93 protein-coding genes, 1 tRNA gene and 2 pseudogenes (2 of these 96 cut by a window edge) are annotated in these 115,343 nt (G+C 68.8%); 62 read left to right on the top strand and 34 right to left on the bottom strand.

What is annotated here, in order from left to right; genetic code table 11:
• The 4 genes in view from EV640_RS00720 to EV640_RS00705 are tightly spaced (at most 40 nt apart) and all read left to right on the top strand, a layout consistent with a single transcriptional unit that may run on beyond the window.
• A protein-coding gene (locus EV640_RS00720) for a uracil-xanthine permease family protein (RefSeq protein ID WP_133725484.1) crosses the window boundary here: on the top strand, positions 1 to 394 show its 3' end. Its footprint begins 1,049 nt before the window's first position; 394 of the gene's 1,443 nt are visible here — the last part of the coding sequence; its start codon lies off the left edge, out of view; the stop codon is at positions 392 to 394.
• Entirely contained in the window at positions 391 to 1,824 is a 1,434-nt protein-coding gene (gene allB / locus EV640_RS00715; protein ID WP_133725483.1) for an allantoinase AllB, read from the top strand. The genes EV640_RS00720 and allB overlap by 4 nt, the downstream gene beginning before the upstream one ends.
• Before the next feature lie 7 nt (positions 1,825 to 1,831).
• Complete coding sequence (locus tag EV640_RS00710; RefSeq protein ID WP_051500933.1) at positions 1,832 to 2,137, top strand: helix-turn-helix domain-containing protein; 306 nt, start codon at positions 1,832 to 1,834, stop codon at positions 2,135 to 2,137.
• Positions 2,138 to 2,177: 40 nt separating this feature from the next.
• Complete coding sequence (locus EV640_RS00705; protein ID WP_166645828.1) at positions 2,178 to 2,795, top strand: nucleotidyltransferase family protein; 618 nt, start codon at positions 2,178 to 2,180, stop codon at positions 2,793 to 2,795.
• On the opposite strand, the gene EV640_RS00700 is transcribed toward EV640_RS00705, so the two are convergent.
• On the bottom strand, positions 2,753 to 6,871 hold the full coding sequence (locus EV640_RS00700) for a molybdopterin cofactor-binding domain-containing protein (RefSeq protein WP_133725481.1): 4,119 nt from the start codon (positions 6,869 to 6,871) through the stop codon (positions 2,753 to 2,755). The genes EV640_RS00705 and EV640_RS00700 overlap by 43 nt on opposite strands.
• A 3-nt stretch (positions 6,872 to 6,874) precedes the next feature.
• On the bottom strand, positions 6,875 to 7,918 hold the full coding sequence (locus EV640_RS00695) for an XdhC family protein (protein WP_166645827.1): 1,044 nt from the start codon (positions 7,916 to 7,918) through the stop codon (positions 6,875 to 6,877).
• A gap of 179 nt (positions 7,919 to 8,097) precedes the next feature.
• On the opposite strand from EV640_RS00695, the gene EV640_RS00690 reads away from it, so the two are divergent.
• From EV640_RS00690 to EV640_RS00670, 5 genes are all read left to right on the top strand, one after another.
• Entirely contained in the window at positions 8,098 to 9,507 is a 1,410-nt protein-coding gene (locus EV640_RS00690) for an amidohydrolase family protein (RefSeq protein ID WP_133725479.1), read from the top strand.
• A 90-nt stretch (positions 9,508 to 9,597) separates the two neighbouring features.
• Entirely contained in the window at positions 9,598 to 10,653 is a 1,056-nt protein-coding gene (locus tag EV640_RS00685; protein ID WP_133725478.1) for an ABC transporter substrate-binding protein, read from the top strand.
• 9 nt (positions 10,654 to 10,662) lie between these two features.
• Positions 10,663 to 11,541 carry an ABC transporter ATP-binding protein gene (locus tag EV640_RS00680; RefSeq protein ID WP_235180949.1) on the top strand — a complete coding sequence of 293 codons (879 nt, stop codon included), beginning with the start codon at positions 10,663 to 10,665 and terminating at the stop codon, positions 11,539 to 11,541.
• Positions 11,538 to 12,323, top strand: coding sequence for an ABC transporter permease (locus EV640_RS00675; protein ID WP_036474317.1), 786 nt, complete (start codon positions 11,538 to 11,540; stop codon positions 12,321 to 12,323). Before EV640_RS00680 ends, EV640_RS00675 begins: the two co-directional genes overlap by 4 nt.
• Positions 12,323 to 13,159 (top strand): ABC transporter permease, encoded by an 837-nt coding sequence (locus EV640_RS00670; RefSeq protein WP_243832173.1) that lies wholly within the window; start codon positions 12,323 to 12,325, stop codon positions 13,157 to 13,159. The genes EV640_RS00675 and EV640_RS00670 overlap by 1 nt, the downstream gene beginning before the upstream one ends.
• 43 nt (positions 13,160 to 13,202) lie before the next feature.
• On the opposite strand, the gene EV640_RS00665 is transcribed toward EV640_RS00670, so the two are convergent.
• On the bottom strand, positions 13,203 to 14,093 hold the full coding sequence (locus EV640_RS00665; protein ID WP_036474394.1) for an SGNH/GDSL hydrolase family protein: 891 nt from the start codon (positions 14,091 to 14,093) through the stop codon (positions 13,203 to 13,205).
• A gap of 95 nt (positions 14,094 to 14,188) precedes the next feature.
• Between EV640_RS00665 and EV640_RS00660 the strand changes: the two genes are divergently transcribed.
• Positions 14,189 to 14,848: an alpha/beta hydrolase gene (locus tag EV640_RS00660; protein ID WP_036474315.1), complete on the top strand. Its 660-nt coding sequence runs from the start codon at positions 14,189 to 14,191 to the stop codon at positions 14,846 to 14,848.
• On the opposite strand, the gene EV640_RS00655 is transcribed toward EV640_RS00660, so the two are convergent.
• The 5 genes from EV640_RS00655 to EV640_RS00635 all read right to left on the bottom strand — a co-directional run bounded on the left by EV640_RS00655 (position 14,835) and on the right by EV640_RS00635 (position 19,508).
• Positions 14,835 to 15,974, bottom strand: coding sequence for a glycosyltransferase family 4 protein (locus EV640_RS00655; protein ID WP_166645826.1), 1,140 nt, complete (start codon positions 15,972 to 15,974; stop codon positions 14,835 to 14,837). The two genes, EV640_RS00660 and EV640_RS00655, sit on opposite strands and share 14 nt — an antisense overlap.
• Entirely contained in the window at positions 15,971 to 16,966 is a 996-nt protein-coding gene (locus EV640_RS00650; RefSeq protein ID WP_084479399.1) for a glycosyltransferase family 2 protein, read from the bottom strand. Before EV640_RS00650 ends, EV640_RS00655 begins: the two co-directional genes overlap by 4 nt.
• A complete protein-coding gene (locus EV640_RS00645; RefSeq protein WP_133725475.1) occupies positions 16,963 to 18,024 on the bottom strand; it encodes a glycosyl transferase in 1,062 nt (353 codons plus the stop codon). The genes EV640_RS00650 and EV640_RS00645 overlap by 4 nt, the downstream gene beginning before the upstream one ends.
• Entirely contained in the window at positions 18,021 to 19,106 is a 1,086-nt protein-coding gene (locus EV640_RS00640; RefSeq protein WP_036474311.1) for a glycosyltransferase, read from the bottom strand. Before EV640_RS00640 ends, EV640_RS00645 begins: the two co-directional genes overlap by 4 nt.
• Positions 19,107 to 19,262: 156 nt before the next feature.
• Entirely contained in the window at positions 19,263 to 19,508 is a 246-nt protein-coding gene (locus tag EV640_RS00635; protein ID WP_036474309.1) for an RNA-binding S4 domain-containing protein, read from the bottom strand.
• A 63-nt stretch (positions 19,509 to 19,571) separates the two neighbouring features.
• Here EV640_RS00635 and EV640_RS00630 point away from each other — a divergent pair, with 63 nt between their 5' ends.
• The 5 genes from EV640_RS00630 to EV640_RS00610 all read left to right on the top strand — a co-directional run bounded on the left by EV640_RS00630 (position 19,572) and on the right by EV640_RS00610 (position 25,788).
• Positions 19,572 to 20,573: a DMT family transporter gene (locus tag EV640_RS00630; protein ID WP_036474307.1), complete on the top strand. Its 1,002-nt coding sequence runs from the start codon at positions 19,572 to 19,574 to the stop codon at positions 20,571 to 20,573.
• A gap of 202 nt (positions 20,574 to 20,775) precedes the next feature.
• On the top strand, positions 20,776 to 22,158 hold the full coding sequence (locus EV640_RS00625) for a glycine--tRNA ligase (RefSeq protein WP_133725474.1): 1,383 nt from the start codon (positions 20,776 to 20,778) through the stop codon (positions 22,156 to 22,158).
• 102 nt (positions 22,159 to 22,260) lie between these two features.
• Entirely contained in the window at positions 22,261 to 23,226 is a 966-nt protein-coding gene (locus EV640_RS00620; protein ID WP_133725473.1) for a GNAT family N-acetyltransferase, read from the top strand.
• 11 nt (positions 23,227 to 23,237) lie between these two features.
• Entirely contained in the window at positions 23,238 to 24,455 is a 1,218-nt protein-coding gene (gene dusB / locus EV640_RS00615) for a tRNA dihydrouridine synthase DusB (RefSeq protein ID WP_133725472.1), read from the top strand.
• A gap of 10 nt (positions 24,456 to 24,465) precedes the next feature.
• Entirely contained in the window at positions 24,466 to 25,788 is a 1,323-nt protein-coding gene (locus tag EV640_RS00610; protein ID WP_133725471.1) for a deoxyguanosinetriphosphate triphosphohydrolase, read from the top strand.
• Between the two features lie 119 nt (positions 25,789 to 25,907).
• Here the strand turns inward: EV640_RS00610 and EV640_RS00605 are convergent, their stop codons facing one another.
• Positions 25,908 to 26,405 (bottom strand): aminoacyl-tRNA deacylase, encoded by a 498-nt coding sequence (locus EV640_RS00605; RefSeq protein ID WP_036474301.1) that lies wholly within the window; start codon positions 26,403 to 26,405, stop codon positions 25,908 to 25,910.
• Positions 26,406 to 26,551: 146 nt separating this feature from the next.
• Between EV640_RS00605 and dnaG the strand changes: the two genes are divergently transcribed.
• From dnaG to EV640_RS00580, 5 genes are all read left to right on the top strand, one after another.
• Positions 26,552 to 28,501: a DNA primase gene (gene dnaG / locus EV640_RS00600; RefSeq protein WP_133725470.1), complete on the top strand. Its 1,950-nt coding sequence runs from the start codon at positions 26,552 to 26,554 to the stop codon at positions 28,499 to 28,501.
• A gap of 208 nt (positions 28,502 to 28,709) precedes the next feature.
• Positions 28,710 to 31,415: a phosphoenolpyruvate carboxylase gene (locus tag EV640_RS00595; protein WP_133725469.1), complete on the top strand. Its 2,706-nt coding sequence runs from the start codon at positions 28,710 to 28,712 to the stop codon at positions 31,413 to 31,415.
• 45 nt (positions 31,416 to 31,460) lie between these two features.
• Entirely contained in the window at positions 31,461 to 33,635 is a 2,175-nt protein-coding gene (locus EV640_RS00590) for a prolyl oligopeptidase family serine peptidase (protein WP_133725468.1), read from the top strand.
• A 122-nt stretch (positions 33,636 to 33,757) separates the two neighbouring features.
• Positions 33,758 to 34,747: an ATP-binding cassette domain-containing protein gene (locus tag EV640_RS00585; RefSeq protein WP_133725467.1), complete on the top strand. Its 990-nt coding sequence runs from the start codon at positions 33,758 to 33,760 to the stop codon at positions 34,745 to 34,747.
• Positions 34,744 to 35,574 carry an ABC transporter permease gene (locus EV640_RS00580; protein WP_133725466.1) on the top strand — a complete coding sequence of 277 codons (831 nt, stop codon included), beginning with the start codon at positions 34,744 to 34,746 and terminating at the stop codon, positions 35,572 to 35,574. The genes EV640_RS00585 and EV640_RS00580 overlap by 4 nt, the downstream gene beginning before the upstream one ends.
• 34 nt (positions 35,575 to 35,608) lie before the next feature.
• Here EV640_RS00580 and EV640_RS00575 read toward each other — a convergent pair whose 3' ends face one another.
• Complete coding sequence (locus EV640_RS00575; RefSeq protein WP_084479397.1) at positions 35,609 to 36,151, bottom strand: DUF4870 domain-containing protein; 543 nt, start codon at positions 36,149 to 36,151, stop codon at positions 35,609 to 35,611.
• A gap of 105 nt (positions 36,152 to 36,256) precedes the next feature.
• Here EV640_RS00575 and EV640_RS00570 point away from each other — a divergent pair, with 105 nt between their 5' ends.
• From EV640_RS00570 to EV640_RS00555, 4 genes are all read left to right on the top strand, one after another.
• Positions 36,257 to 37,099, top strand: a complete 843-nt coding sequence (locus EV640_RS00570; protein ID WP_133725465.1) for an SIR2 family NAD-dependent protein deacylase — start codon at positions 36,257 to 36,259, stop codon at positions 37,097 to 37,099.
• A complete protein-coding gene (locus EV640_RS00565) occupies positions 37,096 to 38,022 on the top strand; it encodes an undecaprenyl-diphosphate phosphatase (RefSeq protein WP_084479396.1) in 927 nt (308 codons plus the stop codon). The genes EV640_RS00570 and EV640_RS00565 overlap by 4 nt, the downstream gene beginning before the upstream one ends.
• 41 nt (positions 38,023 to 38,063) lie before the next feature.
• Positions 38,064 to 38,495: a DivIVA domain-containing protein gene (locus tag EV640_RS00560; protein ID WP_208292148.1), complete on the top strand. Its 432-nt coding sequence runs from the start codon at positions 38,064 to 38,066 to the stop codon at positions 38,493 to 38,495.
• 118 nt (positions 38,496 to 38,613) lie between these two features.
• Positions 38,614 to 38,784 carry a DUF3117 domain-containing protein gene (locus EV640_RS00555; RefSeq protein ID WP_084479395.1) on the top strand — a complete coding sequence of 57 codons (171 nt, stop codon included), beginning with the start codon at positions 38,614 to 38,616 and terminating at the stop codon, positions 38,782 to 38,784.
• 75 nt (positions 38,785 to 38,859) lie between these two features.
• Here the strand turns inward: EV640_RS00555 and EV640_RS00550 are convergent, their stop codons facing one another.
• Positions 38,860 to 39,510: an O-methyltransferase gene (locus tag EV640_RS00550; RefSeq protein WP_036474293.1), complete on the bottom strand. Its 651-nt coding sequence runs from the start codon at positions 39,508 to 39,510 to the stop codon at positions 38,860 to 38,862.
• Positions 39,511 to 39,667: 157 nt separating this feature from the next.
• Here EV640_RS00550 and EV640_RS00545 point away from each other — a divergent pair, with 157 nt between their 5' ends.
• A complete protein-coding gene (locus EV640_RS00545; protein ID WP_133725464.1) occupies positions 39,668 to 40,558 on the top strand; it encodes a hypothetical protein in 891 nt (296 codons plus the stop codon).
• A gap of 26 nt (positions 40,559 to 40,584) precedes the next feature.
• Positions 40,585 to 41,145, top strand: coding sequence for a twin-arginine translocase TatA/TatE family subunit (locus EV640_RS00540; RefSeq protein WP_133725463.1), 561 nt, complete (start codon positions 40,585 to 40,587; stop codon positions 41,143 to 41,145).
• Between the two features lie 47 nt (positions 41,146 to 41,192).
• Here the strand turns inward: EV640_RS00540 and EV640_RS00535 are convergent, their stop codons facing one another.
• The 4 genes from EV640_RS00535 to EV640_RS00520 all read right to left on the bottom strand — a co-directional run bounded on the left by EV640_RS00535 (position 41,193) and on the right by EV640_RS00520 (position 46,018).
• A complete protein-coding gene (locus EV640_RS00535; protein WP_133725462.1) occupies positions 41,193 to 43,175 on the bottom strand; it encodes a TRAP transporter permease in 1,983 nt (660 codons plus the stop codon).
• Positions 43,172 to 43,708, bottom strand: a complete 537-nt coding sequence (locus EV640_RS00530) for a DUF1850 domain-containing protein (protein WP_133725461.1) — start codon at positions 43,706 to 43,708, stop codon at positions 43,172 to 43,174. Before EV640_RS00530 ends, EV640_RS00535 begins: the two co-directional genes overlap by 4 nt.
• Positions 43,692 to 44,720, bottom strand: a complete 1,029-nt coding sequence (locus EV640_RS00525; protein WP_036474284.1) for a TAXI family TRAP transporter solute-binding subunit — start codon at positions 44,718 to 44,720, stop codon at positions 43,692 to 43,694. The genes EV640_RS00530 and EV640_RS00525 overlap by 17 nt, the downstream gene beginning before the upstream one ends.
• 167 nt (positions 44,721 to 44,887) lie before the next feature.
• Positions 44,888 to 46,018 (bottom strand): Mrp/NBP35 family ATP-binding protein, encoded by a 1,131-nt coding sequence (locus tag EV640_RS00520; RefSeq protein ID WP_133725460.1) that lies wholly within the window; start codon positions 46,016 to 46,018, stop codon positions 44,888 to 44,890.
• A gap of 92 nt (positions 46,019 to 46,110) precedes the next feature.
• Here EV640_RS00520 and EV640_RS00515 point away from each other — a divergent pair, with 92 nt between their 5' ends.
• On the top strand, positions 46,111 to 47,103 hold the full coding sequence (locus tag EV640_RS00515; RefSeq protein ID WP_133725459.1) for a general stress protein: 993 nt from the start codon (positions 46,111 to 46,113) through the stop codon (positions 47,101 to 47,103).
• 176 nt (positions 47,104 to 47,279) lie between these two features.
• Here the strand turns inward: EV640_RS00515 and EV640_RS00510 are convergent, their stop codons facing one another.
• Positions 47,280 to 47,555, bottom strand: coding sequence for a GlsB/YeaQ/YmgE family stress response membrane protein (locus EV640_RS00510; protein WP_036474282.1), 276 nt, complete (start codon positions 47,553 to 47,555; stop codon positions 47,280 to 47,282).
• Between the two features lie 161 nt (positions 47,556 to 47,716).
• Positions 47,717 to 49,309: an aminopeptidase P family protein gene (locus tag EV640_RS00505; protein WP_133725458.1), complete on the bottom strand. Its 1,593-nt coding sequence runs from the start codon at positions 49,307 to 49,309 to the stop codon at positions 47,717 to 47,719.
• 83 nt (positions 49,310 to 49,392) lie between these two features.
• Between EV640_RS00505 and EV640_RS00500 the strand changes: the two genes are divergently transcribed.
• Entirely contained in the window at positions 49,393 to 50,250 is an 858-nt protein-coding gene (locus EV640_RS00500; protein ID WP_036474280.1) for a PHP domain-containing protein, read from the top strand.
• Positions 50,251 to 50,254: 4 nt separating this feature from the next.
• On the opposite strand, the gene EV640_RS00495 is transcribed toward EV640_RS00500, so the two are convergent.
• On the bottom strand, positions 50,255 to 52,153 hold the full coding sequence (locus EV640_RS00495) for a glycogen debranching N-terminal domain-containing protein (RefSeq protein ID WP_166645824.1): 1,899 nt from the start codon (positions 52,151 to 52,153) through the stop codon (positions 50,255 to 50,257).
• Positions 52,154 to 52,290: 137 nt separating this feature from the next.
• Between EV640_RS00495 and EV640_RS00490 the strand changes: the two genes are divergently transcribed.
• The 12 genes from EV640_RS00490 (at position 52,291) to EV640_RS00435 (ending at position 63,687) form a co-directional block, all read left to right on the top strand.
• On the top strand, positions 52,291 to 53,331 hold the full coding sequence (locus tag EV640_RS00490) for a LacI family DNA-binding transcriptional regulator (RefSeq protein WP_036474278.1): 1,041 nt from the start codon (positions 52,291 to 52,293) through the stop codon (positions 53,329 to 53,331).
• Positions 53,328 to 54,587, top strand: a complete 1,260-nt coding sequence (locus EV640_RS00485) for a sugar ABC transporter substrate-binding protein (RefSeq protein WP_051500922.1) — start codon at positions 53,328 to 53,330, stop codon at positions 54,585 to 54,587. The genes EV640_RS00490 and EV640_RS00485 overlap by 4 nt, the downstream gene beginning before the upstream one ends.
• Positions 54,584 to 55,708: a carbohydrate ABC transporter permease gene (locus EV640_RS00480; RefSeq protein ID WP_243832172.1), complete on the top strand. Its 1,125-nt coding sequence runs from the start codon at positions 54,584 to 54,586 to the stop codon at positions 55,706 to 55,708. Before EV640_RS00485 ends, EV640_RS00480 begins: the two co-directional genes overlap by 4 nt.
• Positions 55,705 to 56,598, top strand: coding sequence for a carbohydrate ABC transporter permease (locus tag EV640_RS00475; protein ID WP_133725456.1), 894 nt, complete (start codon positions 55,705 to 55,707; stop codon positions 56,596 to 56,598). The genes EV640_RS00480 and EV640_RS00475 overlap by 4 nt, the downstream gene beginning before the upstream one ends.
• Positions 56,599 to 56,696: 98 nt before the next feature.
• Positions 56,697 to 57,347, top strand: a complete 651-nt coding sequence (locus tag EV640_RS00470) for a TetR/AcrR family transcriptional regulator (RefSeq protein WP_051500921.1) — start codon at positions 56,697 to 56,699, stop codon at positions 57,345 to 57,347.
• Positions 57,348 to 57,454: 107 nt separating this feature from the next.
• The gene (locus tag EV640_RS00465; RefSeq protein WP_036474272.1) at positions 57,455 to 57,688 is read left to right on the top strand and encodes a DUF3107 domain-containing protein; all 234 of its coding nucleotides are present in this window, start codon (positions 57,455 to 57,457) and stop codon (positions 57,686 to 57,688) included.
• Positions 57,689 to 57,699: 11 nt separating this feature from the next.
• Positions 57,700 to 59,460 carry a DEAD/DEAH box helicase gene (locus tag EV640_RS00460; RefSeq protein WP_133725455.1) on the top strand — a complete coding sequence of 587 codons (1,761 nt, stop codon included), beginning with the start codon at positions 57,700 to 57,702 and terminating at the stop codon, positions 59,458 to 59,460.
• Between the two features lie 11 nt (positions 59,461 to 59,471).
• Entirely contained in the window at positions 59,472 to 60,377 is a 906-nt protein-coding gene (locus EV640_RS00455; protein WP_051500919.1) for a DNA-methyltransferase, read from the top strand.
• A complete protein-coding gene (locus tag EV640_RS00450; RefSeq protein WP_133725454.1) occupies positions 60,374 to 61,288 on the top strand; it encodes an ABC transporter ATP-binding protein in 915 nt (304 codons plus the stop codon). Before EV640_RS00455 ends, EV640_RS00450 begins: the two co-directional genes overlap by 4 nt.
• Positions 61,285 to 61,962 (top strand): ABC transporter permease, encoded by a 678-nt coding sequence (locus tag EV640_RS00445; RefSeq protein ID WP_133725453.1) that lies wholly within the window; start codon positions 61,285 to 61,287, stop codon positions 61,960 to 61,962. The genes EV640_RS00450 and EV640_RS00445 overlap by 4 nt, the downstream gene beginning before the upstream one ends.
• Positions 61,959 to 62,687, top strand: a complete 729-nt coding sequence (locus EV640_RS00440; protein WP_084479390.1) for an ABC transporter permease — start codon at positions 61,959 to 61,961, stop codon at positions 62,685 to 62,687. Before EV640_RS00445 ends, EV640_RS00440 begins: the two co-directional genes overlap by 4 nt.
• A 94-nt stretch (positions 62,688 to 62,781) precedes the next feature.
• Positions 62,782 to 63,687, top strand: a complete 906-nt coding sequence (locus tag EV640_RS00435; RefSeq protein WP_133725452.1) for a glycine betaine ABC transporter substrate-binding protein — start codon at positions 62,782 to 62,784, stop codon at positions 63,685 to 63,687.
• A 118-nt stretch (positions 63,688 to 63,805) separates the two neighbouring features.
• On the opposite strand, the gene EV640_RS13760 is transcribed toward EV640_RS00435, so the two are convergent.
• The 3 genes from EV640_RS13760 to EV640_RS00425 form a co-directional block, all read right to left on the bottom strand.
• Positions 63,806 to 64,024, bottom strand: coding sequence for a zinc-binding dehydrogenase (locus EV640_RS13760; protein ID WP_243832171.1), 219 nt, complete (start codon positions 64,022 to 64,024; stop codon positions 63,806 to 63,808).
• On the bottom strand, positions 64,021 to 64,437 hold the full coding sequence (locus EV640_RS13755) for an alcohol dehydrogenase catalytic domain-containing protein (RefSeq protein ID WP_243832170.1): 417 nt from the start codon (positions 64,435 to 64,437) through the stop codon (positions 64,021 to 64,023). Before EV640_RS13755 ends, EV640_RS13760 begins: the two co-directional genes overlap by 4 nt.
• A 90-nt stretch (positions 64,438 to 64,527) precedes the next feature.
• Positions 64,528 to 65,991: a glutamyl-tRNA reductase gene (locus tag EV640_RS00425; protein ID WP_243832169.1), complete on the bottom strand. Its 1,464-nt coding sequence runs from the start codon at positions 65,989 to 65,991 to the stop codon at positions 64,528 to 64,530.
• Between the two features lie 59 nt (positions 65,992 to 66,050).
• On the opposite strand from EV640_RS00425, the gene hemE reads away from it, so the two are divergent.
• From hemE to hemC, 5 genes are all read left to right on the top strand, one after another.
• Positions 66,051 to 67,271, top strand: coding sequence for a uroporphyrinogen decarboxylase (hemE, locus tag EV640_RS00420; protein ID WP_133725451.1), 1,221 nt, complete (start codon positions 66,051 to 66,053; stop codon positions 67,269 to 67,271).
• Between the two features lie 11 nt (positions 67,272 to 67,282).
• A complete protein-coding gene (locus EV640_RS00415) occupies positions 67,283 to 68,986 on the top strand; it encodes a protoporphyrinogen/coproporphyrinogen oxidase (protein WP_133725450.1) in 1,704 nt (567 codons plus the stop codon).
• Positions 68,987 to 69,120: 134 nt separating this feature from the next.
• On the top strand, positions 69,121 to 69,843 hold the full coding sequence (gene hemQ / locus EV640_RS00410) for a hydrogen peroxide-dependent heme synthase (RefSeq protein ID WP_051500833.1): 723 nt from the start codon (positions 69,121 to 69,123) through the stop codon (positions 69,841 to 69,843).
• On the top strand, positions 69,840 to 71,156 hold the full coding sequence (locus tag EV640_RS00405) for a ferrochelatase (protein ID WP_369797170.1): 1,317 nt from the start codon (positions 69,840 to 69,842) through the stop codon (positions 71,154 to 71,156). Before hemQ ends, EV640_RS00405 begins: the two co-directional genes overlap by 4 nt.
• Positions 71,157 to 72,176 carry a hydroxymethylbilane synthase gene (hemC, locus tag EV640_RS00400; protein WP_133725449.1) on the top strand — a complete coding sequence of 340 codons (1,020 nt, stop codon included), beginning with the start codon at positions 71,157 to 71,159 and terminating at the stop codon, positions 72,174 to 72,176.
• Here hemC and EV640_RS00395 read toward each other — a convergent pair.
• Positions 72,173 to 73,048: an NmrA family NAD(P)-binding protein gene (locus EV640_RS00395; RefSeq protein WP_166645823.1), complete on the bottom strand. Its 876-nt coding sequence runs from the start codon at positions 73,046 to 73,048 to the stop codon at positions 72,173 to 72,175. The genes hemC and EV640_RS00395 overlap by 4 nt on opposite strands.
• Before the next feature lie 121 nt (positions 73,049 to 73,169).
• Between EV640_RS00395 and EV640_RS00390 the strand changes: the two genes are divergently transcribed.
• From EV640_RS00390 to hemL, 3 genes and pseudogenes are all read left to right on the top strand, one after another.
• Complete coding sequence (locus EV640_RS00390) at positions 73,170 to 73,982, top strand: uroporphyrinogen-III synthase (RefSeq protein ID WP_133725447.1); 813 nt, start codon at positions 73,170 to 73,172, stop codon at positions 73,980 to 73,982.
• Positions 73,983 to 74,081: 99 nt separating this feature from the next.
• Positions 74,082 to 75,056: pseudogene (gene hemB, locus EV640_RS00385) on the top strand (porphobilinogen synthase); the annotation flags it as partial.
• A gap of 250 nt (positions 75,057 to 75,306) precedes the next feature.
• On the top strand, positions 75,307 to 76,614 hold the full coding sequence (hemL, locus tag EV640_RS00380) for a glutamate-1-semialdehyde 2,1-aminomutase (RefSeq protein WP_133725446.1): 1,308 nt from the start codon (positions 75,307 to 75,309) through the stop codon (positions 76,612 to 76,614).
• A 42-nt stretch (positions 76,615 to 76,656) separates the two neighbouring features.
• Here hemL and EV640_RS00375 read toward each other — a convergent pair whose 3' ends face one another.
• Positions 76,657 to 77,697, bottom strand: a complete 1,041-nt coding sequence (locus EV640_RS00375; RefSeq protein ID WP_133725445.1) for a zinc-binding dehydrogenase — start codon at positions 77,695 to 77,697, stop codon at positions 76,657 to 76,659.
• A 189-nt stretch (positions 77,698 to 77,886) separates the two neighbouring features.
• Positions 77,887 to 79,512 carry a choline-sulfatase gene (gene betC / locus EV640_RS00370; RefSeq protein ID WP_133725444.1) on the bottom strand — a complete coding sequence of 542 codons (1,626 nt, stop codon included), beginning with the start codon at positions 79,510 to 79,512 and terminating at the stop codon, positions 77,887 to 77,889.
• Between the two features lie 153 nt (positions 79,513 to 79,665).
• Between betC and EV640_RS00360 the strand changes: the two genes are divergently transcribed.
• A complete protein-coding gene (locus EV640_RS00360; RefSeq protein WP_208292147.1) occupies positions 79,666 to 80,694 on the top strand; it encodes an SUMF1/EgtB/PvdO family nonheme iron enzyme in 1,029 nt (342 codons plus the stop codon).
• Here the strand turns inward: EV640_RS00360 and EV640_RS00355 are convergent.
• Positions 80,672 to 81,439 carry a 3'-5' exonuclease gene (locus EV640_RS00355; RefSeq protein WP_133725442.1) on the bottom strand — a complete coding sequence of 256 codons (768 nt, stop codon included), beginning with the start codon at positions 81,437 to 81,439 and terminating at the stop codon, positions 80,672 to 80,674. The two genes, EV640_RS00360 and EV640_RS00355, sit on opposite strands and share 23 nt — an antisense overlap.
• A gap of 127 nt (positions 81,440 to 81,566) precedes the next feature.
• On the opposite strand from EV640_RS00355, the gene EV640_RS00350 reads away from it, so the two are divergent.
• From EV640_RS00350 to EV640_RS00335, 4 genes are read left to right on the top strand one after another with little or no spacing between them, the layout of a single operon-like run.
• Positions 81,567 to 85,097, top strand: a complete 3,531-nt coding sequence (locus EV640_RS00350; RefSeq protein WP_166645822.1) for an ATP-dependent DNA helicase — start codon at positions 81,567 to 81,569, stop codon at positions 85,095 to 85,097.
• Positions 85,094 to 88,765 (top strand): ATP-dependent helicase, encoded by a 3,672-nt coding sequence (locus tag EV640_RS00345; protein WP_133725440.1) that lies wholly within the window; start codon positions 85,094 to 85,096, stop codon positions 88,763 to 88,765. Before EV640_RS00350 ends, EV640_RS00345 begins: the two co-directional genes overlap by 4 nt.
• 56 nt (positions 88,766 to 88,821) lie before the next feature.
• The gene (locus EV640_RS00340) at positions 88,822 to 89,220 is read left to right on the top strand and encodes a (deoxy)nucleoside triphosphate pyrophosphohydrolase (protein WP_133725439.1); all 399 of its coding nucleotides are present in this window, start codon (positions 88,822 to 88,824) and stop codon (positions 89,218 to 89,220) included.
• A complete protein-coding gene (locus tag EV640_RS00335; protein WP_133725438.1) occupies positions 89,217 to 92,168 on the top strand; it encodes a DUF3427 domain-containing protein in 2,952 nt (983 codons plus the stop codon). Before EV640_RS00340 ends, EV640_RS00335 begins: the two co-directional genes overlap by 4 nt.
• On the opposite strand, the gene EV640_RS00330 is transcribed toward EV640_RS00335, so the two are convergent.
• From EV640_RS00330 to EV640_RS13635, 3 genes are all read right to left on the bottom strand, one after another.
• On the bottom strand, positions 92,165 to 92,854 hold the full coding sequence (locus EV640_RS00330) for a TenA family protein (protein ID WP_133725437.1): 690 nt from the start codon (positions 92,852 to 92,854) through the stop codon (positions 92,165 to 92,167). The two genes, EV640_RS00335 and EV640_RS00330, sit on opposite strands and share 4 nt — an antisense overlap.
• Positions 92,855 to 92,903: 49 nt before the next feature.
• Entirely contained in the window at positions 92,904 to 94,151 is a 1,248-nt protein-coding gene (locus EV640_RS00325; protein WP_133725436.1) for an MFS transporter, read from the bottom strand.
• Between the two features lie 220 nt (positions 94,152 to 94,371).
• Entirely contained in the window at positions 94,372 to 95,988 is a 1,617-nt protein-coding gene (locus EV640_RS13635) for a phosphotransferase (RefSeq protein WP_208292145.1), read from the bottom strand.
• Positions 95,989 to 96,105: 117 nt separating this feature from the next.
• On the opposite strand from EV640_RS13635, the gene nudC reads away from it, so the two are divergent.
• Positions 96,106 to 97,245, top strand: a complete 1,140-nt coding sequence (nudC, locus tag EV640_RS00315) for an NAD(+) diphosphatase (protein WP_166645821.1) — start codon at positions 96,106 to 96,108, stop codon at positions 97,243 to 97,245.
• Positions 97,242 to 99,431 carry an ATP-dependent DNA helicase UvrD2 gene (locus tag EV640_RS00310; protein WP_133725434.1) on the top strand — a complete coding sequence of 730 codons (2,190 nt, stop codon included), beginning with the start codon at positions 97,242 to 97,244 and terminating at the stop codon, positions 99,429 to 99,431. The genes nudC and EV640_RS00310 overlap by 4 nt, the downstream gene beginning before the upstream one ends.
• A 57-nt stretch (positions 99,432 to 99,488) precedes the next feature.
• Here EV640_RS00310 and EV640_RS00305 read toward each other — a convergent pair whose 3' ends face one another.
• The 3 genes from EV640_RS00305 to EV640_RS00295 form a co-directional block, all read right to left on the bottom strand.
• The gene (locus EV640_RS00305) at positions 99,489 to 100,724 is read right to left on the bottom strand and encodes a M20 family metallopeptidase (RefSeq protein WP_133725433.1); all 1,236 of its coding nucleotides are present in this window, start codon (positions 100,722 to 100,724) and stop codon (positions 99,489 to 99,491) included.
• Between the two features lie 63 nt (positions 100,725 to 100,787).
• On the bottom strand, positions 100,788 to 101,441 hold the full coding sequence (locus EV640_RS00300) for an AbgT family transporter (protein ID WP_243832168.1): 654 nt from the start codon (positions 101,439 to 101,441) through the stop codon (positions 100,788 to 100,790).
• 435 nt (positions 101,442 to 101,876) lie between these two features.
• Entirely contained in the window at positions 101,877 to 102,422 is a 546-nt protein-coding gene (locus tag EV640_RS00295; RefSeq protein WP_133725432.1) for a M48 metallopeptidase family protein, read from the bottom strand.
• A gap of 73 nt (positions 102,423 to 102,495) precedes the next feature.
• On the opposite strand from EV640_RS00295, the gene EV640_RS00290 reads away from it, so the two are divergent.
• The 5 genes from EV640_RS00290 (at position 102,496) to EV640_RS00270 (ending at position 109,825) form a co-directional block, all read left to right on the top strand.
• The gene (locus tag EV640_RS00290) at positions 102,496 to 103,488 is read left to right on the top strand and encodes a hypothetical protein (protein ID WP_133725431.1); all 993 of its coding nucleotides are present in this window, start codon (positions 102,496 to 102,498) and stop codon (positions 103,486 to 103,488) included.
• A 149-nt stretch (positions 103,489 to 103,637) separates the two neighbouring features.
• Complete coding sequence (locus EV640_RS00285) at positions 103,638 to 105,182, top strand: zinc-dependent metalloprotease (protein WP_036473660.1); 1,545 nt, start codon at positions 103,638 to 103,640, stop codon at positions 105,180 to 105,182.
• Positions 105,183 to 105,234: 52 nt separating this feature from the next.
• Positions 105,235 to 106,326, top strand: a complete 1,092-nt coding sequence (locus tag EV640_RS00280; protein ID WP_243832167.1) for a YlbL family protein — start codon at positions 105,235 to 105,237, stop codon at positions 106,324 to 106,326.
• 157 nt (positions 106,327 to 106,483) lie between these two features.
• Entirely contained in the window at positions 106,484 to 109,603 is a 3,120-nt protein-coding gene (locus EV640_RS00275; protein WP_133725429.1) for a UPF0182 family membrane protein, read from the top strand.
• A gap of 148 nt (positions 109,604 to 109,751) precedes the next feature.
• Positions 109,752 to 109,825 (top strand) — tRNA-Met (locus EV640_RS00270).
• A 98-nt stretch (positions 109,826 to 109,923) separates the two neighbouring features.
• Here the strand turns inward: EV640_RS00270 and EV640_RS00265 are convergent.
• Positions 109,924 to 110,058, bottom strand: a pseudogene (locus EV640_RS00265) (IS3-like element ISAar24 family transposase); the annotation flags it as partial.
• Between the two features lie 193 nt (positions 110,059 to 110,251).
• Between EV640_RS00265 and EV640_RS00260 the strand changes: the two are divergent.
• Positions 110,252 to 111,484, top strand: a complete 1,233-nt coding sequence (locus tag EV640_RS00260) for a cation:proton antiporter (protein WP_166645820.1) — start codon at positions 110,252 to 110,254, stop codon at positions 111,482 to 111,484.
• Positions 111,485 to 111,499: 15 nt separating this feature from the next.
• Here EV640_RS00260 and EV640_RS00255 read toward each other — a convergent pair whose 3' ends face one another.
• Positions 111,500 to 112,879, bottom strand: coding sequence for a hypothetical protein (locus tag EV640_RS00255; RefSeq protein WP_133725427.1), 1,380 nt, complete (start codon positions 112,877 to 112,879; stop codon positions 111,500 to 111,502).
• A gap of 226 nt (positions 112,880 to 113,105) precedes the next feature.
• Between EV640_RS00255 and EV640_RS00250 the strand changes: the two genes are divergently transcribed.
• Positions 113,106 to 114,098, top strand: coding sequence for an arsenic resistance protein (locus tag EV640_RS00250; RefSeq protein ID WP_133725426.1), 993 nt, complete (start codon positions 113,106 to 113,108; stop codon positions 114,096 to 114,098).
• Positions 114,099 to 114,186: 88 nt separating this feature from the next.
• Here the strand turns inward: EV640_RS00250 and EV640_RS00245 are convergent, their stop codons facing one another.
• Positions 114,187 to 115,343, bottom strand: partial view of a variant leucine-rich repeat-containing protein gene (locus EV640_RS00245; RefSeq protein WP_133725425.1) — the 3' portion only. It continues 178 nt past the right edge of the window; 1,157 of the gene's 1,335 nt are visible here — the last part of the coding sequence; the start codon falls outside the window, past its right edge; its stop codon occupies positions 114,187 to 114,189.

The raw sequence follows: 115,343 nt of genomic DNA, 5'->3' as shown, positions 1-115,343 counted from the left end.
CGGCGGCATCCTGCTGCTGGCCGGCTTCGTGCCGAAGTTCGCCGCCTTCTTCAGCACCATCCCCTACGCCGTGCTCGGCGGTGCGGTGCTGGTGATGTTCTCGATGGTCGCCTCCGCAGGCATCCAGGTGATCGGCAGCGAGGTGCTCAACCGCCGCGCCATGCTGATCGTCGCGGTCTCCCTCGGGCTCGGCATCGGCTTCTCCTTCGCCCCGGAGGAGGTGACCGCCGCCTTCTCCGCCGACATCGCGCTGCTGCTGTCCTCCGGGATCGTGCCGGCGATGCTCAGCGCGGTGGTGCTGAACGCTGTGCTGCCGAAACAGGCCCCGGCGGGTCGAGACCCCGCCGCAGGCACCTCGGCAGACCCCGCCGCAGAAGCGGAGCCGAGCCGATGATCCTGCGCCACCTCATCGCCGAGCAGGTCCTGCTCGAGGGCGAATTCGCCCCGGCCCACCTGGAGATCCTCGGGGGAGAGATCGTCCGAATCCACCGACTCAGCGCGGGGGAGGGGCGACGTCGCGCGGAGATCGTCAAGGCCAGCGACGTCGGCGCCGGTGCGGGGATGACCGTGGTCGACCCCCGACATCAGGTGCTGCCCGGCAACGTCGACACCCACGTGCACATCAACGAACCCGGCCGGACCAGCTGGGAGGGCTTCGCCACCGGAACCATGGCCGCGGCGCTGGGCGGGGTCACCGCAGTGGTCGACATGCCGCTGAACTCCATCCCACCCACCGTGGACGTGGAGTCGCTGCGGATCAAGCAGCGGGCCGCCGCCGGTCAGACCTTCGTCGACGTCGGCTTCTGGGGCGGCATCGTCCCGGGCAACACCGCGCAGCTGCGCTCGCTCTGGGAGGCCGGGGTCTTCGGCTTCAAATGCTTCCTGCTCCCCTCGGGGGTGGACGAGTTTCCTCCGGTCAACGCCTCCCAGCTGCGCGAAGCGATGACCGAGGTCGCCAGCTTCGACGGGCTGGTGATCGTCCACGCCGAGGATGCCGAGACCATCGAGCGGGCCACCGAGCTCACCGGAGGACGACGCCGGCTCAGCCACTACGCGGACTGGGCCCAGACCCGGCCCCACGACGCCGAGGTCGCGGCGGTCAGCGACCTGATCGAAGCGGTGCGCGAGACCGGCTGCCGCACCCACATCCTGCACCTGGCCTCGGCCCGTGCCCTGGACATCATCGCGCAGGCCCGCGATGAGGGCCTCCCGCTGACCGTGGAGACCTGCCCGCACTACCTCTGCTTCGACGCCGAGGTGATTCCGGACGGTGCGGCGGAGTTCAAATGCTGCCCGCCGATCCGTGACCGCGGCAACCGCGAGGCGCTCTGGGAGGGACTGCGCGAGGGCATCATCGACGCCGTGGTCAGCGATCACTCGCCCTCCACCGCGGAGGAGAAGCGCCGCGGGGCACCTGATCTGCAACAGGCCTGGGGTGGAATCTCCGGACTGCAGGTGGGATTCTCCGCCGTGGCCCACGAGGCCCGGCTGCGCGGCATCGGGATCGAGACGGTCAGCGCCTGGATGGCCACCAACACCGCGCTGCTGGCCGGGCTGCCCCGGAAGGGAAGCATCACACTGGGCAGGGACGCGGACCTGGTCATCTATGACCCGAGGCCGACGAACCTGACCTCCGCCGCAGGTCTGGCCCATAAGAACCCGATCTCGGCCTATGACCACTATGAGATCACCGGCGCCGTGGTCGGCGCGGTGCTGCGCGGCACCCCGCTCTACACCGCCCAGGACACCACCAGCGCACTGGCCCCGGTGGGCGGGTTCCTGCAGGGACTGGGCAGCCCCGAACTCAGCACCCTCAGGCGCTGAGCCAAGCATGGATGAGCAGAAGGAGCAGACCGTGGTCGCAGCGACCGGCACAGCCGCGCCGAGCTCAGCCCCGCGTGCCCCAGGGGTGCAGTCAGTGGATCGGGCGCTGGACATCCTCGAGGTCATCAACGCTCATGGCGGGCAGCTGAGTCTCAGCGAGCTCGCCGAGGAGACCGGACTGCCCGCGCCGACCGCACATCGGCTGCTGCGCACGATGATTGCCAAGGGATACGTCCGGCAGCTCGCAAACCGCAGCTATGGCCTGGGCGAGAAGCTGATCCTGCTCGGCAGGGCCGCTTCGGCGCGCGCCTGAGCCAGGAAGGCGCCGAGATGCAGGAACTGCCATGCCCTACGTGACCGAGAAACCTGACGCGACCGTGATCCTCGCCGCCGGCGCCGGCACCCGTCTCCACGGGCAGGGCAAGGCGTTGATCCGCGTGGCCGGGGAGACGCTGGCCGCACGGGCCCTGCGCTGCGCCCGAGAGGCCGGGACCTCGCCGCTGCTGGTGCTCGGCCACCGGGCCGGCGAGGTCCGTGCCGCGCTGAGCCAGCATCCTTCCTGGACGGACTCGGAGGTCGTGGACTGCCCCGACTGGGAGCAGGGACTCTCGGTCTCTTTCCGGGCGGGCGTCCGAGCCGCGGCCGAGCGCGGAGCCGGGCGGGTCGCCGTCGTCCTGGTCGACCAGCCCGGCATCAGCTCCACCGCTCTGCGCCGGGTGCTCGAAGCACAGGCTCCGGGGCGCATCGCCCGCGGCGTGCTCGGCGGGACTCCGACCCATCCGGTGGTGTTCGATCTGGACCGGGCGGGGCAGGCCGCCGCGCTCGCCGTCGGAGATGAAGGTGCGCGCGCCTACCTGCGTGCGCACCCGGGGCTGGTGGATGCCATCGACATCAGCGAGGTCGCAGATGCGGCGGATATCGACACCCCTCAGGACCTTCTTGCCTGGTCCACCATCGGCTCACAGGACTGAGCACTCCGCAGCGCCTGCGCGATCCGGTCCTTGCGGAACGGGGTGCGGGTCATTCGCAGCCCGATCGCATCCCGGATCGCATTGCCCAGCGCCGGGGCCACCGGGTTGAACGGGGCCTCGGACATCGACTTCGCGCCCAGCGGGCCGATCGGATCGTGGGTCTTCGCGAAGTACACCTCGGTGCGCGGCACATCGGCCATCTGCGGCACGTGGTAGTTGCGCAGGATGTCGGTGGTGACCTGTCCGGCCGCGTCGATCTCGAGCTCCTCGAACATCGCCGCGCCCAGCGCCTGAGCCACCCCGCCCTCGATCTGTCCGCGGCACTGGGCCTCGTTGAGCACCACCCCGGCGTCGGCGGCGTGGACCGACTGCAGGATGGCCAGGGTGCCGCTGTGCCGGTCCACCGCGATCCGGAACCCCTGCACGTTGAAGGACACCGAGCGCGGCGTCCCGGCCCAGGTGCCCTCGCCGGTCATTCCGACCGGGTCCGCCTCTGGATCGGCCGCGAGCTTGCCCAGCAGGTCCTGCGCGGCGGCGTGGGCCGCCTTCACGCCCACCGTGATCCCGGTGGAGCCGAAGGCGCCGGTGTCGAAGCGCACCGCGTCGGTGTCGGCCTGGATCAGCTGGATCTTCTCCGCGGTGGTGCCCAGCACCTCAGCGACCACCTGCCGGTGCACCGTGGAGGTGCCGTTGCCGAACTCTGCGGTGCCGACCTTGAGCAGGTAGCGCCCCTCGCCCTGGGCGGTGACGGTGACGTGGGAGTGGTGCCCGTTGGGCGGGACGGTGTCGATCATGGCCACGGCCGTGCCTGTGCCCACCGCCCAGTCACCCAGGGCCGCACCCGCCGGTGAGGCGGCAGGCCTGGAGTCCGCGCCGTCGCCGAACCCGCCGTGGCGCTCCTCGCTGAGCAGCCGCTCGCACTGGGCCTGCTCGGCGGCGGTGAGCTCCCCGGTGCGCAGCCGGTCCCCGATGATCTGCAGGCACTGCTGCAGCCCGTCGACGTCGGCGGCCACATCATCATGCTCGGCGCCGAAGAGCAGCTCCCCGGGGGCCACGATGTTCGCGGCCTTGAAGCGCAACGGATCCTCTCCGAGCCGGCGGGCCAGCTCGTCCATGGCGGAGTCCACCGCGAAGGTGGTCTGGCTCAGCCCATAGCCGCGGAACGCCCCGGCCGGAGGGTTGTTGGTGTAGACGACCTCGGCGTGGACCTGCTTATGCGGAGCCGAATAGAGCTGCATCGACTCGGTGATGCTGTGGAACATCACCCCGGGCCCGTGGTTGCCGTAGGCCCCGGTGTCGGAGAGCACCTGCAGCGCCAGCGCCTCGAGCCGACCCGTCGCGGAGGCACTCACCGAGACCTGCATCTGGAACGGGTGCCGGGTGGTGGTCGCGGCCAGCGCCTCGGAGCGAGTCAGCTCCAGCTGCACCGGGCGGGTGATTCCGCGGGCCGCCAAGGTGCGCAGGGCCAGCAGCACCAGGTCCTCGGTGAGCACCTCCTGCTTGGAGCCGAAGCCACCCCCGACCCGGGGCGCGAACACCCGCACCGCCTCCGGGGCGAGCCCGAAGACCCGGCAGAGCGTGCGCCGGACCAGGAACGGGACCTGGGTGGAGGACCGGAGCGTGTAGCGGCCGAGCTCATCGATCCAGCCCAACGCACCGTGGGTCTCCAGGGCCACATGGGAGGTCCGATGGGTCTCGAAGCTCGCCGAATACTCGGCGCCTCCCGGGGAGTCGGAGCCCGGGGCGGCGGACCCAGCCGGCACAGCTGACCCGGTCGGGCCGGCTGATCCGGCTGCCCCGGAATCCTCAGCCGGCTGGGAGAGCTCCTGGGCGGCCTGGCCCTGTGAGCTGGAGGCCACCGCGATCAGGTTCTTCTGCGGGAACAGGATCCGGTGGGTGGCGGAGTCCTTGTCCCCGTGGATCGCCGGAGCGGAGTCCGCCTGGGCCTGGCGGGGGTCGAGCACCGTCGGGAGCAGCTCGTAGTCGACCTCGACCAGGGCGACGGCGCGCTCGGCCTGCCGACGCGTCTCCGCGACTACGACGGCGACCCGCTGCCCCACGTGCCGGACCACGTCGTCGAGGACTCGGGTGTCCGCGGGGTCGTCCTCCACCAGCTCATGCTGTGCCGAGGAGTAGAGCTCGGCGGGGGCGTCTGCGTGGGTGAGCACCGCGAGCACCCCGGGGGAGGCAAGCGCTGCGGCGGAGTTGATGCCGCGGATGTATGCGTGGGCGTGGGGGGAGCGGATCACCACCAGGTGCAGCGGCGGCTCCTGGGGGCGCTCGCCGGCCTCGTCGAAGGTGTAGGCCGCGGTGCCGGTGACCACGGCGGGTCCCGCCGGAGGCACCGGGCTGCTGCCGGGAGCGGAGTCGGTGCTGACCCGTGGGGTCTTGGTCAGCGCGTCCTTGATCGAGCAGTAGCCGCTGCACCGGCAGAGATTGCCCTTGAATCGGCGCAGCGTGTCCGGGTCCTCGGGATCGGTCTGCGCCCCGGTGGCCGGGGAGTAGGGGCTCTGCGCCGTGGCGGTCATCAGGAATCCGGGGGTGCAGTAGCCGCACTGGAACCCGTGGGCCTCGAGGAAGTCGCGCTGGGTGGGGTGCAGTGCGGCGTGCAGGGCCTCGGGGTCCTCGGCATCTCCGCCGGCCTGGACTCGCGCGACAGCCTCAGGACTCAGGCCCTGTACGGTCGTGACTTCTGATCCGGCGACACGTTCTGCCGAGATGATGCAGCTGTGCACGGCGGTGGGTGTCTCGCCGGGCCGGCCCAGGTGCACCGTGCAGGCGCCGCAGTCTCCGGCGTCGCAGCCGCGCTTGACTCCTGCCGAGCCGGCGTCGCGCAGGAAGGTGCGCAGGCACTGGCCCGGGGCAGGGTCCAGGGTGAGCTGCCTGCCGTCCACGGAGACCTGTGGCGGGCTGGTGTCAGCAGTGTCAGCAGTTTCAGTAGTGTCGGAGAAGTTGATGGGGTCGGTGGCGCGAGTGGCGTCGGTGGGGTCAGCGAGGTCGGCGGAGGAGGTCGCGGTGGAGCCAGCCGGCAGGGTCGAGGTGGGCTCGGGCAGTCGCGCTGTGGCGGACCCGCCGAACTCGGGGGAGCTGCCCACGCAGGGGAGGGCGCGCAGCTCCTGGCACAGCTCGGCGGCCAGTCGGATGGTGGACTCGATCCGCCAGTCGCGATCACCGTGCACGTCGTCGTTCCACAGCGATGCGGGGATCTGGGTGCGGATCACCTCGGCCACGTCGTCCTCGGCGTGCAGCTGCAGGATCATCGGACGCACGGTGCTCGCGGTGACGGTCAGCCGGACAGCGCCTGAGGCGCGGCCGGGGACCGGGGAGGCCAGCAGCAGGGTGGCGGAGCGTCCGTAGCGGGTGAGTGATTCGCGCACCATCAGCGTGGGCCGCGCCAGGGTGCTGGCGGGGACGAAGAAGGCCCGGATCAGCTCGCCCGGGGCCAACCAGGTGTGACCGGTCCTGCGCAGCAGCTCGGAGACCGGGGCGGTGCGCCGGGTGCCGCCGGGGCACAGGATCAGCGCGGTGGCCTCCATCGCGCTCAGCCAGGAGGTCATCGGTCCCGCGGGCAGTGCGGTGACCACGTTGCCGCCCACCGTCGAGGTGTTCCACACCTTCCAGGAGGCCACGAAGCACTCGGCCGCAGGCTCCATCAGGCGCACCCCGGGCAGCTCGGCGAGGCTGACGGTGGGGGCGGCGGAGTCGGCGGGGGCGGTGGATTCGGTGGAGGACGAGCGGGCGGCCAGCTCGGTGGCTGCGGCATGGAACTGCGCGATGGTGCAGGTGGCTGCGATCTCCAGCCCGGTCCAGCCTGCCACGCCGGCATCCACGGCATCCACGGCATCCACGGCATCCACGGCCGCCCCGGTCGCGTCGGGCGATTCATCGCCGCCGTCGTGCCAGGTCAGCGGGGCCCATCCGGCCGCGGTGATGTCCAGCAGCCGGCGCGGCGCCGGATTGGTGAAGTCATAGCCGTAGGAGTAGAGCACGGTGCCCCCGGCCAGCCAGGAGTCGCCCGGAGCGAAGACGTCCGGGTCGGTGGTGCGCAGGGTCTGATCAACGCTGGTGATGTCCACGTGTCACACTGCCATCTCTTCGAGGAGGCTCACGCTGTGTGGCCGCAAGGTGTTGATCGCTCCGCTGCCCCGGGTCAGGGGTGCGGCGCTGGCGGGTGCGTTCTTGGCCGCGATGAGCTGGGCCATCATCGACACCGCCGTCTCAGGGGCGGTCTGCGCGCCGAGGTCCAGGCCCAGCGGAGCGACCACTCGGTCTCGGGCGGCCTGGCTGTGGCCCAGCTCGGCCAGGGCGGCATCCCGGCGCCGGGCCGAGCTGCGTGATCCCATGGCCCCGATGAAGCAGCGGGCTGCGTCGTCGGCCCGCTGGGCCTGCCAGCGCAGGGCCGTGTCCAGCACCGGCACGTCGAGGTCGGGGTGGTGGGTCATCACGCAGATCCCGGTCCAGGAGTCTTGATCCCAGTCCTGGTCCAGGTCCTGGTCGAGCAGCTCGGTGATCACGCTGGCCGGGTGGCCCAGGTGCAGCGTGGCACCGGCGGGGACGCGCTCGTTCGTGGCGAAGGCGGGGCGCAGGTCGACCAGCTCCACGCGCCAGCCGGCCTGCAGGCCCAGCTGGGCCAGGTGGAAGGAGAAGTCATGGACCCCGCTCAGGATCAGCCGCGGGGCGCCCGCGCGGTGCTCCGTCACGGTGAACCGCGCACCATCGCGGTCCTGGAGCTCTCGGGTCAGGGTCGCGGGGGTGCGTGGATCCTGGCCCGCGAGCGCTCGGAGGGCCCCCAGGTCCGCGGTGGCCAGCGGCTGGATCAGCACCTCGATCTCACCGCCGCAGGTCAGGGCGACGCCGAGGCCTGCAACGCCGAAGGGGGTGCCGTCGGGCCCGAAGAATTCCCGGCGGACCCCGCCTGCGGCGAGCGCATCCTGGGCGGAGACCGCCACTGCCGATTCCACGCAGCCTCCGGAGAGCGACCCGATGATCCGCAGGTCGGCGGAGACCGCCATGGAGGTGCCGACCGGGCTCGGCGAGGAACCGCGGACCGAAACGATCGTTGCCACCGCCCAGTTCTCGGGGTCCTGGAGACAGTCCAGATAGGAGCTGAGGCGATCAAGCATGGGGTCTGCTCCTCCGGTGGCCAGCGATGCGGAAAGGGACGTGGGATCGGCCTCCAGCATAGGCACGTGCGGGTTACGGGGCCGTTACAGGATCGGCATTTACATGCCCGTAACCGGGCAGGATGAAGGAAGAAACATCCGTTTCATAGGTTGGGGCCAATCTACTTTCAGGAGGACGGATGCCCCCGGCCCAGACGCGCGTCGACACGCTGATCACCAACGCCTATATCGTGCTCGAGGCCTCAGGCGCCGGCACCGATGCCCAGCAGCAGGCGCTGGCGGCAGGCCGAGAGATCGACGACGGCTGGATCGCGCTGGACGCTGGCCGGGTGCACAGCGCGGGGCCCTCCACGCTCCCGGCACCCGCGGCGGCTCGGGTGATCGACGCCGGAGGCCGGCTGGTGACCCCGGGCCTGGTGAACACCCATCACCACATGTACCAGAACCTGACCCGGGCCTTCGCCCCGGCGATCAACGGGACGCTCTTCGCGTGGCTGAGCACGCTCTACCCGCGCTGGGCGGCGCTGGATGAGGAGTCCACCTACCTCTCCACCTATGTGGCCTGCGCGGAGCTGCTGCTCAGCGGCTGCACCACCTCCTCGGACCACATGTACGTCCACCCCAGGCCGAATCTGATCGACGCCCAGATCAAGGCCACCACCGAGATCGGGTTCCGGTTCATGGCGAACCGCGGCTCGATGACCCGCTCGGTCAAGGACGGCGGGCTGCCACCGGAGTCGGTGGTCCAGGACGAGGAGACCATCCTGAGCGACTCCGAACGGCTGATCTCCAGCTTCCACGACCCGGCCCCCGGTGCGATGACACGGGTAGCGCTGGCACCGTGTTCGATGTTCTCGGTGAGCGAGTCGATCATGCGGGCCACCGCCGAGCTGGCCGAGAAGCACGATGTGCGGCTGCACACCCATCTGGCCGAGGATAAGGACGAGGACACCTACGCGCTGGAGGTCTATGGTCGGCGTCCGGTGGAGTACTTCGAGGACGTCGGCTGGGCCACGCCGCGCTCCTGGGTGGCGCACTACGTCTACGGCAGCGCCGAGGAGAACCAGCGGCTCGCCGCCGCGGGGGTCAGCGCGACCCAGTGCCCCAGCTCCAACATGATCCTCGCCGGAGACACCGCCGATGCCCAGGCGCTGCGCTCACTGGGCATGCCGGTGGGCATCGGCTGTGACGGATCGGCCTCCTCGGACTCGGCCAATCTCTGGATGGAGACCCGCGGCGCGATGCTGCTCGCCCGCTACCGCAACGGCCCCGCGGCGATGTCCGCCCGCGAGGCCCTCTCCATGGCCACCGCCGGGTCTGCCGCGAACCTCGGCTGGTCCGAGGAGATCGGCCACCTGCACCCCGGCGCCTGCGCCGACCTGGTCATCTGGGAATCCGCACCGCTGTCCCAGGCAGGGGCGCTCACCGACCCGGTGGAGGGCTGGCTGCGCTCCGGGCCCGCCCGCGGCTGGTACGTGCTGGTCGCCGGCACCCCGCTCATCGAGTCCGGAGAGCTGACGCTGCGCGAGCTCGCCGACGTGCTTCCCCGCCACGCGGCCGCCGCCGCTGCGATGCAGGGCCTGAACTGACCACCCGCCCCCGATGCCGCTGCTTGACCCCACGGCTGCTTGAACCGACTGCTGCCCGACCCCACCGCACCCTTGATGAAGGAGAATCCCATGAAGAACCGCACCCACCACCGCCGACTCCGGCTCAGCGCCTTCTCCGCCGTGGGCCTGCTGGCCCTGACCTCCTGCGGAGGCGAGGACTCCGCCGCCGCAGAAGACGGTGAGGATGCCAGCTATGGAGACATCAGCATCGCGCTGTCCTGGATCGAGAATGCCGAGTTCGCCGGAGAGTTCTTCGCCCAGGAGAACGGATACTACGAGGAGGCAGGGTTCGAGACGGTCGAATTCATCCCCGGCCCCGGCCCGATCGAGAACATGGTCGCCTCGGGGGAGGCCACCTTCGGGACCTCGAACGCCGTGGCCACCGGAGAGATCATCGCGCAGGAGGATGCGCCGCTGAAGATCGTGGGCGCGAAGTATCAGCGCAACCCGTTCACCATCCTCTCGCTCTCCGACGAGGGGGACATCGCCTCCCCCTCAGACCTGGTGGGCAAGACCATCGGCGTGCAGGCCGGCGGCAACGAGGCGCTCTTCGAAGCGCTGTTGGAGGTCAACGACATCGACCCCGAGTCGGTGGAGATGGTCCCGGTGGAGTACGACCCCGCCCCGTTGATCGACGGGGAGGTGGACGGCTTCTTCGCCTATGTGATCAACGAGTCCATCACCGTGGAGCTGATGGGGCACGAGGTCACCGACCTGATGCTCAGCGAGAACGGTCTGCCTTTCGTCGCCGAGGCCTTCATCACCTCCGAGCAGATGATCGAGGAGGAGCCCGAGCTGATCAAGTCCTTCCTGGAGGCCGAGGCCCAGGGCTGGCAGGACGCGGTGAGCGACCCGGAGGAGGGCGCGCGGCTTGCGGTGGAGGTCTACGGCGAGCACCTGGACCTGGAGATGGACAAGGAGCTGCGCCAGGCAGAGATCCAGGTGGATCTGGTGGTGACCGACGAGGTCCGCGAGAACGGACTGTTCACCATCTCTGAGGATCTGCAGGGCGAAAGCGTGGACAGCTTGGAGCGTGCCGGCGTCGAGGTCACCGCCGAGGAGCTCTTCGACCTCTCGCTGCTCGAGGAGAAGCCCGAGCTCGGCGAGATCCCCGACGGAGCGTGAGCTGAGGCCATGATGACCGCATCGCAGCGGCAGGAATCCTTGGCCGGTGGCGCCAGGAGCGCCGAACAGCCCGGTGCCGGACCGGGGAGCTCCCCGTCCGGCACCGGGCTCCGGATCGAGGGACTGACCAAATCATTCAAGCTCGGCGGCGGCGAGACGCTCACCGCGCTTCAGGACGTGTCCCTGCACACCGACCGGGGCAGCTTCCTCTCACTGCTGGGACCCTCGGGCTGCGGGAAGTCCACCGTGCTCCGGGTCCTGGCCGGGCTGGAGGACCCGACCTCGGGGACCGCGCTGGTCGACGGCAAGACCCCGGCCCAGCTGCGCAGCGACAGCGAACTGGGCATCGCCTTCCAGGATGCGGCGCTGCTGCCCTGGCGCAGCGTGGCGTCGAACATCCGGCTGCCCTTCGAGGTCTCCGGGCAGAAGCCCGACGACGCGCTGGTCTCCGAGCTGATCAACCTGGTCGGGCTCAACGGCTTTGAGAAGGCCAAGCCGGGCCAGCTCTCCGGGGGCATGAGGCAGCGTGTCTCCATCGCCCGGGCCCTGGTGGTCCAGCCCTCGGTGCTGCTGCTCGACGAGCCCTTCGGCGCGCTGGATGACATGACCCGGCAGCGGCTGAACGACGAGCTGCTGCGGATCTGGACCGAGAAGCCGGCCACCACCCTGATGGTCACCCACGGCATCGCCGAGGCGATCTATCTCTCCGACAAGGTGGCCGTGATGAGCGCCCGCCCCGGTCGGATCGCCGAGGTGATCGACGTGGACCTGCCGCGACCGCGCACCCCCTCGATGATGCGCACGCCTGAGTTCCACGCCCTGCATGACCAGGCCTCTGAGCTGCTCTTCGGATCTGCGGAGAACTCGGGCGGAGGCCGGTCAGGATGAACACCGAGATCGACCGACGCCGGGCCGCGCTCTACAGCCTCGCCGGACTGGGCGCGGTGATCCTGCTGTGGTGGGCCGCGGCGCTGACCGTGCTCTCCGAGGCCCGGGTCCCGTCCCCGGCGGGGGTGATCCAGGCGCTGATCCGCGACGGATTCGGGTTCTACTGGGGACACTTCTCGGTGACCATCCAGGAGGCCGCCATCGGCTTCTTCTGGGGCAACCTGATCGCGATCCTGCTCGCCTCGGTGGTGCTGGTGCTGCCCTGGACCGAACGGCTGATCACCCAGATCGCGGTGATCAGCTACTGCATCCCGATCGTCGCGGTCGCCCCGGTGCTCTACATCGTGATCGGCGCCCCGGCCACCGGGGAGCCCTCCGGCACCGCGGTGGCGCTGGCGGTGCTCGCGGTCTTCTTCACCACCGTGGTGGGCACGCTGCTGGGGCTGAAGTCTGCAGACCCGGCCAGCCTCGACGTGGTCACCGTCTACGGCGGGTCCCGGCTCACCCAACTGCGCAAGGTACGGCTCATCGCGGCGCTTCCGGCGATCCTGAACGCGCTGCAGATCGCAGCCCCGGCCGCGCTGCTCGGCGCGATCCTGGGCGAATACGTCGGCGGCGTCCGGCAGGGCGTCGGTCTGGCGCTGATCATCGCCCAGCAGAACCTGGACGTGGAACGCGCCTGGGCCATCGGCCTGCTCTGCGCGGCGGTGGCGGGCGGCGCCTACGCGCTCTTCGGTCTGATCGGAAAGGTGGCAGCACCATGGTCGAAGGGAACAGTGTGATGAGCGCAGCCCCAGTGGTGGAGGCCTCCCGCGGGGTCCGCGCAGGATCCCTCACCCGCACCGCGCTGAGCACGCTCGGCAACACCGCGATCATGCTCACCGTGATCCTGGTGCTCTGGGTCGGTCTGCTCCGGGTCTTCGAGGTCTCCGACTTCGTCGGCAAGGGTCCGCTGGACGTCTACGAGCACCTGTTCCTCGAGGACGACGCCGCCGCGATCCGCGCCGAGATGTGGGGCCTCGCCGCGGTCACCGTGCGCGACGCCGCCATCGGCTTCACCGCCGGGATGATCGCCGCCGTGGTGATCGCGGTGGGGATCGTGATGAGCCGGGTGGTGGAATCGGCGGTGATGCCGTTGGCGATGATCGTGCGCTCGGTGCCGCTGGTCGCACTGGCGCCGCTGATCATCCTGGCGCTGGGCCGCGGCACCGCCGTGGTCGCCGCCATGGGCGGGATCGTGGTGCTCTTCCCGGCGCTGGTCACCATCGTGTTCGGGCTGCGCTCGGTCACACCCCAGATCCGCGACGTGGTCACCGTCTACGGCGGGTCCACCTGGGACATCCTGCTCAGGGTCGCGGCACCCTCGGCGCTGCCGGCGTTCTTCTCCGCGGTGCGGATCTCGGTGCCCGGGGCCTTCACCGGGGCGCTGTTGGCCCAATGGCTGGCCACCGGAGAGGGGATCGGGTATGCCGTGGTCTCCGCGGTCAGCCGCTCGCAGAACACCCGGGTGTGGGCGCTGGTCGTGGTGATCACGCTGGTTTCCCTGGTGCTCTACATGGTGGCGCAGCTGGTGGAGAACCTGGTGCTGCAGCACTACGACATGGCTAAGGACGGCTGAGCTGTACTGCGCGCCCGCCAAGGGCGCAGCCCGCGGCCCCGGCTCAGGCGTCTGCGGCGCCGCCGCCCGGGGGCATGGAGCCTCCGAAGAGCGGCTCGAATGTCGGTCGCTTCGCGTGGATCCCATCTCCGGAGGACCGTCCGCGCAGCCGCCGGACCGCCCAGGGGAAGAGGTGGTGTCGCGCCCAGACGGCGTCGCCCACCCGCGCGGCACGCCAGCTCTGCACCGGGACAGGTCGCGGCTCAGAGGGCTCGAGATCGTGCTCGACGTTCATCGTGTCCAGCACCATGCGGGCGATGGTGTGGTGGCCCAGCGCGGAGAAGTGCAGCCGGTCCTCGTCCCACATCTCGGGGCGGGTCAGCTCGCGCAGGGACCACATGTCGGCGACCAGGGCATCGTGGCGGGCCGCGATGGTGCGCACGTTCTCATTGAAGATCGCCACCTTCCCGCGGATCGAGCCGACCACCGGGGTCTCGCGCACATCGGGGCCGTTGAACAGCACGATGGTCGCCCCGGTGGTGCTCAGGATCTGCACCATGGTGTCCAGGATCCGGGCGGTCTCGTCCGGGTCACCTCCCGGGCGGATCACGTCATTGCCGCCGGCGCACAGGGTGATCAGATCTGGTCGCAGCTCCAGCGCGGGGGCGAGCTGCTCATCGCGGATCTGGCCGATCAGCTTTCCGCGCACCGCCAGATTGGCGTAGGAGAATTTAGGCGATCCCTCCACAGCGGCGGCGCCGAGGGCGAGCTCCTCGGCCACTCGGTCTGCCCAGCCGCGGTGGTAGCCCGGTCGGGTCTGATCCGGATCCCCGATCCCCTCGGTGAAGGAGTCACCCAGGGCCACATAGCGGGTCCAGGGGTGCCGCGGAGTCGCTGGAATCCCGGCGTCGGCGGGCAGGTCAGGTGTTTCGAGGGTCTCATCGGTTTCGCTCACAGGTGCATTCTCTCCGATGACCCCCGCCCGACGCATCCACCCGTGGGCTGATTAGAGTAGGTCTGTCATTCTTCTCGTCCCGCAAAGGTCTCTTCATGTCTGAATCCCCGCACGTCGCCTGGTCCCGCGAACCCGAAGACCGTGCCGACACCCCGCTGGTGGTGCTGCTGCACGGCTACGGCTCCCATGAACAGGACCTGATGGGCCTGGTTCCCGGCCTGCCCGCCGGCTTCACCTACGCCTCGGTGCGCGCGCCGGTGAAGATGGAGGTCGGCGGTTACACCTGGTTCGAGCTGGACGTGGAGCGGCTGGTCTACTCGTCCTCGGCGGCCCGGGAGGCGGTGGAGGACCTCTGGGAGTGGATCGCCTCGGTCAAGGACCAGCACAGCTCGGTGACCCTGCTCGGATTCTCCATGGGGATGGCGGTGGCCACCTCGTTGCTGCGAAGCCGCCCGGAGGAGTTCGCCGCCGTCGTCGGGCTCTCCGGCTTCGCCGTGGACCCCACCCGGGGAGAGGGGATCGAGGACTATTTCGACGACGAGGCGCTGGCCGCCGCGAAGGTCCCGTTCTTCTGGGGTCGCGACCAGGAGGACCCGATCATTCCGGCGGAGCATGTGGAGTACACGCACGGCTGGGCCACCAAGACGGTGAAGCTGACCAAGGTGCTCTACGCCGGGGCCGGGCATGGCGTGGTGCCCCAGGAGATCAGCCACGTGGGGGAGTTCCTGACCCACACGGTGCTCACCTCCCGCTGAGCGCCCTGGCGTAGACCTCGGCGTGGGCGGCGGCGATGGCTCGCCGCTGCTCGCGCCGCCAGTGCAGCCGCGCCGCCGGAGCCAGCCAGGGCTTGGCAGTGTCGGAGTCTGCGGTGCTGGACTCCGCTGCGGCGTGCACCGCCCGGTGCAGACTCGGCGCGTCGAGGGCGCCCCTCTGCCAGCGGTAGAGGAAGTCGGCTCCCTGGCTGTGGTAGCAGCCGACGTCCGGGGCGATCACCGTGGTGCCCAGATCGTGGGCGGCTTCCATCCATCCGGAATGCGTGCCGAACCTGTAGGGCAGCAGCGAGGCGTGCAGCCCGGAGAGGTAGTCGAAGAGCTCGGCGTCGGTGTAGAAGTCATGGACCTTCATCTCCACCAGCTCCGGGTCCTGACGCTGCAGCCAGCCGACCAGCTCGGCGTCGTGCCGCGCTCCCGACGCCTCGAAGACATCCCGGTGCAGATCCACCTGGAGCACCGCGCGCGGAATCTCGCGCAGCGCCTGGATCGCCGCCGCGAGCACCTCCACGCCGACCATGTTGGCCCGCAGGCTCTTCAGGTGGATGCCGAGTCGGAACTCATCGGTCCGCCGCCGTGGCTTCTCTGTATAACCGCTGATCAGGTCCAGGTCGACCACATGTGGGTGCGGTATCACCTGCGCCTTCACGCCCCAGCGTCGCCAGATCTCCGCGGCGGCCTGCTCACTGAGCGTGATCACCTCCCGGGCGCGGGCGAAGAGCACCTCGAGCTGGGAATCATGCAGCGTCGGATCCTCCTGGTGCGGGTTCCACAGATCATGCGCCGTATAGACCAGCGGCCTGCCCCGGGCGTCGAGCGCATCGAAGACCTCATGCAGCTGTTCCGGGGTCTGCGCGTCGAAGCCGAAGTGGATGTGCATCAGATCGAACTCGTGCGCCTTGATCCAGGCTGCGTCCAGCATCGCCGGGGGCCACCATGGAGCACCCGTGGGCGGGTCGTCCCTCGGCGAAGGCGGGTCCGGCAGCCGGTGCACCGGGGCTGGCGGCGCGTGTGCAGCCCCGAGGGCGGCCTCGAGCTCTGGTTCCGGCGGGTGTCCCAGGTGACGGATGTAGACGTGGGATGCCGGCACCGAGGCCACCCGGATGCTCACGTCGGGCTTCCAGCCGCGTTCTGCGCTGATCGCCGGGCATCTCCGGTCGCGACCCAGTCCGCACCCTCACGCCGGACCAGGCCCAGGCGTTCGAACTCCTGCAGCCAGCCCTCCATCGGCCAGTGCCCCCAACGGTCCGCGAAGAGCGCACCGTTGCGCAGAATGTCGTTGAGGTGCTCCACCGGCGGTCGTGAGACCGGGTGGTGCTGATGGAAGGCGCGGGCGCCGCCCACCCAGGTCAGCTCGATCCCGTGGGACCTGGCGCGCCAAGAGAAGTCGGTGTCCTCGGCCCCGTAGCCGGTATAGGCCTCATCGAAGCCGCCGATCTTCTCCCACACCTCCCGACGCACCGCGAAGGACAGCGACCAGAACAGCGCGTGCTCGCCGTGGGTGCGGATCTCCCCGGGCTCCGGCGCCGGCCGGGCCGGGTGCGGGGCAGCCCATTCGGCGAGCTCCTGCGCCGAGGCCGCGTCGAGCGTCTCCCCAGGAAGCTCGGGCAGATACGCCACCGGCCCGCAGAGCAGATCCTCCGGCCTCAGACGCGAGGCGTCGAGATAGGCGCTGATCAACCCGGGGTCCGGGATGCAGTCCACGTCCAGGAAGATCAGCAGGTCCTCGGGGCCGGCGAGACTCTCCAGGGCGCGGGAGGCACCGGCGTTGCGGGCTGCGGCCAGTGGCAGCCGCCCGGCGCTTCGTGGGATCTCCAGCACCTCGATGGGCAGCGCAGCATCGGTGCTCATGGGCTGGTCCGGCGCCAGCCGCCGGAGAATCTCGGGGTCTGCCATGGCCACCACCACATGCGTGATCGGGGCCTGATCGCTGAGTGCGAGCGCGGCGCGCTGACGACGCAGATGGACGCCACGCTCGTGCACAGCTGTGATCACGACGGCGCGCGGACCGGTCTGGCCTGGCGGGCTGGTCTGCTCGGACGGGCTGGTCTGGCTTGTCTGGCGGGAGGGGTGGGAAGAGGTGGACGTGCTTGATCGGATCATCGGGTCGCCCCGGTGAGGCGGGTCGGGTCCGGCGTCTGCAGGGTCGGCATGGAGGCCAGCAGCTCGGCGAACCGCTCCGCCGCCGCGCCGTCGCACCAGCTGGCCCAGTCCGCGCCGTCGAGGCTCAAGGCCCGCGCCACGGCCTGGTCCCAGCCGGCGTCGTCGGCTGGATCGGGGGTGCGCAGCGCCGGCCACGGGCCCCGTTCAAGAGCGGCGAGCATATGGGTCTGTTCCTGGTGCGGGCGGTCCAGCGCGGTGACCAGCGCGGGGGTCCGGCTGGCGGCGACCTCGGCGATGGAGTTCTGGCCGGCGGCGGCGAGCACCAGGTCGGCGCGGGTCAACAGCGGCCAGGGGTCCTCCCTCCAGGAGGACTCGCCGCCCAGGATGCTCAGCCGCGCCTGCGGCAGGGTCCGGCGCAGCTGCCCGATGGCAGCCTCGCTGACGGCACCGCCTCCGCCTCCGCTGAGCACCAGGATCTCGAGCTGCCGATCCGCAGGCTCGCTCTCGGCTGTGCCGGGCTGGTTCGATCTCGGGGGTTCCGGGGAGAAGCGGGAGAGCCCGCCCAGCGCACGGACCTCCGGTGCCCCGGCGAAGATCTCGGCGGCCTGCGCGGGCCACATCCCCACCACTGCGGCGGAGATCTCGTAGCCGAGCCGGTGCGTGGGGTCCGTGCGGTCTCCGGGCAGCGCCACGGTGATCACCGGGATCCCATGGAGCCGGGCCAGCAGCGCGATCTCCACCGAGACATCCGCCACGAGCAGCTTGGGGACAGCCCGATCGATCCAGCTTGAGAGTTCTGCGCTGCGCCGGCGCAGCCCGGGGTGGTGCACCGGCGCCCAGTGCAGCGCGTCGGACGCGGTGGGGTCGCGGAACCCGCCGCGCTCGGCGGTGTCATCGCGTTCCAGCTGGACCCAGCCGGCTCCGGCCGGCCAGTCCGCGGGTTGGGGCAGCGAGGAGAGCCCGGTGATCTGCACCCCCCGCAGTGCGGCGGCCTGGGCCACCGCAGTGGCCCGGTGCAGGTGTCCGCGGCCCTGGTGGTGGATGTACCAGCCGATCATCGGGCGGGGCCGGTGGACTGGGTGGCGGGTTCCATGGCCATCTGGGCGTAGAGCCGCTCGTAGTCGTCGACCATGCGTTCCAGCGAGAGATCGCCCTCGGCGCGCTGGCGCACCGGGGTGCGATCACAGCGAGCGGCCCGAGCGATCGCCTCGGCGAGGGCGGCTACGGAGCCGTCTGCGGCGAGAGCGCCGGAGGATTCGGTGACGATCTCGACCAGTCCGCCGCGCGGGAATGCCGCCACAGGTGTCCCGCAGGACATCGCCTCGGCGGCGACAAGGCCATAGGGCTCGTCCCACTGGGAGCTCACCACGGCCACCGCGGAGGAGCCGACGAGCTCGACCAGTTCGGTGTGGCGCAGATGCCCCACGTATACCGCGTCATCGCCGAGCCGGGGCTGTACCTGCTCCTCGAAGTAGCTGCGGTCCAGGATGGGTCCCGCGAGGGCGATGCTGCGACCTGCGGCGCGCGCGGCGTCGATGGCCAGGTGCGGGGCCTTCTCGGGCACCATGCGTCCGGTCCAGACACAGTCGTTGCCGCCGGGCCCCGGATGCCATACGTCGGTATCGACCCCGTTGGGGATCACGCTGGCCGTGACGGAGCCCGCCCAGGCCTTGGCAGTGGCCGAGCTCACCGCGGTGAACACCGAGGAGGGTGCGGCGTAGCTCATCGCCGATTCCAGCCAGGGGGTCGGGGGAGTATGCAGGGTGGTGAGCACCGGCGTCGGCACCAGCGCCGAGAGGGCCACCGGGAGGTGGTGCAGCGAATTGTTGTGGATCACGTCGAAGTCCCTGGACTCGGCCAGGCGCAGCATCAGACCCAGGTAGGCGTGATGCTGCTGCATCCAGGCCACCGGCATCGCGCCGACGTCAGAGCGGGCGGCGGCGGTGAGCTCCAGACGCTCGGGCAGGAGCATCTGAGCGCCCAGTTCCGGGTCGCTGCCGCCTGCGGCGAACAGGGTCACCGAATGACCCCTGCTGATGAGCTTCTTGGCCACCGTGTGGGTAAAAGCCTCGAGCCCCCCGGCGAAGGGTTCCCGGATGGGAAACTGGCTCGAAGCGATGATGCAAATGCGCAACCGCACCCCTAGTTCACAGGGCGAGACGCAGCCCCCCGGCGCCGGTCATCGAGACCGGCAGGCACCTCGCAGAAGAAAGTCTTGAGAGGCCCGGCGCACCCGCGTGGGCCAGGCTCCTAGAGGCACTGTACACGCGGTGTCAGGGAGACGGATTCAGGTCCGTCAGTCCCCCACGGGCATGAGGCGTGCACCCGGCAGGCCGAAGGGCTCGCCGTTGAACTCCACGAGCTGTCCACGCTTGATCTGGGCACCGCGGCGGGTCTCCACCTCGCCGTCGACCCGGACGCCGGAGGAGTCGATCACCTCGCGGGCGATCGCTCCGTTCTCGACCACGCCGGCGAGCTTCAACAGCTGACCCAGACGGATGGACTCATCGCGGATCGGGACCTCAGACACTTCATGGCTCATGGGCTGATTCTGTCATGCCGCTCCGGTCAAACGTGGGGCAAGGCTCTGGCTAAAGTGAGGCCCATGAGTTCTGCCTACACCGCAGCGGCCCCCCGCTCCCCGCTGGTCTGGGTCTTTCTGCTGCTGCTGATGCTCGCCTCGGGTGCGGCGATCCCCGCCCAGGGCCGGGTCAATGCTGCGCTGACCACAGAGATCGGCGACCCGGTCCTCGCCGCGACCATCAGCTTCAGTGTGGGCAGCGTCATCTTGCTGCTGGTGACCTTCGGCACCGGCCGCGGAAGGCGGGCACTCGGTCGGGTCGCCCCGGCGGTGCGCGAGGGGCGGATCCGCTGGTGGTACTTCCTGGCCGGCTGCGTGGGCGCCTATTTCGTGCTCACCCAGACGCTGAGCATCGGGCTCATCGGGGTCGCGGTGTTCACCGTGGCGGTGGTCACCGGGCAGACCCTGGGCGGGCTGCTCTGGGACCGGATCGGGCTGGGACCCGCCGGACGGATGCGGCTGAACCCGTTCCGGGTCGGCGGTGCTGCGCTGACCGTGCTGGCGGTGCTCTGGGCGGTCTCCCCACAGCTGGTGGCCTCCGGGCAGGGACCCGCCTGGCTCGCCCTGGTGCTGCTGCCGCTCTCCGGTGGCTTCCTGCAGGCGGCACAGCAGGCGATCAACGGCCGGCATTCGGCGGCCTACCAGTCCCCGGCCCCGGGGACGCTGTTCAACTTCCTCGCGGGCACGCTGTTCCTGCTGCTGGTCTGGGCGGGCAAGGCGGTGGTCAGCGGGGTGGATCCGGCGCTGTCGCTGACCTGGTGGCACTACCTGGGCGGACCGCTGGGGATCATCTTCATCGCCCTGGGTGCGCTGCTGGTCACCCGGGTCGGGGTGCTGATCGCGGCGATGGGCATGATCGCCGGGCAGCTGCTGGGCTCGCTGCTGCTCGACGTGCTGCTGCCCACCCCCGGCTCGCTGGTCACCACCGCGACCGTGCTGGGGACCGGGCTGACCCTGCTCGCGGTGGTCCTGGCCTCGCTGCCGGACATCCTGCGCGGCCGCCCCGGGCCGAAGTCCCGAGCCTGAGGTCCTGAGGCTGAGCCTGAGGTCGAGGCTGAGGCTGAGCCTGGGGCTGGGGCCGAGGCTGAGGCTGAGCCTGGGGCTGGGGCCGAGGCTGAGGCCGGGGTCTGCGGTCCGGCGACCGAGCCGTATTCGAGCCCGGTGCGTGCGCGCGATAAGCTGACGCAATCTGTGTTCATCCCCGTTCTACCTGAGGTGTATCTGCCACATGGCCAAAGAGACCGCACTCGACAAAGTCATCTCCCTGGCGAAGCGCCGCGGCTTCGTGTTCCAGTCGGGAGAGATCTACGGCGGCACCCGCTCTGCCTGGGACTACGGACCCCTCGGGACGGAGCTCAAGGACAACATCAAGGCCGAATGGTGGCAGACCTTCATCCGCGGCCGCGGCGACATGGTCGGTCTGGACTCCGCGATCATCCTGCCGCAGGCCGTGTGGCACGCCTCGGGCCACGTCAAGACGTTCTCCGACCCGCTGGTCGAGTCGCTGCACACCCACCGCCGCTACCGCGCCGATCACCTGATCGAGGCCTATGAGGCCAAGCACGGGCACCCGCCGGAGAACGGCCTCGCCGATATCCGCGACCCCGAGACCGGCCAGCCCGGCAAGTGGACCGAGCCGCAGCAGTTCTCCGGCCTGATGAAGACCTTCCTGGGCCCGGTGGATGACCAGGAGGGGCTGCACTACATGCGCCCCGAGACCGCCCAGGGCATCTTCGTGAACTTCAACAACGTGGTGACCTCGGCCCGAAAGAAGCCGCCCTTCGGCATCGGGCAGATCGGCAAGGCCTTCCGCAACGAGATCACCCCCGGCAACTTCATCTTCCGCACCCGCGAGTTCGAGCAGATGGAGATCGAGTACTTCACCCACCCGGATGAGGCCGACGAGTGGTTCAAGCACTGGGTCGACGCCTGCTACAACTGGTTCACCGATCTGGGTCTGAACCCGGAGAACCTGCGCAAGTTCGACGTGCCCGAGGACGACCGCGCGCACTACTCCGCCGGCACCATCGACCTGGAATACCGCTTCGACTTCGCCGGCTCCGCATGGGGCGAGCTGATGGGCGTGGCCAACCGCACCGACTATGACCTGAACTCCCACACCGAGGCCTCCGGCGCGAAGCTGCAGTACTTCGACCAGGCCAGCGGCACCCGCTACACCCCCTACGTGATCGAGCCCTCCTTCGGCCTGACCCGCGCCATGATGGCGTTCCTGGTCGACGCCTACACCGAGGACGAGGCGCCGAACACCAAGGGCGGGGTGGACACCCGCACCGTGCTCAAGCTGCACCCGAAGCTGGCCCCGGTGAAGGCCGCGGTGCTGCCGCTGTCGAAGAAGCCCGAGCTGGCCGGGGTCTCTCAGGACCTGGCCCAGCAGCTGCGCCAGCACTGGAACATCGACTTCGACGATTCCGGAGCCATCGGGCGCCGCTACCGTCGCCAGGACGAGATCGGCACCCCGTTCTGCATCACCGTGGACTTCGACACCCTCGAGGACCAGGCGGTCACCATCCGGGACCGCGATGAGATGACCCAGGAACGGGTCTCGCTGGACAAGGTCCAGTCCTACCTCGCGGTGAAGCTGCTGGGCTGAGCCGGCGGCAGGGCGGCGCGCGCTTTGTCCGGGCGCGGGTGCGGGACTACCATTGCTTGTTTGGTCTGAACGACATCTACTGCTCTCGTCTAAGGAAATGTGATGAGTACTGAGCGCGACGTCGCGGCTCACCCCGTGAACCCGGCCCGGCTGACCCTGGACTCCGGCCTCACCGTGCGGCCCTGGGCCGACGGCGACGACCTGAAGCTGCTCCAGGTCTGGGGAGACCCGGAGAGCTCGATGCACCACCAGGACCGCAGCCTGCTGCGGCCCTCTTCTAACGAGCCCTGGTCCCGCTGCATCGTGGCCGAGGACGCGGGCCTGCCCGTGGCCGCGGCGACGATCTTCCGCTCCTCGCTGCACCCGGACCGGCTCTCCTTCTACGCCGAGGTCGCGCCGGACCATCGCCGTCGCGGCGTCGGCGCGCAGATGTTGCAGATCCTGGAGGCGGAGGTCCCCAACTGTGCGGTCCAGTCGCTGAAGGCCCGGGTGGCCAAGCGCTCCGCCGCCCAGTGCTTCCTGAAGGACAACGGCTTCACCAAGATCCAGGCCTCCCGCCAGGTGGTCGTCCAGCCGGGCGCGATCTCGCTGCCGGATCTGGACAGCGCGGGACTCGATCTCGAAGACCTCGCCACCGGATCGGTGGAGCTCACCCAGCTGGTCGCGGACTTCTACAACACCGTGCACTCCTGGGACCGCGCCGAGATGACCATCGGCAAGGCGCAGCAGATGCTGCTGGGCCCGGAGACCGGCGCCTCGGGGGCCGTGGTGCTGCGCGACACCTCCGAGGGCGGAGACAACGGGATCCTGGCCTTCGCGATCAGCTACACCTCCGAGCGCACCGACGAGCCCGCCGACGTGCTGCTGGGCTGGAACACCGCCCTTCAGGACCCCGACGCCGAGACCGCCTGCCGGGCGATGCTCGCGCTGCTCTCGGCGCACTTCCCGGTCAAGGTCGAGGTCGACGACGCCATGGTGCCGCTGAAGGCCGTCACCGATGAGCTCATCGCAGCCGGTGAGGCCGAGTACGACTTCGAGGCGCTCATCTACGCCAAAGACGCAGCCTGAGCGGGGAGCCGATGACCGTCGAGGCCACCGAGACCGCCGTGCCCGGTGCCGCCGCCGCGCCGGGCTCCCCGTCGAGCACCGCGCTGCTGCCCCCGCTGAACCTGGGACCGATCACGGTGCAGACCCCGGTGGTGCTGGCCCCGATGGCCGGGATCACCAACACCGCCTTCCGGCGGCTCTGCCGCGACTACGGCGGCGGACTCTTCGTCAATGAGATGGTCACCGCGCGCGCCCTGGTGGAGCGTCGGCCCGAATCGCTGCGGATCATCAAGCATGAACCCGACGAGGTCCCACGCTCGGTGCAGCTGTACTCGGTGGACCCGGTCACCACCGGCCACGCGGTGCGGATGCTGGTCGAGGAGGGCCGGGCCGATCACATCGACATGAACTTCGGCTGCCCGGTCCCCAAGGTCACCCGCAAGGGCGGCGGCTCCGCGCTGCCCTGGAAGATCCGGCTCTTCGAGTCCATCGTCGCCACCGCGGTGCGCGAAGCCGCCAAGGCGAACATCCCGGTGACCGTGAAGATGCGCAAGGGCATCGACGAGGACCACCTGACCTTCATCGAGGCCGGCAAGGTCGCCCGAGACTCCGGCGTGGCCGCGGTGGCACTGCATGGGCGCACTGCCCGGCAGCACTACTCCGGGCAGGCCGACTGGTCCGCGATCGCCGCGCTGCGCGAGTCTCTGCCTGACATCCCGGTGCTGGGCAACGGGGACATCTGGTCCGCTGAGGATGCCCTCGCGATGGTGGAGCAGACCGGGGTGGACGGCGTCGTCGTCGGCCGCGGCTGCCAGGGCCGACCCTGGCTCTTCGGTGATCTCCAGGCCGCCTTCGAGGGCCGCGCGGAGCGGCACCGTCCGGATCTGCCGATGGTCTCGGCCACCCTGCTGCGCCACGCGCAGATGCTGGTCCCGTACTTCGACGGCGACGAGCGCAAGGCCATGCAGGACATCCGCAAGCATGTGGCCTGGTACTTCAAGGGCTACGCGGTGGGCTCGCAGCTGCGCACCCAGCTGGTGGCCGTGGAGTCCATGGCCCAGCTTGAAGACCTGCTCGGCCAGCTGGACCAGTCCCTGAGCTACCCCGGGGCCGACGCCGAGGGCCCGCGGGGCCGCGCCGGATCACCCAAGAAGGTGCACCTGCCGCAGGACTGGCTGGAGTCCCAGGAGCTCAACGAGGTGCAGCGCGAGATGATCCAGGCCGCAGAGGTCGACATCTCCGGCGGATAGGGTTGGGTCCATGACTGCGCAGAACGTGGAGCGAGTAGAGGGCGGCTACGCGGCCCTGCGTCCGGGATACACCGAGGCCGACGAGGCCCGCTGGGTGCCCGAACACGGCAAGTCGGTGTACCGCTCCAGCTTCGAGCGGGACCGGGCCCGGCTGCTGCACTCCTCTGCGCTGCGCCGGCTCGGCGCGAAGACCCAGGTGGTCTCGCCCGACGTCGATGACTTCTCCCGCACCCGGTTGACCCACTCGCTGGAGGTCGCCCAGGTGGGCCGGGACCTTGGCCGGCTGCTGGGCTGTGACCCCGACGTCGTCGACGCCGCCTGCCTCTCCCACGACCTGGGCCATCCGCCCTTCGGGCACAACGGGGAGACGGTGCTCAACGCGCTGGCCGCGCCGTACGGCGGGTTCGAGGGAAACGCCCAGACGCTGCGGCTGCTGACCCGGCTGGAGACCAAGCGCTTCCACCCCGACGGCCGCTCCGCCGGGCTGAACCTGACCCGCGCCTCGTTGGACGCCGCGGTGAAGTACCCCTGGCGCGCCGATGAGGCCCCGACCCTGCCCGATGGCAGCCGCAGTGCGAAGTTCGGCGCCTACGAGGACGACGTCGAGGTCTTCACCTGGATCCGGGAGGGGGTCGAGGGTCGGCGCAAGTCCATGGAGGCCCAGGTGATGGACGCCGCGGACGATATCGCGTATTCGGTGCACGACATCGAGGACGGCGTGGTCAACGGCCGGTTCCAGCTGAAGTTCCTCGCCGACCCGCTGCAGCGCCGTCGCGTGGTCCAGACCACCCGCGACTGGTATCTGCCCGAGACCGACCCGGCCCGGATCGAGGCGGCGCTGGATCGGCTCTCCACGGCGGATTCCTGGGTGGGGGAGTCTGACGGCTCGCGCCGGGCGCTGGCCGCGCTGAAGAACATGACCAGCGAGCTGATCGGGCGGTTCTCCCACGCCATCTTCTCCGCCACCCGCGAGGTCTACGGTGACCGCCCGCTGGTCCGTCACGAGGCTGACCTGGTGGTCCCGGAGGAGACGATGGAGGAGGTCTCGCTGATGAAGGGCATCGCGGCGACCTACATCATGGCCTCCCGCGAGCAGAAGCCGGTCTACGCCCGGCAGCGCGAGGTCATCGAGGGTCTGCACGGGCTGCTCAGCGAGACCGGCGACCAGTTCCTGGAGCCGCCTTTCCAGGCCGACTTCCACGCGGCCTCCGATGAGGCGGCACGGCAGCGCGCGATCATCGACCAGATCGCCTCGCTCACCGACGGCGCGGCGCTGGAATGGTACGCCACCCTGGTCCACGGCCGCCCGGTCTTCAACCGCCTCTTCGCCTGACCCTCGCGGTGGAGGTGCGGCCTTCTTCTCGTTGAGGGGCGGATTTTCCGGGCATCTCATGCGGCTGGACCCCTGAACTACTCGGAGAATCAGCCCCTCAACGAAATCGGGGAGCGGCGCTACTTGCCGATGTCGCCGAGGACGACGTCGAAGGCTGCGAACAGCTCCTCGGCCTCCACGAAGAGGTTCAGATCCGGTTCACCGGCTCCCATCGCGATCCGCCCGGAGATCGATTCATCGGCGTAGACCGGCCACATCTTCCCCTCGGGGGTGTGGGCGCCGAACGGCGTGATCGTGCCCGGGTGGTACCCGGTGGCCGCCACAGCCTCCTCCGGCGCGGTCATCGACATCTTCTTCATCCCCGCCAGTCGGCGCAGCTTCGCCCAGTCCACCTGCTTGTCCCCGGGGATCAGCGCCACCACGTAGCTGTGCTCGGTGGAGGACTGGGTCAGTTTGGCCTTCGCGACCAGGGTCTTCACGATCTCCCGCGGCGAGACCCCGAGGTTCTCGGCGGCCTCCTCCAGGGAGGAGGCGGGTCCGCGCTGGACGAATTCAAGGGTCACCGCGCGGGAATCGGCGTCGGCCTGCACCCGCTCACGTCCGGAAAGCTCAGTCATGCTGCCCAGCCTAACGAGGTGCCGCCCGATCCTCCGCGTCGAGCCGATCATCCGGGTCGCTGCACAGCGCCGCACCCCTGGCCGGCCGCATTCCACAGGGCCGAAGACCGCCGCCGCCATTTGGCCCCGCCGAGTAGATTAGAGCCATGGCCGGACTGATCAAACGTGAAGACATCGATGCCGTCCGTGAGCGCGCAGACCTTCGCGAGGTCGTCGAGCAGTATGTGACGCTCAAGGGTGCCGGCATCGGATCCTGGAAGGGCCTGTGCCCCTTCCACGACGAACGCTCCCCGAGCTTCCACATCCGCCCAGGGGTCGGGACCTTCCACTGCTTCGGCTGCGGGGAATCCGGAGATGTGATCGCGTTCCTGATGGGCATGGACCACACCAGCTTTCAGGAGACCGTGGAGAAGCTCGCCGGCCGGCTGGGCATCGAGCTGCGCTACGAGGACGGCGGCAAGGGCCCCGACAAGGCAGAGATCGGGCGCCGCCAGCGGCTGCTGGACGCGCACAAGATCGCCGATGAGTTCTTCCAGGCCGCGCTGCAGAGTCCCGAGGCGCAGACCGCCCGCGAGATGCTCACCGGCCGCGGCTTCACCCGCGAACACGCCGCCCAGTTCTCCGTGGGCTACGCCCCCAAGGGCTGGGACAACCTGCTCAAACACCTGCGCGCCAAGGGCTTCACCGACGAGGAGCTCACCGAGACCGGGATGTTCTCCTCCGGCGGGCGCGGCATCTACGACCGTTTCCGCGGCCGGCTGATGTGGCCGATCCGGAACATGACCGGCAACACCGTGGGCTTCGGTGGCCGCCACCTCTACGAGGACGACAAGGGTCCGAAATACCTGAACTCGCCCGAGACCGCGATCTATAAGAAGTCGCAGGTGCTCTACGGGATCGAGCACGCCAAGCGCCACGTCGCCAAGCAGCGCCAGCTCGTCGTGGTGGAGGGATACACCGACGTCATGGCCTGCCACGTGGCCGGAGTCGAGACCGCGGTCGCGACCTGCGGCACCGCGTTCGGCGAAGGCCACATCCGGATCGCGCGCCGGCTGATCTCCGATGAGGGCGGCGCCGGTGAGGTGATCTTCACCTTCGACGGCGATGCGGCCGGCCAGCAGGCGGCGCTGAAGGCGTTCAAGGAGGACCACATGTTCCTCGCCAAGACCTTCATCGCGGTGGGCCCCGAGGGCATGGACCCCTGCGACATCCGTCAGCACCGCGGCGATGACGCGGTGCGTGAGCTGATCAACTCCAAGACCCCGCTCTTCGAGTTCGCCATCCGGGCCAAACTGCGCGAATTCGACCTCAACACCATCGAGGGCCGGGTCGGCGCGCTGCGAGCCACCGCCCCGATCGTCGGTGCGATCAAGGACCCGGCCATGCGCCCGGCGTACACCCGTGAGCTGGCCGGCTGGCTCGGCGCCGAGATGGACGACGTCGCCCGCGCGGTCGCCTACGCGCAGAAGCACCAGCCCTCGCCCCACCTGGAGGCGGAGAAGGCCGCCGCGAACAACCAGGGCCAGCCGAATCAGCGTCAGGGAGACCAGCGCAGCGGCAGCCCGAGCCACGGCGAGCAGGCCGGGGAGCAGCTGCGCCGCAGCGCCCCGGGCTACCCGCGCCCGGACACCCGCGACCCTGCCGTGCTCATGGAACGCCAGGCGCTGGAGGTGATCCTGCAGCACCCCACCCACCTCACGGCAGAGCAGTGGGAGGAGATCTTCACGGTCCGCTTCACCGCACCGGTGCACCAGGCCATCCACGACGGCGTGCGGATCGCCGCCGCCTCCGCCTCGGACCCGCGGAACTGGGTCCAGGCGGTGCGTGACGAGGTGCCGGAGCCGATCAAGTCCTTCGTCTCCGAGCTCGCCGTGACCTCGCTGCCCACCAACAGCGACGAACATCTGGAGAAGTACTGCCAGTCCATCCTCAACCGGCTGGTCGAGCTCAAGATCACCCACCAGAAGGCCAACCTGCTGGGCCGGCTCCAGCGCATGGACGCCTCGCACAATCCCGAGGAGCACCAGGCGCTGAACCGCGAGCTGATGGAGCTGGAGCACCGCCGTCGCGCGCTGCGAGAAGCGGAATGGGGCTGACCCGCGGCACCTTTCCGTCCAGCCGGATGACGGCCGACTTCGAGGCAGCCACCAGGCTTGATAACGTGTTGCCTCGGACACAGTGAGCGCAGCCAGGTCGGGGCGCCGCCGCTGTCCCGGACGTCCAGACGTCATTGCAGCTCAGAAGCAGGACAAGTTCATCAGCGTGACGATGGGGTCACGTGAAGCATCCGAGAAGGAGATTCACATGCCCCAGGAAACACCCGCCCCTTCGCAGGCGAGCTCGCCGGCCACCGGCAGCATCACCCGTGTCCAGGCCACCCACGAGGTGCCCGAGGCGATGCGCCGCGACGTCAGCCTGCTCGGCGGTCTGCTCGGCCAGGTGCTCCAGGAGTACGGCTCCGAGGGTCTGCTCGCCGACGTCGAGGCGCTGCGGGAGCTGACCATCGCCGCGCTCGAGGACACCAGCGGCGAGACGCTGGAACGCGCCGAGGAGCTCGTCTCCTCCTTCTCCGCAGAACGGGCCAAAGAGGTCGCCCGCGCCTTCACCTCTTACTTCCTGCTCGCGAACCTCGCCGAGGAGCAGCACCGCGTGCGCACCCTGCGCACTCGCGACGGGGAGCTCCCGCTCGCGCAGCAGCAGCCCAGCGACTCGGTGGCCGCGGCCTTCACCCACCTTGCTGCCGAGGTCGGGGAGCGCGAGGCCGAGCGCCGGCTCAAGGAGCTGCGCTTCCACCCGGTGCTCACCGCCCACCCCACCGAGGCCCGACGCAACGCGATCACCGCCTCGGTCCGTCGCATCGGCGCGCTCCTGGACGTGCGCGATGATCCACGGGTCGGACCCACCGAGCTCGCCAAGAACCGCCGCGAGCTTCTCGAAGAGATCGACAACATGTGGCGCACCGCGCAGCTGCGCGTCTCCAGCCCCTCGCCGCTGGATGAGGTCCGCACCGCGCTGGGAATCTTCGACTCATCCTTTTCCTCGGTGTTCACCCAGGCCTACCGCCGGATGGACGACTGGCTCCAGGGCGAGGCCTCCGGCGCGCAGGCGCCCAAGGCCCCGGCCTTCATCCGACTCGGGTCTTGGATCGCCGGAGACCGGGACGGCAACCCCAACGTCACCGCCACGATCACCCGCAAGGCCGTGGCCCAGGCCGCCGACCGGGTTCTGGCAGACCACGAGGAACGTGCGCGCCGCACCGGCATGTCGCTGACCCTCGATGACCGCTACACCCGGCCGAGCCGCAAGCTCGAGGCGCTGTGGAACCGACAGCGCCAGCTCTCCGAGGAGCTCGCCGAGCAGGCATCCCAGCACTCCCCGGGGGAGCCGCACCGCCAGGTGCTGCTCGCGATCACCGGCCGGATCCAGGCCACCCGGGACCGCAACGCCGATCTGGCCTACGCGGTGCCCGAGGAGCTGATCAATGACCTGCGCGTGGTCCAGGACTCGCTGGTGGAAGCCGGCGCGAACCGGGCCGCCTATGGCGACCTGCAGGAGCTGATCTGGCAGGTCCAGACCTTCGGCTTCCACCTCGCCGAGCTCGAGGTCCGTCAGCATTCCAAGGTGCACGCCCAGACCCTGACCTGGCTGCAGGATCCCAAGTCGGTGGAGAAGATGGCGGTGCCGGGGGAAGAGGTGCTCGAGACCTTCCGCGCGATCGCCTCGGTGCAGCAGCGCTACGGCGTGGACGCGGCCCGACGCTACATCGTGTCCTTCACCCAGTCCGCGCAGAACCTCGCCGATGTCTACACGCTCGCCGAGAAGGCCCTCGGCGGCCCCGAGAACGCCCCGGTGCTCGACGTCATCCCGCTGTTCGAGACCTACGAGGACCTGCGCAACGCCCCGCAGATCCTCGAGGAGATGCTGACCAACCCGGCCGTGCAGGCCCGGCTGGAGCAGACCGGCCGGCGCATGGAGGTCATGCTGGGCTACTCGGACTCCGCCAAGGACGTCGGCCCGGTCTCCGCGACCCTCGCCCTGTATGAGGCGCAGGAGAAGATCTCCGCCTGGGGGATCAAGCACGACATCACGCTCACCCAGTTCCACGGTCGCGGCGGCGCGCTGGGCCGCGGCGGCGGACCCGCGAACCGGGCGATCCTCGCGCAGCCCCCGCACTCGGTGGACCTGCGCTTCAAGGTCACCGAGCAGGGAGAGGTGATCTCCGCGCGCTACGGCAACCCGGAGATCGCGCTGCGCCACATCGAGCAGGTCGCCGCCGCCACGCTGATGGCCTCTGCGCCCTCGACCGAGCGGCGCAACGCCGAGGCGGCCCAGCGCTACGCCGGGCTCGCCGAGAAGATGGACGCCGTCTCCCGGGAACGCTTCCATGGACTGGTCAACGCGGAGGGCTTCGCACCCTGGTTCGCCGAGGTCACCCCGCAGGACGAGGTCGGGCTGCTCGCCATCGGCTCCCGTCCGGCCAAGCGCGGACTCTCGGTGGAGTCCCTCGAGGACCTGCGCGCGATCCCGTGGAACTTCGCCTGGGGCCAGGCGCGGATCAACCTCACCGGCTGGTACGGCCTGGGCAGCGCCCTGGAATCGGTGCAGGACCTTGCGCAGCTGCGTCAGGCCTACGCCGAATGGCCGCTGTTCCGGGCCCTGATCGACAACATCGAGATGTCCCTGGCCAAGACCGACCGGCGCATCGCCGAGCGGTACCTGGCGCTGGGGGACCGCGAGGACCTCACCGCCGTGGTGCTCGAGGAGTTCGACCTGACCTCCAAATGGGTGCTGGCGATCACCGATCAGTCCCGGCTGCTGGAGAAGCATCAGGTCCTGGGCCGCGCGGTGCAGCTGCGCAACCCCTACGTGGACGCGCTCTCGCTGATCCAGCTGCGCGCCCTGCGGGTGCTGCGCTCGGGCAAGCTCGCCGACGAGGAGATCGATGATCCGCGCAACCTGCTGCTGATCACGCTCAAGGGCGTGGCCGCCGGTCTGCAGAACACCGGCTGAGCCGGCCCCGGGTTGCGGCAGGACCCAGGTGGCTAGGATTGGGGGATGACAGTCTCCTCGGCGAACCCCCTGATCAATCCGGACCTCGACCCCGCGCAGGCCGATCCGCATCTCTGGCTCGAAGAGGTCACCGGGGACCGCGCGCTGGACTGGGTGCGCGAGCGCAACGCCCGGGCCGAGGAGCGGATCCAGGACGAGTCGTTCGACCCGCTGCGCACGCAGCTGCGCGAGATCCTCGACGCCTCCGACCGGATCCCGGGGGTGACCAAGCGCGGCGAGCACCTGTACAACTTCTGGACCGACGCGGAGCACCCGCAGGGACTCTGGCGGCGCACCACCGAGGACTCCTACCGCAGCGAGACCCCCGAGTGGGAGATCCTGCTGGACCTGGACGCGCTCAGCGCGGAGGAGGGCGTGACCTGGGTCTGGCACGGCGCGGAGGTGCTGCGCCCGCACAGCGGCAGCGAGTCCGAGACCGCTGTGTGGCGCCACACGCTGATCTCGCTGTCCCCGGGCGGCTCCGATGCCGACGTCACCCGTGAGTTCGATCTGGTGACCCTGCGCTTCGTCGAGGAGTCGGAGGGTGGGTTCCACCGTCCGCAGGGCAAGGGCGGACTGAGCTGGATCGACGCAGACACCGTCTATCTGACCCACGACGACGGCGCTGACGCTGTCACCAGCTCCGGCTACCCGAGGGTGGCCCGGCGCTGGCACCGCGGCACCCCGCTCACCGAGGCCAAGGCGGTGCTCAGCGTCGAGGCGGACCATATGACCGCCGTGGTCGGATACGACAGCACCCCCGGGTTCGAGCGGCACTTCGGGCTGCGGCTGCTGGGCTTCTACGACCGGGAGACCTATCTGATCGACGCCGACGCGCAGGACGCGATGACCCGGATCGAGGTGCCCACCGACGTCTCCGTGGGCTTCCACCGGGACCTGATCCTGCTGCGCCCGCGCACCGACTTCACCCACCACGGGGTGGACTACCGCGGAGGCAGCCTGATCGTCGGCGACGCCGCGCGGTTCCTCGCCGGTGAGCCCGAGCTGCGTGTGCTCTTCGAACCCACCGAGGCGGCCGCGCTGCTGGGCGTGACGCTCACCCGCGACTCCGTCCTGGTGACCATCCTGGAAGACGTGATCCACCGGGTCGAGGCCCACTGGCGCGACGCTGGCCAGTGGCGGGTCGGCGCCGCCTTCGGCGAGCTTCACGGCTCGCTGAGCGTGGCCGCGGTGGACGAAGAAGAGTCCGAGGAGGTCTGGGTCACCAGCAACGACTGGATCACCCCCACCAGCCTCTACCGCGGCAGCCTCGAGGGTCTGCGCCGGGGGCAGCCGGTGTCCCTGGAGCTGATCAAGCAGGCGCCGGAACGCTTTGAGGCCGATGGTCTCGCCTCGGTGCAGAGCTTCGCCACCAGCGAGGACGGCACCCGCGTCCCATACTTCCTGATCGGCCGGGCCGACGCGGTCCAGGCCGTGGAGACCCCCGACCCCGCCACGGTGTCCGGGGCCGCCCAGATCGCAGGGCCCGAGCCGCACCCCACCATCCTCTACGGCTATGGCGGATTCCAGATCTCGCAGACCCCGAGCTATCTCGGGCTCGCGGGCAAGGCCTGGCTGGAGGCCGGGGGAGTCTTCGCCGTGGCGAACATCCGCGGCGGCGGAGAATACGGACCCGGCTGGCACCACGCGGCGCTGAAGGAGAACCGGCACCGCGCCTATGAGGACTTCGCCGCCGTCGCGCGGGACCTGGTGAGCACCGGGGTGACCACCGTGGAGAAGCTCGCCTGCCGCGGCGGCTCCAACGGCGGACTGCTCACCGGCAACATGCTCGCCCAATACCCCGAGCTCTTCGGCGCCGTGGTGATCCAGGTGCCGCTGCTGGATATGCGCCGCTTCGCCCAGCTCCTCGCCGGGGCCTCCTGGCGCGCGGAGTACGGCGACCCGGAGACCGCCGACTGGGAGTTCATGCAGAGCTTCTCGCCGTATCACCTGGTGGCCCAGGGCGTGGACTACCCGCCGGTGCTGCTGACCACCTCCACCCGGGACGATCGGGTGCACCCCGGGCACGCCCGGAAGATGACCGCCGCGCTGGAGCAGCTCGGCGCCGATGTCACCTACTGGGAGAACACCGAGGGCGGCCATGGCGGCGCGGCGAACCCGGAGCAGCAGGCGAGGATGAACGCGCTGATCTACCGCTGGCTCTGGCAGCAGCTGGGCTGAGAGGGGGTTCCCTTCCGCCGTTGGAAGACTAAACTGGAGCCGTCCAAACCGGCGTCGCCGTCTCGTGCGGCGGGCGCCGCAGCAGAACGGATCAGCACCAATTCCAGGGAGGATCGCCGCGCATGAGTGTGCCAGCCATTGAGACGCGCGGGCTGGTCAAACGGTTCGGCAGCACCGCCGCGGTGGACGGGATCGACCTGGACATCGCGCAGGGCGGCATCTACGGCGTGCTGGGCCCCAACGGGGCCGGCAAGACGACGGCGATCCGCATGCTGGCCACGCTGCTTCGCCCCGACGCGGGGGAGGCCCGGGTGCTGGGCCACGATGTCTTCACCGAGCCCAAGACCATCCGCGAGAAGATCGCCCTCACCGGGCAGTTCGCCTCACTGGACGAGGATCTCACCGGGATCGAGAACCTGATGCTGCTGGGTCGGCTGCTCGGCTATACCTCCCGCCAGGCCAAGGTGCGCGGGATGACCCTGCTGGAGGCCTTCGGCCTCACCGAGGCCGCCGGCCGCCAGGTCAAGAAGTACTCCGGGGGCATGCGCCGACGCCTCGACATCGCGGGCTCGCTGATCGTGACCCCGCAGCTGATGTTCCTGGATGAACCCACCACCGGGATCGACCCGCGCAGCCGCAATCAGGTGTGGGACATCATCCGCACTCTCGTGGCGGGCGGCACCACGATCCTGCTGACCACCCAGCATCTGGAGGAAGCCGACCAGCTCGCTGACCGGATCGCGGTCATCGACACCGGCAAGGTGATCGCCGAGGGGACCCCCGGGCAGCTCAAGGCTCAGGTCGGCACCGGTGCGCTGAAGGTGCGGGTGGCGGACCCGACCCGCCGTGAAGAGGCCGCCGAGATCCTCGGACGCACCCTGATGACCGAGGTCATCCGCGAATCAGACCCCTCGGCGCTGACCGTCCGGCTCGAGGATGAATCCCGCGCGGCCTCGGCGCTGCTCGCGCTGCAGGACTCCGACCTGGGGGTGGAGACCTTCGCGCTGGGCCAGCCCAGCCTGGACGAGGTGTTCCTCGCCCTGACCGGCCACAAGACAGCTCACGAGGCGACTGACGGGGAGACCGCAGACGCACAGGAGGAGGCGGCGTGACCACCACGGCGCGGGACCAGAGCCAGCGGATCAGGAGCGTACTGGTCCCGGCAGATCAACGCCCGGCCCCGGCGGGCGCGATCAGCGCCTCGCTGACCTATGGCTGGCGTGCGCTGCTGAAGATCAAGCACATCCCCGAGCAGCTCTTCGACGTCACCGTCTTCCCGATCATGATGACCGTGATGTTCACCTACATCTTCGGCGGAGCCATCGCGGGCTCGGTGGACGGCTACGTCCAGTTCCTGATCCCCGGGATCTTCGTGCAGACGATGATCATGATCACCATGTACACCGGCCTGACGCTGAACCGCGACATCTCCAAGGGCGTCTTCGACCGGTTCCGCTCGCTGCCCACCTGGCGCCCGGCGCAGCTGGTGGGCGCGCTGCTCGGGGATCAGATCCGCTACATCCTCGCCGGCACCATCATCCTCGGCGTGGGCTTCGTGATGGGCTTCCGGCCCGAGGGCGGCATGACCGGGGTGATCACTGCGTTCGTGCTGCTGCTGGTGTTCAGCTTCAGCCTCTCCTGGGTCTGGACGGTGATCTCGCTGCTGGTGCGCACCGAACAGGCCGCCATGGGCATCTCGATGTTCATCATGATGCCGCTGACCTTCGCCTCGAACATCTTCGTGGACCCCGAGACCATGCCGAGCTGGCTGCAGGGCGCCGTGGAGGTCAACCCGGTCTCGGTGGTGGTGACCGCCATCCGCGAGCTCATGGCCGGCGTCGGACAGTTCTCCAGCGTCACCCTGGTGCTGGTCTACTGCGTGGTGCTCATCGGGGTCTTCGGCCCGCTCTCGATGTACTTCTACAACCGCAAAAGCTGAGCCTTCGCACCCGGTCGGACTGACCGGAGGCGACTCACTTGATGAAGCGGATGGTCAGCGGGTAGCGATACGGGCGCCGGTTGTAGGCTGCGACCGCAGCCAGGATGCTGAACACCACGGAGAGCACCCAGGCGAGGAACAGGATCAGGAAGCCGATCAGGATGATCGTCGTCGCCGCCCCCACCAGGTAGGCGATGAACAAGGTGATCTGGAAGTTCAGCGCCTCCTTGCCATGATCGTCGAGCATGCGGCTGCGCTGGCGGAACACCAGCCAGAGCACCAGCGGCACCAGCCAGGACAGGAAGACCCCGCCCAGGTGCATCGCCACGCCCCAACCCTGCTCCTCGCCTGCGCTCACCGGCACGCCCGGCGCACCGCTGGGCCGACCGGAGGACTGGCCAGGCCGCTGATCCGGCTGAGCCGCCCGCTGATCCGGCTGACCAGGTGCTGGCCCGGCAGGAGGCGCCTCCGGGCTGCCTGGCGCCGCGACCGGCTTCCTGGCCACCTTGTGCCACTGACCATCGGGACCCTGCTGCCATTCACCATCGGCACCTGAGGGGTGGGTGGGCTGACTCATGATTCCTCCAGGGTCTGGGGCAGGTCTCGGGTCCTGGGGCCGCCGTGGGCGGGCCTGTGGAGTTCAGCGTAGTCTCCGCGCGCCATGATCGATACGGTGGAGGACATGTCTGCTCAGTCCGAGGCCCCGCCGATTCCCGAAGAAGTCCTCGCCCTCGCCCGGGCCGCCCGTCGAGTCGCGGTCTTCAGCGGCGCTGGGATCTCCGCGGAGTCGGGCGTGCCGACCTTCCGCGAGGTCCAGACCGGCCTGTGGGAGCGGTTCTCCGCCCAGGATCTGGCCACCCCGGAGGCCTTCGAGAGCGATCCCGCCCTGGTGCACACCTGGTACCGCTGGCGCGCCGGGCTGATCCAGCAGGTCGCCCCGAACCCCGGCCATCGGGCCCTCGCGCAGTGGCAGCAGACGCTGCGCGAAGCCGGAGGCAGTCTCAGCATCGCCACCCAGAACGTCGATGATCTGCACGAACGTGCCGGGGCCGAGGTCCTCGCCCACCTGCATGGAAGCATCACGGCCTACCGCTGCGCCGACTGCGAGGCCCCGGTGGAGCTGCCGGGCTCACGCTATGACGGCGCCACCGCCCCCAGGGAGCCCGAGGACCCCCCGCTGTGCCAGATCTGCGAGGAGGGGCTGATCCGGCCCGGTGTGGTCTGGTTCGGCGAAGCCCTGCCGATGGCGGCCTTCGACGCCGCGGCAGATGCGATGCGCGCCGCGGACCTGATCCTGGTGGTGGGCACCTCCGGACTGGTCCAGCCGGCCGCCTCGCTGCCGCTGCTCGGGATGGAACGTGGAACTGTGCTGATCGAGGTCAACCCCGAGCCCACCGAGCTCAGCGATGCCATGCACCATCGGCTGCGCGGCCCGGCGGGGGAGCTGCTGCCGGTCCTGGTCGAGGCGATCATCGGCGAGGAGTCGGGGCCGACCGAGGTGACGACGGGGGACGCCGCTCGATGAGCCTGTGGGAATCGGTGCTCCTGGGAGTGATCCAGGGGCTGTTCATGTTCATCCCGGTGAGCTCCTCCAGCCATCTGGTGCTGGTCCAGCAATGGCTGGCGGCCGAAGGCTCACCCCTGCCGTCTCCGGACACCCCCGAGATGATCCTCTACAACCTGGTGGTGCACCTGGGCACGATGGTCTCGGTCACGGTGGTGATGTGGCGACCGCTCAAGCGACTGGTCCAGGGCATCTGGCGCGAACTCGGGCTGTGGCGCCGACGTCGGACGCTGCGGCACCTGATCCACCTGCGGCTCGCGCTGCTGGGCCTGATCACCACCGCGATCACCGGCGTGCTGGGTCTGTTCATCCGGGCCTACGGCACCGATGTCTTCACCACCCCCTGGGCGGTGGCGCTGATGCTCCTGGTCACCGGTGCGGTGCTGTGGTGGTCAGACTCGGTGAAGACCACCTGGCGCGGCGCCGCGCAGATGACGGTGATGGTCGCCGTCGTGATCGGACTGGCCCAGGCGGCGGCGCTCTTCCCCGGGCTCAGCCGCTCCGGGCTGACCATCGCGGCAGCGCTCGCGCTGGGCATGCACCGGCGTCTGGCCGCGCAGTTCAGCTTCTTCGTGGCGATCCCCACGATCGTCGCCGCGACCGGACTGCAGTCGTTGAGCCTGCTCGACCCTGCCAGCTTCGAGGGCGGATTGTTCCTGGGCTGGGAGGACTACGCGTTGGGCTTCCTGGTGTCCGCCGTCGTCGGGGCAGGGGCGCTGTGGATGGTGCTGCGCCTGCTCTACCGTGGGCATTTCAAGGTCTTCGCGGTCTACGTGGTGGGACTGGCGCTGTTCGTGCTGATCACCCAGCCAGACCTCAGCGACGCCCCGCCGGTGGACGAGCTGCCCCTGGATGAGGAGCAGCTGAACCTGCAGCAGCAGTGAGCACCAGAGCCCGCACACCGGGGGCGGGATAGGCTGATCCCATGCTGTGGCTCTATCTGCTCGCCGTGGTCCTGTTCGCGATGGTGGTGGCCGCGCTCCTGGGCCGCTGGGAAGGTGCCGCAGTGCCCGAGGAGGCCACTGATCTCGGCGAGTCCGATGTGGATGCGCTGCTGCGGCGCGGGCCGGCACAGCCGATCACTGCGGATGACCTCCAGGAGGTCCGTCTCGACTCAGCCGTGCGCGGCTACCGGATGGATCAGGTGGATCGTCTGCTCGACGCGCTGGGGGAGCAGCTGCGGGAGCTGCAAGAGCCCCGGTCGGAACCGGCCTCGGGTGCCCCAGGGGTCATGCCCGAGCCCCCACTCGACAGGCCCGAGGGCACCGCAGAACCTGAGCAGGGTCTCGCGGATCCCGCTCATGCCAGGCCTGACAAGGATCTAAGCTCACCCTCGTCGCCCGATCCGAGGGTCTGATTTGTCCGGGTGAAGTGACATTCCTCGCAGATGCGAGATAATGGATTCAGTTCAAGCGCTGGATCTTTGCATCGGGCATGGACATGCACGCTCAAGAACTTCGGAAGGGATGCACTCGATGGCTGCAATGAAACCGCGCACTGGCGACGGGCCGATGGAGGTCACTCAGGAGGGCCGCAGCCTCATCATGCGGGTGCCTATCGACGGAGGGGGCCGTCTGGTGCTGGAGATCAACAACGAAGAGGCTCAGGCACTCAAGCAGTGCCTGATCAAGGCCGTCGGAGAATGACCTTCTGTTCAGGCCGGTCGCGCACAGCGCGGCCGGCCTGAACCGTATCCTGGCTCGTCCCGCTGCCGGCGCCGTTCAGCGCCGTGCAGCCACCAGGAGTCCCGTTCCGGCTCCCAGCATCGCCGTCCGCAGTCGATCCTCCTCGAGCACCAGCCGCTCCAGCTCCCGCATCCGCTGTGTAGTCTCCTCGCGCACGGCAGGGCGGGGGAGCCGGTCATGGTCCAGCGCGTCGTTGACGATCAACAGTCCCGAGGGGCGCAGAAGCCGGATTCCTTGTACGGCGTACTCCACGGCATGGGTTGCCTCGGCGTCGACGAACACCAGGTCATAGCCCCCGGTGGTCAGCCGCGCCAACACCTGTTCCGCCCGGCCGGTGATCAGCCGGGTCCTCGCCGAGGGCAGCCGAGCGTCCCTGAAGGTCTCCCTGGCCGCCTGGATATGATCGGCCTCATAGTCGATGCTGGTCAGTACGGCATCTGGGGTCGCGCCCCGGAGCAGCGCCAGCGAAGAGACGCCGACGCCAGTGCCGACCTCGACCAGGGCCTGGGCCCTGGCGCTCGCGGCAAGCACGGTCAGCAGCGAGGCCACCCCCTGGCTCACCGGCTGCACACCGAGATTCTCCGCGCGACGTCGGGCCTGGAGGAGCGCGGGCTCCTCTTCGGTGTGCTGTTCGGCGTAGGCCCAGCTTGAATGTTTGGCCGAGTGCGGGGGGTGCTGAGCTTTCATGGGACCTTATCTGCGTGCGGGTGGGTGAACCGGGCGGCACGAGGCTTGAGCATCCGGAGGATCGTCGCCCCTCGGAGTCGTTCTTCGGCATCCGAGCCCGATCGATCTCCAGAAGAATTTCAGCTTCTGCACAGTTCTAGCCTTCATGATAGTCAGGATGACCAGGCACGATCGAAGCACTCCGGCCGTCCCCGGGGCCAGCAGCTCAGAGTCACACCGCAGCTGGCATCGCGGAACGGTCGCCAACGAAGCCACTCGGCCGCGCGCCGGGTGGCTTGTTGTGCTGACCCTGCTGGTGCTTGCGCTGCTGGGAGTCCTGATCTTCGTCGCCGCTTGGGTGGTCGGCGGTCGTGCGCTCCCGCAGATCAATTCGGTGCAGTCGCTGCTGCCCCAGGGGGTGCAGTCCAGCCAGCAGGAGGTTGAGGAATCCACCGACGGCGCTGCAGGCGTCCCGCTGACCAGCACCGATCTGAACCTGATCCCGGTGGACGCCTCGGATGCCACGCTTCCAGGAGCCCCGGAGAGCACCGAGATCCAGCAGATCCCACTGGAGAGCCTGAACGCGCTCAAGAGCCTGGGCTGGTCGGTGCCGCACCTCTCGGGGTTCGGTCTGACCGCCGAATACGCAGAGACCGGAGTGGTCGAGGACATCCGCACGGTGCAGCTGCGGCTCACCGACGGTGAGCATCGGCTGGACATCTCAGAGACCCGGCCCGAGGAGTCCGACGTCGAGCTCGCAGCCTTGGAATCGAAGCTCGAGGGTTTGGTGGACACCTCGGCATCCGTCCGAGAGACCCTGACCCTGCGCACCGGTGATGAGTGTGAGCTCTTCATCTCCGAGGGGGCTCAGGAGTGGACCGCCGCCATGGGGAGCGGGCGGGTCCAGTACGTGGTCACCTCCGATCTGCCGGCCGAGACCGCAGAGCAGATATCCAACTGGGTGATGGCCACCGACCGCTCCCGGGTGCAGGTGCTGCCGATCGTCCCCACCGGCTCCGAGCGGCTTGAACGCGGCTTCGAAGAGCTGCTCGCCTGGCTCACCGACTGAACCGGCGCTGACGGTAGGGTTGGGCTGTGCCTGGAATCAACGCCTACGAGTTCGTGATCCTGATCGTTCTCGCGCTCGTCATCCTCGGACCCGAACGGCTCCCGCAGTATGCCCGGAACCTGGCCCGTTGGGCGCGCCAGGCCCGGGATATGGCCGAGGATGCCAAGGGTCGGTTCAAGGACGAGACCGGCACCGACTTCGACGACGTCGACTGGAAGCGCTACGACCCCCGGCAATACGATCCGCGCCGGATCATCCGCGACGCGTTGAGCAACGAGTATGGCGAGGACCTCCGTGAAGCCCGATCGGCAGTGACCGGGACCCTGGACTCGGCTCGCGCAGCGGCTGATCCCCGCGAGGTCTTCCGCGCCAAGAAGGACGCCGGCACCACGTCCTCGGTGCCCGGCGGAGGCGTTCCTCCGGCTGCGGCGAACCGGTCCTCAGGTGCCATCGCCGCCGGCATGGCCGGGGCTGGCGCGGCGACCAGCTCAGCCGCGCCGACCGCCGCCCCCACTTCCGCGGTGCAGGAGGAGAACTCGGCAGGCCCCTCAAGTGCTGCGGCGCCCTTCGACACCGAAGCCACCTGAGGCGTCCGCCTCCCGCCCTTCCGGCCGAGCGGGTCCTGCCGTAGAGCTCAGATGGCGCGCAGGCCGAGGCTGCCCACGGCCCGGGCTCGGACCATCTGCACCGCCAGCACGATCCCGACCAGTCCCAGACCCAGCAGTGAGTACGTGGTGTGCTGGGTCAGGATCATGATGGCTCCCGCCGCCATGGTGATGCGCAGGTACCAGGACATGTCCACCATGAAGTGCCCCTCAAGGGCGGTGGCCAGCAGCAGGATTCCTGCGATCGCGGTGCCGACCACGACGATCCCGGTGAGCAGGTCGACTCCCCGGAGCAGCAGGTCGGGGTTGTAGACGAAGAGGAACGGGATCACGTAGCCCGCGGCGGCCAACCGCATCGACGCCACCCCGGTGCGCATCGGATTGCCTCCGCTGATGCCCGAGGCGGCGAAAGCCGCAAGTGCCACGGGAGGGGTGATGTTCGCGAAGAGGCCGAAGTAGAACACGAACAGGTGAGCCACCAGCGGCTCCACCCCCAGCTCGGTCAGTGCCGGAGCGGCCATCGTCGCGGTGACGATGTAGGCGGGGATGGACGGGAGTCCCATGCCGAGCACCAGGCAGGCCACTGCGGTCATGACCAGGGTCCAGAACAGCACCCCGCCGCTGAGCGAGACGATCGCGCTGGCGAGGACGACGCCGAAGCCGGACATGGTGACCACACCCACGATGACGCCCACCGAGGCGCAGGCCACGGCCACACCCAGTGCGGACTTGGTGCCGTCCTCGAGAGCCTCCAGGATCTGCCGGAAGCTCATCCGTGTGGTCGAGCGCAGCATGGCCACCGCGATGGTGACCAAGATGGTGAGAAACGCCGAGTACAAGATCGTGCGACCGGAGAAGAACAGCATGTACATCAGGAAGATCAGCGGCAGCAGCAGGTGTCCGCGCTCTCGGAGCACATCCAGGACGGCTGGCAGGTTCTCCTTCGCGATCCCCTGCAGGCCCATCCGTGTGGCGCGCAGATGGATCTGCGCGATCAGGCTGACGTAGTAGAGCAGAGCCGGCACGATCGCGGCGAGCGCCACCGTGGTGTACGGGACGCCCAGCGTCTCGGCCATGATGAAGGCCGCAGCACCCATGATGGGCGGGAGTATCTGTCCACCCACTGACGCGGTGGACTCCACGGCGCCGGCGAAGGTGCGGGTGTAGCCGACCTTGCGCATCAGTGGAATCGTGAAGGCACCGGTGGAGACCACATTGGCGATGGCCGCACCGTTGATGGATCCCATGAACCCGGAGGCGATGGTGGCGACCTTCGCCGGTCCGCCGCGGCCCTGACCCGCGATCGCCATAGCAAGGTCATTGAACATCTGGCTCATCCCGGACTTGGCCAGGAACGCCCCGAAGAGGATGAACAGGAAGATGTAGGTCGAGGAGACCCCGATGGCGGTGGAGAAGATGCCCTCGGTGGTGGCGTAGAAGTTGTACGCCAGGGTGTCCCAGTCATAGCCGCGGTGACGGAACAGCCCCGGGAGTTCGCGTCCATAGAGTCCGAAGGCGATGAACAGCATCGCCAGGATCGGCAGCGCCCATCCGGTCACGCGACGGGCGGCTTCGAGGACCAGCACAGTCAGCAGCGTGCCCACCAGAACATCAGTGGTGGTGAATCGTCCGGCCTGCAGGACCACCTGGTCGTAGTTCAGCCACAGGTAGACCGTGGGCACCAGAGCGGCGAGCGCGAGGATCGCGTCCGGGATGCGCCACCACGCCGCAGTGGCCTTCTTGGTGGGGGGATAGAGCATGAAGACCAGGAACAGGATGAGGCTCACGTGCAGCGAGCGATGCAGCAGCGTAGCGGGCGTCCCGAAGTACGCCGTGTAGAGGTGGTAGAGCGCAGTGAAGATCGCGACCGAGCTCAGCAACACCGCCAGCGGTTTCCAGTGCGTCTCGCGCACGCGGGACTCGACGTCGTACTTCTTCGCCGCCTCTGCCGCCGCCTGCTGAGCCTGGGGCTCCACTCGGGTGGTGACATCCGTGGTTCTTGCGGTGTTCATCGGGGCCTCAGTTCAATCGGCTGACGGTGGGGGAGCTCGGTGGGGTCCACGAGGTCCTCCTGACCATCGATGCCGATGCGGTAGTCAACACGGTGGGAATGGATCCAGCGGATGGCGTCGAATTCTCGATCGATGTTCTCGATGATGATCTGACCGTCCTCGATCCGGAGGTCGCCTTCATCCATCGGCATCCCCGCGCCGTACTCCGAGAAGCGTGTGGCGACCAGGACCAAGGAGTTCCCGGAAAGCCGGTAGACGTCGGTCCAGCGGGAGAGTTCGATGGAGTGGATCCAGCTATGGGTGATCTCGGAATCCTCAGAGATGTCCAGCTCGGCGTAGACCTCACCGGAGCGCTGATGCTGGAGCACCAGCTTGCGGGTTGCTGCGCAGGAGGTCAGCATCGCGGTGGCGAGGGAGAGTGACGCCGCGGCGGCGACCGTGCCCGTGCGGGTCAGCAGTCGTCGCCGCGACATCCTGTCCAGCGGAGTCGACCCGGAGAGTCGCTCCTGATCCCGGTCAGTCCAGCTCGACACCCTGCTCCTCGAAGTACCGCTGCGCACCGGGGTGCAGCGGCACGACGAGTCCTTCGGTCACGCTCTCCAGGGTGATCTGTTCCGCGGCGCTGTGTGACCCCTGCAGTCGCTCGAGGTTGTCGAAGAGCGCCGCGGTGATGTCATAGCCGGCGTCCTCGGAGAGATCTGCGCTGATCATAAGGTGGTTGGTCACACCCACCGTGGTGACGTCCTCGTCGGCGAGGTAGGTCCCGCCGGGGATGACGTCCTCGGCGAAGTAGTCGTAGTCGCCCAGGAGATTCTCGGCGCCTTCACCTTCGATGGGCAGCACGATGAAGTCCGTGTTGGTGCCCAGTTCGGTCAGGGTCGGGTTCGGCAGCCCAGAGGTCACGAAGGCGGCATCGATGTGGCCGTTGGCCATCTGGTCGGTAGCCTCCGCGTAGGAGAGGAAATCCTCGTTGAGATCCTCATAGCTGAGCCCATGGGCGTCGAGCACGGTGCGGGCGTTGAGCTCCACGCCGGAGCCGACGTCTCCAACCGCGACGCTGCGGCCGGCGAGGTCCTCGATGGATTCGATGCCGGAGGCCTCGGTGGCCACCACCTGCACAGTGTTCGGGTACAGGGCTGCGAGGGCCATGAGGTTATCGCGGGGCTCGTCTTCGAAGGGCCCGCTGCCTTCGCCGGCCTGGACCACAGCGTCGCCCATGGCGAAGATCATCTCGGCGTCGCCGTCGGTCATCATGTTGATGTTCTCGGCCGAGGCGCCCGTGGCCTGTACCGAGGTGTCGGCGTCGAGTTCACCGGCAAGCATGTCGGACATGGTCGCGCCGATCTGGTAGTAGACGCCTGAGGATCCGCCGGTGCCGATCGTGATGAATTCGGCGTCCATCGAGCCGACGTCGCCCTCTGCGGACGCGTCCCCGCCGCCTTCGGCGTCATCGCCGCAAGCGGTGAGAAGCAGGGCCGCGGCGGCGGCGGAGGCGCCGAGTGTGAGGCTCCATCGCCTCGGAGCTGCAGTGATTTCAGTAGACATAGGTGTGCTCCCTCATATGCTGTAGGACTCATCAAGTGCTGGACTCATGTGCGGCGACAGCCGACGCTCCAAAGGGATGTGTCGGGAATCACGTGCCCCACAGCATAGGGGGAGGGGGTTCCTGGGCGCGATTCGTCCTGGTCAGAGGGCCGCCGTCGTGCGAGGCGCTAGGCGGGGCTGAACGGGAGCTTGCGCCCGCTCATTCCGCGCGGCTGCACCGCCAGCCGGGCGGCGATCCCGCGCAGCGCGGCTCCGGCCGGGGATTCGGGAGCCGAGAGCACCACCGGCTCTCCGTCGTCGCCGGCCTCGCGCAGGTTCATGTCCAGCGGCACGGAGCCCAGCAGCGGGACCTCGCTCTGAAGCGCTGCGCTGAGCCTCTCGGCGACCAGCTGACCTCCGCCGGAGCCGAAGAGCTCGAAGCTGGACCCGTCGGGCAGGGTCATCGGACCCATGTTCTCGATCACCCCGGCCACCCGCTGCTTGGTCTGGGAACTCAGCGCGCCAGCGCGTTCTGCCACACTCGAGGCTGCGGCCTGCGGAGTGGTGACCACCAGCAGCTCCGAGCCAGGCAGCAGCTGCGCCACCGAGATCGCGATATCGCCGGTGCCCGGGGGCAGATCCAGCAGCAGCACGTCGAGATCGCCGAAGTGGACATCGGTGAGGAACTGCTCCACCGCGCGGTGCAGCATCGGACCACGCCAGGCCACCGCCTGGTTGCCCTCCACGAACATCCCGATCGAGATGGTCTTCACGCCGTAGGCCACCGGCGGCAGGATCATCTCATCCAACCGAGTGGGCCTATCGGTGATGCCCATCAGGTCCGGGACGCTGAATCCATGGATGTCTGCATCGACGATGCCGACCTTCAGGCCCTGCGCCGCCATGGCGCAGGCCAGGTTCACGGTGACCGAGGACTTGCCCACCCCGCCCTTGCCTGAGGCCACGGCGTAGATCCGCGTCAGGTTCTCCGGCTGGGCGAAACGATTGACCTTCCCGGTCTCACCGCCGCGCAGGTGCTCCTTCAGTGCGGCGCGCTCTGCGGGGGTCATCACGCCCAGCTGGACCGAAGCCGTGGAGACCCCCTCGGCGCGCACGGCAGCGGCGGTGACGTCTTCGACGATCCGGCTGCGCATCGGGCAGGCCTCGATGGTCAGCTTGACCCCCACCTGCGCGGCACCGGCGTCATCGACGCTGATCTCGCCCACCATGCCCAGCTGGGTGATGGGCAGGCGCAGCTCCGGATCGATGACCTCGTTCAGGCGCTGGCGGATGCGTTCGGTGATGGCGGGATCAGACACCGCACCAGTCTACGAGCCGGGAGCGTATCGGGGGCGTCGGTGCCCGGAGGGCTCCGCCACAGGGGCCGACCTGAGATGATGGAGAGATGTCGATGAATGCTGGAACCACTGCAGGCGCAATGAACACCGGGGGACTGCCTCGCGGCGAGCTGCTGGGCCGCTACCGCTCCTATGAGGATGCGCAGAAGTTGGTGGACCATCTCACCGCCGCCGAAGACTTCGATGTGAAGGCGCTGACGATCGTGGGCAATGACCTGCGTTCGGTGGAGCACATCCGCACCCGGCTGACCTATCCGCGCGTCGCGCTGGGTGGGGCCGCGCAGGGCGCGATGTTCGGTGCCTTCATCGGACTGTTGATCTACCTGTTCAGCCCGGAGGCCAGCATCTACAACCTGGCGCTCTCGGTGGTGCTGGGCATGGCGATCTGGATGATCATCGGAGTGATCGGCTTCGCCATGCGCAAGGGCAAGCGCGAGTATGCCTCCTCGTCCCAACTCGTGGCGACCACCTTTGACGTGGTCTGCGAGTTCTCCGCCGCTCAGCGCGCCCGCCAGCTGGTCCCTGGAGCCGCAGTGATGAGCCTCAACGCCTCCAACGATCCGACCTCTCAGCCCTCCGTCCGGCTCACCTCCTCCCCGCCAGCCTCGGCACCCGCCCAGCCGGGTTCGGCGCAGCCCGCACCCGCCCAGCAGGCAGCGGGCCACGAGGCCCGGCACCAGCAGGCCTCGAGCCGGCCGGGGTTCGATCAGCAGGGGGCCGGAGAGCAGGGTGCCGATCAGCAGGGTGCTGGGGAGCAGCGAGTAGGGGAGCCGGAGTCCGATCAGGCGACGGCGCCCGCACCAGCGCCCCAGGCGCCGGTCGCCGGGTACAACGACCTTCCCGATGGCCGCCCGCGCTATGGCGTGCGCATGCCCGCCGCCGAAGCACCGGCAGTGCACAGGCCTGAGCCTGACCAGCCGGGGGAGCGCCCCCGGCCAGACCAGCCCACCCAGCCAGGGCAGCCCAGCCAGCCGGGGGAGCCCACCCGGCCAGACCAGCCCACCCGGCCAGAGCAGACCGGACCGGAGGACTCCCCGCGCAGCTGATGCCTTCACCTGGCGAGTCGCAGGAACCCTCCGGCACACGCAGAAGCGCCCCGCACATCCGATGCTCCTGTGGAGCTCGGACGTGCGGGGCGCTTCTGAAGCTGCTGCCAGCTCGGTGCGGTGGCGGCTCCGTCAGGAACCGGACTTCGCGCCGAAGCGGCTCAGGCTGAAGCGGTTCAGACGGTCTTGCGACCGCGGCGACCGGTGACGGCCTGCCAGATGAAGGCCACGATCACGCCGCCACCGATGGCGAAGAGCCATGTGGGCAGATCGAAGAACGAGTCGTTGACGTTCACGCCGAAGACGGCGGAGGCGATGAAGCCGCCCACCAGTGCGCCGAGCACACCGGTGATCAGTGAAGCGATCCAGCCGCCGGGCTGGCTGCCGGGCAGGATGGCCCGAGCGATGGCGCCGGCGATGAGGCCCAGTACGAGCCAAGCAATAATTCCCATGGTTTTCCTCCTATGAATTCTGAACCTGACAGGTTCGTCTTAATCCAGCGTAACGCCTGTTGAGAAGTAGTCAGGAACGCCACGCGCCTGACAAAGATTGCCTTCATCACAGTCATGTGGCCGCTGTAGCATACTTCTCAGGCGTTGGGGGAACACCGTCGTCAGGAACTCCAGATTCCCTGCATCCACTGCTCGATCTCCTCCGCGGTGCGCGGCAGGGCGGCGGAGAGGTTCTCCGCGCCGTCCTCGGTGACCAACACGTCGTCTTCAATGCGGATACCGATGCCGCGGAACTCCGCCGGCACCGCGAGATCCTCGTTCTTGAAGTAGAGGCCGGGTTCGATGGTGAAGACCATTCCGGGTTCCAGCACCCCGTCGAGGTAGAGCTCACGTTTTGCCTGGGCGCAGTCGTGGACATCCAGGCCAAGGTGGTGGCTGGTGCCATGTGGCATCCACCTGCGGTGATGCTGGCCGGTCTCCTCCAGTGCCTCCTCGAGGCTGACCGGGAGCAGGCCCCAGTCATCGAGATGCTCCGCCAGCACCCGCACCGCGGCGGTGTGGATGTCGCGGAACCTGATCCCGGGCCGGACCGCGGCGAACGCGGCATCCGCCGCGGCCAGGACCGCGTCATAGATCTTGCGCTGGGTGGGGGAGAACTCCCCGGTCACCGGAAGCGTGCGGGTGATGTCTGCGGTGTAGAGCGAGTCAGCCTCGACTCCTGCGTCGAGCAGCAGCAGGTCCCCGCGGCGCACGGCACCGTGGTTGCGGATCCAGTGCAGCACGGTCGCGTTGTTCCCGGAGGCGGCGATCGTGTCGTAGCCGAGGTCGTTGCCCTCCAGGCGCGCGCGGGCGAAGAAGGCTCCTTCTACGATCCGTTCGCCCCGCGCGTGCTCTGCCGCGCGTGGCAGGACGGCGACGACGTCGTGGAAGCCGGCGATGGTGGCCGCCACCGAGACCCGCATCTGGGCGATCTCCCAGGCGTCCTTGACCAGGCGCAGCTCGGAGAGAGCCTCAGCCAGCTCGCCGTCGTACGCGTCGGAGGTCTCCAGATCCACGGTGGTGTTGATCCGAGAGGTGTCCACCAGGGCGTCCACGTCCAGGTCGACCTCGCGCAGCAGCCTGATCCGGGTGCCGCCGAACTCCACCGGCCCGGCGTTCTTGGTCACCGCCACCTCCAGGGCGCCGGAGTCCTCGGTGCGCAGCCCGAGCCGCTGGGAGAACTCCTGGAGCCCGGGCCGGGGTCCGATCCAGAACTCTCCGTTGCGTGCGTCGGCGTAGAACTCCTGGGTGTCCCGACCTGCCATCGGTTTGAAGTAGAGCGTGGCCTCATGGCCGGAGCCGTGATCTCCGCTGCCGTCCTCCACCGGTTCAAAGACCAGCACCGCGCCGGGTTCGTGGTCCACGCCGAGTCCGGAGAGGTGGGCGAAGGCGGAGTGTGGCCGGAACCGGTAGTCGGTGTCATTGGAGCGGACCTTGTGCGGCCCCGCCGGGATCACCAGCCGCTCGTTGGGGAACTGCGCAGAGACCGCGCTGCGGCGTGCGGCTGCATGCTCGGCGACCTCATCGCGCTCATGCTGGACCGGCTCCGCCGGGGCCCAGCTGGAGGCCATGAACTCCTTGAACGCCTCGGAGGTGGGTCGCTGCGAGCGATTGTTCACCCGGTCCCCGAGCTCCTGCGCCTCAGCGGGGGTGAAGCCGGGTGCGGAGGCGCCGGCGACGACGTCGAACTCTTCGTGCTTGTCTGAACTGGTCATGGAATCCAGTCTAGGTGGGCCCGTCCGCCGAGGCGGGTGCGCGGCGCCGGTCCTGCCGGGGGCTGGCCGGTAGGCTTGAGCCCATGAGCGTGGACCTGCACACCCATTCACACGTCTCCGACGGCACCGAGTCTCCCGCCGCGGTGATCGCCGCCGCGGCGGCCGCCGGACTGCAGGGGCTCGCGCTGACTGATCACGACACCACCTCGGGCTGGGACGCGGCGATCGCGGCCGCCCGGGAGCACCGGATCACTCTGCTGCCCGGTATGGAGATCACCACGCTGACCGAGAACGGGATCAGCGTCCACCTGCTGAGCTACCTCCATGACCCGCAGCACCCGGGACTCGCCTCAGCGGTCGCGCAGGCCCGTGACGGTCGGCTGCACCGCGCTCGACGGATCGCGGATCGACTCTCGGTGGACTTCCCGCTGACCTGGGAGACCGTGGAACAGCATGTCAGCGCGGGAGCCACGGTCGGGCGCCCCCACCTGGCAGACGCCCTGGTCGGGATCGGCGCGGTGGCGGACCGGCAGGAGGCCTTCGATCACCTGCTGCATGCGGCCTCGCCCTATTACGTCGGTCAGGACAACATGCATCCGGTGACGGCGATCCGGCTGGTGCGCGCGGCCGGGGGAGTGCCGGTGCTGGCCCACGGCATGGCCTCGGCGCGCGGTCGCACGGTCAGCGCGGAGCAGCTCGAGGAGATGGTCGCCGCCGGTCTGGCCGGCGTGGAGGTCTACCACCGGGACAACCCCGAGTCCGGCCGCGAGGTGCTTCGCGAGCTCGCGGCCCGCCACGACCTGCTCATCACCGGCTCCTCGGACTACCACGGGACCGGCAAGGACAATCTCATCGGGGAGAACACCACCCCCTGGGAGACGGTGGAGGCGCTGTGTGCGCTGGCCACCGGGAGCGAGCCGATCCGCCCCACGCGCCGCTAGCCCGCTAGCCTCCGAGGTCCTGGCGGGTGTGGCGCCGATGGGTGTGCTGCAGCAGCACCGCGGCGCTGGCGGCAGACCACGCCTGCGGTCGGCAGGCCGCCGGATAGGGCACCGGGTCCTGCCCCACGGGATCCCCGGCGATCAGCTCAGGGAAGCGGTGCTGGCTGCGCGCGCTCAGCCGGACCAGCGCGTCGAACACCTGGTCAGCCTCGCGGGAGTAGCCGCCCTGCGCCATGCCGCGCAGGATGATGGCGGTGTCGTGGACCCATACGGAGCCGGTGTGATACCCGGTGGGGTTATAGGCGGGGTTCTCCGCCGAGAGCGTCCCGATGCCGAAGCGCCGCAGCATGTCCGGGCGGGTGAGCCGCTCGACCACCAGCTTCTCCTCCTGATCGCTCAGCAATCCGGTGCCCAGCGCGTGGCCCATGTTGCTTCCCACTCCGTCGATGGGATCTCCGACGGCGTCGAGACCCATCGCGAGGTAGCGCTCGCCGTCGCGCTCGACCCAGAAGCGCTCGCGCACCCGCTGGGCCAGCGACCGCCCCCAGGCCCTCCAGTCCTGCGTCCCAGCCTCGCCCAGGGCGTCGAGCAGCTCGGCTGCGCCATGGGCGGCCTGGACCGCATAGGCCTGGGCCTCCAGCAGGGCGATGGGCGCCGGGGCGATGGAGCCGTCGGCCCGGCGCATCGAGTCGCCGGAGTCCTTCCAGCCCTGGTTGCTCAGTCCCTTGCCGCTGTGATCCACATAGCGCAGGAACCCGTCGCTGGAGGCGTCCACCGCCTCGGCCTGCCAGTCCAGGGCCGCGTGCAGGGTCGGCAGCAGCTCGCGGACCTCGCCGAGGTCGAGCCCGGATTCCCAGGCCTCGTGCAGCAGCACGATCCACAGCGGCGTCGCGTCGACCGTGCCGTAATAGACCGTGGGGAGCTCCATCTCTCCGTGGGCGTAGATCTCCCGCCGCACCTCATGGAGCATCTTGCCGGGCTCGGCGGCCGTGGCCGGGTCGGCCGAGCGTGCTTGGCGTCGCGCCAGCGTCCGCAGCGTGCCGCGGGCGAGTCCCGGGCTGTAGGGCAGCATCATGCGGGCCGCCCAGATCGAGTCGCGCCCGAAGAGGGTCAGGTACCAGGGGGTGCCGGCGGCGGCGTAGACGTCCTCCGGGGCCTCTGGATCCTTCTGCAGCAGGTGCTTCAGGTCGGTGAGGTTGGTCTGGACCAGATCCCGCCAGGCGTCGTCGCCGGTCACCTCGAGACCGTCCCAGTCACAGGCCGCGGCTCCGGAGTCCGCGTCGTGGGCGCTGGCGCGGGTCCGGATCGCCTCGAAGCGCAGGCTCACGGTGGTGCTCTGCCCAGGGTTCAGCCGCAGCGGCCAGGTCTGCCGGAGGCGGCTCGGATCCAGCTGCTCCACCGCCTGCGGTGCGGGGCTCGGGTGCACGGTGGTGCGGTGGCGTGCATCCTGCCAGAAGACCTGCTCCTCCAGCCGGATCGAGGGTGCGGTGCCGGTGATCTGACCGCCCTTGACCTCGGAGAGGTCGATGCCGTCGGCGCCCACGGTCACCAGCAGGTCGGTGACGACCGGCTCCGAGGCGCGGGAGCTGACCGTGATCTCCACGAGCAGCTCATGCAGCCCGACGTGGGTCTTCTGGTGCACATCCACGGTCGGGTCGGCTCCGGGATCTCCCAGGTGCCGAGCCGCGCCCCAGAAGTGTGAGGTGGGCCCGGAGCTCGAGGCCGCGACCGGCACCGTGTCCTGGTCCGAGAGGCTGGCATGCAGGCTGCGCAGGATCCGCCGGTCATCGACGATCCATCCGGTGGCTCCGTCGCCCATCTGGCCTGATCTGGTGCTCAGTGCCGTCGCCGGGCCGTTCACGGCGATCTCCAGATCGTGCAGCCAGGGTTGCTGTTCGGACATGAGAGCTCCAGATCTTTGCTTCGTCTTGACAGGCGATCGCCGCCGGTCCATTATGACTTGGGACACATTATGAACGTTCAAATGAACGATCTAATGCTACCCACATCGACCTGAAGATCAAGAATCAAGGTGAGCTGATGTTGAACATGCCCCACCCGGCACGCGCCACGATCGTCGATGTCGCGCGAGCCGCGGGAGTCTCGCGCCAGACCGTGAGCAATGCGATCAACAGCCCCGAACGGGTCAGTCCCGATACTCTCTCGAGGGTGCTCCAGGTCGTCGAGGAGCTGAACTACCGTCCCTCCAGCGCCGCCCGCACACTGCGGCACCAGCGGGCGGGCGCGGTGGGCACCGAGCTCAACGCGGTCACGGGCACCCCGAGCGAAGTGGCCCTGCCCTTCCTCACCGCGCTGACCCTCGCCGCCCCGGGCCACGCCTGCCATATGGTGCCCTTCGCCTCGCGAGAGGCGTTCCCGATGCTCAGCGGCTACCAGGACATGGTCCGGCGACGCCTGGTCGACGCCTTCGTGCTCACCGACACCCATCCGGCCGATCCGCGCCCCGACTGGTTGGAACAGGCCGGGATCCCCTATGCCTCCTTCGGGCGCATCTATGACGACTCCTCTCGAGTGTGGTGGGCCGACGTCGACGGTTCCGCCGGCACCAGCGCCGCCGTCGCGCACCTGGCCGAGACCGGGTTCCGCACCGTGGGCTTCCTGGGCTGGCCCGCCGGCTCCGCGGTCGGTGACGACCGCCGGCTCGGCTGGCTCGCAGGGGTCGAGCAGCACGGCCTGGCCCTGGGTCCGGAGGCGGCTGCCCCGCAGTCGCTGAGCCAGGCGATCAGCGCCGCAGAGCGGCTGCTGGATGGCCTTGCGGTCGGGGACGCCGTGGTCTGCGCCTCTGACGTGCTTGCCCTTGGGGTCCAGCAGGCAGCCCTGGCGCGAGGCTGGCGGCCTGGACGCGATATCGGCATCACCGGGTTCGACGGCTCGGCCACGGCCCAGCTGCACGACATCTCGACCCTGGTCCAGCCGCTGGATGAGATCGCCGAACACCTGCTGACAGTCGTGCACGACCAGCTTGCCGGCGCCCCCGCTCCGACCCAGGGCGCACTGTTCCTCCCGACCCTCACTGTTGGTGCCAGTACCGTCACCACATCAATGAAAGGCACGCCATGAAGAACCAGAAGAACCGCCTCGCCGCCCCCTTCGCGGTGGGACTCGCCAGCATCCTCGCGCTCACCGCATGCGGCGGTGACGGCTTCGAGGATCAGGACGCCGGCGGCGACGCCGAGGAGGCCACCTCCGCCGAGGGCGAAGCCAGCCTGGTGATGCTGATCGCCTCCTCCGGTGAGGCGGAGACCGCCGCGGTGGAAGAGGCGGCGGCAGAGTGGGCCGAGGCCTCGGGCAACGAGGTGGAGGTCCGAGTGGCCGCCGACATGAACCAGGAGCTGGCCCAGGGCTTCGCCGGCGGCAACCCGCCGGACATCTTCTACCTCGACGCGGCCCAGGTCGCGCAGCAGGCCTCGGACGGCAACCTCCACGCCTACGAGGCGCAGGACAACGAGGACTACTTCCCCGCCCTGCAGGAGGCGTTCACCTATGAGGACACCCAGTGGTGTGCGCCCAAGGACTTCTCCACCCTCGGGCTGCAGATCAACACCGAGAAGTGGGAGGCCGCGGGTCTGACCGACGAGGACATCCCCACCACCTACGAGGAGCTCGCCGAGGTCGCCGAGACCCTCACCGAGGGCGACACCACCGGTCTGGTCTTCTCTCCCGGCGTGGATCGGGTCGGCGCCTTCGTGGTCGGCAACGGCGGCTGGTGGCTCAACGAAGACGCCACCGAGCCCACCGGCACCAGCGAGGAGGTCCTGGCAGGTCTGGAATACGCCAAGGAGAACATCGCCGAGGGCAGCTTCGCCTATGCCGGGGACGTCGACGCCGGCTGGGGCGGGGAGGCTTTCGGCACCGAGCGCGCCGCCATGACCATCGAGGGCAACTGGATCCGCGGCGCCATGAGCAATGACTACCCGGACGTCGACTACACCGTCGCCGAGCTCCCCGAGGGCTCGGCAGGACCGGGCACCCTGCTGTTCAGCCAGTGCTGGGGCATCGCCGCCGACTCCGAGGCGCAGACCCAGGCCGTCGACCTGGTGAACCACCTCTCCACTCCTGAGCAGCAGCTTGAGTTCGCGGAGGCCTTCGGCGTGATGCCCTCGCGCCAGGCCGCGACCGAGGACTATTCCTCGGCCTTCCCCGAGGACGCACCGTTCATCGCCGGCGGCGACTACGGCCGCGGCCCCGTCAACGCCCCGGACATGACCCAGGTGGTGGCGGATCTGAACTCGCAGCTCGAGGGCATCGCCACCGCAGACCTGCAGCAGATGATGGAGAGCTTCGACTCCAACGCCTCGGCGGTGCTGGAGCAGTGAAGTCTCGAGACCCACAGCGCCAACAGGGCGCGGGGTGGCTCTTCGTCAGCCCGGCGATCCTGGTGCTGGGCGTGTTCCTCGTCGCGCCGATCGGCATGGCGCTGTGGGTCTCGCTCAGCGACTGGAGCGGCAGCGGCAGCCCCATCTCGCGTGATGTGAACTTCATCGGCACGGAGAACTACAACGCGCTGCTGGCGGATCCCGGGCTCGCCCGCCAGGACCTGATGATCTCCTTCCGCAACACCTTCTACTACGTCCTGGGCGTCGTGCCGCTGCAGACCATCCTGGCGCTGAGCCTCGCGGTGCTGCTGAACAACCGGTTCCTGAAGGGCCGCACGTTCTTCCGCACCGCCTTCTACTTCCCCTCGGTGGTCTCCTCGGTCGCCATCTCGCTGCTGTTCCTGTTCCTCTTCGCCGGCAGCGGGGCGATCAACAACGTGCTGGGCTGGTTCGGGGTCAACGGCCCCAACTGGTTCCAGGACTCTCGCGGCCTGATCCACATCTTCGGCGACGCCGTCGGGTTGTGGAGCCTGGCCAGCCCGCCCTCCTGGATGACCGAGCCCTCCGTCATGGGGCTCTCCTTCTGGGAGTGGTTCTCCGGGCCATCGGTGGCGCTGAGCGCGATCATGATGCAGGTCATCTGGACCACCGCCGGGACCTTCATGCTGCTCTTCCTCGCGGGTCTGCAGGACCTGCCGGTGGAGGTCGAGGAGGCGGCGATGGTCGACGGCGCCAATAAGTGGCAGCGCTTCATGAACGTCACGGTCCCGCACCTGCGCCCGACCATCCTGCTGGTGGTGACCCTGGGCTTCATCGGGACCTGGCAGGTCTTCGATCAGATGTATGTCATGACTCAGGGCGGGCCCGCCAAGACCACCCTGACCCCGGCGTATCTGTCCTACCAGGCGGCCTTCACCAATGGTGACTGGGGCCAGGGCGCGGCCATCGCGTTCATCCTCTTCGCGATCATCTTCATCCTGACCACGACCCAGCGCTGGCTGATGCGCGATAAGGACGCCTCAGCCCAGAAGCGCGCCGATCGCGGCGTGAGACGGCGGCAGCGCAGGCGCCCGACCCCAGTGATCGTCGAAGAGACCCAGCGAAAGGCGCAGAGCTCATGAGTGCACCCAGCAAAGACGACCGCGCCCCGATCAGGCCAGTGGTGGCCGCGGTGGGGGAGGGCAGGCCCTCGCGGGTGAAGAAGTTCTGGTTCTACGGGATGCTGATCTTCTTCGCGCTGCTCTACATCTATCCCTTCATCATCCAGCTGGTCACGTCGTTCAAGACCGACCCGGATGCGACCGGCAACGCGCTCTCGCTGACCCCCGACCCCTTCACCACCGGGGCGTGGGAGACGCTGTTCAGCTCCAACTATCCGACCTGGTTCACCAACAGTGTGATCGTCACGCTCTGCGTCACCGTCGGGCGGGTGTTCTTCTGCTCCCTCGCCGGCTACGCGCTGGCCCGGCTGAAGTTCACCGGACGGATCGCGCTGTTCACCGGTCTGCTCGCGGTCATGGCAGTCCCCGGGATCGTGCTGCTGATCCCGAAGTTCCTGATCCTGAACTACATCGGGATCTACAACACCTACCCGGCGCTGATCGTGCCGCTGATGATCGACGCCGCGGGCATCTTCATCATGAAGCAGTTCTTCGAGACCATCCCGGAATCGGTGGAGGAGGCGGCCCGGATCGACGGGGCCAGCACCTTCAGGACCTTCTGGTCGGTGGTGCTGCCGATGGCCAAGCCGGCGCTGATCACCCTGACCATCCTGTCCTTCCAGGGGTCCTGGAACGAGCTGGGACACTTCATCGTGGCCACCAACGACCCGGCCCTCTACACGCTGACCCGCGGCGTCGCCGGGTTCACCACCGGAGGGCTGGGCTCGGGGAATCAATATCCGGTGGCCATGGCGGCGGCGCTGCTGATGACCATCCCGACGGCGCTGGTGTTCATCGTGTTCCAGCGCTATTTCACCCAGGGGGCGAACGCCGGAGCGGAGAAGGGCTGAGCGCCGGCCCGGTGGCATCGGCCACGGCGCTGTCCCGGTGGCCTCTGCCGCGGTGCTCTCCCGGTGGCCTCGGCGCCGGCGCTGAATAGACTGTCCCCATGAGTCAGAGCACCAGAGACCCCGCCGGCATCGTGCGCGCCAAGCGGCTGCCCCGGGAACAGCGCCGGACCCAGCTGCTGGAGTGCGCGCTGCAGGTCTTCGTGGCCCGGGGATATCACGGCGCATCGATGGATGACATCGCCGAGATGGCCCAGGTCTCCAAACCGGTGCTCTACCAGCACTTCCCCGGCAAGCACGAGCTGTTCCTGGGGCTGCTGGACACCCATCTGGGTGCCTTGGAGCATGAGCTCACCCAGGCGCTCTCGACCTGTGAGAACAACAAGGACCGGGTGCAGGCCACCATGGGGGCCTTCTATGAGTTCATCTCCCGCAAGGACGAGGCCTACCGGCTGGTCTTCACCTCGGGCATGGACAACGACGAAGAGGTCGAAGACCGGCTCGAGCGATTCCACGACGACATGGCAGGTGCGATCGCGGAGGTCATCGCCGATGACACCGGACAGCCGATGGCCGAGGCCACGATGCTGGGCCACGGCCTCATCGGCATGGCGCTCTCCGCAGCCCGGCACTGGAGCCGGCTCTCCGAGCGCCCGGACCGTGAGGTCTCCGCCCAGCTGACCGCGCGTTTGGCTTGGCGCGGAATCTCGGGCTTCCCGAAAGAGTCTGAAAGCACAGACAGCGCAAGGTAGGTAGACTCGAACGCAGGTAAACCCGCCCACTTCTCTGCACGCGCCCGCATCCGGGCGGCTGCGGAACTCTTCGAAGTGGGCGCAGCCCATAGATTCAAGGAGTTGGCATGGAAGTACGTATCGGCATTCAGCACGTCTCTCGCGAGATCGTCATCGAGACCGACGCCAAGCCCGAAGAGATCGAGCAGGCCGTGGCCACCGCCATCGAAGGCGCGCAGCCGCTGCTCAGCCTGGAAGACCGCCGCGGCAAGAAGATCGTCGTGCCCGTCGCGTCCATCGGCTATGTGGAGATCGGCTCCGACACCAAACAGACCGTGGGCTTCGCAGCCGCGGTCGCCTAATGAAAGTACCTATGACTGAACAGACCACCGAGTCCTCAGCCGCCGAGATTGACGACAGCATCTCCGCCGTTGACCCCGAGCTCGTGGAGGCCGTCGAAGCCTCCAGCCTCACCTTCGCAGACTTCAACGTGCGCCCCGAGATCGTCGAGGCCCTGGCCGCCAAGGGAATCACCACGCCCTTCCCGATCCAGGCGGAGACCCTTCCGATCGCGCTGGGCGGCTACGACATCATCGGCCAGGCCAAGACCGGCACCGGCAAGACCCTGGGCTTCGGCATCCCCGCCATCCAGCGCGTGACCAGCCCTGATGACCCCGGTTATGACGACCTCCCGGCACCCGGAGCGCCCCAGGCGCTGATCGTGGCCCCCACGCGCGAGCTCGCCGTGCAGGTGGCCTCCGACATCAAGGTCGCCGCGGCACGCCGCGGCATCCGGGTGGCCACCATCTACGGCGGCCGCGCCTACGAGCCGCAGATCGAAGAGCTGGACCGCGGCGTCGAGATCGTCGTGGGCACCCCCGGCCGGCTGATCGACCTGCACCGGCAGCGCCACCTGAAGCTGAAGAACGTCAACATCGTGGTCCTGGACGAGGCCGATGAGATGCTCGACCTCGGCTTCCTGCCCGACGTGGAGACCCTGCTCTCCGCCGTCCCGGAGGTCGGTCGCCAGACCATGCTGTTCTCCGCGACCATGCCCGGCCCGGTGGTCGCCATGGCGCGCCGCTACATGTCCAAGCCGACGCACATCTCTGCTGCGGATCCGCTGGATGAGGGCATCACCAAGAAGGACATCCGGCAGCTGGTCTACCGCGCGCACCACCTGGACAAGGACGAGGTCATCGCCCGTCTGCTCCAGGCCGAGGGCCGAGGCCGCACGATCGTGTTCACCCGGACCAAGCGCCAGGCCGACAGGCTCTCCGCAGAGCTGCAGTCCCGCGGCTTCGCCGCCGGCGCCATCCACGGCGACCTGGGCCAGGGCGCCCGCGAACAGGCGCTGCGCGCCTTCCGCAACGAGAAGATCGACGTGCTGGTCGCCACCGACGTCGCCGCCCGCGGCATCGACGTCACCGACATCACCCACGTCATCAACCTCACCGCCCCCGATGATGAGAAGGCCTATCTGCACCGGGTGGGCCGCACCGGCCGCGCGGGCAAGACCGGCATCGCGGTGACCTTCGTGGACTGGGAGGACATGCCCAAGTGGAAGCTCATCGACAAGGCGCTCGGCCTGGGCATCCCGGAGCCCATCGAGACCTACTCCTCCTCGCCGCACCTCTACGAGGACCTCGACATCCCCAAGGGCACCAAGGGGCGCCTGCCACGGCATAAGCGCTCCAAGGCCGGTCTGGACGCCGAGGAGCTCGAGGACCTGGGCGGACCTGAGAAGCGCAGGTCCAGCGGCGGACGCGGCGATCGGGAACCCGGTCGCGGCGGACGCGGCGGTGACCGCGATGGTGGACGCGGCGGACGCTCCGGCGATCGCGACTCCTCCCGCGGCGCACGCTCCGGCGGCCGGGACTCCGGCCGCGGTCGTGACCGCAGCGAAAGCACTGCTCAGGACTCCGCACCTGCAGCCGAGGGCGCATCCGCTCCGCGCAGCCGCAACCGCCGCCGCACCCGCGGCGGCGAGGACGCCGGCTCCGCCGCGCAGCAGGGTCAGCCTGCCGCCTCCGCTGCGCCGTCCGAAGGCTCAGAGTCCGCCACCCAGCCCAGGCGGCGTCGTCGTCGCGGCGGCTCCGGTTCCGGCGGCGAGAACGCCTCCAGCGAGAGCTGAACGGCAACGATGTGAGTGCCGGGGAGAGTGCTGCGGCGCGCAGCCGCAGCTTCGACCCCACCGGTGGTTCGCAGGTGCTCGAGGGGGAGAACCTCGAGCTCCTGCCGGACCTGCCCGACGGCGCCTTCACCGTGATCTACCTGGACCCGCCCTTCAACACCGGGCGGGCCCAGCGGGCCACCAAGACCACCAACACCCGGCGCCCCGACGGTGAGGGCAACCGGGTGGGCTTCGCCGGACGCAGCTATGACACGGTCCGCCGTGCGCTGGCCGAATACGACGACTCCTTCACCGACTACTGGGAGTTCCTCGAGCCCCGGCTGCTCCAGGCCTGGCGGCTGCTCGCCGATGAGGGCACCCTCTACCTGCACCTGGACTACCGCGAGGTGCACTACGCCAAGGTCCTGTGTGACGCGATCTTCGGGCGGGAGTGCTTCCTCAACGAGATCATCTGGGCGTATGACTACGGCGGGCGCACCAAGAAGCGCTGGCCCACCAAGCACGACACCATCCTGGTCTATGTGAAGAACCCCGCGGGCTACATCTTCAACGCCGAGGCCGTGGATCGCGAGCCGTATATGGCGCCAGGCCTGGTCACCGCCGAGAAGGTCGCGCTGGGCAAGCTGCCCACCGATGTCTGGTGGCACACCATCGTCTCGCCCACCGGCCGGGAGAAGACCGGCTACCCCACGCAGAAGCCGGTGGGGCTGGTGCGCCGGATGGTCCAGGCCTCCTCGAACCCGGGGGACTGGGTGCTCGACTTCTTTGCCGGCTCCGGGACCCTGGGCGCCGTGGCCGTGGAGACCGGACGCCGCTTCATCTGCATCGACTCCTCCCCGCAGGCCATGGATGTGATGGAGAATCGTCTGGGCGAGCATGCGCAGGTCCACCGACAGGCATTGATGGAGGCGTCATGATTGAATTTCGGCAGGTCACCAAGACCTACCCGGACGGGACCACCGCGGTCCAAGACTTCAGCCTGACCGTGCCTTCGCACACGACCACGGTGCTCCTGGGCTCCTCAGGCTGTGGGAAGACCACGCTGCTGCGCATGGTCAACCGGATGGTTCAGCCCAGCACCGGCGCGGTGCTCATCGATGAGGAGGACGTGGCCGCGGCCGAACCGGTCGCGCTGCGCCGCCGCATCGGCTATGTGATGCAGCACTCCGGGCTGCTGCCGCACCGCCGGGTCATCGACAACATCGCCACCGTGCCCCGGCTCAACGGGGCCTCCCGGGCCGACGCCCGGGCCCGCGGCTACGAGCTCATGGAGATCGTCGGCCTCGACGCCGCGCTGGGCACCCGCTACCCCGGCCAGCTCTCCGGAGGCCAGCAGCAGCGCGTCGGCGTGGCCCGCGGACTCGCCGCAGATCCGAACATCCTGCTCATGGACGAACCCTTCGGCGCGGTGGACCCGCTGGTGCGCGTGGAGCTGCAGCGCGAGCTCTCCCGGGTCCAGGCGGAGCTGAAGAAGACCATCATCTTCGTCACCCACGACATCGACGAGGCACTGACCCTGGGGGACCAGATCGTGGTGCTCAAGGCCGGCGGCGAGGTCGCGGCCGCGGGCACCCCGGCCGAGCTGGTGCAGAACCAGCAGGACGAGTTCGTCTCACGCTTCCTGGGCCTGGACTCGGGCCGGCGCTCACTGACCGCGGCCACGGCCGACGACGGCGGCTGGCTGATCTCCGACGCCCAGGGCCGGCCGCTGGGCGTGGTGGACTCCCAGCCCGGCCCGGCGCAGCCTGACCCGGCGCAGACCGACCTTGCGCAGCCCGGCCCTGCGCAGGCCGACCGTGCGCAGGCCGACCGCGTCCAGCGGCCATGAACTGGATCCTGGACAACCTCCCGCGGATCGGGGAGCTGACGCTGGCGCACCTGGCGCTGAGCCTGCCCGCGGTGATCATCGCCTTCGTGCTCTCGATCCCACTGGCCTGGGGCGCGAACCGGGTGCGGGCGCTGCGCGAACCGGTGCTCACCGGTACCGGTCTGCTCTACGCGGTGCCCTCGCTGCCCCTGTTCATCCTGCTGCCCGCGCTGATCGGCACCTCGGTGCGCGATCCGCTCAATGTGGTCATCGCGCTCTCGATCTTCGGCCTTGCGCTGATGGTCCGCTCCGCCGCCGAGGCGCTGGACGCGGTCACCGATGACGTGCGCACCTCCGCCACTGCGATCGGGTTCTCCGGGGTCGGCCGCTTCTTCACCGTGGAGCTCCCGCTGGCCGGTCCCGCCCTGCTCGCCGGGGTGCGCGTGGTCTGCGTGAGCTCGATCAGCCTGGTCTCGGTCAGCGCCGTGCTCGGGGTCAGTTCGCTGGGCTCGCTGTTCACCGACGGCTTCGCTCGCAACATCATCGGCTCCATCGTGGCCGGGATCCTGATGACCGTGGTGCTGGCCCTGATCTGTGACCTGCTGCTGGTCCTGGCCGGGCGGATGCTGATGCCCTGGCAGCACAGCCGCCGTCGTCGTCCGCTGCTGGCCCGGGCGCGGGAGGTCGCGGCATGACCAACATCCTCGAGGCGCTGGAGTGGCTGCTCACCGCCGACGCCTGGTCCGGACCCGGAGGGCTCTGGGTGCGATCCCTGGAACACCTCGGCTACACGCTGATCGCGCTGGGCATCTCAGCGGTGATCGCGCTGCCGCTGGGCCTGGCGATCGGGCACACCCGCAAGGGTCGCGGCATCGCGATCGTCGCGACCGGAGCCGCTCGGGCACTGCCCACCCTGGGCCTGCTCACCCTGGTGGCGCTGTTCACCGGGATCGGGCTCACCGCCCCGATGGTGGCCCTGGTGGTCCTGGCCGCACCCTCGGTGCTGGCCGGCGCCTATGCCGGTGTGGAATCGGTGAACCAGGCCACCGTGGATGCAGCACGCGCGCAGGGGATGAGCGGCTGGCAGGTCCTGACCCGGGTGGAGATCCCGCTGGGGCTGCCGCTGATCCTGAGCGGTCTGCGGCTCGCCGCGCTGCAGATCATCGCCACCGCGACGCTCGCTGCCTATGTCGGTGCCGGTGGGCTTGGACGGCAGCTGTTCCTGGGGCTGCAGACCTATGACTACTCGGTGATGCTCGGCGCCTCACTGGTGGTGATCCTGCTGGCGATCCTGGTGGACGCTGCCTTCGGCCTCACCCAGCGGCTGCTGCGCCGGGTCCCGGGACTGGCTGGGCCGGGAACGGCTCCTGGCACAGGCACCCGTTCGCGCAGGGTCCGGGCGAATATGACTGCGAATTGATCACACTCCGTCAGAGAGCTGAAGTTTCTGCGAAGATTTCTCCCTAGGACAAGTTGCCGCCCAAGTCGGAGCTTCCGAGAGAAAGAGGACGACTATGAAGACCACCGGACTTATGGTCACAGGAACGATCGCCGCTCTGGCACTGACCGGCTGCGGCGGCGGAGACCCGCTCGCCGAAGGCGATGACTCAGAGGGTGAGCAGGGTGAGGCCCTGGTGATCGGATCCCAGCAGTACTACTCCAACACGATCATCGCGGAGCTCTACGCCCAGGCGCTGGAGGCCGAAGGCATCGAGGTCGAACGCGAGTTCGACATCGGCCAGCGCGAGGTCTATGTCTCGGAGATCGAATCCGGGGCCATCGACATCTTCCCCGAGTACGCGGGCAACTTCCTGCAGTACTACGACGAGGACGCCGAGGCGGCGAGCCTGGAGGAGATCACCGCCGCGCTGGGGGAGACGCTGCCGGAGGGTCTGCGCGTGCTGGAACCCGCCGAGGCCACCGACCAGGACAGCTTCGTGGTCACCGCCGAGTTCGCCGAGGAGAACGACCTCACCGAGATCTCCGACCTGGCAGGGATCGAGGATCTGCGGATCGCGGCGAACTCCGAGTTCGAGACCCGCCCCTATGGCCCCGAAGGGCTCCAGGACGTCTATGGCGTGGAGATCAGCGTGGTCACGGTGCAGGACTCCGGCGGTCCGCTGACCGTGGACGCGCTGGTGAGCGGGGACGTGGAGGTCGCCGACATCTACAGCGCCGATCCGATCATCGAAGCCGAGAACCTCGTGGTGCTCGAGGATCCCGAGGAGCTGGTGCTGCCACAGAACGTGCTCCCCGTGGTCTCCGAGCGGGTCGATGACGCCGCAGCCGCGGTGCTCGACGAGGTCAACGCCGCGCTGACCAGCGAAGAACTGATCTCACTGAACAGCCAGAGCGTCGATGAGCAGGCTGACGCCTCCGATGTCGCCGCCGACTGGCTCAGCGAACAGGGCCTGGACTGACCCGACCCGGAGGGGATCCCCTCCGGGGCGCGAAAAATCGTAGACCTGGGGTGAATCGCAGAGCTTGAGCTCTCCGACAAACCCACAGGTCTACGATTTTTTTGTTGTCACGGGGCTCCTAGAACTGGAAGACCAGACGTGCCGCGACCTTGCCGGAGAGCACCTCGGCCATGGCTTCGTTGACCAGCTGCTCCGCCCCCAGCTCCGCGGCGAGGTCGAGCTTGGCCTGCTCGATGTCCACGGCGACGACCGTGCCGCCAATGATGCGCGCGTACTGCACCGCCAGGTGGCCCAGGCCACCGATGCCGAACATCCCGACGCGCTCGGTCGGAGTCACCTTGGCGACCTTGAGCGCCTTATAGGGGTCACTCCTGCGCAGCTGAGCGGGGCCGCCTCGATGGGGCGCATCCCGTCGGGCACCGCGACGACGTACTTGGAGCTGGCCACGGCGTACTCCGCGAAGGCTCCGTGCACGGAGCAGCCGCTGTTGCGCTGGGACTCGCAGAGCGTCTCGCGGCCATCGATGCAGTATCGGCACTGACCACAGGCCTCACCGGCCAGTCTCCCTGGGCGGCATGGATGTCGGTGTGACAGAGGCCGGAGGTCTCCAGACGCACCAGCACCTGGCCGGCCTGCGGGTGCGGCTCGTCGAGCTCGACGATCTCGAGTGGGGATCCTAATGTGTTGACGACGGCTGCCTTCATGAGGTGATGCCTTTCGGTCCAGTGACCGCGCACGCCCATCGCCCAATTGGCCGAGGCACGACGCAGCCCTGCTCCGACCACCCTCCGCCTGAAGTCATTCCTGCAGTCGAGGCGAACGGCCCGGGGAGGGGCCGGCTCAGCTGGCGCGGCGGATGTCCAGGTCGCGCACGGCGTCGATGCGCTCGATCGCGAACTCGCCGGGGCGGTGATGCTGGCAGAACCCGCCGAAGGGGACCTTGGTGAGGTAGCTGGCCATCTGAGCGAGCTCCGCGGCGGAGAACTCTTCGGCGCGCCGACGCTTCGCCGGGGCGGTGCGGGTGGTCTCTTCGCGCACCGTGACCTCGATGCCGTGCAGGTCCTGAAGCGCCCGCACGTAGTCTTCGGTGCGCCCTGCGGCGGCCATCTCGCGGGCCCGCACCGTGGGGGTGTGCAGCATCTTGCGCACGATCCGGCGCACCGCGAACTCCACCTCCTCGGTGGCTCCGGTGCAGCCGTGCTGCCTGCGGATCTTGTCCATCTCCTCATCCAGCAGCGACTGGGTGTGCCGGCGCAGCGCGACGATGGCGTCATCGGCGGTGCGCTCGCGACGCTCGGTGAGGTACGTCTCCACCGCGGAGCGCACGACGTCGCGCGCCTCCTGCACGGAGTCCTCGGTCTCTCCGGGAGCGGCCATCTTCACCGATTCCAGGGTGATCAGGTCTACACGTTCGAGTTCTGCGACGTCGGGATCGAAGTCGTGGGAGAGGGCCAGGTCGATGACGGTCAGCGGCTTCCGCCGGGGGGCGTCCCCGGTGAGTCCGGCCAGGTTCTCGACCTCTTTGGCGGTGATCCGGCGGTTGCCGCCGGAGCAGCCGATGATCACATCGGCCTCACGGAAGGCGGTGGGCAGCTCCTGCATCTGCAGCGCCCGGGCGCCGCCAGCACGTTCGGCCACGAAGTCCTCGGCGCGCCCGGAGCCGGAGAAGACCCCGATATCGGTGACCCCACGCTCGACCAGCTGGGCCAGCGAGGTCCCGGAATAGGCGCCGGTGCCGATCAGCACGACCTTGGCGCCGGGGTAGAAGGCGGGGCCGTCGCCACGCATGTCCCCGGCGATGTCCAGGGCCACCGAGACGATGGAGCGTCCGCGGGAGCCCAGCGCGGTGCGGGTGCCGACATCCTTGGCGGTCCGCGAGGCGGTCTCGAAGAGCTTGGTCAGGCTTCCGGAGATGGTCCCGGCGTGCTGGGCGTCGGCCAGGGATTTGCGCACCTGGCCCGCGATCTCGCGCTCACCGATGACCGCGGAGTCCAGACCGGCGCCGACCTCGAAGAGGTGTGAGACGGCGTCGTCCTCCACCAGAGTGCGGAAGGAGCGCCCGACCAGCTCACGGTCCAGCCCGGAGGTCTCGGCCACGAGGTCGAGCAGCCGCTCCCGGGTGCTCTGGACATCATCATGGGATCCCCCGGTGGACTCTGCGTAGATCTCCATCCGGTTGCAGGTGGCCAGCGTCACGGCAGGCATGTGCACGGACCCGGCCAGCTCGGCCGCTCCTGCGCTGAGAGTGCCCACCGTCTCGAGGTCCAGCTCCGAGTGGGTGGCAACGAGAGAAATAAGTACCACGACGTCATTGATTCTACAGCGGGTCGAACTGTGCCGCGGAAAAGTGGAGAATGTGGCATATGACTTCTGGATCTTTCGCCGGCATGGCCGCGTCCTCTCCGGCCACCGGCTCCGTCACCGCCATCCCGCGGGCAGCCGTACGTTCCCAGGGTTCCACGGCGCAGCTGCCGCAGGACCACCCGCTGCTCACCGGGCTCACCGCCGACTCCGCGCTGCTGAACCAGTATCGCGGCGGACGTAACAGTGCGGGAGAGATCACACGCCCGCACCGCCGCCCGGTGTGGTTCATGCGCCAGGCGGGCCGTTCACTGCCGGAGTACCGGGCGCTGCGTGAGGGCACCACAATGCTGGACAGCTGCCTGGATCCGGCGCTGGCCTCCGAGATCACGCTGCAGCCGGTGCGCCGGCACGACGTGGACGCGGCGATCTTCTTCTCCGACATCGTCATCCCGCTGCGCCTGGCCGGGATCGACGTCGAGATCCAGCCCGGGGTCGGACCGGTGCTGGGCTCCCCGGTGCGCACCCGCGCCGACGTCGAGGCACTGCCCACGCTCGACGACGCCGCCTTCGCGCCGATCACCGAGGCCGTCAAGCGCACCGTGGCCGAGCTGGGCTCCACCCCGCTGGTCGGCTTCGCCGGCGCTCCGTTCACCCTGGCCGCCTACATGGTGGAGGGCAGGCCCTCCCGGGACCACCTCGGCCCGCGCACCATGATGCACGCAGACCCGGAGACCTGGCACGCTCTGGCTTCCTGGGCGGCCGAGGTCTCCGGCCGGTTCATGCGCGCCCAGCTGATGGCCGGCGCCTCCGCCGCGCAGCTCTTCGACTCCTGGGCCGGCTCGCTGAGCCGCGAGGACTATGCCCGGCACGTGCTGCGCCACTCCGCCGAAGCCTTCACTCACGTCAAGGACCTCGGCGGGACCACGCCCGAGGGCCACCGGGTCACCGCCCCGCTGATCCACTTCGGCACCGGCACCGGGGAGATCCTGGACCTGCTGCGCGCGGCCGGCGCCGACGTCGTCGGGGTGGACTACCGGCTGAACCTGGCAGAGGCCACCCGCCGGGTCGGGGCCGAGACCCCGCTGCAGGGCAACATCGACCCGGCGCTGCTGCCAGCGGACTGGCCCACGCTGGAGAAGCATGTCCGCGAGATCATCGCGGCCGGCTCCGGTGCGGCCGGACATGTGCTCAACCTCGGCCACGGGGTGCCCCCGGAGACCGACCCGGAGGTGCTCACCCGCGTGGTCAGCCTGATCCACGAGATCGGCTACGAGGACTGAGCGCTGCCTGGATGAACGCGCCGATCAACGCCCCCTCGAGCGACCCCGCCGACGCTGAGGTCAGCGCCCGGGTGGGCGCGGCCTCCAGTGCCTCCGCCGGCGAGTCAGCCGGGTCGGCCGCCGGTGCGCCGGAGGGCTCACCGACGGGCTCACCGGCCGGGCCGCCGCATGTCGCCGTGGTCGGCGGAGGCATCGCCGGGCTGATCGCCGCCTGGGACCTGGCCCGCGCCGGTGCCACGGTGGCGCTCTACGAGGCCGGAGACCGGCTGGGCGGGGCGATCGGTGCCCACGAGATGGGTGGGGTCGCCTACGACGCCGGGGCAGAGGCCTTCGCGACCCGCTCCCCGGTGGTGCCGAAGCTGCTGCAGGAGCTGGGTCTCCACGAACAGGTGGTGGCTCCGCAGCACTCTGCGGCCTGGCTGCAGCTGCCGGATCTGGCGGCCCCGCTGCCGGCCACCGGGATCTTGGGCATCCCCGCCGATCCGATGGCCCCCGATGTGGTGGCGATTCTGGGCGAGGCGGAGGCGCGCCGCGCCGCCGAGGACCTCACCGCCTCCATGGAGTCCTGGGTGCAGGCCGACGCCGCCCGATCCGGGCAGATCACGCTGGGCGAGGTGGTCCGGGACCGGATGGGCCAGGCCGTGCTGGACCGGCTGGTCACCCCGATCGTGTCCGGGGTGCATTCGGCCGACCCGGATGACCTGGACATGAACAACGCCGCCCCCGGACTCTTCGAGGCGATGCTGCGCGAGGGCTCGCTGGCCCGCGCCGTGGCCCTGGTGAAGTCCAAGGCCCCGCCAGGCTCCGCGGTGAACTCGCTGCATGGCGGGCTCAACCGCCTGGTCGGCGCCCTGGAGGCGGAGCTGCTTCGGCTCGGCGTGGAGCTCCGGCTCAACACCGAGGTCACCGACCTGGCCGCGCTGATCGCCGACGAGGGCCCGGATCATGTGATCCTCGCCCTGGATGCCCCTGCCGCGGTGCAGCTGGTCGGGTCCGTGGTCGACCTGAGCGGACTGGACCTCACCGGCCTGACCCCCGGCGGAGCGCAGGAGGCCCCGGGCGGTGCGAAGGAGGCCCCCGGCGGTGAGCACGGGGCCGCTGGGCTGAAGCAGGGGGCCGCCGCGCCGGACCGCGGCGTCGCCCTGGTCTCGATGATCCTCGACGCCCCGGAGCTTGATGACCACCCGCGCGGCACCGGGGTGCTGGTGGCTCCGCAGGTACAAGACATCGCAGCCAAGGCGATGACGCACATCAGCTCCAAATGGGAATGGGCGGACACCGCCGTGACCCACGCGCACGGGCCCGGCCACCACGTGGTGCGCCTGTCCTACGGACGGGTCGGGCCGCGGCATCAGGAGGCACTGGGCGCGGAGTCCAGCGACGAGCAGCTGCTTGCCGCCGCCGCAGCCGACATCGGCGCACTCTTCGGGATCCCCATCGACGCGGACCAGATCCTCGAGGCCAGCGTGATCCGCTGGCGCAAGGCGCTGCCGCAGAGCTCCGCCGGGCACGCCGAGCGGATCACCGCGCTGCGTGAACGCCTCGCCGAGGCCTCCGCCGCGGGGTCGGCCCAGGAGTCCACCGCGGTGCAGCCCTCGGGGGAGCGGCGGCCCGGGCTGCACATGATCGGCGCCTGGTTCGCAGGCACCGGGCTGGCCCGGGTGGTGCCCGACGCACGGGCCGCCGCCGTGACGATCCTGCGCACCTCTCGCTGAACCCGCCACACCGGTCATACCTGCGTGAGCGGTCCGTCACTTTTTTCGACGTCATGTAGAAAACCGTGGAAGGCCGGGCGATAAGCTGGATGCGGGACATCACCACCTAGGCCCCGCACGGACGATCAATGCTGATGGAGGCATCTGTGAGCTACGGCAGCAACGCTCAGCGCACGCCCGAAGAGGTCAACACCTCGGGCAAGGACTGGTTCACCCTCTACACCGTCTTCGCGCGGACCGGATCCGCGCCGCAGGGCGCTGACGTGGAGGTCGAGTTCGATGAGCTCGCCGGAACGTTCGCCGATCAAGAGGTCAGCTTCCGCGGCACCTACGACGTCTCCGCCATGCGCGATGAGGCCGACATCCTCACCTGGGTCACCGGTCCCTCCGCCGAGGACCTGCAGGCAGCGGTGCGCCGCATCCGCCGCACCGCGATGTTCTCCCAGACCCGGATCGCGTTCTCCGCGATGGGCGTGCACCGCACCGCCGAGTTCGCCCGCAGCCACGTCCCGGCCTACGCCCTCGGGGTGCCCCCGGAGGACTGGCTGGTCATCTACCCGTTCAACCGCTCCTATGACTGGTACCTGCTGGACCCGGCCAAGCGCGGAAAGATGCTGCGCGAGCACGGCCTGCTCGGCCAGGAGTTCCCCTCGGTGCTGGCCAACACCACCTCCGCGTTCGCGCTGAACGACTGGGAGTGGCTGCTCGCGCTGGAGGCGCCGAAGCTCACCGACCTGGTGGACATGATGCGCAAGCTGCGCGAGTCCGAGACCCGCTATCACGTGCGTGACGAAATTCCCTTCTATACCGGCCGCCGCCTGAAGGCCGCGTCGGAGATCGCTGAGGTCCTGCTGTGACGATCACCCCAGACAACACCGAGTCGGCCGAGAACACCGGCCCGGCCCACCCGACCGAGACCTCCGATCACCCCACCGAGGAGCAGGCCGCCTCGGCAGTGGCGGACTCCTCTCAGACCACACCCACCCCGGGCACCGAGACCTCGCCCGAGGCCGCCGAGGTCCCGGCCCCGCTGCCGGTGGACTACGCGGAGGGCTCCACCAAGGACGAGCCGGGCAACTATGACGCGATCCTGCTCGCCTCCTTCGGCGGTCCCGAGGGTCAGGACGACGTGCTCCCGTTCCTGCGCAACGTGACCCGCGGTCGCGGGATCCCGGATGAGCGGCTCGAAGAGGTCGCCACCCACTACCGCGCCAACGGCGGGATCAGCCCGATCAACGAGCAGAACCGGGACCTCAAGGCCGCACTGGAGGCCGAGGTCGCCGCCCGCCAGCTGGACATCCCGATGTACTGGGGCAACCGCAACTGGAACCCCTTCTTCACCGAGACCTTCCGCGAGATGCACGCCGCCGGACACCGCCGGATCCTGGCGCTGGTCACCTCCGCGTACAACGGCTACTCCTCCTGCGGGCAGTACCGCGAGGACTTCTCGCTGACCCTGGACGAGACCGGGCTGCGCGAGGAGATGAGTGTGGTGAAGGTCCGCCAGTTCTTCATGGACAAGGCGTTCATCGACCCGTTCAAGGACGCCCTGGCCGCGGGCATCGCCGACGTCCGGGCGCAGCTGGAGCAGGCCGGCAAGGCCGAGGCGCAGCCGAAGATCGTCTTCGTCACTCACTCCATCCCCAGCCGCAACGCCGAGGCCATGGGCCCGGACCGGGTGATCGAGGAATACGGCACCGACGTCTACTCGGCCGAGCACCTCGCCGTCGCCCGCCACCTGATGGCCAGCGTCCCTGAGGCCGAGGGTCTGGAACACTCACTGACCTTCCAGTCCCGCTCCGGCAGCCCGAAGACCCCCTGGCTGGAGCCAGACATCAACGACGCCCTCACCGAAGATGCCGAGGCCGGCGTCGCCGGTGTGGTGGTGATGCCCATCGGCTTCGTCTCCGACCACATGGAGGTGCTCTGGGACCTCGACACCGAGGCCAAGGACACCGCCGCGGAGCTCGGCCTGGCCTACCACCGTGCCGCGACCCCGGGCATCCAGGAGAAGTTCGTCTCCGGACTCGTCGATGTGCTCAGCGAGTACCTCCAAGGCGTCAACGGCGAGCCCGTGGGCTTCGGCGAGCAGGTCGTGCCCGGCAAGTGGTCCGGCATCTGCGGACCCTGCAACTGCACCCGCTTCCGCAAGGACGTCCAGAGGAGCTAGATGGCGACATTCACCGTAGGCACCCGCGGCAGCAAGCTCGCACTGACCCAGACGACGACGGCGGCGGAAGCGCTCGCCTCCCACGCCGAGGCCGGCTACGAGCTGATCACGGTGAAGACCGAGGGTGACATCCTCACCGGACCGCTCGCGCAGATGGGCGGCACCGGGGTCTTCGCCTCCGCGCTGCGCCAGGCGCTGTTCGACAAGACCTGCGACGTGGCGGTGCACTCGCTCAAGGACCTGCCCGCCAAGGACCTCGAGGGGCTCGCGATCGCCTCGGTGCCCTCCCGGGAAGACGTGCGCGACGCGCTGTGCTCCGCTGATGATGTGCCTCTTGCGCAGCTGCCGCAGGGCGCGAAGGTGGGCACCGGGTCCCCGCGCCGCGCCGCCCAGCTGCGCGCGGCACGGCCTGATCTTGAGATCGTGGACATCCGCGGCAACGTGGGCACCCGGCTGGCCCGGGTCCGCGGGCACGGGTCTGCTGCCGAGGCCTCGCCGCAGGCGCCGAATGCCGCCCGAGGTGACCTGGACGCCGTCGTGCTCGCCGGCGCCGGCCTGAAGCGACTCGGCCTGGAGCATCACATCGCCGAGCTGATCCCCACTGAGGTGATGCTGCCCGCCCCCGGCCAAGGTGCCCTGGCCGTGGAGGTCCGCGCCGAGGACGCCGAGCCCACCGCCCCGCTGGGCATGGCGCTGGCGCTCTACGACGACATTCCCGCCCGGCTGGAGACCTCAGCGGAACGGGGGCTGCTGGCCCGGCTCAACGCCGGCTGCTCAGCACCGATCGGCGGACTCGCCCGCTATGACGACAACCCCGACGGCGGCGCCACCCTGCGCCTGGACTCGGTGATCTGTGCCCCCGACGGGACCAGGACGCAGCGCGCCGGAGCCGAGATCTCGATCGAGGCCGGGGCGGACCGTCGGGTCTCGGTGGACCGTGCGATCCAGCTCGGGACTCAGGTCGCGGAGCAGCTGCTCGCCGAGGACTTCGGGCTGCTCAAGCACGTGGTGGACGCCTAAAGCGTGGGATCCCACACTCCTCGGTGGCGGTGAGCGAACTCAGCGAAGCTCCTGGGGGCTCGGCCCAGCACCTGGGCAAGATCTGCACTGATGCCGGCAGCCTGGCCGAGACGAGCGGCGGTGTAGATCGCGATGGTCACGCACACCATGCCCCAGGGCATGCCCAGTCGCTTTCGGGCATGGAGGCCGTAACGCAGAGCTCCGGGCCGGGTGTATCGCACCGGTCTGCCGAGCTCCGCCGTGAGGATATCGGCGACCTCGGTGTAGCTCAGCGCCTCATCTCCGGTGATCGTCCATGCCAAGTTCTTGTGCTCCGCCGGACGGAGCAGTGCGGCGGCCGCGACTGCGCCGACGTCCTCAGCGTCGACGAAGGAGGTTCTCCCGTGCCCGGCCGGAACCATGATCTCATCACGGTCGCGGATGTCTGAGACGTGGGTGGTTGAGAGATTCTGATGGAAGAAGGAAGCCCGCACGAACGTCCAGGACGCTCCTGAGGCCCTCAACCACCTCTCGATCTCAGCATGAGGCACCACCGGGTTCCGTTCCGCCCCCTGCAGGGACAGGAACACGATCTGCGAGAGGCCAAGTTCGCGAGCGTGTTCGAGCGCGGGAATCATCTGTGTCTTGGGTCTTCCCAGCTGTGGCGGTCGCAGCAAGAACATCCGTCGCACCCCGGTGAAGGCACCGCGCCACGTGCCTTCGTCCGTGAAGTCCAGGGCCACCGCCTCGACCCTGTCGCCGAATGCCGCCTGGACCGACTCCACGGTTCTTCCCGCAGCCCGCACCCGAACACCTGCCTCCAGAAGACGCTCGACCACGGCGCGGCCGACATTGCCTGTCGCGCCGGAGACGAGTATCGGTTCTGCTGTCATGGGAAGTCCCTTTCGAGTCATGCGTCCTCTGAAGTCTCCTCGCGCGCGTGGTCGCTGCACGGCACGTGGTTCACACTCTTGGGCACCATTGTCCTCGGACTCTTCTCGGTAAGCTGGCATCATGCGAATCGCCCTGACTCGAGACCCCGCACAGACGGGCCCGTTGGAGGCAGGTCTGCGCGCGGTCGGGCTCCAGGTCCGGTTCCTCCCGGTCACCGAGCAGCGACTCCCTGAGGACACCACCGAGCTGAACACGGCGCTCGGCCGGCTTTCCCGCGGCGACTTCTCCTGGGTGCTGTTCACCAGCGCCAACACCGTCCGGGCTCTGGTGAAGCTGGGCTGGGACGGGACCCTGCCTGCGCAGACGCGCGTCGGCGTCGTCGGTCCCGGCACCGCCCGGGTGCTGCGCACACATACCGGCATCACCGACCCGTGGATGCCGCAGGCCGAGAGCAGCGCCGCCGGGATGATCCAGGAGTTCCCCGAGCCGTCTCCGGGGCAGGACGGTGGGCTGCTGCTGCCACAGTCGGCCCAGGCCCGGTCCGAGCTCCGCGAAGGCCTGAGTGACACCGGTTGGCAGGTCACCCGGGTCAGCGCCTATGAGACCAGCTCTCTGGTGGTGGGCGGGGTTCTGGTCGCTGGAGATCCGCAACGGCGACTGCTGCCGCAGCCGGCGGGTGAGGATCTCCTGGACCTGGACCAGCTCGCCGCCGACCTGCGCCGCGACCGGCTCAGCCATGTAGACCCCACGGTGCTGCTGGTCACCAGCTCCTCTGCGGCCGACGGGCTCGCCGACCTCGGGCTCCCGGAGCGGGTCCGACTGCTGGCCATCGGGCGGCCCACCGCGAAGACTCTCGCCCGCCGAGGCATCCCCGCCTCCGGTGTTCTCTCAGAGCCGAGCGCTGACGCCGTGATGGCCGCCCTGGGTCGCTGAGAACTAGACTGTGCGGCGGCGACACGTTCAGCGGGGCCCTTCCGAGAAGGCCAGCTCGAGCGCACCGACCGCCGTCCCCCTGATCACCAGGAGTAGCACGTGAGTTTCCCCGAACAGCGCCCACGCCGGCTGCGCCGCAGCCCTGCCATGCGCCGGATGGTGGCCGAGACCCGGCTGCACCCGGCCGACCTGATCCTGCCGGTCTTCGTCCGCGAGGGCCTCACCGAACCGGTGCCGATCAGCTCCATGCCCGGCGTCTTCCAGCACACCGAAGCCTCGCTGCTCAACGCCGCCGAGCAGGCCCGCGACCTCGGCCTGGCCGGGATCATGCTCTTCGGCATCCCCGCTAACCGCGACGCCCAGGGCAGCGCCGGCCTGGACCCGCAGGGCATCCTGAATCGCTCCATCCGCGCCGTGAAGGACCGGGTCGGCGATGACCTGGTCGTGATGAGCGACCTGTGCCTGGACGAGTTCACCGATCACGGGCACTGCGGTCTCGTGGACGAGGCCGGCGAGGTGGACAACGACGCCACCCTGGAGGTCTACGCCGAGATGGGCGTGGCCCAGGCCGAGGCGGGCGCCGACGTCGTCGCACCCTCGGGCATGATGGACGGCCAGGTCGCCGTGATCCGGCAGGCTCTGGACGAGGCCGGACACCAGCACGTGCCGATCCTCGCCTACGCCGCGAAATACGCCTCCGGCTTCTACGGCCCGTTCCGCGAGGCCGTGGACTCCCAGCTGAGCGGGGACCGCAAGCAGTACCAGATGGACGCCCCGAACCGCACCGAAGCGCTGCGCGAGGTGGAGATCGACCTCGCCGAGGGCGCGGACATGGTGATGGTCAAGCCGGCCAGCGCCTACCTCGACATCCTCTCGGACACCGCCGCGATCAGCGACGTCCCGGTCTCGGCCTATCAGGTCTCCGGGGAGTACGCGATGATCGAGGCCGCCGCCGCCAACGGGTGGATCGACCGGCGCACGGTGATCACCGAATCGCTGATCGCGATCCGCCGCGCGGGCGCGACCAACGTGCTCACCTACTACGCCGCCGAGGTGGCCGGATGGCTTCGCGAGGAGCTGGGCAGCACGCGGGCGCCGGTGGCGCCGCTTCCCCCGTCCCACAGGGCGCCTGCGGCACCCAGCGCGGACACCCCGGTGCACCCACCGATCCAGCCGCACACGACTGCGGCCCCGGCAGAAGCTGAGGCTGCGACACCGGCGGAGACCAGCGCACCGGCCGAGAACCGGCCGACGCGCGAACCCACTGACGAACCCCGCACCGACGCCGGCTTCCCGCCGGTCAGCTGAAAGGACCCGCTCCGCGATGACCACGAACCAGGAACTCTTCGACACCGCCCGCGAGATCATGCCCGGGGGAGTGAGCTCCCCGGTCCGCGCCTTCGGCTCGGTGGGCGGCACCCCGGCGTTCATGGTCTCCGCCGACGGGCCCTACCTCACCGACGCCGAGGGCACCCAGTACGTGGACCTGGTCGGATCCTGGGGGCCAGCGCTGCTGGGGCATAAGCACCCTGCGGTGATCAAAGCCGTGCACGACGCGGTGGACGCCGGACTCGGCTTCGGCACCTCCCACCCCTCCGAGGCGCGGCTCGCCGAGCTGGTCCGGCGTCGGGTCCCCGGCGCGGAGATGATCCGGATGGTCTCCACCGGCACCGAAGCCACCATGACCGCGATCCGGCTGGCCCGCGGGGTCACCGGGCGCAACATCGTGGTGAAGTTCGCCGGCTGCTACCACGGGCACTCCGACGGGCTGCTCGCCGCCGCCGGCTCCGGAGTGGCCACGCTGGGCCTGCCGGGCTCCGCAGGGGTCACCGAGGCGCAGGCCTCCGAGACCATCGTGGTGGAATACAACGACCGCGCCGCACTGGAGGCCGTCTTCGCCGAGCACGGCGAGCACATCGCTGCGGTGATCACTGAAGCCACCCCGGCCAACATGGGCGTGGTGGTCCCGGAAGCAGGCTTCAACAGCTTCATCCGCGAGATCACCCAGCGCCACGGGGCCCTGATGATCTTCGACGAGGTGATGACCGGATTCCGGATCACCGAGGCCGGCTACTGGGGTGCCTCCGGGCGGGTCGAGGGCTGGGAGCCTGACCTGTTCACCTTCGGCAAGGTCATCGGCGGCGGACTGCCCACCGCCGCGCTGGCCGGTCGACGCGAGGTCATGGAGCACCTGGCGCCCACCGGCCCGGTCTACCACGCAGGCACGCTCTCGGGGAACCCGGTCGCGATGGCAGCCGGGGTGGCCACCCTGGAACACGCCACCGCAGGGGTCTACGCGCACGTGGATCAGAAGGCCCAGATCGTGGCCGACGGGGTCACCGCCGCGCTGAGCGAGGCCGGGGTGGACCACACGCTGCAGAAGGTCGGCTCGCTGTTCTCCGTGGCCTTCGGCACCTCAGCCACCGGGGTGCACAACTACGCCCACGCCCAGGCCCAGGAGACCTTCCGCTACGGACCGTTCTTCCACGCGATGCTCGACGCCGGGGTCTACCTGCCGCCGAGCGTGTTCGAGGCCTGGTTCCTGTCCTCAGCCCACGACGACGCCGCGATCGGCCGGATCCTGGAGGCACTGCCCGGCGCCGCGAAGGCCGCCGCGCAGGCGCAGCCCTGAGGGTTCAGGCCTGAGGCGCTGGCCCTGAAGCCTCAGGGGTGATCACGCGAGCCTGGGGTTGATCATCGTCATCCCCGGGGTCACGGACCGCTGCATCCCGGGCAGCAGCCTGGCCGCCTCCTCGAGCCCGACCACGCGTTCGATGAGGTCCTGCGGGCGCAGCGCACCGCTGCTGATCAGCCCCAGCATCCCGGGGTAGTCAGCGGCGGCCATGCCGTGGCTTCCCAACAGGTCAAGCTCCCAAGCGATCGCGCGGGCCATCGGGACCTGGGAGAGACCGGTCTTGGTGGGCAGCAGTCCGATCTGTACATGCCGACCGCGCCGGCGCAGGCTCAGGATCGCGGCCGCGCAGGTCTGTTCGCTGCCCACGGCGTCCACTGAGACATCGCTGCCCTCACCGGTGGCCTCACGCACCGCCGCCGGGACGTCGCGTCCGTCGGCGAGGATCACGCGATCGGCCCCGAGGTCCTTCGCGGCCTGGAGGGCGTCGGGGCTGCGGTCCACGGCGATCACCTGGGCGCCGAGCGCCTTGGCGATCATCACCGCGCTGAGCCCGACGCCACCGGCGCCCACCACGGTGATCCATTCTCCGGCGCGCACCGCGGCACGCACGGTCAGCGCCCGGTAGGCGGTGGCGAAGCGGCAGCCCAACGCCGCCGCGGCCTCGAAGGAGACGGCCTCCGGGATGGCGACAAGGTTGGTGTCCGCGGCGTGCAGCGCCACATGCTCCGCGAAGGATCCATCGTGGGTGAAGCCGGGCTGCTGCTGGTTCGGGCACACCTGGGCGTTGCCGTTCCGGCACCAGTCGCAGGCGCCGCAGCCGCACACGAAGGGCACCGTCACCCGGTCACCCACCGACCAGCGCTGCACCCCGGAGTCCACCGCGGAGATGACGCCGGCAAGCTCGTGGCCGGGCACATGGGGCAGGGTGAGCTCCTCATGTCCGGCCCAGGCGTGCCAGTCGCTCCCGCACAGGCCGGTGGCATGGACCTCCACGACCACCCCGCCCACCGGGGGAGTGGGGTCGGGCACCTCTCGGACGTCCAAGGACCCTGCGATCTCATCCATCACCATTGCGCGCATGAGACCGAACTTTACCGAACGCCGACTCGCCGCCCCTGCCCCATCCCTGGGGCGACAACGGGCGGAATGCACCGAGATTCACCGGTCATTCCACCCGTTAGCGCCCCAGGGGTGAAGGCCTCAGCCAAGGAAGCCCCGCAAGCCCAGGGAGCTCAGGAGGCCGGAACCTCAGGGAGCCGGGAGCTCAGCTCAGCAGGCGCCCTCGCGGATCGTGCCGTACTCCAGGGCGCCCCAGAAGTCCCCGCGCACATAGCGCTGCTCGGGCTCCGGGTTGTGGTCGAAGGACCGTTTCCGCCCCATGCTCAGGGCTTCGGCGACGAGCCGGCGCTGATCCTGACTCTCCAGGATCCCGGCCTCCAGCGCCTCCATGTCATAGCGGGAGTCCAGCTCGCCGCGCAGCCGCGCCACGGTGCCCGCATGCTGGTCTTCGCGGGCCGCATTGTGCAGCTCATGGGGGTCCGCGGCGAGGTCGAAGAGCTGATCCACGTCGCCCGGGCAGATCACGTACTTGTACTGCCCGCTGATGATGCTCAGCTGCGGCCGGTAGGTGCCCTCCGCGAGGTACTCGATGATCACCGGACGGTCCTTGGGCCCGATCTCGCCAGTCTGCTCACGCCTGGCGATCTCAAAGACGGAGTCCCCGGCAGCCTTCGGCGACGGGGCTCCGGCCAGGTCCACCAGTGTGGGCATCAGGTCCAGCAGCGAGACCGGGGTCTGATGCCGGCCTCGGGGCACCAGGTGCTCCGGACCGGAGGCGATCAGCGGCACCCGGGAGGAGCGCTCATAGGGCGACATCTTGTACCAGAGGCCCCGCTCGCCGAGCATGTCTCCGTGGTCGGCGGTCACCAGGATCACGGTGTTCTCACTCAGCCCCAGGGAATCCAGGCGCTCGCGGATCCGGCCCACGTGGTCATCGATGTAGCTGACCGCCGCGTAGTAGGCGCGCCGGGCGTTGCGGACCTGCTCCAGGTCCGGGTAGCGCTGGTCGAAGCCGCTCATCGCGCGGAGCCGATGGCTGTGCGGATCCTGCGCGATATCGGGCACCTCGGGGTGTGCCGGGTCAGGGATCTCGACGTCGGCGAACCGGTCCCAATGCTCCTGCGGCGGCTCATACGGGTCATGCGGGTGGATGAAGCTGCTCACCATGAGGAACGGCTGCGCCTCCTCTCCGGCCGCGGCGGCCGCCTGGTTCGCGCGGACCCGGTCATTGAGGTGGCGCAGCGTGCGAAAACCGACCTCGTCGTCGAAGTCCTGCTGAACCGAGGCCTTGGAGACCCCGGCGGTGAAGACCGCGTCGGCGTCGTGGTACCACTGCAGCTTCTGCTCCAGCGGCAGCGTCCAGTCCGGGACCATGTCCAGGTCAGCCGGGTAGACGTCGGTGGTCAGGCGCTCTTCGAACCCGTGGTGCTGATCTGCCCCGACGAAGTGCATCCGGCCGACCAGCGCCGTGTGATACCCGGCGTGACGCAGTCGGTGCGCGAAGGTCGGCACCGAGGACGCGAAGTCATCCCCGTTGTCGAAGCAGCCCAGGTCAGAGGGCATCACCCCGGTCATCATGGAGGCGCGGGAGGGCGCGCAGAGCGGCGAGTTGCAGTAGGCGCGATCGAAGACGGCTCCGTCTTCGGCGAGTGCATCCATGTGCGGGGTCTTCGCGGCGGCGTCGCCGTAGGCGCCGAGCGCCTGGGCGGCCATCTGGTCAGCCTGGATGACGACGATGTTCGGAGGTGAGACGGTGTCAGGAGGTGAGACGCTGGAGGAGTGCTCGGGCGGAGACACGGTTCCGGTGTGGTGTGAGATGTTCTGGTCGTCAGACATAGTGTGTCCCTCCTTCGTGATGAGCACTGAGATGGGCGTGAAGCGCGCAGAAGTGCAGGCGGCGCGCTGTGCCAGGCTACAGGTCATCTTCCGCGGAATTCCGGGGGATCCGAGGGCCTGCGACGATGATCAGGTGACAGACAGGGGAGCAGAATGACCGACGCACAGCACCGTTGGGCACCCGCGTCCTGTTGCAGCCCGCCACGCCGGGAAACTGTCAGCGCCGCCCCGAGGGCCGCATCGAACGGCACCGCGAGCACCACCCCGACGACGCCGGTCGCGCCGGACTCTGCCGCGAAGGCCGCACTGGTCGTCCAGCTGGCCGCCGCGGCCTCCTCCGAGCTGTCGATGATCGGATTCTCCGCCGATGAGTTCCGAATGGGCTCCGTGGACCCGCAGGCCTACCCGGAGGACGGTGAGGGCCCGGTCAGGTCCGTCCGCGTCGAGGCCTTCGCGATCAGCTCCACCACGGTGACCGTGGCGCAGTTCGCACAATTCGTGCAGGCCACCGGGCACCTCACCGACGCCGAACGTCACGGGGACGCCCTGGTCTTCCAAGGGCTGCTCGCTCGAGAGCTGCGCGACGCCGCCCCGGCCCCAGAGCCCTCCACCCCGTGGTGGCGGCAGGTGCGCGGCGCCGCCTGGTTCGCGCCCGAGGGGCCTGGGTCCACCGCTGCGGGGCGGGAGGATCACCCGGTGACGCAGGTGTCCCGGCGCGACGCGCAGGCCTATGCCAGCTGGGTCGGGGCTCGGCTGCCGAGCGAGACCGAATGGGAGTACGCCGCGCGCGGCGGACTGGACCAGCAGCCCTACCCCTGGGGGGCAGATCGGGACCCGGGTGGGCAGCGCCGGATGAACATCTTCCCCGGCGAGTTCCCGGAGGGGCTCGTAGGGGAGATCGGCACCCGACCGGCGGAATCCTTCGCGCCCAACGGGTATGGGCTCTTCAACACCACCGGCAATGTCTGGGAGTGGACGGCCTCGGGGTTCACCAGAGCTGATGGCAGCGCGTCAGGGTCTTCGCGGTCCGGAGCGTATCCAGTGATGCGCGGGGGCTCCTATATGTGCCACCGCTCCTACTGCCGGCGCTACCGCACCTCAGCGCGCACCTCGGCCTCGGCGGACACCTCGCTGGGTCACACCGGGTTCCGGCTCGCGTTCACACCGGCCAGGCCGGGCTGACCTCGGCGTCGGAGCGGGTGCGGCGCAGGTATTCCTGCAGGTCCGCGGCCTGTCCGACCTTCCATCCGGCCTGGAGCCGGTGCAGCTCGGGCGCCGGGATCTGCAGCTGCGGGAACCGCTCGGCCTGCGCGCAGGCCACCTCCACAGCGGCCCAGGCGTCCGGGGTGGCCGAATGGGCGGCGTCGAGCTCGACCTCATAGTGCAGGCACATTTGGCTCAGCGTGCGTTTGCCGCGACGGTACTTGTCCACCTGCTTATCGATCACCAGCGGGTCGATGACCCCGACCGGCTCGGTGAACTCGACCCCGTGGCGCAGCGCCTCCTGCTGGAGCACGGTGAAGTCATAGGGGGCATTCATCACCACCACGGAGCTGCCCGCGGCGAACTCCTGCGCCAGGGCCGTGGTGATCTGAGCGACCGCCTCGGCCGCGGGTTGCCCGTTGGCTTGGGCGTATTCGGTAGAGATGCCGTGGATCGCGGTGGTCTCGGCCGGGATCTCCACACCCGGATCGACCAGCCACTCCCGAGTGCGCACGCGCTGGGAGCCGGCACCGGGGGAACCCTCGACTCCGGTCTCGGCGCCGGTGCTGCCCTCGGCGTCGTCGAAGATCACCAGCGCCGCGGAGACGATCCGCGCCACCCGGGGGTCCCGGGAGGTGGTCTCCAGGTCGAAGCCGACCCGGCGGCGGGTATGCCAGGACTCGCTGCTGGGGGTGATCTCGAAGAGGGTGGGGGTCTCGGCCATGGCTCTACGGTAGCGCGCGGGTCGGACATGGCCGCGGACATCACCCTGAGCCGCTGCGGCCGCGTGGCGACGTGGGGTTGAGCTATTGCGCGAAGCCATGTCCGGGGGCTCTGATTGAATGACCCTCATGGAGTTCGATCAGTCCCAGCATCAGGTGCTCGCCGCGGCCGAGCGCCCCGGACATGGGCCGATCCTGAGTTTCGGCGGTCCCGGCAGCGGCAAGTCGACGCTGGCGGCGGAGCTGGCGCTGCGCCATCTGGAGTCCGGGCAGGACTCCTCCCGGCTGTTGCTGCTCTCACCGACCCGCGCCACCTCAGCGGTGCTGCGCGAACAGGTCGAGGCGGCCTGGGTCGCCCGGGACACCAGCCCCCGCGGCGGGTCGCTCTCGGAGCAGCCCTCCCGCTCCTTCGCCTCCTACGCCTTCTGGCTGTTGGGGGAGGCCCGGCGCCGGGAGATCCTCTCCTTCACCGCGCGCCGGCCCCGGCTGCTCTCCGGGGCCGAGCAGGACAGCATCATCCGTGAGCTGCTGAGCTCGGATCCCGAGAGCGGGATGCCGCCGCTGAGCTGGCCGGCCTCCTTGGCGGAGGCCGCGGACACCGACGGGTTCCGCAAGGAGATCCGCGAGCTCTTCGACCGCGCCGCGGAGTATGGGGTCTCACCCGAGCAGCTGCGCGGCCTGGCCGAGCAGTGCCGACGCCCGGAATGGGCTGCCGCCGCTGAGCTCTACCAGCGCTACCGCGAGGACCTCGACGCCGGAGCCAACGCCGACGCCTTCGACCCGGCGGGGCTGATCAACGAGGCTTGTAATCTGCTCGAGGAGAACCCTGAGTTCCTCGAGACCGAGCGCGAACGGCTGCGCCGGATCATCGTCGATGACCTGCAGGAAGCCACCCCCTCGGTGTACCGGCTGCTGCGCCTGATCGGCGCCGGCGCTGACGTGCTGGCCTTCGCCAGCCCCGAGACCGCGGTGCAGGGTTTCCGCGGGGCGCGCCCGGACAAGCTGCGCAGCTGGACCGTGGCCCCGCGCCGAGTCACGGCCCAGAGCGTGCTCGGGCTGAATCCTGAGACCGACGCCGAGATCGATGGCATCGTGCGGCGCAGCATCTCCGGATCGATGACCCCAGACCCGCATGGCGGCCTGCCCGGGGTCGAGCCCAGCGTGATGGTGCTCGAGGGAAACCACCGGATCACCGATGCGGTGGGCCGGGCCTACGCGCGGGCTCTGCGCCGGATCTCCCCGGCGGGACCCCAGCAGCCGCGCCAGCGCTGGCTGCAGCTGCTCAGCGAGCCCACCGCTGAACCGGCCGACGCCGAGCCCGGGCCCACCGAGGCCGGGTCCTGCGCCGTGGAGATCGTGCCCGGGGACTACCTGGCCGAGCAGTTCGTCCTGCAGGAGGTCCTGGACCGACACCACCGGCACGGCGTGCCCTTCGATGAGATCGCGGTCATCGCCCGCAACGGCGCGCTGCTCAAACGGCTGGTGCGGATGTTCCAGACCCAGGGCGTCCCGGTGCGTCAGTCCATGAGCGATGTGATCCTCAACCAGGAGTCCGCCGTGGCCCCGCTGCTGCGCGTCCTGCATCTCGTGACTGCTCGGCCGGAGCCCGAGGCCGAGCACCCCGTGCCGCTTCCCGAGGTGCTCACCCTGCTGACCAGCCGGTATGGCGAGACCGATTCGATGACCCTGCGAAGTCTGCGCCAGGTGCTGCGCAGCCAGGAGCGCCGCCGGCTGCGCGCCGAGGCAGAGGTGTCCGAGCCGCGGAGCTCCGATGAGCTGCTGGTCGCCGCGGCGAACAATGCGGGGGATCCGGTCTTCGAAGCCGTCCGCGCGCAGTCCCGCTTCCAGCACCTGACCCGCGGGCTGGAGCGCGTCGCCGCGATGCTCGCCGCCGGACACGCCGCCGCCGGGCCCGCCAGCGGGCCTGAGGAGCTGCTCTGGGAGATCTGGAGCGCCGCCGATGTCAGCCGCCACTGGGCGGGTCTGACCCGGTGGTCCAGCGCCGAGGGACGCCGGGCCGATCACGATCTCGACGCGGTGATGGCGCTGTTCCAGGCGGCGGAACGCTTCTCCGACCAGAACCCCGGGGCCTCCGCGCTCGCGTTCGTGGACCACATCGAGCGGCTCGAACTCCCCATGGACACCCTGGCCAAGACCTCCGCAGTGGACGCGGCGATCGAAGTCCTGACTCCCGCCAGCGCGGCAGGCCGGGAGTTCGACACCGTGATCCTCACCGGACTCCAGGAAGGCGCCTGGCCGAACCTGAACCCACGTGGAGCGCTGTTGGGCAGCGGGCACCTGGTCGACGTCGTCGAGGGCCGCGCCGATGCCTCCGCCCAGTCCCTGCTGGTGAAACGGATGAACGTGCTCCAGGACGAATACCGGCTCTTCGCCTCCGCGGTCTCCCGGGCGAAGAACCGGCTCTACGCCGTGGCCGTGCACGCCCAGGAGGAGAGCCCCTCGATGCTGCTGGACCTCGTGGTCCCGCCGGGGGAGCGCACCGCCCGCAGCGGGGCGATCCCACGCCCCATCACCGCCCACCGGCTGATCGCCGAGCTGCGCCGCCACCTGGAGATCAGCATCCAGGCCGAACTCGACGACGCCGCCGAGCCTGCCCTCTCCGGGTCCGGCCCTGCCAGGTCGAGCCCTGCCGGGTCCAGCCCTGGCGATCCCACGATCGATGAGACCACCGAGACTCAGCGCCGGGCGGCGGCCCGGGCGCTCGCCGTGCTCGCCGAGGGTGGACTCATCGGCGCGGAGCCCGACACCTGGTGGGGCCTGCCCGAGCTCAGCACCACCGCACCGCTGCTGGAGCCCGAGGACACCGTCCGGGTCTCCCCGTCCTCGGTGCAGAGCGCCATCGACGCGCCGCTGCAGTGGTTCACCGGTGCCGCCGGTGGCGTCGAGGCCACCGATTTCAGCCGGATGCTCGGCTCGCTGATCCACGAGATCGCCGAGCACCACCCGGCGGAGACCGACCGCGAAGTGCTGGGTGCCGAGCTCGACGCCCGTTGGGACAGCCTGGGCCGCGAGGAGGGCTGGGAGACCGAGAAGGACCGATCCCGCGCCCGGGTGATGCTGAAGAAGCTCGCCGGCTACTTCGGCCACGTTCAGGGTCAGGGCCGCCAGGTGATCGCCCGAGAGCTGCAGGTCGAAGCCAGCCTGGAGATCCCGCTGCCCCCGGAGGAACCCGGTGGGTCCGCCCAGATCAGGTCCGTGGAGATCCGCGGCGTGATCGACCGTGTGGAACGCACCGAGGCCGGTGAGCTCTTCGTCATCGACCTCAAGACCGGTCGCCACCAGCCGACCAAGGCTGAGATTCTCACCCACGGACAGCTTGGCTCCTATCAGCTGCTGGTGGCGTTGGGAGCAGTGGACCGCGCACTCATCGAGACAGACGACGTTCAGGACTCCGCCCCTGCCCCGTCCGGCGGCGGTGCGGCGCTGCTACAGGTGGGCACATCCGCGAAGGCCTCGAACCTGCAGCGGCAGGAGGCGCTCGATGCCGACGCCAGCTGGCCGCTGGAACAGCTGACCCAGGCCGCCGAGGTGATGAGCGGTCGGGTGTTCTCGGCATACCACTCACCGAATCAACAGCGCTGCCTGGTCGGCTCGCTCTGCCCGCTCTGCGAGAACACGAAACAGGTGACCCAGCCATGATGACTCTGGAGACCATGCGCTACAGCGCCCGTGACATCGCTGATGCGCTTCAGCGGGACACCCCCGCCGAGCACCGGCATTACCCCACTGCCGAACAGCAGGCCGTGATCGAATCCGGGTTGGCCCCGATGCTCGTCGTCGCTGGTGCCGGGTCGGGCAAGACCGCCACCATGGCCGACCGCGTGGTCTGGCTGGTCGCCAACGGGATCGTGCGTCCGGACCAGATCCTCGGGGTGACCTTCACCAAGAAGGCCGCCGGAGAGCTGCGTGAACGAATCACCCGGAAGCTCGAGCAGCTGCTGGAGGCGGAGCTGATCTCCCCGGCCGATGTGGTGCCCGTCGAGGTCTCCGACACCGTGGAGCACGCCGACATCTCCGAGCTGCTCGCCCCCGCGGTCTCCACCTATCACTCCTACGCGAACACGCTGGTGACCGAATACGGCCTGCAGATCGGCCTGGAGCCCGAGACCCAGCTCATTGGAGAGGCCAAGGCCTGGCAGCTGGTCCACCGATTGGTCAGCGCCTACGACCGCGCCGAGGTCCTCGTGGAGGCAGAACAGTCGGCAGGCAACCTCGCCGGATACGTGATGCGCCTGGCCGGAGACTGCGCCGAGCACCTGCAGTCCCCGGAGGCGGTGGAGGCCCACCTCGACGTCGAGCTGGCCCGAGTAGATGCCTGGCAGGAAGCCGGCGCCGAGCTCAAGGGCAAGCAGATCGATCTGGTCCGTGCGCTGCGGGTGCGCCGCGAGATGGCCGAGCTGGTCCGCCGTTATCAGGAGAAGAAGCTCAGCGAGGGGCTCATGGACTACGGGGACCTGCTGCGCTTCGCCGCCCAGATCGCACAGGACGTCCCCAGCGCCGGGGAGGCCGAGCGGGAGAAGTACAAGGTGGTGCTGCTTGATGAGTTCCAGGACACCTCCTACGCGCAGCTCGCGCTCTTCAGCAGCCTCTTCGGCGCCGGCGGCTCCGGTAGCGGGACGGGCCACGCGGTCACCGCCGTGGGGGACCCGAATCAGTCGATCTACGGGTTCCGCGGCGCCTCCGCCGGGCAGCTCTTCGACTTCCCGCAGTCCTTCCCCGCCGTGGACCCCGTCACGGACCAGCGCCGTCCCGCCGCGCTGCTGCAGCTCACCATCGCCTGGCGCAACGGCGAGCGGATCCTCGATGTCGCGAACCGGCTGGTGACACCCTTCGCGCCGGACGCCGCGGACTCCCTCGACAAGCCATGGCGCGCGCACAACGCGCACCTGCGTGGTCAGCTCAAACCGCTGAGCCCACCCGACGGCGCCCACACCGCCACCGTGCGCTACGGCTGGTACACCTCAGACATCGAGGAATCCCAAGCGATCACCGAACAGCTCAGTGCCGTGCTGCAGCTCGACGCCGAGCGTGACCCGGACCATACTGCCCCGAGCTGCGCGGTGCTGGCCCGAACCCGCGCCCAGTTGGAGACCATCGCCGAGCAGCTGCGTCTCGCTGGACTGGACTACGAGCTGGTCGGACTCTCCGGGCTGCTGAGCACCTCAGAGGTGGCTGAGGTGCTCGCCTACCTACGGGTCATTGCCGACCCCGGCCGCTCCGACGCGTTGATCCGGATTCTCGCCGGGGCCCGGTACCGGATCGGCCCTCGCGATCTGCTCCAGTTGCAGCGCTCCGCCCGCGATCTGGAGGGTCTGCGACTGCGCGCCCCCGCCTCCGAGCAGCCTCAGGGCAGCGAGCAGTCGGGGGAGGGAGTCACCGACGCCGAGGACCGGTATGAGTCCACCGAACTGGAGATGGACGAACGCGCCTCCCTGGTCGAAGCGTTGGAGCGGCTCAAGGACTCCCCGGACCACGCCGAGCGGCTCGGCCTGTCCGCCGAGGGGCACCGTCGGTTGCTGCTGGCCAAGGAACAGATCCGCCGGCTGCGCCAATGGGCCACCCTGGACCTGGGCGTGCTGATTCAACGCATCGTCAGTGACACCGGCCTCGACATCGAGGTCGCGGCCCGGCCGTGGGAGGAACAGCACTACGCCGCACGTCAGCTGGACGCGCTGATCGATCAGGCCGAGAGCTACGCGGCGACTGAGACCACCCCGGACCTGCGCAGCTTCCTGGACTGGCTGGACGCTGCCCAGGAGAAGGAACGTGGCCTGGAGCAGGCGGATGTTGAACCGACCCCGGGCGCGATCCAGCTGATGACCATCCACGCGTCTAAGGGACTTGAATGGGACGTGGTCGCCGTGGCCGGGCTGCGCGAGGACAAGTTCCCCAGCGCGAAGGCCGACCGGTGGACCGGCAGCAATGGCATGCTGCCGGCACGGCTTCGCGGAGATCGCCGCAGCATCCCGCAGTGGGAGTCCGAGCAACCCGATCTGCGCTCCTGGGCCGTATCGGCGGGCGTGGGCGACTGGAAGCAGTTCACCGAGGACAACCGGGTCTTCACCCAGGACGTCAAGGACTTCAGCCGGGAGGAAGAACGGCGCCTGGCCTATGTCGCGGTGACGCGCGCGAAGAAGCTTCTGCTGTGCACCGGTGCCTGCTTCTACGGCACATCCGCCGGCAAGGAACCCTCAGAGTTCCTCGAGGAGATCCGCGAAGTGGCCGATGGCTTCGGCGACGCCTCGGCGGCGTTGGAGTGGGCAGAGGTTGCCGATATGAAGGATAACCCGGTGGGCAACGACCTCTTCGGCGCACAGTGGCCCTATGACCCGCTGGCTCCGCTGCCGATCGGCCGCTACCGCCGGCAGGTGGCAGAGGGCGAGCAGGCCACGCTGCCGCAGATCAACACGGTGGAGGTTCCGAAGGTCCAGCCCGGTCGCCGTGCCGCGCTGACCCGGGCCGCCGTGCTGGTGGAGCAAGCCACCGCCGATCGCGCGCAGCGCGAGACGACGTCCGCCGAAGAGGGTGAGGCGGCTCTACCGCTGACTCCTTGGGAGCAGGAGGCCGAATGGGTGGTCGACCGGGCGCGTGAGCAGCAACGGGGGACTGGAAAACCGCATTTCCCGGCGCACATCAGTGTCTCAAGCGTGGTGGGCATGGCCCGCAATGCCGAGTCCATGGCCGAGTTCGCCCGACGCCCCGTGCCGGTGAAACCCTCCCAGGCGGCACGCCGCGGCACTGTCATGCATGAATGGATCGAGGAGTTCTACGAGACCCGCAGCAGGCTGCCCGGGATCGAGGAGCCGCACCGAGGCGACGAGGACCTCGACGACGCCTTCGACCTCTCCACGGTCAAGGAACGCTTCGTGGCGACCGAGTGGGCGCAGCGACGCCTGTACGCGGCAGAGATCCCGGTCGAGACATCCCTGGACGGTGTCGTGGTCCGTGGCCGCATCGACGCCATCTTCGGCAAGGACGCCGCCGGGCAGGACCTCACCGCGGCTGACTTCGAGCGCTGGGAGCTGAAGTCGGCGGAGGACCGGAATGCTCAGATGCAGCAGTGCACCTGGGACCTGGTCGACTGGAAGACCGGCATGGTGCCTACCGGCAAGGACCTGCGCGAGAAGCAGATCCAGCTGGCGGTTTACCGGCTGGCCTTCCACCGGCTCTACGGCGTGCCGCTGGAACAGATCGGAGCGTCGTTCTTCTACGTCGAGCACGGCGTGACCGTGCCAGGAACGGATCTTCCGGGGGAGGAAGCGCTGAGACAGTACATCTACGCTGCTCGGCAATATTTCGGCGGGTGAAGGAAGAACTTCCATAGGATGATCAGAACACCATGGATGGTTCTCAGAGGGGGCGTGTGAAAAAGGAAATCAACGTTGTAGGCGCAGTAATCGTCGATGACGGGAAGATACTGTGCGCTCAGCGGGGTCCGGAAGGCAGTTTGCCCGACATGTGGGAGTTCCCAGGCGGGAAGATTGAGTCTGGTGAAACTCCGCGTGAAGCCCTGCAGCGCGAAATTACTGAAGAACTTGAGTGCACCGTTCAGGTAGGCAAGAAGATCACCACCACGACCTACGAATATGACTTTGGTGTCGTCACCCTCACTACCTTCTTCTGTGAGCTCATGTCGGGCACACCGCGGCTGATAGAGCATGCCGACGTTGTGTGGCTCAGGCCAGGTGACCTAGGGGCCCTCAACTGGGCTCCTGCGGACATCCCTGCGATTGAGATCATTCGGGGAGCCGTCACCTCATGATCAACCGCCCCGATCTGTTTCACGCGGAAAATCAACTAGCGCGCGACGTCAATCGGGGGTTTATCAGCGCGGACGGCACAATGTTGGGGAGATACTCTCCGGAACTGGTTCTGAATGATCGTCAAAGAGGAACCACTATCTTGCGCACCATTCGGGAACAACTCCGACTGAGTCGTTCGTTTTTCTTCTCAGTCGCCTTTATTACTCCTGGCGCGTTGGCGATGCTCAAGCAAGATTTGCTCGATTTCGACGGCCACGGACGGATCGTTACCTCGAATTACCTGAACTTCAACGCTCCCAACACTTTCGAGGACCTCCTACATTTGAAGGACCTCGGGATCGACGTGGAAGTGGGGCTCCACAGATCCCGGGCATTCCATCCCAAGGGGTACGTGTTTCAGCGTCACAAGAGCGTGACGGCTCTTGTGGGAAGTGCGAATCTCACGGAATCCGCGTTGACGCGAAACCACGAGTGGAACATGAAGGTTTCTGCAGGACCGGACAGTCAGCTGGCCGCCCAGCTTTCCGCGCTGGTAGCCAACGAGTTTGCTTCTACAAGTCCGCTCAGTTCCGCTTGGATCGAGGCATATCGCAAGGCGTTCGACGCGATAAAGATGCAGGCGCGATCCACCTCTCGGATCGACCTTCGTACAGACGAGGAGATGACTGATCCTCGAATCACCGACGCTGATCGCGTGGAGGTTCAGCCCAACGCCATGCAAACGGAGGCGCTGGAAGCCATCGAGGCAGTGCGGGTGGCCGGGCATGACCGAGCACTCGTCATTTCGGCGACGGGGACGGGCATGACCATCCTGTCCGCCCTGGATGTACGGTCCGCCTCTCCCCGAAGGCTGCTGTTCGTCGCGCACCGTGAACAGATTCTGGACAAGGCGATGGACGAGTACAAGCGAGTTTTGGGTGGACCTAGCGAGGACTACGGAAAGCTCGCCGGGACCGTCAAACAACTGGACAGGCGGTACGTGTTCGCCACCGTCCAGTCTCTCGCCAAACCAGATGCCTTGCGACAGCTTTCGCCCACCGACTTTGACTACCTACTCATCGACGAAGTGCATCGCGCCGGGGCGGCGTCATATCGCCGCGTCCTCGACTATCTCAAGCCAGACTTCGCGCTGGGGATGACCGCAACCCCGGAGCGCAACGATGGGACGGACGTTTACGAGCTCTTCAATTACAACGTTGCCTACGAGATTCGACTCGATGATGCATTAGAGGCAGACATGCTCAGCCCCTTCCACTACTTCGGCGTTCCTGACGCAGTCTTCCACGACGGTTCAACAGTGTCTGACCGCACTGAGTTGCACCGGCTCTCTGGAGCAGAGCGGGCATCGCACATTATCGATGCCATCGATAAGTACTCCCAACAAGGCGTCCCAACCCGTGGTCTCATGTTCTGTAGCCGGAAAGACGAGGCACATGCTCTCTCGGCAGAGTTGAACCAGCGTTCCATCAGGGGTCACTATTTGCGAACTACCGCATTGACCGGCGAAGACTCTATTGAGACGCGTGAGAACGCCGTGAGGCAGTTGGAACTGGGAGAGCTCGACTATCTACTTACAGTCGACATCTTCAACGAGGGAGTCGATATCCCGTCCATCAACCAAGTCATCATGCTGCGTCAGACGCAGTCGGCAATTGTATTCGTTCAACAACTTGGCAGAGGTTTAAGAAAAGCACCAGACAAAGACTACCTAACAGTCATTGACTTTATTGGTAATTATGCGAATAATTACCTCATCCCGGTTGCCCTATTTGGGGACAAGTCTTTGAACAAAGAGTCTCTGCGGAAGAACCTGAACGCCGCCGAGGAAGGTGGCGTCCTGCCTGGCATGTCGAGTGTCCGGTTTGATGAAATTGCACGGGAGCGAGTGCTTCGGGCCATCGCTGACGCCAAGATGGACCATCTGCGGCGCCTGCGGGAAGAAATCGAACTGCTCCAACAGCGACTAGGTCGGCTGCCCCGGCTCTGGGACTTCGTTGAGAATGAGTCGGTAGATCCCGTGGTCCTCGCTACCCGTCTCGAACATTTTCCCGCGCTCGTTGCTAGGACTCTCAAAGTGCCATCAGGGCTGACTTCAGCTGAGTCTCGAGCACTGCAACTGTTGTCTCACGAAGTGTTGCCGGCCAAACGGCTGCATGAGGCGCTCATGCTCCGCGAGCTCTTAGACAATCGGGAAGTCACTGAAGACGAACTGCGCAGAGTAGTTGCGGATCAGGAGCTCCCTTCAGAACTAGCGGTCCTCCAGAGCGCCCAGGCCACCTTCACTCTGGAGGGCTACAACCAGGGAGATCGAGCTCGATACGGTGCCCCACTCGCGAAGCGCACCCAAGACGGGAGTCTACGACTGCTCCCGCACATCGTTGAGGCGTATAAGAGTGATTCGCCTTTCAGTAACTACGTCGATGACATCCTGAAGACAGCGACACATATCAATCGGGCCTACTTGCCGAGTCGCCCTTTCACGCCCGGCATGAGGTACTCCCGACGGGACGTTGCCCGGCTGCTTGGATGGGATCGCAGCAGCGCATCGACGATATACGGCTACCGCACCGATCTTGCTTCAGGTCAGTGCCCCATCTTCGTTACGTTGCACAAGGAGCACGACGTCGAGGCGAGCGTGGCATACGAGGATGAGTTGATTGATCCCAGTGTCATGAGATGGTTCACCCGAAACCGTCGCTCGCTGGCCAGCAAAGAAGTACGAGCGATCGTCGAGAACTCTGTAGATCTCCATGTTTTCGTGAAACGCGACGACGCTGATGGGACCGACTTCTTTTACCTTGGTCAAGCTCAGTCAGAGGACGCGGAGGAAACAACCATGGCAAATAAGACCGGCGCGCCATTGCCCGTGGTTCGAATGTTGCTACGTTTCGGCAAACCTGTCCCGCGCAGCCTCTATGATTACTTCCACCCCACCTTGACGGCTTAGAACGCGTACGCCGCATCGAAGAACGCCCGCTCGATCGCCACGACCCGCGTCCACCGTGCGGACAAGCGCGCGCCGTCCTCGGATCCCAGCGACGGGGCAATCCGGTTGAGCTCATCGATCAGGAACTGGGTCCACTCCCGAAACTCCTCGCCGCGGTGCAGATCGATCCAGTCCCGGTGTTTCGCCGCCTCGGGTAGCAGCAGGTCCCGCTGACCCCAGTCCAGATACAGCCACTCCGCGATCACCAGCACCACCAGCAGGTCCGCGTAGTTTCTGGACCGCGCCACCTCCCACATCTGTCCGATGAACTCCTCCGTGGGGTCTTCAAGATGAGGGCTGACAACATCGGAAGCGGGCACGCCGAGCTCGGCGAAGCTCTGCTGGAAGTACCCGTCCTCATCAGCGGCGAGCATCCCGAGCTGCGCGGCGAAGCGCAGGCGGGCCGGCTTGGAATCGGTGGTGGCCACGCAGGCCCCCAGCATCGCCACGAAGGCATCGAAGAACTGGTAGTCCTGCACCAGATAGCGCGCCAGCACCGCATCGCTGAGTGTCCCCGCGAAGAGCTCCTCGACGAACCGATGATGCACCGAGGCATCCCAGTCCTCGGAAGTGGCCAGCCGGAGCTGTCCGGCGAAACTGTCCGCGGCAACGTCGGCGGTGGTGGAGAACGAGGTGGGGGAGCTCATGGGCTCAGCCTACTCACCCGGCACAGCCCCCTTCAGGAGCGTGAACCGGTCAGATCGCAGTACGCGGAGTCTTCATCTTCCGAGTCAGGTGGATCGCGTAGAGCGCCACGCCCACACCCAGCACAGCGGCGCCGGCGCCGACATAGCTCGGTGCGCGCAGGCCCATCTCCGCGGCGATCACCTGGCCGCCCACCAGGGCGCCCAGGGCGTTGGCCGCGTTGAACGCGGAGTGGTGCAGCGAGGCCGCGAGCTGTGGGGCATCCGGGGCCGTGTCGATCAGGTGGGTCTGCATCGACGGGCCCAGCGCGCTGGCCGAGACGCCGACCAGGAACAGGAAGATCAGCATCAGGGCAGGGATGTGCGCGGTATAGGCGAAGAGCACCATGAACACCGCCACCAGGGCCATGGCGATCACCACGGTGCCCAGCACGGACTTGTCCGCCGCCCAGCCGCCGACGAAGTTGCCGACCACCATGCCGGCGCCGAAGAGCCCCACGATCCAGGGCAGCGAACTCTCGCTGAACCCGGTGATCTCGGTGCTGACCGGGGCGATATAGGAGTACAGCGCGAACATGCCGGAGAAGCCGACCACGGCGAGCATGATGCCCACCCAGAGCCGCTTGTTCTTCAGGCCCTTGATCTCAGAACGCATCGTGGCCTTGGCCGGGGGCATCTGCCGCGGCGCATAGCGGGCCACCGCGGCCATGGTGATCAGCGCGAGCACGATCACCGAGATGAACATCCAGCGCCAGCCGAACGCCTGACCCATTGCGGTCACCACCGGCACCCCGAGAACGTTGGAGATCGCCAGACCACCCAGAACGACGGCGATCGCGCGGCTGCGCTTGGCAGGGCCAGCCATCTCGGCCGCCATCAGGGCCGCCACAGCGAAGTAGGCGCCGTGGGGGAGCCCGGAGAGGAACCGGGCGATCAGCATGGTCTCGTAGTTCGGTGCGAAGAAGCTCAGCACGTGACCCAGCACGAAGATCCCGAGCAGCAGCAACGCGTAGGACTTCCGCTCGCGCTTGGCGCCCAGGATGGAGAGGATCGGGGCACCGATGACCACACCGATGGCATAGGCACTGATCAGCAGGCCAGCCTGCGGGATGGTGATGCCGAGATCAGCGACAGCCTCAAGCTGCAGCCCCATGATCGCGAACTCCGTGACACCCACGGCGAACCCGCCGATCGAGAGAGCGACGATGGCCAGCGCCACCTGTTTACGGGTGTACTTGGGCCCGGAGGGGGCCGGGTACGGTGAGCCGATGCCTGCTGGGGTCTGTTCCGCCGTGGTCATATCGTCATCCTGTGCTGCAGCCGGTCAAAGGAAGGGTGCGCCTGTCAGAGCGCGCGTGGAGCCTGGCCGAATCCGGGAAGCCGGGTGGAGACACTCACCCGACAACTGCGACGCGGCGGGGATCATTCCGGGGCGGCGCAGCCCCTCGTCGCTGAGGGCCCATCGGCAGGGGACCTGGACTATGCGGCTCCTCCACGGTGAGGAGGCCGAGCCAGGTAACTCAGGCGGCCGGTGGGCGCAGGCCCGGGTGCCGCTGGTAGATCGACTCCTGGCCGTCTTCGTCCGCTTCCGGGGAAGCTGCCGAATCGGCAGACGCCGGGGAGTCCGGCGACTCCGGGGAATCGGGGGATTCCGGCGAGTCGGGAGATGCTGGTGAGCTGGAGGGCTCCGGGTCTGCATGATCGACCGGCGCAGCGGACTGCGCCGAGGACGCCGACTGGGCCGAGGAAGCAGACTCCGTGGAGGCCGCCGAGCTGGCCGAGGCGACCGCGGGGAAGAAGTGCTTCTCCTTCGCCCGACGCTCGGAGGCCTCATCGGGGTGGATCGGGAGGTCGCCCTCGTCCTCTTCCTCGAAGATGCGGTCCGGGAGCGGCTCCTCAGCTGGCGGCTGGTCCATGATCACCGGGATCGAGCCGGTGGGCTCATCCCCGGGCAGCGGCCGCGGCGCGAAGGCCGGGACCTTGCCGGTCTGATCGTGATCCTCGGTGACCTCTTCACGGACGTCCTCGTGGTTGCTCCTCCCGGAGGCCGCGGCGTCAGTGATCACGGCGGGCTCGTCGTCGTCCTCGCCGGAGTCTGCCCACTCGCCGGTATCGGCCACGGTCGCTGCGGCACCCGCGCGAGCCACAGGGCGCGAGTCTTGGACCTCGGCCGGTGCCACCGGCGCTTCGCCCTCGGCGGGGGTCAGCGCGATCGGCTGCCCGCCGTAGGTCTCGATGTCGGTCTTCAGCTGCTCCAGCAGCCCCTTGGCCTCGGCGATCATCTCAGGGTTCTCACTGGCGTGGCCCCGGACCAGCCACTGGGCCAGCGCGAACTCCGCGGTCAGCGCGGCGCGGCGCATCAGGTGCTCGTCGACCTCGCCGGTGCGGTGGCGCCGGTAGGCCGCGAGGACCTTCTCGGTGAACTCCGCGTCTCCGGCGGCGGTGAGCCAGGCGAAGTCATCGGCCGGGTCGCCGCTGTGCAGGTCGGTCCAGCCGGTGACCGCCATGACGCGCTCGCCTTCGATGAGCAGCGAGTCTTCGTGCAGGTCCCCGTGGGTGACGGCTGGCGTGAAGCGCCACAGGTCGCGGTCCTCCATGGCGTGTTCCCAGCGGCGCAGCAGCAGGGCCGGGATCTCCCCGGTGGTCGCGGCCTGGTCCAGCTCGTTGAGCCGGCGCTGGCGGTAGCGTTCGGCGGAGTATCGGGGCAGATCGGCGTTGTCGACCACGGCCTCGTCGAGGTCATGGATCGCTGCGATGGTGCGCCCGATGTCCTCGATCACGGCCTGCGGCTGCTGGGCGAGCGCGCTGAGCTCCAGCGAGGTGCCGGGCAGGTGGTTGTAGACGAAGGTGCGCATCTCCCCGCGGCGCACGGCGCCCGCGACGGAGGGGACCCGGAAGGGCAGCTCGGCGCGGATGCCGGTGGAGAAGCCGCGCAGCACCTGCAGCTCGGTCTCCAGGCGCATCGCTGCCTCCTGATGCTGAGGGGAGCGGATCCTCCAGCGGTGACCTTCGGAGTCGATGACGACGGCGGAGGTGAAGTCGCGGGCGTCATCAGCCGCCGCAGCCACGCCGGTGGGGGAGAGCCCCGGCACTGCCGCGGTCGCCAGGGCCGCAAGTTCCATCGATGTCCATCGCACGAGGACCAGCGTATGGGGTCCGAGCCCATACCCGGTGCCAGGCCACGCGGAATTCAGAAAATCGCGCGGGATTGGTCTACAGAAGGTCCTGCCGATGCGGCGACGCTCACTGTCCACATGGCTCTTCTGGGTGCTCGCGGCAGCCACGAGCCCGGTACGGTGGAGGGTATGCATATGCACTCCCGGGACCCTGGCGAAGGCCTGCTCGTACTGCCCCAGGACGGGGCCCGGATCGACCGGCTCGACGCCGAGCGCAAACGCCCCGAATGGCTCAGCGAGATCTGGTCCACCCCCGGCACCCGGGTGCTGCGCCTCTTCGGCCGCCGCGCCCGGCTCAGCGGGAACCGACTCGACTATGAAGAGGCCACCGGGCCGCTGCCCGAGGGCGCCGTGGCGCTTGGCGCGGTGGACCCCGCCGAGCTGCCCGACGCCGCTCCCAGCATCACGCCCGGTGAGGCCGCGCCGGTGCACGTGGTCACGGTGGCCCACCCCAAGCCCGCCGATGAGCAGGCCGCCGCCGGGACCACCGGCACCACCTGGGCGGACCTGGCCTTCGCCGGCTCCCAGCTGACCCCGGTGGACGCCGCCCTGCTCACCCAGGCGCTGGCGATCACCACCTGGCACGCCCGCAGCCCGTTCTGCGCCGCCTGTGGGACCGCCACCGCGGTGGAGGTCTCCGGTTGGCGACGGACCTGCCCGAACTGCGGCGCGCAGACCTTCCCACGCACCGACCCTGCCGTGATCACCGCGGTGCTCGACGTCGAGGATCGGATCCTGCTGGGCTCCGCGCACCGCTGGGAGACTCACCGCTATTCCACCTTCGCCGGGTTCGTCGAGGCCGGGGAGTCAGTGGAAGCGGCACTGGCCCGTGAGATCGCGGAGGAGGCCGGCGTCGTCGTCTCGGAGATCCGCTATATGGGCTCACAGTCCTGGCCGTTCCCGCGCTCGCTGATGCTCGGACACTTCGCCGTGACCCACGACGCCACCATGGCCCGGCCCGACGGCGACGAGATCCGCGATGTCCGCTGGTTCACCCGGTCGGAGCTCGCCGAGGCCGCCGGAGCCGGAGACGTCAGCCTGCCCACCCGCTCCTCGATCTCCCGGGCGCTGATCGAACGCTGGCACGGCACCCCGATCCACGCGTCCTCCGACGCCCAGCCGAGCCCGGCCGCCCACCGCGCGAGTGTTGCCAGCAACGGCCGTACCGGCGCGGCCGCCAACGGCCGGACCGGCCAGGCAGGACAGCAGCCCCGATGAGCCAGCCCGCCTTCTCCTCCAGCTCCTCCACCGGACACGCGCTCTCGGCCACCCAGCTCGCCGCGGCCCCGCCCGAAGCGATCCTCGACGGCCTCGATGAGGAACAGCGCCTGGCCGCCTCCACGCTGAAGGGTCCGCTGTGCATCCTCGCCGGCGCTGGGACCGGCAAGACCCGCGCGATCACGCACCGGATCGCCTACGGCGTCCGGGCCGGGGTCTATGACCCGCACCGGCTGCTCGCCGTGACCTTCACCGCCCGCGCCGCCGCCGAGATGCGCTCCCGGCTCAGTGCGCTGGGCGCCCCCGGGGTCCAGGCCCGCACCTTCCACGCCGCGGCGCTGCGCCAGCTGCAGTACTTCTGGCCGGTGGCCATCGGGGGGACCATGCCGCAGATCCTCGACCACAAGGTCCGGCTGCTCGCCGAGGCCGCCCGCCGGCTGCACGTGACCACCGACCGCGCCGCGCTGCGCGACCTGGCCAGCGAGATCGAATGGGCGAAGGTCTCCACACTGACCCCGGAGTCCTACCTGGAGGTCGCCACCGCCGAAGGTGCCGGCCGTCCCGCGCCCGGGGGAGTGGACCACCGCACCTTCGCGAAGCTGTATCAGTCCTATGAGGACGTGAAGCTGGACAAGCATCTGATCGACTTCGAGGACGTGCTGCTGCTCAACGTGGGCATCCTGGAGGACGACGAGCGGGTGGCCGCCCAGGTGCGCCAGCAGTACCGCCACTTCGTGGTCGACGAGTACCAGGACGTCTCCCCGCTGCAGCAGCGGATGCTGGACCTCTGGCTCGGCGGACGCGAAGAGATCTGCGTGGTCGGCGATGCCGCGCAGACCATCTACTCCTTCACCGGCGCCACCCCGGACTACCTGCTCGGCTTCAAGCGCCGCCACCCGGAGGCGAACCTGGTCAAGCTGGTCCGGGACTACCGCTCCACCCCGGAGGTGGTGAAGCTGGCGAACTCGCTGCTGGCCGACCGCACCCGGGAGTCCGTGAAGCTCACCGATCCGGCGCCCTGGCCCGAGCCGCTGCAGCTGATCTCGCAGCGTGAGCGCGGACCGGTCCCGAAGCTGATCCAGCACGCCGACGATGACACCGAGGCCGGCTGGATCGCCTCCGAGATCAAGGCGCTGCAGGAACAAGGCGTGCCGCTCTCCGAGGTCGCGATCCTCTACCGGACCAACGGGCAGTCCCAGGCGTTCGAACAGAGCCTGGCCACCGCCGGGATCTCGTATCAGCTCCGCGGCTCCGAACGGTTCTTCTCCCGCCGCGAGGTCCGCGAGGCGCTCGCTGCTCTGCGCACCTCCTCGCTGGTCGACGACGCCGGGGACGCGGTGTCCAAGAGCGTGCGCGACATCCTTTCCTCTCACGGCTACTCCGCGAAGGCGCCTGAGGCCACCGGCGCGGTCCGGGAACGCTGGGAGTCGATGGCGGCGCTGGTCGCACTCGCGGACCAGCTCTCCACCGAGCGCGAAGACTTCACCATGCGCAGCTTCATCTCCGAGCTGGAGGAACGTTCCGCCGCGCAGCACGCCCCCACCGTGGAGGGCGTCACGCTGGCCTCGCTGCACTCGGCCAAGGGCCTGGAGTGGGAGGCGGTGTTCCTCGCCGGACTCTCCGAAGGGCTGATGCCGATCACCTTCGCCAAGACCCAGAAGGAGGTCGACGAGGAGCGCCGGCTGTTCTACGTGGGCATCACCCGCGCCCGGAAGTTCCTCTTCCTCTCCTCCGCCGCCTCCCGGCACACCGGCGGCCGAGGCCGACGCACCCCGTCCCGATTCCTGCGCCCGCTGCGCAAGGAGATGGGGATGGAGGAGCCCGGTCGGAAGATCATTCCCTCGGGAGGGCCGAGCCCGAACGCCTCAGGACGCAAGAAGAAGGCCTCCACCTGCTCCACCTGCGGGAAGGTCCTCACCAACGGCACCGAGGTCAAGCGGCGCCGTTGCGAGAGCTGCCCCGCCCGCTACGACGAGGCGCTCTTCGAGAAGCTGCGCGCCTGGCGGAGCGACTACGCCAAGGAGCTCGAGGTGCCCGCGTTCGTGATCTTCACCGACGCCACCCTGGAGGTCATCGCCGAGCGCAGGCCCACCTCGGACGAGGCGCTGCTGAAGGTCCCCGGCATCGGTGAGCGCAAGCTCGAGAAGCACGGCGACCGGCTCCGCGAGATCCTCAACGAGATCTGAGGCCCGGATCCGGCCGCTGAACCGCACGCTCAACCGGACGCTCACCGCTGAGGAGCGCTATTCGGCGAGCATCCCGGCCAGCAGCGCCGTCTGCGGGGCCACCCCGGAGATCAACAGGTGCTCGTGCCAGGCGTGGGGTCCCTCGCCGACTGCTCCGAGCCCGTCGAGCACCGGCAGCCCCAGGGCAGAGATGAAGTTCGCGTCTGAGGCCCCGCCGACCATCCGGGGACTCAGCTCGCGGCCCAGGCCGGCGGCGAGCTGCGCGAGCCGGGCCATCGCGGCCTCCGAAGCCGGGGTGGGATTCATCGGGGGACGGTTCGCATCGACCTGAAGCTCCAGGCGCAGCCGTTCATCGGAGCGGTAGGGCTCGGGCAGGGTGAGCGCGCGCAGCGCATCGGCGACCCGATCCTGCTCCGCGGTCTCAGTGACACGCACATCGACCAGGCACTCCGCGCGACCGGCGACCACGTTGCGCCCGGTCCCGCCCTGCAGCGTTCCCACATTCACGGTGGTGCCCCGCTCCGGGGCTGCCAGCGCGACGATCTCGGGCACCAGGACCGCCAGCGCGTGCACCGCGCTGGCCCCGTTCTCCGGCTCGAGCCCGGCATGGGCCTCCACGCCGTGGACCGTGATGTCGGCGAAGACCATGCCCTTGCGCCGGTCCTTCGGCTGGCCGCCGGCGCTGGGCTCGGGGACCAGGGTGACCCGGGAGTCCTTGGTGGCGGCCTCGATGACCGGTCGTCCCGCCACCGAGCCGATCTCCTCGTCCCCGGTGAGCAGCAGCCGGACCGGGGCATGCGTGATCCCTGCCGAGCGCAGGGCCAGCACCGCCCAGATCGTCTGCACGATCCCGAACTTCATGTCCAGCACCCCGGGGCCGGTCAGCCGGTCTCCGTCGATGCTCATCGGCCACACGCTCAGCGTGCCAGCCGGCCAGACCGTGTCGTAGTGGCACACCGAGGTCACCGGCGCCTCCGAGGTCACCGCAGCTGCGGCGTCGTCGGCCGCCGCGGGAGCGCCGGGCCAGAGTAGCTCGAGCGCATCGCCGTATTCGCCCCCTTCAGTGCGCGCCTCATGGCTCGGCTCGCCCAGCCGCTCGATCGTCAGTGCGCGGATCTCCGTCAGGCCTGCGTCGAGCAGGGCCTTGTCCTGGCTCGGGGTCTCACACTGCACGATCCTCCTGAGGTCCTCCAACACGTCCTTCAGGTGCTCGGTGATGAACGTCTGAATCTCCAACAGCTGGGCAGATGTCAGCACGGCCGTGTCCTCGCGGGTCAGGTGCTCAAGGTTCATGGGTCTCCTTCATCGATGTGAACAGGTGCAGTGATCTGGCCTGGCCAGATCGGGGTGGTGGGGTCAGCGGACCGGAACGCCAGGCCCCAGCGGAATTCCGATCGCGAACCAGAGCATGAAGAACAGGAACCAGGACACGAGCAGGGCGACGGCGACCGGGAGCGTCAGCGAGACGAGGGTGCCGATTCGGGTCTTCGGGTAGTAGCGCTGCATATAGCCCAGGACCAGCGCGATGTAGGGGCTCATCGGCGAGACGATGTTGGTGGGGGAGTCTCCGATGCGGAAGAGCATCTGGGTGACCTCCGGGGAGGTGCCGACGAGCATCAGCATCGGGACCAGCACCGGGGCCATCAGGGTGTACTGGGCGGAGCCCGAGGTGATCGCGAAGTTGAACATGGCGACCAGCAGCACCACCCCGGCGAAGAGCACTCCGGCGGGCAGGTCCAGCTGTTCGAGCACCTGGGCACCCTCGATGGCCAGCACCGCGCCCATATTGGACCAGCCGAAGTAGGCGATGAACTGCGCGGCGGCGAAGAAGAGCACGATGACCCCGGAGAGCTCCTTGATCGAGCGCGCCATCAGTTCCGGGATGTCGCTGGGCCGGGTGATGGTGCCGGCCTTGATCCCGTAGGTGATGCCCACGACGAGGAACGCCAGCGCGATCGGCACGGCGACGTCGGTCAACAGGGCAGACGTCCAGGACGTCGGAGCCTTCACCGCGGAAGGGCGAGATCGGCAGGAACAGCAGCGAGAAGTAGGCGACCAGGAAGACCCCCAGGGCGACCAGCGAGGCCTTCAACGCAGCGACCTCGCGGCGGCTGTAGGTCAGCAGCTCGGCGTCCTCGGTGATCGCGCCGTCCGGTGCACCGTCCTGGGCGCGCTCGCGTCCTGCCGAGAGTACCGCGGTGGCTGCGCCTCCGGCGGCGTCCTCCTCGTGACGCATGCGCTCGGTCATCTGCTTCCCATCTGCCCACTCCGGGAACAGAGAGGCGTCGTGGTCCGGGCCGGGCAACGAGCGGTCAGTCTAATTCAGTCGACATCTCGTCGACATTGCCCCAAAAGTCCCCAGTCTCGGTGGCCTCGGCGTGCCATCGAGCCACAGTCCGGTGCCGCGGCACCGCACCTGCACTACTACGCACCCCCTGGCCGGGCTCAGTCGGCGTGGCGATCCGCCCAGCTGACCCCGGCCAGGAACGCGTCGGCCTCCGCGGTGCGCGGGTACTTCGCGATGAGCGCCTTGAACTCCGCTCCGTGCCCGGGCTCGATCAGGTGCGCCAACTCGTGGACCAGCACCGAGTCCTGGACCCAGACCGGCATCTCGCGCAGCCGTGCCGAGAGCCGGATGGTGCCGGTGGTCGAGGTCGTGGAGCCCCAGCGCTGGTGCTGCTGGGTGGACCAGCTCACCGCCTGCGGCTGCGGGACACCGTCGAAGTACCGGGTGGAGAGCGCGCGGGCGCGCTGCGCCAGTTCCTCGTCGCTGCGCGGCCGCCGGGCCGCCCGGCGGCTGAGCTTCTTCTGGAACGCCCGGGCGTGATCTTCGATCTCGCGCTGACTCAGCCGCACCGGGACCCGCAGACGCAGGGTCCCCGCGACCTGATCAGCGGTGATGGTCCGGGTGCGCCGAGCCGAGCGCACCACCAGCACCTGCTGGCCGTCCACCGTGATCTCTTGCTGTTGCTGAAGCTGCCGCGACGCCATGCCCAGGAGCCTAGCCCGGCCCAAGACTGTGGAAAACTCCGTCGGCCGATTCCAACCTTGACACCATGGGTACATGTTGCCGGGGACAGTGCCAGGGGATTGGAGTCAGGCCTTCGTGCTCGACGCGCGCACCGTTCAGCTCGGCGCCGGGGCGCAGGCGGCGCGGATCATCGGCCCGGCGCAGCAGACCCTGAAACGCCTCGGAGAGGCCCGGACCGCCGGCGGGATCGTCGAAGCCGCCGCCGCCCCCGGCACCGCCGAGCAGGGGCTCCGGGTGCGGGCGAGGCGTCAGCTGGCGGCGGTGTTGATCGACGGGCTGCCCCGCCCGGGCGCGCTGCTCGCCGAACAGCTGGCCCGCCTGCCGCTGGGTCTATTGCTGCTGCGCGACGATCACCCGGTGGACCGTGAGGACGTGGCGGATGGGTATCCGGCGGCGGCCGTCGGTCAAACCCGCGCCGGAGCGGTCCGGCGCTCCTGCCTGCGGCAGAACCCCGAGATGACCGTGATCACCTGCTCGGTGCTGCCCCCGCAACCACCGGCCACCCCGGAGGCCGCCGCCCCCGGGCTGCCGCAGGAACCGGTGGACATCCACGTGATCTTCGCAGCGCGCGCCGTCGACCCTGCGCGACTCTTCGCCGCCGCCGCCCGGGCCCGGCTGGTGCTGCCGGTGGTGCACCACCTTGAGGAGTGGCAGATCGGACCGCTGCTCAGCCGTGAGCGCGGACCCTGCCCGCAGTGCTTGGAGCTGCACGGCACCGCATCCGACCCACACTGGACGGCGGCGCAGGCCGCGCTCGCAGAAGAGGCCCCGATCGAGGAACGGAGCAGCTTCTTCGAGGAGGACCTCGGCTTCGCCGGGCATGCGGCACCCGCGCAGGAATCCGCTGCGGCGGTGGTGGCGAGCCTGCTGGCCCGCGAGATCCAACTCGTCATCGATGGGCAGTTCATGCCGCAGACCGCGGCGCGCAAGATCGGGCTCGGCGCCGCGACCGGGTGGCTCAGCCTGGAGCCGGTGACCGCGCATCCGGAATGTGAGTGCCGATTGCGCACTCCTGGACCCGGGTGAACAGATCCGGAGCGCCACGCCCACCGTCAACGTAGAACCGAAGACTTCATCCTGTGGCGAACTGACCGCGCTCATACAGACATCACCGAGCCGCGCTGGATACGCTGGAGTTTCTCAGGCCGAACCAGGATCACCACAGGGAGCGTCCGATGAGCCAGAACAACTCCGGCAACAACGACCAGGGCAACGGGGAAGACCCACGTGACCCCATGGAGGAGTTCTTCAAACAGCTCTTCGGCGGGCAGATGCCCGGCCAGACCCCCGGCGATGACGCGGACAAGGACGACGCCGCCAAGCGTGGTCCCAGCATCGGGTTCACCGGCACCCCTGGTGCGCCCGGCGCAGCAGGCTCCGGCGAGGCGGGCGGGTTCCCCGGCTTCCCTCCCGGGTTCGACCCCTCGCAGATCCCCGGCATGGCCGATATGAACCCGCAGATGATGCAGCAGATCATGGGACAGGTCCAGTCCATGTTCTCCGCCATGCAGAACCCCTCCGAGGAGGACAAGGGGCCAGTCAACTGGTCCATGGCGCGCCAGGCCGCCCGTCAGGCCGCCGCCGGGGATGATCCCAGCGTCTCGGCCGCCGAGCGCAAGGAGATCGACGACGCGCTGCGCCTGGCTGACATGTGGCTCGACGGCGCCACCACCTTCGAGACCGCCGGGCAGATCGGCCAGGCCTGGTCCCGCGCCCAGTGGGTGGAGGAGACCTTCGAATCCTGGAAGCGGCTGACCGAACCGGTGGCCGAATCGGTCTCCAAGGCGCTGGGCAGCGCCATCAAGGATCAGCTCGGCGAACAGGGCTCCGGGCTTCCCCCGGAGCTCGAGTCCATGATGGGCGGAGCCGGAGCGCAGCAGATCACCGGAATGATCGAGTCCATGGGCGGCATGGCCTTCGGCATGCAGCTCGGCCAGGCCGTGGGTGCACTCGCCAAGGAGGTCGTCTCCTCTTCGGACACCGGGCTGCCGCTGGCCGGCAACACCACCGCGCTGCTGCCCAAGAACGTGAGCGAGTTCAGCAAGGGCCTCAGCGTGGACAAGCGCGAGGTGCTGCTCTACCTGGCGCTGCGTGAAGCCGCCCGGATGCGCCTGTTCAACAACGCCCCCTGGCTCGAGCAGGACCTGTTCAACGCGGTCGGCCAGTACGCCGCAGGGATCCACATCGACATGGACCGGATTGAAGAGGCCGCCAGCCAGATGGATCCGAACAACCCGGAGGCGATGAACTCGATCCTCGGGGAGGGCCTCTTCCCGGAGGAGCGGACCCCCATGCAGGAGGCCGCGCTCAAGCGGATCGAGACCACACTGGCGCTGGTCGAGGGCTGGGTGGACGACGTCGTCACCCAGGCCGCCGAACACCTGGAATCGCTGTCCCGGCTGCGCGAGACGATGAACCGCCGTCGTGCCTCCGGGGGACCGGCGGAGGACACCTTCGCCGCGCTGGTGGGACTGGAGCTGCGCCCCCGCCGACTCCGTGACGCCGCCGCCCTCTGGGCGCACCTGCGCGAGACCGAGGGGATGTCCGGCCGCGATGAGGTCTGGGGTCACCCCGACGTCCAGCCCGACGAGAAGGACCTCGACGATCCCACCGGCTTCCAGCAGCGCCGCGCGGAGCGCCAGGAAGAGACCGCGAAGATCGACGAGGAGCTGCAGAAGCTCCTCGACGGCGGATACGACGGCAAGTCCCCGGGGGCCTGACGTCATCTTCCAGGGACGCTCGTCACAGGTGCGATGATGGATGCCGATCATCATGACTGAGCGCACCCTGAAACCGAAGAGGCCGAGCCTGCGGAGAAGCCTGCAGGCGGTGGCCGGCACGTCAGCGCTCATCATCGGGCTGCTCAGCCTCCTCCTGCCCAGCCCTTACCTGGTGGAGAGCCCTGGCCCGATCTTCAACACCATCGGTGAGATCGAGGATCAGGCTGTCATCTCCGTCAACGGAGAAGAGACCTTTCCCACGGAGGGTTCGCTGAACCTGACCACCGTGTTCGTCGCCGGTGCCCCCACCTCCACGGTGCGGGTCCCGGAGGCCGTCACAGGGTGGCTGAACCCGGGCACCGACATCCAGCCCCACGAGCTGATCTACCCCTCCGGCACCACCGCGGAGCAGGTCCAGCAGCAGAACACCGCCGCGATGACCAGCTCCCAGGACCTTGCGGTGGCTGCCGCACTCAACGAGCTGGGCATCGACTATGACCAGCAGCTCTCCGTCATCGACTTCACCGCCGAGGCGGTCGAGGTCGGCACCGACGACCAGCTCCAGCCCGGTGATCAGGTCACCGCCGCCGCCGGCAGCTCCATCACCGGACTTCAGGGACTGCGTGACGCAGTCAACACCGCCGCAGGTCAGCCGGTAGCATTGACAGTGCTTCGTGATGGCGAGGAGCTCGACTACGAGGTCCCCACCTATCAAGAGGCAGATGGCGACTACTACGTGGGAATCATGCTCGGGAACGAGTTCGTGTTCCCCGTGGACGTCGACATCGAACTTGACGGCGTCGGCGGTCCCAGCGCGGGGCTGATGTTCACTCTCGGCCTCGTGGACTCGATGACCGAGGGGTCCATGACCGGCGGCGAGGACTGGGCCGGCACCGGCACGGTGGATCCGGACGGTACGGTCGGACCCATCGGCGGCATCGCCCAGAAGGTCGTCGGGGCGCGGTCCCAGGGGATTGAGAACTTCCTCGTCCCGGCCGCGAACTGCGCGGAACTCGATGGGCGGGTGCCCGACGGACTGGCGACCTACGCCGTCGAGGATGTAGCCGAAGGACACGCGATCGTCGAGGCGGTCCGCGACTCAGACGAAGACTTCCTCGCAGGGCTCGAGCCCTGCGGAAGCTGAACCGGGAAACCGGTCCAGCCGGGTCAGCCCGCTGACCCACCAGCAGCAGTGGTTCCTCACCGGCACCGAAGGACCAGAGGCACTGGAGAACTAGCAGCATCGAAGAACCAGCAGCACCGATGTATCCAAGCACATATATAGAGACGAGGGTTTATCCGTGAGTTTCTCTCAGGGATTCGGGTCCGCGAACCCGTTCGGCGGAGGCCTGTTCGGCTCCGGTCCGGGCGGGGACGGCGGCGACAACTCCGGCGGGTCCGGTTCCGACCGGCCAGCGAGGAGTTCCGGGCCGCGGCGGCCGTCAGCATTGGTGCTGACGATCATCATCATCGCCGCGCTGATCGGCATTTTTGTGGCGTCTTCCGGCTTCTACGCCGAGATCCTCTGGTTCAACCAGCTGGGCTATGAAGACGTCTTCTGGACCGAGCGCATCGCCCGGGGCGTGATCTTCCTGATCGCGTTCCTGCTCATGGCCGGCCTGGTCTGGCTCAGCCTGTTCCTGGCGTTCCGCAACCGGCCCCAGGTCCAGCAGAACCAGATGAACGAATCGGTGATCCGCTACCAGCGCACGCTGAACTCCATGCGTCGCCTGTTCATGATCGGCCTGCCCGTGCTGATGGGCCTCTTCGCAGGCACCGCGGCCCAGGGCAGCTGGGAGAACGTGCTGCTGTTCATCAACCAGCAGCCCTTCGGCATGACAGACCCCGAATTCGGGATGGACTTCGCGTTCTTCGTCTTCACCCTGCCCTTCCTCGGGTTCATCAACGGCTTCCTCATCTCGGCAGTCCTGGTCGCCGGCATCGCCGGCATCCTGACCCACTACCTCTTCGGCGGCATCCGCATCGAGGCCAACGGCAAGTTCGTGGTCGAGAGGGCCGCCCGCTGGCACATCGCCGTGACCGGCGCACTGTTCCTGCTGCTGCAGGGCGCGAACTGGTGGCTCGACCGCTACGCCACCTTGCAGAACCAGAGCGGCACCTGGGCCGGCGCGCTCTACACCGACGTCAACGCCGTCATCCCGGCGCAGGCGATCCTGGCCGTGGCCGCGGTGCTGGTGGCAGCCATCTTCATCGTCACCGCCATCACCGGACGCTGGCGCTTCTCCATCATCGGTTCCGCCATGCTGCTGATCACTGCGATCATCGGTGGCGGACTGGTCCCGTTCTTCGTCCAGGAGTACCAGGTCCAGCCTTCGGAGCGCACCCTGGAGACCCCGTTCATCGAGCGCAATATGGAACTGACCCGTTACGCCTACGGCCTGCACGAGATCGAGCAGGAGAGCTACGACGCCGACGCATCCGCCACACCGGGTGCGCTTGCGGAAGATGCTGCCAATACGCAGAACATCCGACTGCTGGATCCGAACCTGGTCTCTGCCGCATTCGGGCAGTTCCAGCAGTTCCGCCAGTACTACTCCTTCCCGGAGACGCTGAGCTTCGACCGCTATGAGATCGACGGCGAACGCCGCGACACGGTCATCGCCGCTCGTGAGCTGAACGTGCCCACCGACGCCTCCTGGGTCAACCGGCACCTGATCTACACCCACGGCTACGGACTGGTCGCGGCCAACGCCAACACCGTCACCCCCGAAGGACGCCCCAGCTTCACGCTGCAGGGCATCCCCACCCGTGGTGAGCTCGCCTCAGATGAGGACTACGAGCCGCGCATCTACTTCGGTCAGAACTCTCCGGAGTACTCGATCGTCGGCGCACCCGAGGGAGCCGACCCGCTGGAGCTCGACCGTCCGGCGTCGGCCGACTCCGAGACCGAGACGGTCTACACCTTCGAAGGTGAGGGCGGTCCCTCCGTGGGCGGCCTGTTCAACCGGCTGGTCTACGCCATCCAGTTCCAGTCCCCAGAGATCCTGCTCTCCGGCGACATGAACGAAGAGTCGCAGATCCTCTATGACCGGGAGCCGCGGGAGCGGGTGCAGGAAGTCGCACCGTTCCTCGACGTCGATCAGAACGTCTACCCGGCGATCGTCGACGGCCGGGTGAAGTGGATCGTGGAGGGTTACACCACCTCCAACGACTTCCCGTACTCGGCCCAGCAGCAGCTGGAGCAGGCCACCACGGATACCCTGACTCAGGGAGCCCCGATGCTCACCGGTCAGGTCAACTACATCCGCAACTCGGTGAAGGCCACCGTCGATGCCTATGACGGCTCGGTGGAGCTCTACGCCTGGGACACCGAGGATCCGATCCTGCGGGCCTGGCAGCAGGTCTTCCCCGAGGCTCTGCAGCCTTACGAGAACATGTCGGCTGAGCTGCTGGATCACGTGCGCTACCCCGAGGACATGTTCCGCGTGCAGCGCGAGCTGCTCGGTCGCTACCACGTGACTGACCCCGGCACGTTCTACGAGAACAACGACGCCTGGTCCGTTCCCTCGGACCCGACGGTCGAGGACGAGAACGCGATGGCGCAGCCGCCGTACTACATGACGCTGCAGATGCCGGACCAGGAGGAGCCCTCCTTCTCGCTGACCGGCACATTCATCCCGCAGATCGCCGAGGGCGCCCAGCAGCGCAACGTGCTCTACGGCTTCCTCGCCGCCGCCGGCGATGCCGGCACCGGCGAGGACGGGGTCAAGGCGGAGGACTACGGTCAGCTGCGGCTGCTCGAGCTTCCGCGTGACACCGCAGTGCCTGGCCCAGGCCAGACTCAGGCGAACTTCGACTCGAACTCGCAGATCTCGCAGGAGCTGAACCTGCTGCGTCAGGGCGCGTCCGAGGTGATCAACGGCAACATGATCACCCTGCCTGCCGGTGGCGGCATCCTGTATGTCCAGCCGGTCTACGTGCAGTCCACCGGCACCGCGGCCGCCTACCCGGCGCTGCGCAAGGTGCTGGTCGCCTATGGCGAGGAGGTCGGCTTCGCCGACACCCTCGATGAGGCCCTCGACCAGGTCTTCGGCGGCGACTCCGGCGCGGCTGTGGCCGATGGCGCAGGTGTCACCGGTGACGCCGTGGACTCCGAGCTGGACGTGCCCGAGGGTGACGCTCCGGCCGAGGACGACGCGGCCACCGAGGAGGAGGCGCCTGCTGAGGAAGAGGCCACCACCGAGGATGAGACCGACGCCGAGGAGACCGAAGGTCCCACCGCGCCGACCGGTCCCGCTCAGGAGCGTCTGAACGATGCCCTGGATCGCGCAGGCGAGGCGCTCCAGGACTCGGATGAGGCACTCTCCGACGGTGACTTCGCCACCTATGGCGAGGCCCAGGAGCGGCTGCAGCAGGCCATCGATGATGCCCTGCAGGCCGAGGCTGACCTGGAGGAGTGATCCTCCGGAGCTGATCTGAAACCCGCAGAATCTCCCCGTTCGGACCCTCGTGGTCCGGACGGGGAGGCGGGTGTCAGAGGTCACACACCAAGTCGTTCATTCTGATTTTGCACACAGGAAATGTGTGCGTAGACTAAACAAGTCGCAACGCGGGGTGGAGCAGTTCGGTAGCTCGCCGGGCTCATAACCCGGAGGTCGCAAGTTCAAATCTTGCCCCCGCAACGAGATAAGGCCCTCGACCTGGTAACACCAGGTCGGGGGCCTTTTTGCTGTCCCCCTCGGATTCAAGGCTCCTCGTCGAGCCAGGTGGATGTTCGTCAGAGGATCGAGATTTCTTGCTCGAGCTGTCGGACCCTGGCGCGGGCTGCGAGTAGCTCAGCCGTTTCCTGGGTCGTGTGGCCGCAGCGGAGTCCGTGATCTATGTCGTCCTGGCGGAGCCAGGAGTGCAGTGTGAGCGAGGCAGCGATGACCCAGGCCATCCACTGGCTCTTTCTCTGAGTTTCCGGCAGGGGATGGTCACAGCGGGTACTTGGTCCCTGTCTCGGCGGTGGATCCGCGGGTAGCGTCGGGCCCAGACCTCCGGATCCTGTCCGAGGAACTGTCCGATGCTGCAGGACAGGGCACAAGCGGAAGCGGGACCCCATGGTGGTGGCAGCGACGGTACTGGCGATCATCATCATCTGGAGTGCAGTCTCCGGTCCGCTGGACCGGCGCGGCGTCACCCCTGCGCTGTTCCTCGCCGCCGCAGGCTTCCTGTTCGGCGGGTCGGTACTCGGCGTTCTCGACATCTCGGTGGAATCAGAAGCGGTCCACCGGGTGGCAGAGCTCGCGCTCGTTCTCATCCTGTTCAGTGACGCCACCCGGCTCCACTTCGGAGCGCGTCGCGCCACGCGGGGATGGCCCAGACGGCTGCTGCTGATCGGGCTGCCTCTGACGATGCTCGCCGGCATCGGCGTCGGGGCGCTCATCTTCCCCACCGTTGCCCTTGCCTCCGTGTTCCTGCTCGCCACGATGCTGGCCCCCACCGACGCGGCGCTGGGCCAGAAGGTCGTCTCCGACCCGGCGGTGACGACCCGTGTGCGGCACTCGCTGGATGTGGAGAGCGGCCTCAATGACGGACTGGCGGTGCCCTTCTTCCTGGTGGCACTCGAGATCGCGAACGCGGAGCTTCAGACCAGGGTCATCTCTGCGGTGATCAGCAACATGATCATCCAGATCGGCTGGGGGCTCACCGGCGGGCTCGCTGCCGGCGTCCTCGGCGGGCTGCTGTTCCGCTTCGCGGAGCGGCGTGGCTGGATCAGGAGCGAGTGGCGTCAGGTGCTGCTCCTCTCGCCGGCGCTGCTCGCCTACACGATGGCGCTGACGCTCGGCGGCAGCGCGTTCATCGCCGCCTTCGTCGGCGGGCTCGCCTTCGGCAGCGTCTCGGGGGCGCAGGCGTCGGCCGTCATCCCGCTCACCGAGGAGACCGGCGGTCTTCTCGCAGCCGTCGTGTGGATCGGATTCGGAGCACTCGCCTTGACGCTGGTCATCCCGAACATCACCTGGCAGGTGTTCCTCTATGCCACGCTCAGCCTGACCCTGATTCGAATAGTCCCGGTGGCGATCGCCTTCGCCGGCCAGGGGGTCCCGTGGCAGACGGTGGTCTTCATCTTGTGGTTCGGTCCGCGCGGACTGGCCTCGCTGGTGTTCGCGCTCATCGTCCTTGAGCGCGGGGTCCCGGAGGGCGAAGTGGTGCTGACCACGGTGGTCGTCACCATCGCGCTCAGCGTGGTCCTGCACGGACTCAGCTCTGTTCCGCTGGTGGCGGCGTATCACCGCTGGTCCGAGGACCACAACGGCGGCGACGGCCAGGAGCAGCCCTCCCACATCCCGCTTCCCTGATCACTGCTTCCCTGATCACTGCGCCGCCCCCGACTGTTCATGCGCTGCTGCCGACGCCCGATGTTGCGCCGGCTCAGCCTCCACGGAGGGCGGCCGCCACAGCAGTTCGAGCAGCAAGATGGAGAGAAGGGCACCGAATACGGTCCACAGGATCACCTCTGGGGTCAACGGCCTCATGAGCAGCACGACCGCAGCGCCGATGACGGCGATGCCGATCCGGATGTAGCGGCGGGCTCGGTGGAGGAACGTGCCGAACCGGCCGGTGCTGGCCCCGGCCTTCTCTGCTGCCACCCGGAGGTGTTCTGCCGAATCAACGGTCAAGCGTCGGACCGCGATGGCCCCGCGGAACGGACCGGCGAAGTAGCTGACGGCCGCGAGGGTGACGCCAGCTGTGCCGACGGCGAGCGCCGTCGAGTAGAGCAGGGGCACCAGGGCGTCGTAGATCGCCTCGGCGGCACCCGAGGGCATGTATTGCGGCGAGACCGTGGCGACCGCGAGGACACGTCCCAGCGCCACGCCGATCGCGAGCAAGGCCATAGCGAACGCCAGGCCGACCCCGGCCCAGATCAGCGCCTTCGCCCTCCGCCCCGCGACGAGGACGCCGACTGCGATCAGACCGATGCTCACCCAGGGGAGCACGAAGCCGAGCACATCCACTGCCTGGTAGGCGGTTCGTGCCTGGACGAGCTCATCGGACTGCGCGAGGACGACCGTCCTATCGACCTCGGGGATCCGCTCGGCCAGCGCGAACCCCTGCGCGGTCAGCTGTTCCTTGACGGAGGCGACGAGGGGTCCGAGCTGGATGCCGACCTCGCCGGATTCGTTGATCACGACGGCGCCGGAGGTGTCTCCGCTGAGCGCGGAGATGAGCCGGGCGTGGCTGATCCGCAGGGCCTGGTCCCAGACCTGCTCGAAGGTGTCAGAGGCGATGAGCCGCTCGGTGGTGGAACGGATCTGTGACTGCGCGCCTTCCACCGCGGGCTGTTCGAGCAGCTGGAGCGCGTCGGAGGCCCGGGGTGGAAGGTCGAGGGTCGCGATCCCGTCGAAGAGGTCTGAGGTGACCGTCTCGAGGTCGATCTCCTCGTTGATCGCCACGGTGATCTCCTCGACCAGGAAGGCCTGGAAGGCGGGATCCTCCACGATCGGGGCCATGGTGGCGACGAACTGATCTGTGTCGGTGACCTCGGCCTTCGTCCACGCGGCGACGAGGGCGAGCGGGGCCATGAGCACACCGAGCAGGATCAGCAGCGTTGCGAGGAACGCGCGTCCCCCTCCGGTCCGGCGTGTGCGCGTGGGCGGCGCCTGCACCGGCTGGGTCTTGAGCTGTGACCGCAGCCGGGCGACCTCTTCAGACAACCTGGCGATCTTCTGGTCCCGGGTCTCTGTGGCGTCCATGTGCTCTGCGCCTCTCGATCTGGAGGATGGCGGGACTCAGCGTCAGCGCGAGGATCGGCGGAGGCTGAACGGCCGCTGGTGTCTCCACCATGCACTGGTATCCCCACCATGCAGCGCCCCGCGGCGCGCGAGTAGAGCCGTAGGTCCCCTCGGCCGCAGCGTCAGGCCTGTGGCAGAGTGTCGTGCACCGACACGGTGGTGGGCAGAGTCAGGAGGAGCCGGACCGATGAGACGCCAGAGACTCGAGCGCCACCAGGTCTGGCTCTACCTCGGCGCCGTCCTGCTGGGACTGGGCCTGGGCACGCTGGCCCCGCAGCTGGCCGGGACCGCCGATGCGCTGCTCTGGCCGGTCCTGGGGCTGCTGCTCTACGCGACGTTCACCCAGGTCCCGATGGCGGCGGTGCCCACAGCGTTCGCCGAGGGGCGCTTCATGGCGGCGGCCCTGCTCGGGAACTTCGTCCTGCTCCCCGCAGCGGTCTGGGCGATGGTCCAGTTCCTCCCGGATGATCAGGCCCTCCAGCTGGGCCTGCTTCTGGTGCTGCTGGTGCCGTGCACCGACTGGTTCATCAGCTTCAGCCAGCTGGGCTCAGGCGACGCCGCCCGGGCGACCGCGCTGACCCCGGTGCTGCTGGTGCTTCAGCTGCTGCTCCTGCCGTTGTACCTGTGGCTGATCTCAGATGCTGACCTGCGGGTGGTGTTCTCACCGGCAGACATCTGGCCCGCCGTCGTCGTGGTGCTGCTGCCGCTGGGACTGGCCGTCCTGACCGAGGCCTGGGCCGGACGCCGACCGGCGGTGGCTGCCGCCGTCGACCGCCTCGGGTGGGTGCCGGTGCCGCTGTTGGCGGTGGTGGTGCTGCTCGTCGCCGTCGCGAACGTCGGTGCGGTCCTTGCGGACCTGCATCTGCTGCCGATCGTCCTGGGAGTGGTTTCGCTGTTCCTGGCGACCAGCCTGCTGATGTCGAAGACCCTGGCCAGCGTGGCAGGCCTGGACCTGGCGCAGGGACGCACGCTGGCGTTCTCGATGGGCACCCGCAACTCCTTCATCGTGCTGCCCTTCGCGCTGGCGCTGCCCGCGGGCTGGGAGACCGCCGCGATCGTGGTGGTCATGCAGTCTCTGATCGAGCTCCTGGGCATGATCTTCTGCGTCTGGTTCATTCCGCGGGTGCTCTTTCCCGACGCTGGGCGACAAGCACGCAAAACCGTAGGAGGTGCGGGGTGAGCCGACCCCGCGCGTGCCGAGCCGGCGCGGGCCATGGAACCACTCATGGACCCGAGGCGGTCCAGCCTCCAGCAGCGCCCGGAACTGCTCAGTAGGTGAAGTTGCGGCTCGCGGAAAGGTTGATGCCTTCACCGGTGAGCTGGTTCCAGCAGGACATCTGCGACTGGAAGGACGTGCAGGCGAAGAACTCGTTCGAGGCCGTCTGCCCGTAGCCCAGCACCTGCTGCCCCTGCTGGGGCACCGGGTTCTCGCAATCGGGTTCCGCGGTGCGGTCCACTCGGATGGCGTAGGTGACACCCTCGGTGCACCCCTCGGGGGCGCTGAAGCTGTGCTGCAGCACCCGGCAGCGCAACGTGTCTGCGAGCTCGCAGACCACATTGCCATCGGGGGAGACGAAGGAGCTCAGGGGCTGGCCCTGCGCGGGGAAGGACGCCTGGATCCAGGCGGAGCCCATGTCTGCAACGGTGCCACGCAGCGCGTTGGGGGTCTGCTCTGACCCACGCAGGTCCAGGAACAACGCCGCCGCGTGAGTGTTGTCGCAGCTGTCCTGCAGCCCGATGAGTGCGTCTCGAACCAGGGTGGCGTCCTCTGACTCGACCCAGCTGCCGTTCTCCGAGGCCGCTGAGGCCAGTTCCAGGAAGACCTCGCGGTCCGCGGCGGGGGAGTCGCAGCTGGACTCCTCAGGAAGCGCAGCCACCGCGGCGCGCCGCTCGTCCGGAGTCGGAGGTTCCTCCGTGGGGCTCGGCTCAGGCTCCTCTGCGGACTCATCCTCAGCCTCCTGGGAAGACTGGGCCTGCGCCGGGGCTTCTGCGGCGGTGGTGTCCTGGGGGGACCCCCCGTCCAGCAGGGACAGCGCCAGAGCGCTCAGGGCGATCAGCACCAGGACCGGCAGCAGCACGGTGAGCAGGAACTTCGGAGCCCTGGAACGGCGCCTGCGAGGCGGCGCGGCAGACCTGACTGCGCCGGACCGGGCAGGCGCGGGGATCGTTGAATAACCGGCCCCGGTCGCACCGGCGTCGTGGGAGCCGGTGGCGAACCATTCATCGCGGGTGCTGCCGGCATAGTCCTGGCCGGGTGCCTGGCCGGGTGCCGGGGGAGGGGCCGGGGGAGCCGCGTCTGCGGGGGTCTGAGCCGATGGCGCGCTCTGTGTCGGGGTGCCTGCAAGTGCCGGGGGAGTCGCCGGGTCCGCAGGCCGCGGCTGCGCCGCAGCGGCTGCCAGGGCTTCGCGCCGTCGGGTCAGGGCCG

Origin of the sequence: Nesterenkonia aurantiaca (assembly GCF_004364585.1) — a bacterium.
Lineage (GTDB): Bacteria > Actinomycetota > Actinomycetes > Actinomycetales > Micrococcaceae > Nesterenkonia > Nesterenkonia aurantiaca.
Note: the sequence above shows the minus strand (reverse complement) of the source record. Positions and strands in the feature narration are given on the sequence as shown.

Coding starts and splice junctions, on each gene's coding strand:
- EV640_RS00285 (WP_036473660.1), top strand. CDS start 103,638: ATGAGCCAGAACAACTCCGGCAACAACGACCAGGGCAACGGGGAAGAC.
- hemQ (WP_051500833.1), top strand. CDS start 69,121: ATGGAGGCATCTGTGAGCTACGGCAGCAACGCTCAGCGCACGCCCGAA.
- EV640_RS00355 (WP_133725442.1), bottom strand. CDS start 81,439: ATGGCCGAGACCCCCACCCTCTTCGAGATCACCCCCAGCAGCGAGTCC.
- betC (WP_133725444.1), bottom strand. CDS start 79,512: ATGTCTGACGACCAGAACATCTCACACCACACCGGAACCGTGTCTCCG.
- EV640_RS00495 (WP_166645824.1), bottom strand. CDS start 52,153: ATGTCCGAACAGCAACCCTGGCTGCACGATCTGGAGATCGCCGTGAAC.
- EV640_RS00440 (WP_084479390.1), top strand. CDS start 61,959: ATGACCAACATCCTCGAGGCGCTGGAGTGGCTGCTCACCGCCGACGCC.
- EV640_RS00250 (WP_133725426.1), top strand. CDS start 113,106: ATGAGACGCCAGAGACTCGAGCGCCACCAGGTCTGGCTCTACCTCGGC.
- hemL (WP_133725446.1), top strand. CDS start 75,307: ATGACCACGAACCAGGAACTCTTCGACACCGCCCGCGAGATCATGCCC.
- nudC (WP_166645821.1), top strand. CDS start 96,106: ATGGCTCTTCTGGGTGCTCGCGGCAGCCACGAGCCCGGTACGGTGGAG.
- EV640_RS00660 (WP_036474315.1), top strand. CDS start 14,189: ATGTCTGAATCCCCGCACGTCGCCTGGTCCCGCGAACCCGAAGACCGT.
- EV640_RS00450 (WP_133725454.1), top strand. CDS start 60,374: ATGATTGAATTTCGGCAGGTCACCAAGACCTACCCGGACGGGACCACC.
- EV640_RS00375 (WP_133725445.1), bottom strand. CDS start 77,697: ATGCGCGCAATGGTGATGGATGAGATCGCAGGGTCCTTGGACGTCCGA.
- EV640_RS00255 (WP_133725427.1), bottom strand. CDS start 112,879: ATGGACGCCACAGAGACCCGGGACCAGAAGATCGCCAGGTTGTCTGAA.
- EV640_RS00350 (WP_166645822.1), top strand. CDS start 81,567: ATGGAGTTCGATCAGTCCCAGCATCAGGTGCTCGCCGCGGCCGAGCGC.
- EV640_RS00670 (WP_243832173.1), top strand. CDS start 12,323: ATGAGCGCAGCCCCAGTGGTGGAGGCCTCCCGCGGGGTCCGCGCAGGA.
- EV640_RS00330 (WP_133725437.1), bottom strand. CDS start 92,854: ATGAGCTCCCCCACCTCGTTCTCCACCACCGCCGACGTTGCCGCGGAC.
- EV640_RS00570 (WP_133725465.1), top strand. CDS start 36,257: ATGTCTGCTCAGTCCGAGGCCCCGCCGATTCCCGAAGAAGTCCTCGCC.
- dusB (WP_133725472.1), top strand. CDS start 23,238: ATGACCGTCGAGGCCACCGAGACCGCCGTGCCCGGTGCCGCCGCCGCG.
- EV640_RS00635 (WP_036474309.1), bottom strand. CDS start 19,508: ATGAGCCATGAAGTGTCTGAGGTCCCGATCCGCGATGAGTCCATCCGT.
- EV640_RS00515 (WP_133725459.1), top strand. CDS start 46,111: ATGAATGCTGGAACCACTGCAGGCGCAATGAACACCGGGGGACTGCCT.
- hemC (WP_133725449.1), top strand. CDS start 71,157: ATGGCGACATTCACCGTAGGCACCCGCGGCAGCAAGCTCGCACTGACC.
- EV640_RS00465 (WP_036474272.1), top strand. CDS start 57,455: ATGGAAGTACGTATCGGCATTCAGCACGTCTCTCGCGAGATCGTCATC.
- EV640_RS00415 (WP_133725450.1), top strand. CDS start 67,283: ATGAACGCGCCGATCAACGCCCCCTCGAGCGACCCCGCCGACGCTGAG.
- EV640_RS00695 (WP_166645827.1), bottom strand. CDS start 7,918: ATGCTTGATCGCCTCAGCTCCTATCTGGACTGTCTCCAGGACCCCGAG.
- EV640_RS00680 (WP_235180949.1), top strand. CDS start 10,663: ATGATGACCGCATCGCAGCGGCAGGAATCCTTGGCCGGTGGCGCCAGG.
- EV640_RS00445 (WP_133725453.1), top strand. CDS start 61,285: ATGAACTGGATCCTGGACAACCTCCCGCGGATCGGGGAGCTGACGCTG.
- EV640_RS00535 (WP_133725462.1), bottom strand. CDS start 43,175: ATGAACACCGCAAGAACCACGGATGTCACCACCCGAGTGGAGCCCCAG.
- EV640_RS00555 (WP_084479395.1), top strand. CDS start 38,614: ATGGCTGCAATGAAACCGCGCACTGGCGACGGGCCGATGGAGGTCACT.
- EV640_RS00560 (WP_208292148.1), top strand. CDS start 38,064: ATGCTGTGGCTCTATCTGCTCGCCGTGGTCCTGTTCGCGATGGTGGTG.
- EV640_RS00650 (WP_084479399.1), bottom strand. CDS start 16,966: ATGATCCGATCAAGCACGTCCACCTCTTCCCACCCCTCCCGCCAGACA.
- EV640_RS00500 (WP_036474280.1), top strand. CDS start 49,393: ATGAGCGTGGACCTGCACACCCATTCACACGTCTCCGACGGCACCGAG.
- hemE (WP_133725451.1), top strand. CDS start 66,051: ATGACTTCTGGATCTTTCGCCGGCATGGCCGCGTCCTCTCCGGCCACC.
- EV640_RS00685 (WP_133725478.1), top strand. CDS start 9,598: ATGAAGAACCGCACCCACCACCGCCGACTCCGGCTCAGCGCCTTCTCC.
- EV640_RS00675 (WP_036474317.1), top strand. CDS start 11,538: ATGAACACCGAGATCGACCGACGCCGGGCCGCGCTCTACAGCCTCGCC.
- EV640_RS00485 (WP_051500922.1), top strand. CDS start 53,328: ATGAAGAACCAGAAGAACCGCCTCGCCGCCCCCTTCGCGGTGGGACTC.
- EV640_RS00575 (WP_084479397.1), bottom strand. CDS start 36,151: ATGAGTCAGCCCACCCACCCCTCAGGTGCCGATGGTGAATGGCAGCAG.
- EV640_RS00645 (WP_133725475.1), bottom strand. CDS start 18,024: ATGATCGGCTGGTACATCCACCACCAGGGCCGCGGACACCTGCACCGG.
- EV640_RS00690 (WP_133725479.1), top strand. CDS start 8,098: ATGCCCCCGGCCCAGACGCGCGTCGACACGCTGATCACCAACGCCTAT.
- EV640_RS00490 (WP_036474278.1), top strand. CDS start 52,291: ATGTTGAACATGCCCCACCCGGCACGCGCCACGATCGTCGATGTCGCG.
- EV640_RS00325 (WP_133725436.1), bottom strand. CDS start 94,151: ATGACCACGGCGGAACAGACCCCAGCAGGCATCGGCTCACCGTACCCG.
- EV640_RS00280 (WP_243832167.1), top strand. CDS start 105,235: ATGACTGAGCGCACCCTGAAACCGAAGAGGCCGAGCCTGCGGAGAAGC.
- EV640_RS00595 (WP_133725469.1), top strand. CDS start 28,710: ATGCCCCAGGAAACACCCGCCCCTTCGCAGGCGAGCTCGCCGGCCACC.
- EV640_RS00345 (WP_133725440.1), top strand. CDS start 85,094: ATGATGACTCTGGAGACCATGCGCTACAGCGCCCGTGACATCGCTGAT.
- EV640_RS00360 (WP_208292147.1), top strand. CDS start 79,666: ATGACCGACGCACAGCACCGTTGGGCACCCGCGTCCTGTTGCAGCCCG.
- EV640_RS00585 (WP_133725467.1), top strand. CDS start 33,758: ATGAGTGTGCCAGCCATTGAGACGCGCGGGCTGGTCAAACGGTTCGGC.
- EV640_RS00390 (WP_133725447.1), top strand. CDS start 73,170: ATGCGAATCGCCCTGACTCGAGACCCCGCACAGACGGGCCCGTTGGAG.
- EV640_RS00460 (WP_133725455.1), top strand. CDS start 57,700: ATGACTGAACAGACCACCGAGTCCTCAGCCGCCGAGATTGACGACAGC.
- EV640_RS00335 (WP_133725438.1), top strand. CDS start 89,217: ATGATCAACCGCCCCGATCTGTTTCACGCGGAAAATCAACTAGCGCGC.
- EV640_RS00590 (WP_133725468.1), top strand. CDS start 31,461: ATGACAGTCTCCTCGGCGAACCCCCTGATCAATCCGGACCTCGACCCC.
- EV640_RS00310 (WP_133725434.1), top strand. CDS start 97,242: ATGAGCCAGCCCGCCTTCTCCTCCAGCTCCTCCACCGGACACGCGCTC.
- EV640_RS00395 (WP_166645823.1), bottom strand. CDS start 73,048: ATGACAGCAGAACCGATACTCGTCTCCGGCGCGACAGGCAATGTCGGC.
- EV640_RS00710 (WP_051500933.1), top strand. CDS start 1,832: ATGGATGAGCAGAAGGAGCAGACCGTGGTCGCAGCGACCGGCACAGCC.
- EV640_RS00605 (WP_036474301.1), bottom strand. CDS start 26,405: ATGACTGAGCTTTCCGGACGTGAGCGGGTGCAGGCCGACGCCGATTCC.
- EV640_RS00295 (WP_133725432.1), bottom strand. CDS start 102,422: ATGGCGTCGCGGCAGCTTCAGCAACAGCAAGAGATCACGGTGGACGGC.
- EV640_RS00545 (WP_133725464.1), top strand. CDS start 39,668: ATGACCAGGCACGATCGAAGCACTCCGGCCGTCCCCGGGGCCAGCAGC.
- EV640_RS00630 (WP_036474307.1), top strand. CDS start 19,572: ATGAGTTCTGCCTACACCGCAGCGGCCCCCCGCTCCCCGCTGGTCTGG.
- EV640_RS00435 (WP_133725452.1), top strand. CDS start 62,782: ATGAAGACCACCGGACTTATGGTCACAGGAACGATCGCCGCTCTGGCA.
- EV640_RS00620 (WP_133725473.1), top strand. CDS start 22,261: ATGAGTACTGAGCGCGACGTCGCGGCTCACCCCGTGAACCCGGCCCGG.
- EV640_RS00550 (WP_036474293.1), bottom strand. CDS start 39,510: ATGAAAGCTCAGCACCCCCCGCACTCGGCCAAACATTCAAGCTGGGCC.
- allB (WP_133725483.1), top strand. CDS start 391: ATGATCCTGCGCCACCTCATCGCCGAGCAGGTCCTGCTCGAGGGCGAA.
- dnaG (WP_133725470.1), top strand. CDS start 26,552: ATGGCCGGACTGATCAAACGTGAAGACATCGATGCCGTCCGTGAGCGC.
- EV640_RS00505 (WP_133725458.1), bottom strand. CDS start 49,309: ATGACCAGTTCAGACAAGCACGAAGAGTTCGACGTCGTCGCCGGCGCC.
- EV640_RS00525 (WP_036474284.1), bottom strand. CDS start 44,720: ATGTCTACTGAAATCACTGCAGCTCCGAGGCGATGGAGCCTCACACTC.
- EV640_RS00470 (WP_051500921.1), top strand. CDS start 56,697: ATGAGTCAGAGCACCAGAGACCCCGCCGGCATCGTGCGCGCCAAGCGG.
- EV640_RS00475 (WP_133725456.1), top strand. CDS start 55,705: ATGAGTGCACCCAGCAAAGACGACCGCGCCCCGATCAGGCCAGTGGTG.
- EV640_RS00625 (WP_133725474.1), top strand. CDS start 20,776: ATGGCCAAAGAGACCGCACTCGACAAAGTCATCTCCCTGGCGAAGCGC.
- EV640_RS00510 (WP_036474282.1), bottom strand. CDS start 47,555: ATGGGAATTATTGCTTGGCTCGTACTGGGCCTCATCGCCGGCGCCATC.
- EV640_RS00565 (WP_084479396.1), top strand. CDS start 37,096: ATGAGCCTGTGGGAATCGGTGCTCCTGGGAGTGATCCAGGGGCTGTTC.
- EV640_RS00305 (WP_133725433.1), bottom strand. CDS start 100,724: ATGAACCTTGAGCACCTGACCCGCGAGGACACGGCCGTGCTGACATCT.
- EV640_RS00610 (WP_133725471.1), top strand. CDS start 24,466: ATGACTGCGCAGAACGTGGAGCGAGTAGAGGGCGGCTACGCGGCCCTG.
- EV640_RS00290 (WP_133725431.1), top strand. CDS start 102,496: ATGTTGCCGGGGACAGTGCCAGGGGATTGGAGTCAGGCCTTCGTGCTC.